Below are 115,343 nucleotides of genomic sequence, written 5' to 3'. Positions count from 1 at the left end.
TTAGAGGAGCGATTGATGATGGTTCATTAAAACCAGGCATGAAGATTGTTGAGCCAACAAGTGGTAACACGGGAATTGCGATTGCAATGATTGGTAAAACTTTGGGCTACGAAGTTACAATTGTTATGCCAGAATCGATGTCTATCGAAAGACGTAAATTGATGCAAGCTTATGGTGCGACAATTATTTTGACTGGCGAAGGTGGTATGCAAGCAGCCGTTGATAAGGCGAAGAAATTGGAAGCTACTGGCGAATATTTTATGCCAAATCAATTTGCAAATCCTTACAACACTTTGGCTCACGAAAAATACACAGGTCCTGAAATCTATTCTGAATTACCAGAGGTTAAAGGATTTATCGCTGGTGTTGGAACAGGTGGAACTGTTAGTGGTGTTGGTCATTTCTTAAAGGAAAAGAATGAAAATGTAGTTGTGTGGGCAATTGAACCAGAAGAATCAGCGTTGTTAAGCACTGGAAAAGCTGGTGGACATAAAATCCAAGGAATTGGAGCAAACTTTGTTCCAGAAATTTTGGATAGGGAAATGTTAGATGAAGTAATCACTGTAAAGGGTGATGATGCTTTGGATATGGCAAGAAGACTTGCAAAAGAAGAAGGACTTTTGGTGGGAATTTCTTCGGGCGCAAATGTATTTGGCGCATTAAAAATGTTAGAGAAAGTTGATGGGCCGATAGTTACGGTTCTTCCAGACACTGGAGAAAGATACTTGTCGACTGAATTATTTGAAAATGAGGCTAATTAAAAGATTATCTGAATACGGTGATTTTATTTTAAAAGAAGATCCTGCATGTCGCACGAAATTCGAAGCGTTATTTATGTATCCAATCGTGAAGGCGTTGATTTATCACAGAATCGCAAATTATTTTTACAGAAAAAAGCACACAACTCTTGCAAGATTTTTCTCACAAAGAGCGAGGCGTAAAACAGGAATTGAAATTCATCCAGGAGCGACAATCGGCAGGAATCTATTCATAGATCATGCGATGGCAGTTGTGATTGGAGAGACTGCGATTGTCGGGGACAATTGCCACTTTTATCATAACGTAACGCTTGGTGGTACTGGCAACGAAAAAGATCACCAACGTCACCCGATTGTAGGAAATAATGTTGTAATTGGAACTGGAGCGACTGTTTTGGGGCCGATTAGAATTGGAGATCGTGCGAAAATAGGAGCAGGAGCAGTTGTTTTACATGATGTTCCAAGTGATTGTACAGCAGTTGGAATGCCTGCAAAAATAATAAGACACCATTAATATTGAGCACAAATCTCTTTGGCAATTAAATTTGCTGAGGAGATTTTTTTATTTTGTGGTAGAATGGATTTATAAGCTAGCAGGAGGAATTTATGAAAAAGAAAATATTTGCAATTGTAATGATGCTTTTAATGTTGTGCTCATGTAGCATTGGAAAAAGAGAAGTGTATTTGTATGGAGAAGATCACGATATAAAACCTATTTATAATGAAGAATTAAACATTTTGAGAGATTACTACAAAAAAGGTGGTAGGAATTATTTTCTAGAGTCTCCTCATTATTGTGCACAATATCTTAATTTGTGGATGAAATCAGATAATGATGAGTATTTGAACAAAATGTATGATTTTTTTAAAGAATATGGAAATTACGATTATGATTACACTATTGAATTTTATAAAACTATTAAGAAAGAAATGAATGATATTAGATTCTACGGTGTCGATGTGGGACATGCTTATGATATCATCGGCAAGGATTACCTAAAATTAGCAAAAGAAAAGGGCGACAAAGAAGATATTGAACTTACTGAAAGAGCGATAGAACAAGGCAAGAATTTCTATGATAAGGAAAAAGTTGATCATTTAAAAGCTAGTGAGTACAGAGATAAAATGATGGCAGAAAATTTTATGGATACATATAACAGGACAAAAGGAGATGTTATTGGATTTTTTGGATTGGCACATATAGATGGTGTAGGTTATGTTAACGATTATATGACGAAGATTATACAAGATAAAATTAAAAATCTTCACACAGTTAATTTGTTGAAAAGTAAAAATCTCAAACCAATCTCAACAGAAAAAATAACATATAATGGAAGAGAATTTGAAGCGGATTATTATGGAATTATAAGTCACAAATACTCCCTATATCCTCACGAAAAATTATACCGAATTAAAGATGCGGAATATTTCAAAGATTTCACGACAACAGGTTACAATCAATCATTTCCGTATAATTTCAGCTTTGAAAAAGGAGACATCATATTAACCAGACAATACAACGATAAAGATCAAGAAGATGTAGTTGTAAGAGTTACAAGTGATGGAACAGAAAAACTTTTCTTAGTAGACTACATTCAACCAAACTAATTTCAAACAACACACTAAAAAATCATCCTCTATTTAAAAAGAGGATGATTTTTGTGTGTCTATTTTATTTTTCTCCAAAAACCGATTTGATTGTAAAGTTCAATTCCTATTACTATTAATGCCCATGGAATTAATATTCCCATGAGAATCCATTTAATTGGGGCTGATTGAATGCTAAACAATACAAATGAGAATATTGCTATTGTCAAAAATGAAAGTCCCATCATTTTAATAACGTAGGCGAATTTGGATTGTCTGTTCATTATGTCTGAAATGCTCGACCAATTTACGTACTTGTGTTTATAATCTCCTGCGACTTTGAATCTACAAAATACGAATATAGATATTAAATTCAACACAATTGCAACGATTACGAAATAGATTTTTACTCTAAAGAATATGGAAAATCCTAATATTGCAAGGGCAGATAACACGCCCATTATTGTAAATGAGAATTTTACTTTTTCATTCAAATAAGTTTTCTTACTCATTGGTAGACTCATCAAATAATCGTGATTTTGTCCGTCCAATGAAACTATTATCGATTGTAGGTTCATAGGAAATAGTCCAATGAACACACTGTACATAAATGAAATGCTAAGAGCAATAGCAAGTGATTGCAAATCGGAAATATTTGTCCCGAGGTCACTTCTCATATTTGACAAGTTTGTAAATGTCATTATTATTGGGAACATCACTGGGAATAAAATGCACGATGTGATAGTTGTAGCATCACTCAAAAGCATTTTGTTGTATTTGAACATTTCCTTGCCGATATTGCTTGGTTCTTTGTCAACTTTAGTTCTCTTAACAGAATTTTTTCTGTTTTGAATATCGCTCATGTGTTCGTACAAGTTCTTCGATGCAAATTCTAGAATCGCTTTTCCTAAAATCACTTCAACAACTGCCAATACAGCTATGAAAATAATCGCCGATAATGGATTGTGAAGTAATCCTGAAATAGGGCCAAATCCTGTAGTGTTTTTCATGATGTTTGAATTTTGAATAAAAATTACAAATACTATGGCAACGACTTGAATGAAAATATTAAGCCCAACCATTATTTGCGTGTTGAATTTGTACAATGCAGATGTTCTCACCAAAAGCTCCGCAACGACAATATTCAAAATTATTGTAAAAACGAATAAAACTACGAAATTCAAAATTCCGAACAAAATTGCCAAGAATATATTGAATTTGAAATCAATGAAAAACTTTATCGACAACAACAAAATCGGACTTAGAACTGTCAACGAACTCAACATTGTCAAGAAAGTTTTGGAAACGAACATTTCCTTCTGACTGATTGGAAAATAGGACATCTTCAACGAATCCTTGTTTTCATAAAACAGATTGAATACGCTGATGAAGTTTTGCAAAGTTCCCAAAATTACCAAGTAAAACACGAATAAATCAAACATCTTAGGTGCCTTGCTATAATCAAACACAAATCCGAACATAATTCCGTAAATTACAAGCATCATCACAGCGGACATTATATATTGTCTGATAATTTTCTTGTAAATACTTTTGTTCTCAGCAGGCTTGGTCTTCTGTCTGATTTGACCTGTGAGCATAGGATTTATATTCAATAAGTCGATTTTCATCAATTCTTTTAATTTAGTTTTGTTCATCTGGAACCTCATCGTGTGATTTTATCATTTCAAGATAAATTTCTTCCAAAGATTTATCCGGATGTAAGTCTTTTAGTTCTTGAACCGTACCTAAGAATATAAGTTTTCCTTTTTGCAAAATTCCGATTCTGTCGCAAAGTTTTTCTGCAATTTCCAAAATATGAGTTGAGAACAAAACAGTATTTCCTTTGTTGGCGTGTTCTCTCATCATTTCCTTCAAATTGTACGAGCTTTGTGGGTCAAGTCCTGTCAACGGTTCGTCCAATACCCACACATCTGGATCAGATAACAGAGCAGCTATTACGAAAACTTTTTGTCTCATACCATGTGAAAAAGATTCGATAGGTTGGAAGAATTCTGTCAAATCAAATTTTTCGGAAAGCATCTTGCAAGTAGCGTTGAATTTGTTTTCTTCAACTTCATAAATCGTTCCTACAAATCTCCAAAATTCGTAAGGAGTCATCTTCAAAAACATATCTGGACTGTCAGATACATATCCGATTTTTTTCTTAGCTTCCATTGGATTATCTTTTACATCAATATCGTCAACTTTGATAGTCCCATCTTCAGGTTTTATAACACCAACTAAGGATTTTATCGTAGTTGATTTACCGGCTCCGTTATGTCCAATAAGACCGAAGATTTCGCCGCTATTAATTGTAAGATTCAAATTATCCAAAGCGATTTTCTTGTCATATTTTTTTGTCACATTCTCAAAAGTAATCATACATACCTCCTCTTGTATCATACTGTATCATAATCGTAGCACACTTGTGATATCGTGTCAAATAAAAAAAGAATTAGCTATTGCTAATTCTAATACGTAAGCAAACCCTCATACACGAATATCTGGACTACAAAAATTGTTGATTTCTAAATCTCAAAATCCTAAAATCGAAAACTCACTTACGTTCAAACAGTTCGATTTTTACGGATTTTTTCGAATTGAAATCATAGCAATTTTCTCCGTATGATATTCTTAGCATGAGGGTTTATTACTTTGACTATGCGTTAAATAAATCTAGCCAATTCTTTCTATAACTGATTTTAAATGGTTGAACCTTCTGATAAGTTCATCCTTTTCAAATTCTTTTGGTTGCATATATTCAGTGACTTCAGTAATAGTTTCATAAAGTTTATCATCGTCGTTTTCTTTATACAATTGAATAGCTTGTGATCTAAGAGCTGCAAGTTCCTTGTAAATCATCATCACCTCGTGCTCTTCTTTGTTTTCCAAAAGAAGTTGTTTAAGTGGCCAATTGATATTGTGCTCAGTTGTGACGCATTTGTTTGGAATGTAGACATTCTCACGTTGCATATCTTTCAAAAATCTATTTAAAATTTGATTGTTGAATTTATTAATCATAAGAAAATTAATATCCACACCTTCTTCAGCACACTCAATTTTGTCTCCATCTTCTTCTTTTAAAAGCACAGATATTTTAGTGCGCAAATCAGAATCATCGCATTCAATTATTTCAAAATTGTGCTTTTCAGATTCTATCATCAAAAATTCTTTAATATTTTCAGGCATATTGTAAATTAAAATCGATCTAGCCATAAAACCTCCTTAAATATTCATATCTTCCCAATCAAAATCATCACTTAAAGGCTTTTCATTATAAAAGTCCTTGAACAAATCCTTTGTGTCTTCGACACTCACATCATCGACACACTTCACCAAGCTATCAGCAATATCCTTCATATATTCAATATGATAGAAACATTCGTAAGCATCAGGAATAAAAGTCGCTTGAATGAAACTTTTACCCACAAATTCCAAAGAGAAAAAGTAAGTCTTCTTACCAGATCTTACTTCCTTATAATTTCTAAGCGCATCTTCTGAAATCTTGTCTATCTCATCTAAAACTATATCGAATAGGGGAGAGTCGAATGTTTTTTCTGAAGTTTTCAAAATCAATTTACTATTTTGCTCTAAAAACTCATCAGTTCCACTAAAAACTCCCTTTTTCAAAAACTCAAGCATAAAAACCCTCCTTAAAAATTATACATTTAATTGGTTAAACTAATAGTATATAATTCATACTTCGTTATGAAATTAAAACCCACACTTTCAACTATTTTTCTTTCCTTTTCTTCAACAAAAAACGTAGTATGTTTTTGATTATCTAACTTTGATATATTCAAGCATTTAATCAATAAATTTCGCATTATATTTTCGTCAAAATCATCCTTATAATCAATCCCGAAAACTTCCATAAGTAAAGGAGTGTACACAAAATAAATACATCCTTTTAAAATATTTTTTTCGTAATATAAAAAAATATTCCATTTCTTATTTGACTTTGAATTTAAAGCGTTGAAAAGCCTATCGGAATTCCAGTAAATATCACTTGTTTTATCATGTAAATCTCGAAAATCATTCCAATTCTCAATATTAACACTAACTATGTCTCCATCACATTCTAAAGGAGAATATTTTTCAAAACTTAAAGTGTATACGTAGCTTTCGTCAATTTTTTCAGAATCTATACTTTTTAAATACTCAATACTTATTGTATTATCTGAAGGAAAACCAAAATAAATAGTATAGTTTGGATATCTGGATTTTGAATATTCAATAAATTCTTCAATAGCTTCTTGTTGATTATTTTGAATATTAAATACATTAAAGCCTAAATAATGGTCTTGTTCAATCCAATAATAATCAATCCAACCTAACACTTCATCATTATTTATAAATAAGAGTATTTTTGAATTTGATTTTGAAAATGATGAATATGCTGATTTGTAAAAATCATTTTTAGTCTTGATACCATCCAAATAAGTTGGAAATGCTGAAGTTGTCAAATCTTTTGATAAATTATATGAAAAGTCCAAATAATTTTCTATATCTTGTAAAGTTGCTTCTATTAACATATATTATTTTCCCTTAAAAGATTTCTGTCATACAATAATAATACCATAAATCAGAAATTTAATAACGAAGCACATGAAAATAATTATTATAAAACAGCAAAATCAAAAATTTCAAAAAGTATTTTTGATATGAGTGATAATTTTATAAATTTTTTTTAGTCCAATAAACTGCAAAAGTGATATAATATCAATAAAGATAATCATTATTGATAGGAGGGGCACAATGATAAAAGTTAATAATTTGCATAAAAGTTATAGCTCTGGTGAAGATTCGTTAGAAGTACTTAAAGGAATTGATTTGGAAATAAATGATGGACAAATAGTGTGCGTTTTGGGACCTTCTGGTTCAGGCAAGTCAACTTTATTAAATATATTGGGAGGAATTGAAACAATAGATGAAGGAATTGTAGATGTCTTCGACAATAAACTTGACTCTATCAATAAAAAGCAGCTTGAAAAGTACAGGAGAAATTATGTTGGATTTGTATTCCAGTTTTATAATTTGGTTAGCAATTTAAATGTTTTGGAAAATATTGAAGTTGGAAAATATTTATCTGAGAATCCGATAGATATTGAGGGACTTATCGATGATTTGGGGTTAAGAGAGCACATGTACAAATATCCTAACGAAATATCAGGAGGTCAAGCTCAAAGAACATCGATTGGAAGAGCGATAATAAAAAGACCAAAATTATTGATCTGCGATGAACCAACTGGAGCGTTGGATTACGAAAGTGCAAAAGACGTTTTAATATTGATCGAGAAATTAAACAAGCTTTATGGATCAACTGTAATTATCGCCACGCACAACACACAAATTTCCAAAATGTGCGATGTTATACTATCCATTCACAATGGATCTATCAAAACTATCGTAAATAATACAGAAAAAATCTCGGCAGACGAGGTGAGTTGGTAATGAAAAATCCAATTAACAAAAGGATAGGAAGACAAATAGTTAAAAATCCTGGGAAATTCTTGCCGATTATTTTGGCGATGGTTTTTGTGGTGGTGTTTGCGTCATCATTTTTTACTTCACAAGATTCAGCGAAAGCACTTTACTATGAGCAAATTAACAAAGGAAAAGTGGAAGATGGACAATTTACAACAATTTATCCAATATCCAAGAAATTAAAGACCAAACTTGAAAAAGAAAAAGTAGATATATATGAAAATTTTAATATCGAGATTTCACATATCGGCGACAAAAAACTCAAAGCTTTTGTCAATCGAAAAGAGATAAATATTGCACAAATTTTAGAAGGAAGACTTGCAAATAAGAATGACGAGGTTGCAATTTCTGGAAATTATGCACGAGCTAACAATATCAAAGTACAAGATTGGATAAATTTGAATAACAATAAGTTCAAAGTTACAGGTGTTATTTCTCTTCCTGACTACTCATCAATTCTTAGAAACAGAGATGATCTTGTGATGGACACTGGATATTACGGAACATGTCTGTTTAATGAAGATGGATTTAAATTATTCAAAAATGTGCCAATCAAATATACTTACTCTTATCATACAAGAGATACTTTGTCGAAAACAGAAGCATCAGACAAACTAAAAGATTTAGTGAAGATTGCTATGACTGAAAATACAGTTATCGATGCAGTTACTCGATTCGATAATCACTGTATAACTTACTTAATTGATGATATGGACGGAGACGTTCCAACAATGACAACTTTTATGATAATCTTATTCGTAGCACTTGCTTTTGTAAGTGCGGTTCAAGTTAAAAGTTTGATGGAAAAAGAATCATCCGTAATTGGAACACTACTAGCTTCTGGATACACCAAAACAGAATTGTTGAAAAATTACATGATAACGCCAGTGATTATGACATTATTTGCAGCAATTATAGGAAATATTGTGTCGTATTCTTATGCATACAAAAGATACGTTGCACTTTATTACCAAAGCTTTGATTTGCCAAAGTTTAAACCAGTAATTAGCATGAGGTCATTTTTGATTACTTGTATAGTTCCGTTGGCGATTTACATTATAATTAATTTCTTAGTGATATCGTTCAAATTAAGAGCGACTCCATTAGAATTTTTGAGGGGAAATTTCAAAAAAGAAGCCAGAAAATCTAGGCTGAAATTAACCAAATTCGATTTAATGAACAAATTCAAAACAAGAGTGCTTTTGGATAATAAATTCAACCTTGTAGCATTGATTTTCGGAGTTTTCTTGGCAAATATAGTATTAATATTTGGATTGTCCGTTAAACCAATTTTCGAAACATATTCTCAAAACTTGAAAGATACCATGAAATACAATTACACATATTTCATTAGAACGGAACAACCAAATGTTCAAGCTGACAAATCCACAATTTTGAATGTTGAGTTAGCTAACAAAGGCAACAAGAAAGTTCAGATTTATGGATTAGACAATAATTCACAGTACAAAATAAACAAATTGCACGAATTAAAAACAGATGAGGTAATAGTTTCAAAAGGATTTTTAGAAAGATTTTCTTACAAAATACACGACACAATCAAAATTACGGAGCCATACGACAACAAAATCCTAGAATTAGAGATAAAAGGAGAAGATCCTGGTAATAATTTATACCAAATATTTACCAAAAGAGAAAATTTGAACAGTTTAATAGGAAAGAATAACGAATATTTTAATGCATATCAATCAGATAACAAACTAGATATTTCTAATTCCAATTTATTAACAGAAATAAATAAAGGTGAAATGACCAAGTTTATGGAGCATTTTTTGGATGGCTTTGGAGTAGTTTTTGATATGTTGTTGTATATTGGAGTTGGATTTTATCTAGTAATGACAATCATCATTTCTAATATTATCATCGACAAATCAAAACTTAATATATCTTATCTCAAAATTTTTGGATATAGTGACACTGAAATCACTAGCATTTACGTGAACGCAATATTTGTAATTCTTGTAGTGTTGCAATTAATTATGATTCCTTTGATTGATAAAATAATTAAATTCATTATTCTGATTTCAATGTCGAAGTTTGACGCGTATATAATTGCAGATATTCCAATTGAAATGTATTTGAAATCTGTTTTGTACAGCGTAATAATTTTCGCGACTATTCAAGTATTGCAAAAAATAAAAATATCAAAATTAGATATGGTAAAAGAATTGAAAAACATAAATGGATAAACGAAACCCCAAAGTCTACAAAACTTTGGGGTGATTTTTATGTCTATTAGAAATCATTCCTGAATTTAGGTGTTTTTCCATTTTCATAAGGATTGTAATTGTTGATATCACATTGAAATTCTTTTAGTTCAATAATTTTGTCTGAATCATTCCATAAAATAAGCGAAATTCCTTCAAAGCTTGAAAAGTCACCATTACTCATTTTACATTCAAAAATCCACTGAACGACTGATTGGTTTTCATGATGAAATATTTGTAAAATATCCCATTTTAGAACCTTCACTCGAGTATTCCATTCATCAAACCATAACTTTATAGTTTTTTTATCTGAGTACCTTGGACCCCAACATTCTGTGTAGACAACATTATCAGCGAAAATGTTATCTATTCCAAAGTCTTTTTGCTCCAGCCACATTTTAAACCACAATTTTATAATTGATTCTCTATTATTCATCACAATCTCCATTAAAAGTTTTCTATTATACATTAATGATACCACAAATCAAATAAATTACGGTAATTAAATCAAGAATACAATATCATACAATGCAATATTACGATATTGCATATTACGATATTGTATATTACGATGTTGCATTAAAAATATCAATTTAATAATGAGTTAAAAAGTTTTATAATAGTTTAGTAAATTTTTGCAACAAAAAAAGCGGCTGATTAGTCGCTTAAAATTTGTATTCAAATATTTCTTCATCGATTTGCTTAAAACCTACAGCTTCAAACATTTTTCTGCTTTGGTGGTTAAAAGCATAGATATTTGCAGTGACAGATTTTAATCCATTTTCTTTTGCTAATTCCAAAATCTTTTTGACACAACTTCGTCCGATATGTTTGTTTTGAAATTCTTTGCACACAACTATCGTTATTTCATTGTCATCAGTCAAGGAAATATCTCCAACTAATTCATTTTTGTATTCAATGTAGTACAAATTTCCATGAGTATTCAAATAATTGTACATTTTTTGAAGCCTATCAACATCATATACGAAATCAATGTTGTCGACTTGTTTGCACACATCCTTATCTTCGTACCATTTCAAAGTACTATCGTAATTTTCAAAATAGGGAATAAGGTTGATGTTTTCATTTACGGTAATTGTGTTCATGTTATTTTTCCTTTAATTTAATATCGAATTTTATGATTTATCACAATTTGATTAAATCTACAATTTATCTTATCTTCAATCAGTTATATTAATCCAATATCTTTGGATAGTATTACCATCTGAGTTTACAAACTCATTTTCAAGAACTCCACCATTTTTAATAATAGACTTAGCTGATCCGATATTTTCTTTATCACAAATCATGAGTACTCTTTCAATTCCCAATTTTTTACACTCTATCAAAGCTAGTCTTACCATTTCTGTGGCATAGCCTTTTTTTCTCTCACTGGGTCTTATTCCATCTCCAATATGTCCAACTTCTTTCAAAAGTGACTCATTTAAATAGTGGCGAATATTTACAGCTCCTAAAAGCCTATCTCTTTCTTCATCTAAAAGGAAGAAAACTGAATCTGGAACTTTATTTTCAGTTTTAGATTTTATTTCTAAGTTATTTAGATAATAGTCAAAATCATGGTAATCATTTTTAAATATTGACCACGGAGAAGTGTTTGTGTTATTCATTTCTTGGTCAATCTTCCATTCATCGATCATCTCACCAAGCTTTAATTCATACTCTTTAGTTAGTTTAATTAATTTTAGTTTCATATATTTTCCTTAATTCCATCCATACCATGCACACAACCTACTCAATATCCAAAATATAGCTACAAACAAGTATTTGAAAGAAATTTCTGACCACTAATTTCAAAATACTAACCTTTTAATAATAAATCCCAAAAATCAAGGATTTACTTATTTCAAGCACTCAGATTTTTCTAATTCTTCTCCAACAACACAACAGCTTCGCAGTGAAACGAGTGAACACTAAGTATGTCTTGTTGACCTGTTCGTATGTGAAAACTTATCAATGAACCTTTTAACGATAGGTAGAAACTATCGTTAAAAGGTTTCAGATAGACAGACTGGGATTTTTTAATCTTTAGTTATCGGAATTCTTAAGATAACGGCAGCTTCTGTTAATCTTCTGCTTCTTAAATATTCTGAAAGCGTTGTTTCGGTCAGAATAGAAAACAAGCGACTAAACATCGAATACGAATATCCGGATAGCTGTGCTACTTTCTTTTCGTCAATTTCATCATCAAGAACTGTTTCAAGATAATCAATCGTATTGTTAAACAACTTGATAATATTCATTTCGATTCTCCCTTTCTTTCGGTTAATTTTAGCATAGAGGAAGATTTCTTTTCCTACCCTAAAATATCTGTACAAGTTTTATAGGTTTTATCTCTTATAAACTTATACTTTGCTAAACTTAATAAACTGGGATTCATAAATTACTATCTAACCATGTTTTTAGTTCATCAAAACTGTAATCTCCTTTTAACGCTATTCCATCTTTAATAATTGAATTCTTACATTCCTTTTTGTAATCTTCAATCATTCTCCCAAAACCACCTCCGCCATGCGTGCAAAACGGAATAATTGTCTTTCCACTTAAATCAACCGTTCTTAAAAACGATAGCACGGGTGGGGCAAAAGTTTTAAGCCAATTAGGAGAACCAATAAAAATCACCTCCACATTTTCAATAGTTTCTGCCCCTTGAATAAGAGGTGGGCAATATCCTTTTTCAATTTCTTCTCTCACTTCTTTTACAGCTGTATTATATGAGAATGAATAAGGCTTTTGTGGCTTCAGCTCTCTCAAATCTCCATCAGTAATCAACGCAATATCTTCTGCTAATCTTCTTGTTATTCCTGAATATGAATAATATACAACTAAAGGACTCATTATAATTACCTCCTTAATTCAACCTAATTACTGTTATATCATTTTTATTATATGATAAGTAGCCTGATATTATCTATCCTGTTCACTCCCCCTAAAATATACATAGTGTCTACACACCCTGCAATAATCTACACTTGAAATGTTCCCACAAGGTATTTTTCAAATAGAAAAATGGCTTTTAAGATTTTCTTAAAGATCCTAAAAGTCATTGATTTCAACAGTCTTATAACATCTTATCTTATTTTCTTGACATCAATACTACACTCTCCACATGATAAGTTCTTGGAAACTGATCGAAAAACTCCAATGACTTGATTTTATATCCTTTTTCGATAAATTTGTCCAAATCCATTCTTTGAGTTATCGGATTGCATGAGATGTAGATGAATTTATCGGGATTGATGTCGATTAATCGATCGATTGCTTTTGGGTGAATTCCATCTCTTGGTGGGTCGAGGACGACTACGTCTTTTTTCTCAACTTTTTCCATAAAATTCAAACAATCGTCGCAGATGAACTCTGTGTTAGTCAATCCGTTTAATTTTGCGTTTTCTTGTGCTTTTTCGACTGCTTCAGCAACTATTTCGACTCCGATTACGCTTTCAGCTTTTTTTGCAAAAATTTGTGCGATGGTTCCTGTTCCACAGTACAAATCGTAGACGTTTTTTCCTGACAAATCTCCGGCCAATTCCAATGCTCTGCTATAAATTTGTTCTGCTTGTGCGGGATTTGGCTGAAAGAATGAAAATGGAGAAATTCTAAATTCCAAGCCATTTATTTTTTCTGTCAAATATTCTTTGCCGTACAACAATTCTAATTTGTCGACTATTACTGCATCTGAAATATTATCGTTAATTGTGTGATAAATAGACACGATTCTGTTGTCGATTTGTTTTGCAAATTCAACGAAATCATTCACATCAAAATCATCACTTGTCGTTACCAAATTAATCATGTACTCATCATCACTGAAGCTTTTTCTGATTATGAAGTGCCTCAAAAGTCCAGTGTGTTTTATTTTTTTGAAAAATTCGTAATTTTTGTCTCGAAAATATTCTTGAACAGCTTGTCTGATTTTGTTAAAGCCTTCATCAATGATATTGCAATCTACGGTGTCTGTTATTTCGTAGAATTTGTTTTTAGTGTGAAGTCCTAAAACAAGCGGACCACCTTTGACACTATCTCCAAAAGTGTATTCCATTTTGTTTCTGTAGCCTTTTAAAATAGGCGATGGGTGAAACGTGATATCCTCATCGTAAATATCTTTGTATAATTCTGTGAGCGTTTTTTTCTTCAAATCGCACTCCACATCATACTCTAATTTTTGATAAATACAACCGCCGCATCTTTCATTTACAGGACAACCTTCAATAGTTTCAAGAGGGGAGTTTTCTAGTCTTTCAACAAGTTTTCCCTCAATAAATCCCTTTTTCTTTCTTTTTCGTTGAAAAGAGATTGTTTGTCCTTGAATTGTGTTTTTTATAGAATACAAATTATCGTCTATTTTGCAAATTCCCTTGTTGGGAAATACATTGTATTCTACTTTTGCCTCTAAAATTTTTTTCATTATCCTTGTAGACCGTCTGCTTGTCTTTGCATATTTTCTACGACGATATCGTGAATATCTCCGATTGATTGGCCGTATTCCAATACTTGCCAAGGTTCATTAGTATGGAAATGAATTTTAATCAAATCATCGCCACCTACAACCAAAAGGCAATCGCCTTTAAAATGTTCTGTAATATATTCACTAATTGTATCGCTTGATAAGTTTTCTCCTGCTATTAATAATTGTGTATCAAATCTAAATTCTATTTGTTCTGACATAATTTCACCTTCATTTTAAAATTTCCCATTGGGATTAAATTAATTTTACCATATTGTGTTGTACTTTTCTCAGAAAAATTATTTCCAGCTATTCGGAAGAAGTGATTTGTAAGGATATGAATCAAACCTATCGTCAATCAAAAATAATTCTCCAGTATCGGTGTCTGTTCTAATAAGTCTTCCACCAGCTTGGTGTACCTTGTTCATTCCTGGATACACATAAGCGTAATCGAATCCGTTTTTTCCATTTTCGTCAAAATATTTTTTAATCAAATCATTTTCTACGCTAATTCCGGGAAGTCCGACGGAAATTATCCCTACAGTATTCAATCTGTCGCCGCTCAAATCAACGCCTTCGCTGAACACTCCACCTAATACACAAAACGCCATTATGTTTGAACTTGTTGTAAATTGGGACAAGAATTCCAATCTTTCCATATCAGTTAGCGTTCTTTCTTGCGTTAAAATATCGAAATCACAAATCTCATACACTGATTCCAAATACGAATAAGAAGGGAAGAATATGAGTTTGTTTCCAGGCTTTTCGTTGATTTTTCGAAGAATTTCTGCGATTTTATATTTCGTATCTTCGCGGTCTTTGAATCTAGTTGAAATGTTGATGTGATTTACTTTCAAATTCTCTTTTGGGAATGGGGATTCCAATCTTATGTTGTAGAATTTTTCCAAGCCCAATACATCTGCAAAGTAGGTCATAGGAGACAGTGTCGCTGAGAAAAATACGTTGGATTTACATTTTTTTAAAAGATTTTTAAAAATATTGTGAGTGTTCAAGCACATAATGTTATAAATAACATCATCGTTTTCTGATTTTATCAAAGTGACGAAAGAATCATCGTAAAAATCAGAAATTTTCAAAAATTTATTGATTTCAAAATACACATCCAATACTTTGTCGTAGTATGGTTTGTCCTTTTCTTCTACCAAGAATTTCGTCATGGATTCTTTGCAACGTACACAATAATCAATCAAATCTACTGACAAATCTTTGTATGTGTTGACTGGCTTTGCGAATGCTTCATCTTTGATTTGTTTCGCGAGTTTCTTCAAGTTGCGTTTGATTTTGAGCTCTTTCTTATCATCTAAAAGTTCATCACAACAGTCCATAAGTTGGTTGAAACTCAATGAATACGAATACATATCACGTCCTCGACTCACCAAATTATGAGCCTCATCAACCAAAAGCGACATTCTCAAATATGGAACTTCGAAAAATCTTTTTAGATATACTACCGGATCAAAAACGTAATTGTAATCACAAATCACAATGTCACAGAAATTGGACAAATCCAGCTCCAATTCCAACGGACAAACTCTGTATTTGAATGCATATTTTTTGATGATTTCTTCCACTATAATATCTTCGTTTTCAAGCATATCGAGAATGCATTTGTTCACCCTGTCGTAGTGACCTTTTGCAAATTCACAATCATTTGGATTGCATTTGACTTCATTATTGATACAGACCTTGTTCTTTGCGATTATCTCGACTGATTTTATTATCAGACCTTTTTGCTTCATTAAATACAACTGGTCGTTACAAGCTTTTTTTAGCGTAGACTTAGCAGTCAAATAAAAAATCTTGTCCGTCAAATCTTCTCCCATAGCTTTAATTGAAGGAAAAAGCGTGGAGATAGTCTTGCCAATTCCTGTTGCAGCTTCCACCATCAAATCTACACCCTGTTTGGTTGCAGAATACACGTTTTGGCTCAAATACTTCTGACCAGATCTAAATGCAGGATATGGAAACGACAAATTCTGAATGGATTCGTCACGATTCTTTATGTGCTGTGTGATTAATTCTGTGAACACGGAATATTTTTCTAACAATGAAAAATAAAATTCTTTTAATTCTTCAAAAGTGAAATTTTGCCTGATAAATTTTATTTTCTTGGTATCAGTTTGATAATAAGTTAGCTGCAAATCAATATCTTCCAAGTCGTTGTCCAAAGCATAAAAATACCCGTAGCATTTTACTTGTGCCCAGTGATATTTGTTGGAATTGTATTCCAATTCTTCCAAATCACGCGTAGTCGATTTTATTTCATCTATTAAAGTTTTGCCATTTTTAATTCCTATTCCGTCAGCTCTACCTTCCACGATGTAATTTACCGATTTATAGAGGGTAGTGTTTTTGAGAATAACTTCCGGCAAAAATCCAATATCGTATTCTTTTTGAATCATTTTGTGGATTTTCTGGCCTTCTTTTGCTCTGTCGAACACATTTCTGAATCTATCGTCTATATCGCCGCTTCGTTCAGTGTATTCAACCAAATCTCTGACAGAAAGTTTGATTTCTTTTTTCATAGTTTATAATTTTGTTGAAGCAAATTTACTTCCTTGTAAATTTTCCTTCTTTCAATCGCCAAATCGCGATACATTTTATCCTCACCTGTTACATATTCTATTGTTTCATTTACAATTTCCGATTCGCCGTCTTCATTCACACTTACCATTGTGAAATATCCCGAAGCTTTTATGATATCTGTGCCTTCGACTTTTGCACGAACGAAACATTCCATGCTTGTTTTGCCAACGTAATCTATAATTGCTGTGATTTTTATGATTTCACCTAATTTTGTTGGAGCATTAAATGTCAAATTATTTACAGCTTTGGTCAATGTTTTATTGGAACAAAATCTTCTCGTGCACACACCTGCGATTGTGTCCATCATTTTGAATAATTCTCCTCCGTGGAGAAGTCCGTAAAAATTTCCCATATCTCCATTTGCTCTGAATTTTACAATTGTTTTTGTATCTTGTTTTGTTTTCATATTTTCCACCTTTTAATTCTTACTTCTATTATAGTATAAAATTTTATTTTCGGAAAAATGAAATCAATCGCAAGTTTTTAAAATTGAAACAAAAAGAAATTAAATGTATAATTAGATTGTATGAACTTTACAGGAGGTTAATGATTTGAAATATAGAGAATATTATGATAATGTTTTAGTCCGAATTGAAAAGGGCGAAGACGTTGTAGAAAAATTATTCGAATTAGTTGAAAAACTTCAACTAAAAAATGGTTCTATTTCTGGTATTGGTGCCAGTGATAATATAACTGTGGGATTATATAGTGTCGAAAAACAAGAATACACTAAGAAAAATTTCACAGGTGAAATGGAAATCACGAGCATCCTTGGAAATATCTCTACTATGAATGACAAACCTTATTTGCACATGCATATTACATTTGCAGATGAGAATTTGAATGTTCACGGCGGACATTTGAACGAGGCTATCATATCAGCAACTTGTGAAATCATAATTAATAAAATAGACGAAAAAGTTGATAGATTCAAAGATTCTGAAACAGGTTTAAATTTATACGATATTTAAAGGAGATAAATGAAATATTATTTTAATAATGACAGCGTAGATCCGTATTACAATTTTGCGGTTGAATATTTTTTCGCAAAGCATAACATTCCAGTTTTTATTTTGTGGAGAAATAAGGATTCAATCTTACTAGGTAAGAATCAAAATATTTACAGAGAAGTTAACTTGAAATACACTGAAGAAAATGGAATTAATCTCGTTCGTAGGTTATCTGGCGGTGGTTGCATATATACTGATGAAAAAAATATGCAATACACTTTTATTGAAAGTCAAAACTACGCAAATGACTTCAAACATTTCGCTAATATGATAATCAATCAAATGAAAAAAATGGGACTTAATCCAGAATTCAGCGGTAGAAATGATATTTTGATTGATGGTAAGAAAATAAGTGGCAACGCACAATATATGAAAAACAGCATGGTTGTTCATCATGGTACAATTCTTTTCGATATTGGAGTTGAAAAGATGATGCATTCACTTACTCCTCAAAAAATAAAATTCGAAGGAAAAGCCATCAAATCTGTAGAATCCAGAATTACGACTATTAATGATATGATTGATATGGAATACGATGAGTTTTTCAATAAAATTAAAAACGGTATCATTGAAGATAATAACTTAGAAGAATACGTGCTTAACGATTCTGAAAAAGAAGAAGTGAATAAATACATCGATTTATTTAAAAATGAAGAATTTATTTACTCAAAAGGAGAAACTACTGCAAATTATCAAAGAAAACACAAATTTGGAGTTGTGGAATACAGCTATAATATCAAGGATAATTTGATTGATAGTTTCAAAATAGAAGGAGATTTCTTTTCAAACAAAGATATTTCAGAATTTTGCGATATGTTTGTTGGAAAGGCTATGACAATAGATGGTTTCCACAATGTTTTGAAGGATGTTAATATCGGGGAATACATTGTTGGAATGGACGAGAAAGTGTTTTTAGGTGATATATTTGATTAGAAAACCAAAATGGATGAGAATAAAAATCGAAGGTAGCCAAAACCTTCACGAAGTAGAAAGTTTAGTAGATGGTTTTGAATTGAACACAGTTTGCAAGGAAGCAAATTGTCCTAACAGAATGAAATGCTACGAATCACGTACAGCTACATTTATGATTTTAGGAGATATTTGTACTAGAAACTGTAGATATTGCAACGTAACTACTGGAAGAGGAAGAGAAGTTGACGAAAAGGAACCTGAAAATGTTGCAAAAGTTGTGAAACAATTAGGGTTGAAATACGCTGTTATTACTTCAGTTGACAGAGACGATTTAAAAGATGAAGGCGCAACTCAATTCAAAAATGTTATCAAGGAAATTAGAAAACACAACGAAGGAACATTGGTTGAAGTTTTGATTCCTGATATGCACGCAAAGCATGAATTGTTAGATATTGTTTTTGATGAAAGACCAGATGTATTAAATCACAACGTTGAAACAGTTCGTTCTATCTTCAAAGAAATGAGACCACAAGGTAACTTGGACAATTCTTTTGAAGTTTTAAGATATGCAAAAGAAAAAGGACTTGTAACTAAATCTGGATTTATGGTTGGACTTGGAGAAACTAATGAAGAAGTTCATCAAATGTTAGATAAGTTGAACGAATTAAAAGTAGATATAGTTACTATTGGACAATATTTGATGCCTACATTAGAACATGCAGAGTTGGACAGATATGTTACTCCCGAAGAATTCGAAGAATACAAAAAATACGGAGAATCAATCGGAATTAAGCATGTTGAAAGTGGCCCATTCGTAAGAAGTTCCTACAATGCAGGAAATGTATTTAAATCATTGGAGAAAAAAGAAAATGAGTAATGCAAAATAGGGCGAAAGCTCTATTTTGTATTATAAGAGGGAAAGTATGAACAAGTATATTTTTAGAGAAAAAATCAATTTGCTGGTGCAAATTTTACTGACGATTTTGTTGTCGTGTTTCATGTCGGTGGCTATAGTATTTACTAAAAGATTATTTGAAGTCCAAAATAAGACCTTCTCACTTATTGTAATTAGTGCATCATTGATTTTGTTCGCTGGAATAAATTATCTCAAGGACAGGACGATTTACAACATGGGACTTTCTTTTGTAGAAGGGTTTAAACAAGATTTGTTTCACAATGTTATCTCACAAAACTTTTACGAAATACAACAAAAAGAAAAAACTTTTTCGAACGACATAACATCGACATCGCTTTACTTAAAAGAATATTACATTATTCCGACATTGGAACTAATATCTGATGTGATTTTATTGGCTGTAGTTTTTATAACAGCAGGATATTGTGTGTCATTTATTCCGGTGTCAATTATAACTGTTGGAGTTTTGATTTTCAGTTTAATTAATGTGAGAATCGACAAATCAATTTTAGAAAAGAAAACAAATACTTCGAATTTGAGAAAAAGATACGTGTATTTTCTAGATGATATGCTAAACTCCAAGAAAGTTATCAACTCAAAGGCAAACAAAGCACTTGAAGTTGTTCACAGTAAATTAATAGAAGACATATCAGAAAAAGTGACGGAACTTGACAAGGAAGAGCTCACAAAATACAATCTGAAATTATTATTCATCGGAGTATATTTTATAATTAGTTTGATTTATATTATTAAGCAGCCACAAATCAGCACCGGTGAAGTTATCATTCTTATAAGTTCCATTATGTTGCTTCATCATATCATTAAAAAAATCGTAAAAGAACGATCTATGATTGTGCAATCTGAGCAAAAAGTTTTCGAAATGGAAGAAATTTTTGGGAATCAAGAAAAATCAGATAAAATTGTAGAACACATAAAAGACATTGAGTTCAGAGATGTGAAATTGTATTCTTCAAATGTTAAAGTTAAGATCAACTACACATTTTATACTGACAAAAAATACTTAATTATTTGTGATAATGAAGAAGTTGTAAACTTACTAGCCAAATCATTCATTCAGACATTGTCTCCGCAAAGTGGAATGATTTTGGTAAATAATGAGCCATTAGAAGAGTTTGATTTGTCATCAAACCTGCTAGTAACTTACGATGAAAGTTACATCTTCGATACTGATTTTAGAAATAATGTTACATTATTTAATTCTTTTGCGGATAAGAAAATCCCACCATTGCTAAAAATATTCGATGAAGAATTGACTTCAAAACAAAGATATTCTGAATATAGTGATAGAGATAAGAACTTGATCAGATACAAGAGAATAATCAATCAAAATTCTCAATTTAACATGGTAGTTAATTTGTTTGAAAATTTGGACGAAAATACTGGTAATATTTTGCTAGAAGATTTCATCTTGAGGTTCAATGGATCAATCTACTGTGCTAAGGACGTTAATCCATTTATCAAGGAAAAATTCGACGAAGTGTTGTATGTTAAAAATATCGACAGTGATTATTTGTTAGTTCAAGAATAATTGTAAATCCATCACATTTTTGTGGTGGATTTTTAATTGCAATAAAAAAATCACGGCTTTAGGGGGAGCCGTGATTCTTAAGTACAATTTTATCTTACAAGGGGTTTGTTTGATATAAATTGATATCTATTATCATTATACTACGGTTTTTCAATTTGTCAACTAAAAATGGTTATCAAATTAAAAAAATCAAACAAATAGTAATATTTTTATATTTTACAGTAATATTTTTATATTTTCTTCGTTGAATAATCTAATATATTCTTCTGACAGTTTTCGTGCAGCAATTCCCATGCCTTTTATTTTTTGATGATTGAAAGTTCCATCGTAAATGTAATTCGATCCACAAGATGGAGAATTTTCTTTCAAAATTGCAATTGTAGGATTGTATAATTTCGCAAGTTTAACGACTTCTTCGCTTCCTTTTTTAAATTCTTCTGTGAATTCTTCTCCATCATAATCAAAAACTTTTCCATCCTTAATCTCAACAGGATTTCTTGGAGTTGGTAATCCTCCCATAATTTCGGGGCACACTGGAATTAAATTGTATTTGTCTTTGAGAGAATGAATAATTTCATCGTCTAATTTGTTATTGGAACCATTGTATTTGCAATCAATTCCCAATAAACAAGCGCTAATTAAAACATTTTGCATAATATAACCTCCAATTTAATTATATCATTGATTTTTGTTATAATGTATGAAGGAGCATGATATGAATATTAATAAGTTTAAATATGTTATAAAAAGGAAATGCAATAGATTTGTTCAGATAATAAAAAGTGGGAACAATTATACAAAAGAGCAAAAAGAGATTTTCGATAATGCTAAAGTCGGCGATGTGATTTTTTGTGAAATGCCAATGAATGATTCAGATTTGTACGATGTTAAACCTGGACACGAACAAAGACCTTATATTATTGTAGAGAAAAGAGAAAATTATTTGCTGGGATATCCATCAAGCCATGTTAGACCAAAATGCTTAACTAATTATAAATATTTTGGTATCTATAAATCCATAAATGAAGATTGTTATATTCGTGGCACGAAGTTAGATTCTTGGACTAATTCATATTATAATTTATCAAAAGTAAAGCATATTGAAATAAGAAATATAGGCTGGTTTTTCCAAAGACCTAATGATTCTGATCTAGATAGGTTAGAAAAAATATTGACTATACGCAAAAATAACGCTTTAAAAGCAATGAGGATGAACAGAAAATTCAATCTTGATAAAGGCGATATTGTGGCTGATGGAGATAATGTATTTTACATATACTCCAGTTTTAAGGATGATGTCTATGCACATTCATTGTATTCAGATAAATCAAAAAATACAGATTATAGAAAGAAAGTATATGCATATAATAAAAGTTACTATGTAGATGTATCTAGCTTTGAAAAATTAAATTCTGATATGTATGAGAATATTATTAATCAAGCCACAAGTGAATCAATAAAATCGATTGAAGAATTTAAGATGGATATAAAATCTAAAAATAGTAATAGAAATAAGCTAAGAAAAGAGATGCATTGTAAATTAATTCCAGGAACATTGATGCGACACAAAGAATTAACGGATTATGTTAATATTTATTTATTTTCAAGAACAAAAAAGAGCTATGGGGTTTATTATGAGGATTTAGAAGAAAAAGCTGTAATAATACATATATTGAAACGTTTTAGAGAATATAAAAGATTCGATATTTTGGACAGGGAAACATTTGATGAATTAATTGAAAAGATTAAATTTGATGACGATATGAGAAGTTTCATAGTTGAACAGAGAAATATATGGGAAGAAAGACTCAACCTAGAAGATTAATCTTGGTTGAGTCTTTTGTTAATTTCACTGACAGGAAGCCCTATAATTGTGTTCAAATCACCTTCGATATAATCTATAAGAACTGGATTTAAATCTTGAATTCCGTACGCGCCAGCTTTGTCGTATACGGTTCCTTCGTCGATGTATTCTTTGATTAATTCGATATTTTTATCTGTTTTTTGTGAAAATTTAACGTTACTGAAAGTGTAGAATATTTCTTCGTAATTTTTTGATTTTAGGCAGACAGACGTCACAACTTTGTGAACTTTTCCCAGATAGGAGGTTAGCATATCCAACGCTTCATCATAATTTTTTGGTTTGTTCAAAATTTTCCCGTCGTTGATTACGATTGTGTCAGATGAAATGTAGAGTGTGTCTTCTTTTAATTCTAACGGAAGAATTTTTGCTTTGGATATTTCACAGCAAATAAGTGCAAGTTTTTCTATAGTTTCACGGTCTTTGTATTTTTCATAAGCTAGTTTTTCTATTTTTCTCTCATCAATATCTGTAGATGTGCTTTCAAATTCACAAATATTTTTCAATAATTCGTTTCTTCTTGGAGATTTGCTAACCAAAATTACATGAGTAAATTCGTCTAATTTCCCAATTTTTGTAACATTTTTTACGTATTTCATTTTATCACCAAATATATTGTCTTATCTTTTTATTAATGTGTCAAATGGGTATATATAGTATGGTGATTATATGATATATACAGTGACATTAAATCCTTCGATTGATTACATAATGCGATTGGATGATTTTCGAAATGGAGAAACAAATAGAGCAAAAGTGACGGAGCTTTATGCTGGTGGAAAAGGAATTATGGTTAGCAAATTGCTACATAATTTGGATGTAAAAACCCAAAATATTGGTTTTTTGGGAGGATTTACAGGGGATTACATCAAAAAATTATTAGATGAGATGGAAATTCTCCACGATTTTACAAAAATTAATGGAAACAACAGAATTAATGTAAAATTAAAAATGGATTCTGAAACAGAAGTTAACGCACCAGGGCCAGATATTTCTCAAGAAGAATTAGAAGACTTCTACGAAAAACTTTCTGGAATTGATGGTGGAATAGTATCTTTTTCCGGATCTGTGGCAGCGAATATGGACAAGGATATTTATATTGAGATGATAAAAAAATTATCTCCAAATACCAGATTCACATTGGATACAACTGGTGATGTGTTATTGAAAAGCTTGGATTATCACCCTTTGCTCTTAAAACCCAACCAAGCAGAATTAGAAGAAATTTATGGAGACAAGTTTAATTCAAAAGAAGAAATAATTTCGTATATAAAATCGACTATGATTCCAAAAGCAGAGCATGTGATATGTTCTTTGGGAAGCGACGGTGCGATTTTTGTGAGTGCAAATAATTCATTTTACATTCCAATTGTAAAGGGCGAAGTTATCAACAGCGTTGGCGCTGGAGATAGTATGGTTGCAGGATTTATCTACGCTTATATGAATGAAATGAGTGAAGAAGATATGTTCAAAATGGCAGTAGCAAGTGCGACTGCGACTGTTTTCTCGTATGATATGGGAGAAAAGGATCAAATAAATGAAATTTTTGGCAAATTAAAAATAATAAATATGGGGGAAAATAATGGAAATTAAAGATTTGCTTTCAAAAGATCTAATGATTATGAATCTTAAATCTACCACAAAAAAAGATGTTATAGATGAGATGATTGAAAAATTGTACGAAAACAATGTTATTAATGATGTACTAAAATTTAGATCTGAAATTATGAAAAGAGAGTTGGAATCTTCGACAGGACTTGGAGAAGGAGTTGCTATGCCTCATGCGAAAACATCGGCAGTGAATAAACCTGCGATTGTATTTGCAAGAAGTACAACTGGCGTGGATTATGAAGCATTAGATGGAGAAGATACTTATATATTTTTCATGATTGCTGCAACTGAAGGACAAAACCAAATGCACATTGAAACTTTGGCGAAACTGTCCAAGCTTTTATTAAAAGAAGGATTTATCGATAGATTAAAATCTAGCGAAACTCCAGAAGATGTTTACAAAACTATTGACGATTATGCAGAAGAATCTGAGCCGAAAGTAGCACCAGTAGAAACCAGCTCGATTTATACAGAAAAGCCATTCGTCTTAGCTGTAACCGCATGTCCAACAGGAATTGCACACACTTATATGGCAGAAGAAGCTTTGAAGGAACAAGCGGCTAAAATGGGAGTTGACATCAAGGTAGAAACAAACGGATCTGATGGTGTTAAGAACAAATTAAACGCTGATGATATCGAAAAATCTACGGGAATTATAATCGCTGCGGATAGAAAAGTAGAAACTGCACGTTTTAATGGCAAAAATGTAATTGAATGTCCGGTTTCCGATGCGATTAGAAATCCAAAAGATTTGATTCAAAAAATAGTAGACGGCAAAGCGAAGATTTATCATGCAGATGAATCGGAGTCAAAAGAAGTTGAAGAAGAAACGACAAATTGGAAATCAAAATTATACCAAGATATTATGAATGGCGTAAGCCACATGTTACCATTTGTAGTTGGCGGCGGAATTTTATTGGCGTTGTCATTCTTGGTTGAAAGATTTTTCTCAGACACTTCACCAATTTATAATTTATTCTCCGTAGGTGGCCAAGCTGCATTTGGATTTTTGATTCCGATTTTGGCAGGATACATTGCCATGAGTATTGGAGATAGACCGGCGTTAATGCCTGGTATGGTTGCTGGTTTCATTGCAGGTCAAGGTGCAGGATTTTTGGGAGGACTGTTAGGTGGTTTCTTAGCAGGTTATGTTATTTTATTTTTGAAGAAAATTACTAGAAATCTTCCAAAATCACTTGAAGGAACTAAACCAATGTTAATCTTCCCAGTATTAGGATTGTTATTAACATCTTTGGGCATGATTTTCGTAATATCTCCAGTGTTTACTACAATTAACAAAGCAATCAATGGATTTTTGGCAAATATGGGAACTACAAACTCAATTTTACTTGGAGCATTGCTTGGAGCGATGATGAGTGTGGACATGGGAGGTCCTGTTAACAAAGCAAGTTACACTTTCTCAATAGGAGTATTTACAGATACTGGTAATGGTGCTTTTATGGCAGCTACAATGGCTGGAGGAATGGTTGCGCCACTTGCAATAGCTATAGCATCTAGTTTATTTAAAAATAAATTTGACGAAAAAGAAAAGAAATCAGCAGTCACTAACTATATTTTGGGTGCATCATTTATCACAGAAGGAGCGATTCCTTTTGCAGCAAAAGACCCATTGAGAGTGATTGTATCATCTGTAATAGGTAGTGCGATTGCAGGCGGACTTACACAAGCATTTGGAGTAAAATCACCTGCACCACATGGAGGAGTTTTCATTTTACCAGCTATGGAATCTGTAGACAAAGCGTTGTTCTTCGTATTATCCGTAGCAGTGGGATCATTGGTTTCAGCAATCATTTATGGATTGTGGAAACAAAAAGCAGAATAATGTTATAATAATATTGTAATTTACAAATTTTCAAATTTTCAAGGAGGAAATTATGTTAGTAGCAGCAGACAAAATGTTAAAAGATGCATTAAAAGGAAAATACGCAGTAGGTCATTTCAATATCAACAACTTAGAATGGACTAAAGCTATTTTGGAAACAGCACAAGAAAACAACTCACCAGTAATTTTGGGAGTTAGCGAAGGCGCTGGAAAATATATGGGCGGATACAAAACAGTTGTAGGAATGGTTAAAGGAATGATTGAAGAATTAAATATAACAGTTCCTGTAGCAATCCACTTAGACCACGGATCATTCGAAGGTGCAAAAAAATGTATCGAAGCAGGATTTACGTCAGTAATGTTTGATGGTTCTAAATATCCAATTGATGAAAATATAGAAAAAACAAAAGAAATAGTTGAACTTGCTCACTCAAAAGGAATCAGCGTTGAAGCAGAAGTTGGAGCTATCGGTGGCGAAGAAGACGGAGTGATCGGTCAAGGAGAAATCGCCGACAAAAACGAATGCAAGAGAATTTCTGAATTGGGAATAGATTTCTTGGCAGCAGGAATTGGTAATATCCATGGAGTTTATCCTGAAAACTGGAAAGGATTAGACTTCAATGCTCTTGGAGAAATCAAAGGAGAAATCGGTGAAATGCCTCTAGTTCTTCATGGTGGAACAGGAATTCCAACTGATATGATAAAAGAAGCAATCAGCCTAGGAGTATCCAAAATCAATGTAAACACTGAATGTCAAATCGTATTTACAGAAGAAACTAGAAAATATTTTGAAGAAAATAAAGACAAAGAGAAGAAAGGATTTGACCCAAGAAAAGTTTTGAAACCAGGCTATGAAGCAATCAAAGCAAAAGTTAAAGAAAAAATGGAAATTTTTGGATCAATCGACAAAGCAAACTAATTTTAAAATCAGAATTCAAACCGAGTCTATTAATTTAGATTCGGTTTTTTGATTTGAAAAAAATTTTATTGTATAGGATAATATTATCTAGGTGATAATTTTGAAAAACATAGATTTATTTAAAACTCTTCTGAAAATTAATGCCGTGACGTTTGGTGGAGGATATACAATAGTTCCTATAATTAGAGATGAGTTTGTTAAGAACAAAAAAATAATTGACGACGACGAAATGATGAAAATAATCGCCTTGGCACAAAGTTGTCCAGGAGCGATGGCTATCAACACATCAATTTTATTGGGATACAGGATTAACAAAACGAAAGGAGCAATCGCAAGTGTATTGGCTGCGACTCTTCCGTGCTTGGTTATTATTTCGATTGTAAGTTTGATTTACAACAAAATTCACGATAATCCATTTATCAATATGATGCTCATTAGTATGAGTGGAGCAATCAGTGCGATATTACTTTTAACTGTTGTTGATTTGGCAAAATCAAATTTGAAAAAAGACAGAGCACTTGGAATTGGAATAATGATTTTAGCATTTGTAATGGGATTTGTATTTAATATAAACGTTGCGATAATTTTACTTGCTTGCGCTTGTATCGGAGTAATGTATTCAAAGATTGTAGGTGGCAAATATGATTTTGATTAAATTATTCTGGGTGTTTTTTAAAGTTGGATTATTTGCTTTTGGTGGAGGATATGCAACACTTCCGCTAATCACGAATTTTGTTGTAAATGAAAATCAATGGATCAGTCTCAGAGAACTGACAGACGTACTTACGATTTCGCAAATGACGCCAGGACCAATAGCGATAAATTCCGCGACATTTGTTGGAATGAAAATATATTCTGTGTTGGGCGCTGTTGTTGCTACAACTGGATTGGTTTTTCCAGCTTTGATAATTCTACTTCCGTTATCTAAGCTGATTTTTTCGGGAAAAGAATTAAAGTTTTTGGATTATATATTAAAAGGAATTAAACCTGCAGTTGCAGCACTGATATTCATTGCATTTATCGATTTGTTCGAATCGGCAGTGTTTAACGGCACATTTAATACGACAAACATAAACGTTGTAGCTGTAATTTCATTTTTTGTAGGATTTGTAATGTATTATAAAAAAGTTTCTATCATTAAGATAATCGGCGTGTGCGCAACGATAGGACTAATATATCAATTTGTAATTTAAAAAAAGCCTCTTCATGAGGCTTTTTGTCGTTTAAATATCTATTGAGTTGTCCATCATTTTTATTGACGCTTGGTATAAGCCAAGTCCTGTCAATATCCAAATAATAGAGCTTGTGATAGGAATTCCCATCAATTTTGTGAACGTACTCATTGTAATTGTATCTGAATTTTTTAGCGTTATTAATTCGCTGGCATTTACGATTCCTTCACCTACATATGAGATTAGATAAGGGAATCTTGTGAATATTTCTTGGTCGATTAGGGATATAACCACGTTAATCACAATCATAATTATAATCCATGAGTAACCTGTTTTGTTTGATGGGAACAATGATTTCGTAGCAACTATTGAGAAATACATTACAATGTAACTGATGAATGTACTTATAATAAAGTTTACAGTCAAAATGATGAATGTAAATGGAGAAATCGTAAAGTACGGATTATTAAATGCCAATTTAATCATTTCTAAGAATTTCGATTCACCAACAAAATACATTCCCAAAAAGTTTATTAAAGAAAATGCTATTGCAAATATTACTGTCCAAATAAGAGCGAACAATAATTTACTCATTAAAATGTCGTTGCTTTTAACAGGAAGTGTGAACATCAAATATCCTCTGTCGGAATAGTAATCGCGTCTGAAAACCATAACTATTTGTACAGTCAATGCCAAGAAACTTCCAAAAACTGCAAGTATACATAAAATCAAGAAAAGCATTTCGACAAATCCCATACTTTGAGTGTTTACGATTATTGAATTTTTAAATAATGCATATAAAAAGCTGTTTCCCAACAATCCTACAAGTAATGATATCAAACATAGTTTAAAGTTGTTTTTTAAATCGTGTTTTAAAAGTTTAAGCATGGTGACCTCCAAAAATTTGTTTGTACACATCTTCAATGCCTTTGTTGTAAGTTGATCTCAAATTTTCTACGCTATCATTTAATTTCACAGAACCTTTGTTGAGCATGATTACTCTGTCGAAAATTCTTTCTATATCTCTAACCAAGTGAGTGGTAATAACAAGAGTAGAATCAGGATCGATATTATCAATGATTGCATCCAAAATTTGTTCACGAGCTACAGGGTCAACTCCTGCTATTGGCTCATCAATAATGAAAAGCTTAGCGTGACGTGATAACACAAGTGCCAAGTTCAATTTTTCAGTCATACCTTTTGATAGATTGCTAATTCTCATTTTCTTGTCCAAACTCATTTGTTCAATAAAACTAGTGAATTTTTCTCCGTCAAAATCGGAATAAAAATCTTCGAACAATGCTTGAGTTTGAGCGATTGTAAGGTTAGGGTCTAGGAAAAAACGATCCGGCAAATAACTTACGAATTCTTTTGTTTTGTAATTAACATTTTGTGAATCGATTTTAACTTCGCCTTCGTATTTTTTTATTATTCCAGCTAAAATTTTGATTAAAGTTGTCTTGCCAGAACCATTAGGACCTAGAAGTCCGATGACTTCTCCTTTTTCGGCTGTAAATGATACATCTTTAAGTGCTTGTTTGTTGCCGTATTTTTTCGACAAATTTTTTATTTCGAGTAAACTCATTTTTTCCACCTTTCATCTATAAGTTCCATTAATTTTTCTTTTGGCATATTCATTTGATACATTTCGTTTAAGAAATCATCTATCAATTGTTGTGCCATATCATTTTTCAAAGCTTTTAATTTATCTTCGTCGACATCGACAAATGAACCAAGTCCTCGTTTACTCATAGTAATTCCATAGCTTTCCAACTCTGCATAAGCACGTTGAACTGTGTTTGGATTTACATTCAATTCTTTCGCAGTTTCTCTGACAGAAGGAATTTTATCAGAAGACTTTAATTCTTGCCTAATTATTTTGTATTTAAAATAATCTACGATTTGAATGTAGATAGGCTTATTATCATCAAATTGCATATTATCTCCTTTCTCATCTGTTCTATAACAATAATACACCGTTACAATAAAAAAGTCAAGCTATTTTAATAAAATATTTACGCCCTTTGATGATAAGTCGTTAAGCTCATCGATTTGTTCTTGACTAATTGTGGAATTTTTCTTAGCGAAAATCTTTCCCGGTGGATAAATCACGATATCATTGGTAATCTTTTTGTTCAGTAAATAATCGTATGTTTTATAAATTTTCGTAGAGTCTGATTTTTCATATGAACGAAGAGCTTCCAGCAAAATTTCAAAATCTTTTTTATCATCGGCAATCGTTGAAATCAATACGAGATTTTTGTCGTCTATCATTTCAATATAAATTCCGTTTTTTATCAAATGCTCATTCACATCACTTGGATTGTCGCATTCAAGGACAATTCTTGTAAAATCCCTCTTGCAATTTTTTTGAATAGGAGCTTTTCTTATGAAATCTAAGCCTTCAATCTCACTATAAAACCAATCTATTATTTCTTTTAATTCAGCGTATTTGCTCTCATTTTTAGTACAATAATTGATGGCATATTCCACAGATGTCATGAAAATATATGATGGGGAAGATGTCATAATCATTTGTAGATTACTCATAGTTTTATCTATCAATTCATCTTCACAGTTAAAATTAATCGCAGCAGTTTGTGTGAATGCAGGCATCGTTTTGTGATACGAATTAATAGAAATATCACAACCTAGCTGCATTGCATTTTTGTCAAAACATTCCAATGCAAAATGCGTTCCGTGTGCTTCGTCAACGATTATCTTGATATTATTTTCGTGACAATAAGTTACAAGTTTTTCGATTGGCTGATAAATTCCATAATAATTGGGGCGTGTTATAAGAACTGCTTTGATAGATGAATCTTTTTTCAAATTTTCTATCAAAACTTCTTGTTCACACACTCCATCACAGTCGATCTCCACAGATTCTCCACCAGCGAGTCGTACTCCGTTGATTACAGATTTGTGGCAATTTTTCTCTACCAAAATTTTGTCGTTTTCAGCTAATACGCTCATTATACTTGCGACTATTCCAGATGTTGAACCATTGACAAGATACATTGATTTTTTTGCATGTGAAAAAAGGGCAAGATTATTCCTGCCCTTAGCTATAATATTAATTGCATGGTACAAATCATCTGTATCAGATAATTCCGTTACATCAATCTTTAAAATATTTTCAAGAAAATCGTTCATTCCTTCCAACCTCTTGCCCTTATGGCCAGGCATGTGGAAGCTTACTTTTTCTTTTCTATTTATAAGATTATCATACAAATTACGCATTCAACATTTTCTCCACTTCTACCATAATTGCACATTCTGTACGTTTCTTTTGCATTGCGCATCCCAATTCGTATGGCTTGTAAATATCGTTATTAAAATTGTACGCATTTGCATGGCAACCACCAGAACAGTAGAATTTGCACCAACAATTTTTGCAATCTTCTTTTGTAAATACATGACAATTCAAAAATTCTTCACGCATATCTTCTGGTAAAGTTAAATTTTCATCTAAAATATTGCCCATTTTGAATTTTTCATTGCCGACAAATTGGTGGCAAGGGTAGATGTCTCCTTCTGGAGTTACTGCAACGTATTCGCAGCCAGCTCCACAACCTTGCATTCTTTTAATAACACAAGGGCCTTGAGTCAAATCCACCATAAAGTGGAAGAATTTAAAATTGGAACCATTTACTTGATCCTTTGCATAATCCACTGCCAACTTTTCGTATTCATTTAAAACAGTGTCCAAATCTTCCTTAGTAATAGCGTAATCATCATAATCGCTGTCTACAACAGGTTCGATACTTGACAATTCAAATCCCAAATCCTTGAAATGTTTTACATCTTCTGAAAAATCCAAATTCTTCTTAGTAAATGTTCCTCTAACATAATAATATTTTCCTTTTCTTCCTTTAATAAGCTTTTGGAATTTAGGAACGATTAAATCGTAAGAGCCCTTATCGTTCAAAGTTTTTCTCATATTATCGTTGACAGATTTTCTACCATCAAGACTAAGAACTACGTTGTGCATATTTTCGTTGATAAAATCAATCTTGTCATCGTCCAACAAAACGCCGTTAGTAGTTATTGTAAATCTGAATTTCTTACCTCTTTCATCGGCTATTTCGTTGCCGTATTTTACTAATTTCTTTACAAGTTCGAAATCCATCAAAGGTTCTCCACCGAAGAAATCCACTTCCAAGAATTTTCTTGAACCGCTATTGTCAACCAAATATTTCAAAGCTTTCTTGCCGACTTCTTCAGTCATATAAGCTTTGTGTCCACCAAAATCACCTTGTGAAGCAAAACAATATTCGCACTTCAAGTTACAATCGTGAACAACGTGAAGGCACATTGCCTTTAACACAGGTTCTCTCTTTTTGAAATCTTCAATGTGAAGATAATCATCCGATGAAAAAAGCATATTCGCTTTTTCCAATTCTCCGATTTCCTTGATAGAATCTCTGACAGATTCTTCAGGATATTGAACTAATTTTTCTACTATTTCATCTGCACTTAAATCTTTGTAATAATCAAGTACATCGTAACTTATGTCGTCAAAAACATGGACACTTCCACCGTTTACATCTAAAACAATGTTGTGGCCATTCATTTTGTATTTATGTATCATATAATTCTCCTTTCAGCTACCGTACTATTTTATAGAAAATTCCGAATTAAGTCAATAAAAAACGAAAACCACTCAAAAGAGTGGCATTAATTTAATAATCGCATATCTGATTGTTTACTTAAAAGTCTTCAATCATTATGTAAACAAGATTATCTATTTTCGTTTTCACATTCTTGGTTAGCAACTGTGCAAGAAGTTTTGCAAGCTGATTGGCAAGATGTTTGGCATTCACCACAACCACCTTTGCAAGCTGATTCTTTCAAAGTGTTAGGTGTTAAAGTTTTAATATGTTTTTCCATAATATTCACCTCAAAATAATTATATCATAAATTTAGAAAAAATGTGCGAAATAAAATCATGTTGAATAATAAAAAAAAGGATTGCATAAACATAAAACAAGTGATATATTTAATTTAAAGGAATGATGAAAATGTTCAAGTACATTACACACAATAAAAAATTATTCTACCTAACTCTTCTTACAGCACCTATTGCCGTTGGATTTGATATTGGCTTGGCGTGGCTTTTGAGAATTATAACAGATGCAGGAACTAATGGAGAAGAACAACTTTTGCCCAGATTATTTCTAATTTCTGTGTTGTACATAATTTTTGCAAGTATTTCCGATTTATTATATCGAAAAAGCACAGTAGAACTTACGAATAATTGTATATACAATGTTAGAAATGATTTGTTCAACAGTATAACAGACGAATCTCTAATCAAAATATCCAAACAAAATAGTGGATATTATATATCAATGTTTTTGAATGATTTGGAAGATTTGAAGATGGATTATTTTAAGAATATGGTGTCTTCATATCATGAAATTCTCAATTTCGTAATATCCTTAGTGTTGCTTGTCAAAATCGACATAATAATGGCAATCACAATAATAATATTTTCTGTGGTGCAACTAGCAGTTCCATTTATTTTCGAAAAATTAATCGAAAAAAGACAAGAAGAACTTATGAATATAAGAAATGAATACACGTCTAGTTTGCAAGAATTCGTGAACAATTTCAATTTGATTAAGTTTTTCAAAAGAGAAATTATTTTTCAAAAAATTAACCAAGATAAATCCATCGAATATCGTAACGCATCAAATACTAAGGAAACTTTGAGCAAAACTATTTACGTTTTATCATTTGCTAGTTCATTGGCAATGTATTTGGGTTGTATGTTGGTAGGAATTTGGCTAGTATTTAAAGACAGAATAACAATTGGTCAAGTAATAGAATCAAGTCAACTTATGGCTTATGTGACAGGACCGTTGTTGAATTTCACAGATATAATGACAAGTTTTAAATCAGCAAAGCCAGTCCAAAACAAAATTATGAATTTCATCTCAGAAGAAAAACCTGTTGAAGGAGAAGATGAATTTGAATTTAACAATTTGAAATTAAACAATATTTCGTTCAAATATCCAACAAGTGACAAATACGTTTTGAAAAATTTGGATTTTACATTTGAAAAAGGCAAAAAATACATTATTATTGGAGAAAGTGGAACGGGTAAATCAACTATATTCAAGATTTTGCAAAAACAAGAAATAGCAACGGAAGGAGAAGTCCAACTTAACAATAGAAATATTTTGAATATTACAGATAGCATATATTATTCGAAAGTCGGATTTGCAACACAAGACACTGGAATATTCACAGCAAGCATCAAAGACAACATATCCTTGTTTTACAACAGACCTGTAGATAAAACAATCATTGAACAATTGGGATTAAATACTTTGATTAATTCAAAACCAAAAGGAATTGACACTGTAATCTCCAGCGAAGACAAATCTATCTCAGGTGGAGAAAAACAACGAATTGCCATTGCAAGGCTACTAAATGAAGACCTCGACTGCATTTTATTAGACGAATCTACATCCTCATTGGATAAGCATAGTGTAGATATTGTTGAACAATGCATATTTTCAAAAAAAGATTTGACAGTAATAGCAATCACACATCATTTGACAAGTAAAGCAATTGAAATGAGCGATTGTATTTTAAAATTAGAAGACGGGAAATTAGTACCAGTTACAATGTAAACTAAAAGAGGTTAATAATATGGGAACTAAAAACACTTATAACAACTATCAATTCTACGAAATACCAGCATTGACTAAATATTTGGAAGAACAATCAATAAAAGGCTATAGTTTTTGTGGCGCAGTGGGAAGTTTTTTGGATATACTGAAGTTTCGCTATGATGAAAACAAAGCCCCACAATCTTATTGTGTCTTACGTAAGCGTTTTGACAAACATATCGATGAAAAAATCAGAGAAATGAAAAATAATAAAACTGACGTTATACACGAAAATAATACGTATATTGTATTTGCAAATAATTCTGAGGAGGATACGGAGTTAGAATCCATTTTAAAAAAGCAAAATGCTCTCCAAGCAGTTTCCATTAAAAAATCTGTAGCATTTATCAGTATATTATTGATTATTTCTGTGATTAGTGTGGTTTTGAATTTATTATGGTCACAAAATACAAACTTAGTGTTAAACAGTCTGAATGTGGGAGTTTGTATTTCTCTAATTATTAATTTCTTGATTTATTTTATTGGAGATTTGCACGATTATTTTTCAGGAAAAGCAGTAGTAATAGACGGGAAGCTAATATTTAATAACCGCACCAAATTAAAAGATTCGCTATTTCGACTTGGAGATGTACTTAAATTCTCAATATTATTGGTAAGTATATTTCTTAGCATAAAGGTTGTGCTACAAGCAAGTGATCCTGCTGTTACAGTTAATGTTTTAAAAATGTGGTCGATATTTTGTATTGTGGGATTTGCTTCAAGGATAAAATTTCAAAAATCATATATCGCATTGCTTTATATCGAAGTATTTCTAATAACACTTGGAGCGATATAGAATATATTGTATAGTTTGTTACAAATTGAAAATTGATTAAAATTGCGCGATTAATTTCGCGTTTTTTTATTGCATATTTGTTATAGGAAATTGTTTTTTTTAGGATATGCTCTATAATTATATTTGAGAGTATAATTATGGAGCAAAATATGATAGAAGTAAACAACCTGAAAAAAGATTATGAAATAGTTAAGAGAAAAAGTTTATTAAACAAAGAAAAAACCATCGTGAATGCAGTGAAGAATATTTCTTTTAAAATCGAAGATGGAGAAAGGGTCGGACTCATTGGGCTTAATGGAGCTGGAAAGACTACTACGATTAAAATGATGACTGGAATTTTGTATCCAACAGATGGTTTTATAAAAGTGAATGGATTCACTCCGTCTGACAGGAAAAAGCAATTTTTGAATGAAATTGGAGTATCAATGGGACAACGTTCGTGTATGTTTTACGATATTGACGTGATAGAATCATTCAATTATTTCAAAGAAGTTTATGAAATTTCAGATGAGGATTTTGAGGAAAGATTACAAGAATTTGATAAAGTTCTTGGACTTTCACAACTTTTACATACTCCTGTAAGAAAATTGTCTTTCGGTCAGAGGATGAAGTGTGAATTGGCGGTGAGCCTTATTCATTTGCCGCGAACGATATTTTTGGATGAGCCTACAATTGGTCTTGATGTTGTGGTTCAAGAAAATATATTTGAGTTTTTGAATATGATAAACCAAAAATACAATTCTACGATCATATTGACCACACATGAGATAGAAAATATAGATAAATTTTGCCCTAGAATTATAGTATTAAATCATGGAGAAGTGATTTACGATGGAAGGTGCAATAAATTTTTGGATAGGGATAAGTATAGAAAACTAACTGTATCTTCAAAATACGTTGAGTATTTGAAGGATTTTAATCCAGACATCGACAATGAGAAGGCGACAGCTTTATTGACAACCGATCAGTTAAATAGTGTAGATATTTCAAACTTTTCTAAGTCCGAATTCACCATCGAAGAATTGAGCTTGGAAGATGTTTTGAAAACTAAATTGAGGGTTGAATGATGAAATTATTTGCTTGTTCTCTAAGAATCGCTCTGAAAAAGATGTTTGCTTATCCAAATGAAATAATCATGATATTTTTTCATAGCCTTTTCCAATTATTGTCGACGATTTTGTTTTGGGTTGTCTTATTTGACAATGTAGATTCTTTTGGATACGACAAATCTTTTATATATTTGCTGGCAATGGTAGGGATGTTATCGTCAGCTATTGAAGAAATGTTTTTCGGACTCAGAGATTTTGAGTGGTTAGTGCGTGACGGGAGTTTGGATAGGTATTTGTATCGCCCTTAAAATACTTTGTTTATGATAATGATAGAAAATATTCCACTTGTTGCATTCATTGAACAACTAGTGCTTGGAATTGTTGGAATAATTTTGGTAGTAGTGAAATTTGATATCGCGATTTCTTTTGTAGCTGTATTAAAGATGATATTTCTTTTAATAATAGGGAACATTTATTATCAAACGATTTATGCGACTATAACTATGTTGAGTTTAAGATTTGAAAAAATATCGACATTAAGAGATTTGATTTTCAATTTTAATTTTTCAAAAAATTATCCCACTACAATTTTTCCGAATTTTTTGAGAAAATTTCTGACTTATGTAGTTCCTGTTTCATTGATAGCATTTGTTCCAACACTAGCTTTAAGCGGAAAACCTACTAGACATTTTCATCTAATATTAATTTGTTTAGTAGTGAGTTTGATGGTTTTATACATTGTGTACAATCGTGGACTTAGAAGATATTCTTCAAATGGAGGTTAGAATGAAAAAATACTTAGCGTCTTTGAAAATAGAATACCTAAATTCAAAAGAATACTTTATTTCTTTTGTTTCCTCCATATTTTACATACCAATCACAATCATTGTTTATTATTTTTTGTGGAAATTCATAATGAAAGGACAAGCTGATATTGCAGGAATGAATTTTGACGATGTGATTGCGTATTTCATAACAATTTTGGTAGTGAAAAATTCAATATCAAATACAATGGCTGAAACTTATTACATATTTCAAGATATAAATTCGGGAAATATTGATACTCTGATAACTAAGCCAATTTATTATCCTTTTACTAGATTTTGCATATCTATAGGAAGAGTTGTAATATCAATGCCTTTGGGGATAGTTTTTTGGATAGCAGTTCAGTTGTATTTCAATAAGTTTTCATTTGCATCGCTTGGTTATTTTATAATATCCTTGTTTTTAGGATTTTGTTTGATGTTTCAAGTGCTATGCATTTTAGGATTACTAACATTTTGGTTAAAATCTGTACTTAGTCTCAGAGATATTTTTTGGTATATTCTGGCAATATTTTCAGGAGAAGTAGTTCCTTTAGCATTTTTCTCTGGGAAATTTGAAATTATACAACACAATCCACTTGCCGGAATTTATTATATCCCTGCAAACATAATTAACTCAAACAATATGAAGGCTTTGATTTTGGAACAAGTAATTTACATCGTGATTTTTTCCGTAATAATTTATTTTATGTGGAGAAGAGGAATAAAACATTACGAATCACAAGGCGGGTAAATATGATTTTGATATTAAATAATATATATGATAGGATTAAATTAGCAATGAAGGTGAGTTTATTTATGTTTACAGTATTAAGAGAAGGTAGCAGTGGCGGAGAAGATAAATGCCCAAGAAGAGCTTAAATATTGAATTGTAAAAAAGAGAAAGCAAAAATGAGCGAATATTCTTAAAGTTGGTTTTATATCTAATTTTTGAGAATCAGTTCAAAATGTTTCCTTTTTTTATAATAAATGAAAAGATTTATAATAAATTGTAATTATGAATCTATAAATTATTTGAATAAATTATATTTTTTGTTTGAATTGTCAAATGAATTTGGTGTTTACATAGAAAACCCATTGGAGGTGATAAATAATGTTGAAATTAAAAAGATATGTTTCAAATAAAAGCCTTGCCATTTATTGTTTGATAAATGGTCTATTAAAAATTTTGTTTTTAGTATCTCCACTTGTTGCAAAAAAGTTTATAGATAATGCAATGAATAAAAATTTTAATAATATGTTGATTTTTGGACTGATAGATGTTTTCTTATTTGTATTAACTCAGGTTGTATCTTATATATTTGATATTTTCAGTAAAAAAGTAGAAACATCAGCAATATCTAATATTTTCAAAGAGGTAAATGAAAATTTGGATACATATAGAGTAAAAGAACATTCAATTAATAGAGATAGGATTAATCAAGAAATAACAAATAATCTTACATTAATAAAAGGCTTTATTGTAGATATACCTGTTAGTATTGTATTTTCTATTATTACTATGATAGCAATATTTTTAATAATGTTAAAATTGTCTATTAGCTTAGCATTAGTTATGATAATTGTAGTCCCAGTAGGTGCATATATATCATATAAATTAGGTTATTTGATTTCAGATTATTCGGAAAAGGATTTAACGAATAATAGAGATATTAAGGGATATCTGCTAGATAAATATTCTATTACAAAGTCAGAAAGACTTTTAAAAAAAAAGCAGATGTTTGATATAAAAATTTTATTAGAAAATTATAAAAATACATTAAATAAAAAATATAAATTAGAATCTCTTGTAAATAATATGATGATTTATTTTGTTTTAAATGGTGTAATAATTTCTATGTATTTGATTTCTGGATATTATGTGTATAGAAATATGATTACAATAGGTACTTTTTATGCTACACAACTTTATGTGTCTAGATTTTGGACACCAGTAGAATATTTGTTTGACATAAGAAATCAATATTTAACAGCAAAGCCAGCAATAAATAGTTTTATGAATTTTATGGAAGTAAAAAAAACAAGATACAATTATGATATTATAAAAGAAATAGAATTGGTGAATTTTGAATGTTTGAGTAATAAAGGGAAAGTATTAAATGAAAAAATTTCTATGAAATTTGATAATAAAAATATAAATATAATTTCTGGAGATAATGGTGTAGGAAAAACAACTGTGATAGAATCTATTTTGAATTATACTGATAGATACAATGGAGATATATTAATAAATGGAAGAATATTAAAAGAGAGCTACTATGATATGGTGTACATATCATCTGATTATAATATATCTAATTTTGGATTGTTATCTGATAAAATAAATTTTTCTTCTGGACAAAAGAAAAAAGCACAAATAGAGTTAGCATTAAATACGGATAAGAGTGTTTATATAATAGATGAACCTACTAATTTTTTAGATGAAGAAAATAAAATCAAAATAGCGAATATGATAAATGAGTTGTATTTTAAAAGGAAAATAGTGATTTTGATTACGCATGATAGCGAAATTATTAATATGATAAAAAATAAGAAAATGTATTTTTTAAAAAAATCTGCATGAGATTATACTCGTGCAGATTTTTCATTTATTAGCATTCTTTGTTTTCTTCGATTGTTTATGAAATTAATTAAAGCTCCACTGAATATTAAAATATATCCAATTATACTTAAATAATCAGGAATTTGATGTAAGAATAAAAATCCGAACAATCCTGTAAAAATTATCGTCGAATAATCAAACACTGAAATTTCAGAAGCAGGAGCGAATTTGTAAGCCAATGTTATTCCAAATTGTCCGATAAGAGCTGCAAGTCCAACGCCGATAAGAGCAAGGATTGATGATGTTCCCATTGGAACAAAATTAAATATCATAAATGGAATACATACTATACACGAAAATCCTGAGAAAAACGCAACGATAAACGAACTATTAACTCCAAGGGTGTTCAATTTTCTAACGCAAGTGTAAGCTCCACCTGCACAAACTCCACCCAAAATTCCTATTAAATATGGAAGAATTTCCTGGATTTGTAGTGTAGGTTTTACAACAAACAAAACCCCTACAAATGCTATTAAAATCGAAATTATGTGTTCTTTCCTCAAATCTTCTTTTAGGAAAATCCAAGACAAAATCAAAGTCGCAAAAGGAGCTAGTTTGTTGAGAACTGATGCATCAGAAATAAACAAATGATCCAACGCATAATAATTACAAAAAATTCCTGCAGTACCCAAACTTGCTCTCAAAATCAAAGTTTTCCATGGGATTGATTTAACATCGTGAAGCTCTTTTACTTCTTCTTTTTTATTCGATTTTAGTAAAATTGCGAAAGCCACCAAAAAAGCAATCAAATTTCTGAAAAAACTTTTTTGTATAGTTGGCAAATCTCCAGCAAGTGGTATGAATAAATTCATAAGAGCAAATCCAAATGCTGACAATAATATTGCTATAATACCTTTAGTTCTATTATTCATTTATTACCTCCGTATTAATAAATGATATCATAAAACAATGTAGATTTGAAATTTATTCTATATCGCTAGAGTTTATTAGGTGGTATAATCAAAAAAGAGAGGAATTTGTGATTATGAAAACTAAAGCTAAGAAATATTTTATTTATTCAAGTTTGTTTTATGTATTTATTTTTGTGCTTGATTTTTTAGTGTCTGTAATTACATCAAATTTTGCAGACGAATTTGTAAAACTAAATACAGTAGAATTTCAAAATACAACAAAAACTATGTTAATTATAATATTAGTATTTGGTCTGAAATTTTTATTAGAAAAACTAATACCTTATAAATTAGAATTAATAAAACATCAATTAAAATTTCAGTTAAAAAACAACATACTAAAAGATATTTACAATTTACGAAAAGAATTGTTATTCGAATTGTCAGGAGAGCAAGTTTTGCAAATTGTAGATAAGGATAGCGAAATCGTAGCAAGTTTTAGGTATGAATATTTGGTAGAATTATTTTCTTCATTATTTATTTTTGCTATGGTACTTGTTTCATTTTTGGTTTTAAGTTATAAGGTGACTTTTATTCTTGCTTTGTTAGCTATTTTGCAAATAATACCGCCAATAATTACTAAAAATAGCTTATATAAGATTTACATGGATACTAGAAAAATAGAACAAGATACTACTAACTGGATTATTTCAGCATCAGAAGGAAGAGATGTTTTGAAAACTTTTAATGCGACTGATTGGTATTTTAAAAATAAAAGGAATTTAGATGAACTGAATGTAAATGCTGGTACTAAGGCTGAAATTGCATTTGCACTTGAAAATGCTATGTATTCTCTGTTAGATTTGATTTTAAAAATAGTTAGTTATGCAATTATAGGTATAGCAATCTATAATCAGGAAATTTCCATTGCTGATTCGGTGTTTATGATTATGTTACTTAGTACGTTTTATTCCAATTTTGAGAATATAACAAAATATATTTCGAAGGTTCAAGAATTCAATGTATCAAAAACTAGAATAAATAATATTTTAAATAAAGATATTAATAGTAATGATGTAACAATTTCGGATACTGATTCTCTAATAGATTTAAAAATTGAAGATTTAGATTTTTGTCAAAATTTAAATGGAACAAATCTTAAATTAGAAAAAGGAGATAAAATTCTAATTTCTGGGAGTAATGGCAAAGGAAAAACAACCATTTTCAATTTGATTTTAGGACTTTTACACTCAAATAGCAAATTGGTTATTAGAGATATTCCAGAAAGACTTATAAGTTATTTAAATCAAAATGATTTATGTATTTCTTTTACAATGAGAGAGATTATGGGTATGCTTGAAGGAAAAGAATACGTTAAAAAAGTCCAAGAACTCTGCAATTATTTTGGGATTAAGGAGCTTGATTGGGGTAAATACTTAGATGAATTATCAGGTGGAGAAAGGAAAAAATTCGCATTAGCAGTTTGTCTGGCATCTGATAAGAATATACTTTTGTTAGATGAACCGACAAATCATTTAGATGATAAATCAGTGGAAAAACTAATCGGTATTTTAAGATCTGATTCACGAGAAATGATTGTAATTAGTCATGATAAAAGGTTAAATAAAATATGCAATAAAACTTTAGATTTAGATAGCGGTGATAATTATGTATAAGGATTTATTCAAGTCTATGAGACTTGGCGCAATATTAGGGCTGATTAGCAATATAATTCAAGATGTGTCAGCAGTTTTCATAGCGACTGTTTTGGGAACTTTTACATCTGCAGTATTGAATTCAGATATAAAAATGATGAAATCTTCAATATATAAGTTGCTCATTGCTATTTTGATTACTGTAGTTTTGATACCTATTTTTCAGATTTTATCAAATAAAATTATCCTGAAAAATAGTTTTACTCACGAAAATTTGCTAATAGACAAATACTTAAAATTTGATGAAAGTATTTTAAGAGATATAAAATCTTATAAATTTGACAATATTATAGAAAAAGAAGCAACTATGCTTAGATTGAATTTTATATGGGCATTTCAAAATATTTCAGAAGCTTTAATAATAGTTTTAATTTTGATAATAAGCTTGAAAGAATTACCAATTTATTATTTCATATTCATAGTTGCTATGGGATTTTTAAGATTTGTATCATTTACTACTTTTAAGAATGAAGTTTCTGAATATACAAGAGACAAATATACATTTAAAGAAAATGAAAGAAAAATACTATTTTCTTGCTCTTTTGAAAAAGATTGGTTGAAATTTAATAATTTGTACACAAAATTCATACAGGTATACAAAGAATTATTTGATGAATTTGTGAAAGATAAAGTAGCAAGAGGGGAAATGTATACTAAAACTCAAAATGCAGTTAGAAATTTAGTAGATGGATTGTTTTTAATACTAGTAGTGGGATTTGGAATTATTCTATGTTCTAAGCAAATTATAGGCATAAATTCAATAATAAAAGTTTTAGCTATGTCTGTTGTTATCAATAAATTTTTTGATTGCGTCAAAAAATCTGTGGATTCATTTATTCAATTAAAAAGTTTAAAAGTTAATGTTGGAAAATTTTATTCACATATTTCTCAAAAGAAGAATTTTGATAATAAAACAAATCATATTGAAATTATTGCTGAAAATCTAAGTTACAGAGTAAATGATAAAAATATTTTAAAACCTGTAAATTTTATTATAAAAAAAGGAGATAAAGTTAAAATATCCGGAGAAAATGGAACTGGAAAAACAACTTTAATTAAAATTTTAAGTAACATTTATACCGATTATAATGGAAATATTAGTATTAACAACACAGAGTTAAATAATGCGAAGAATATCAACATAAATTATTTTTGTCAAAACTCTTATGTTTTTCCAACTACTGTGAAAGAGAATATTTTCCTTGGGAAGAATAAAATAGATACTGTATTCACAGATAATAAGTTACTAATGAAAACAGATGTGAATGGTATATCTGGTGGGGAAAAACACAAAATAACTTTGGATAGAGCGTTAATAGGAAACTCAAATATATTTATATTTGATGAACCACTCAATCACTTGGATAGCGAATCAACCGAAAAATTTCTGAAAGTTTTTGATGAAATTGAAGGAATAGTTATTTTTGTCGACCATAAAAACATAATTAAAAACTACAATAAAGAAATAATTTTATCTCACTAAAAAATCTGCCTATTTCAAGGCAGATTTTAGTTCTAATATGCGTTATTGTAAATTGTTTCGATGTCTGATGTTGACAAATCTGAGTAGCTTGTTTTATATGCAGCTGTGTTTTCAGCCATTTCTTTGATTTTGTCTTTTGGAATGTCAATTTCACGAAGTGTAGTTGGAGCTCCGATTTCTTTGAAGAAGTTTTGTAGTGCTTCGATTGATTCTAGCGCTAATTCTTCATCTGTTTTTCCTTCTGGATCTATATTCCACACGTTGATTGCAAAGCTTCTGAATTTTTCCAAATGATTTTTGTAGACAAATTTCAAATAATTTGGATGAACTACTGCAAGTCCCATTCCGTGCGTTACATCAAAATATGCGGATAATGTGTGTTCTAATTTGTGGCTTAACCAATCTGAGCTTTTACCAGTGGCAGTAAGTCCGTTGATTGCAAGTGTACTTACCCACATTAGATTGCTTCTAGCTTGGTAATCTTCAGGATTTTTGAGAGCTACTCTGATACTGTCGATTACAGTTTTCATCAAGCTTTCTGATATATTATCTGTTGTGTTTTCATAATCTGGTTCTGAAAAATATTCTTCCATTATGTGGCTGAACATATCGCATGTTCCACTGATTAATTGATATTTTGGAAGTGAATATGTGTATGTTGGGTCAATTATTGAAAATACTGGATACAATAATCTGTGTCCGTAGCCGTATTTTTTCTTTCTTTCTATATTGGAAATTACACAACTACCGTCCATTTCACTACCAGTTCCAGCCATTGTAATTACTGTTCCAAGTTTGATAGCGTCAGTTGGTTTGTTTTTTTCTTCGAAGAAATAATCCCAGAAATCTTCATCAGTTTTTGCACCCATTGCGATAGCTTTTGAGCAGTCCAATGTTGAGCCACCACCGACAGCCAGTATAAAATCAATGTCATTTTCTTTGCAGATTTTAATTCCTTCATAAACTTTGTCAGTTCTAGGGTTTGGAGTGATTCCTGAAAGTTCAAAAATTTCTTTGCCCTTTAAGTTCTCCATAACATCATCGTAGACTCCGTTTTTCTTGATGCTTCCTCCACCATAAGTTACTAAAATTTTATTGTAATCCTTTAATTCATCGGCTAGATTTGTAACTTGACCTTTACCAAAATGTACTTTTACAGGATTGTAAAATGTAAAATTGTTCATAATGCCCCCTTGTTTTATTTCAAATTTACTCATATAAATATATATCCGTTAATTGCGTATTTAAAACAAAAAGCAGCGTGAAATTTGCGCCGCTTAATTCATTTCTTGTATTTTTTTGTAAACTATATCTTTGATTTCGGTTGAATCAAAAATCGTAGTGTCAATTTTTTTGATATTTTGTAAATTATCGGGAATAGGCGATTTTATAAAAGAGTTTAACTTTTCCAAAGCCATATTTATATCCAAATCTTCATTGTACCCGAATGATTTCAAAAGCTTATCTGTAGATGAATATGGAGAAGTTGTAGCCATAATCATTGATGGAGTGTAGTCATAAGAATCAATGACATATTTGTCGTAGGCAAGAGAAGCCATTGCAGTTTGAGGGGATAATGGATACTGACATTCTAAGAATAATCTCAAAATTTTCTGACTGACCTCATCACTTGTCATGCTGTACGTTTCAATACAACTCAATTTTTGTAGTTCTTCAGGATACAAAGTGAATTTATTTTTTTCTCTAAAATCTGTGTAAATCTCTCTTATTCTATCTTGATTATTTATCAAATGATGTAGCAATCTTTCGATATTCGCCAAGACCAATCTTTCAAATGATGTGGATTCTTCACCGAAAACTTCGTCATAGACAAATTCTCCCGTATCCAAGAATTTTTTGAAAGACAATGGACTTTTTGTCGCACAAATTATTTTATTAATAGGAAGTCCCATTCTTTTTGCATAAAAACAAGCCATTATATTGCCGAAATTTTCCGTAGGAATACTTACGTTGATTCTTTTTCCAGCTTCTATCTCTCCGTATTTTACCATAGTCACATAACTGTAAAAATAATAAATAACTTGAGTGAGAACTCTGATTATATTCAAAGAATTGCACGTAGAAATAACCGATTCTTTTTGTGCAATCAAATTTTTGATATCAGAATCATTTATCAAACTATCCACCAATTTTTTACACTCATAAAAATCGCCATCTACGCCAATTGCACAGACATTATCGGAAAGCGTGGATAATAATTTTGATTTTTCGATATCTGAGATATTATTTGGATAAAACACGAAAACTTTTGTGTTCATCTTTTTAAAATTCTCAATCGTGGACACAGAAATATCAGTGGAAGCTGTGAACAGGTATAAGTTTTTCACATCTTCATTATTATTTAAATTAATATCTATAAATTTAGAGATAATACTCAATGACAAGTCCCTATAAGACAGACTTTTGTTGTTGAAAAGTTCAACGTAGCATCTATCATTCGTTTTTCTCAAAAAAACATTAGGCTCATCTCCATCGTAAGCGTTATTTACAATGCTTGATATTGAATCTTCGTCAATATCAGTTAAAAAATGCTTCAAAATATATATAGCAAGTTCGTTATATGTCATATCTCTAAGCACATCAATATCGTACAAATTATCTAAATTCAAAGGAACGTAAATATCATCATTTATACAATTGAAGATTACTTCTTGAGAATCGATAGTTATTGAATTATCCCTAGTGCTAATAAATTTCATATTTCCTCCTAATATTATTCTAATTATATCATTTTATGAGATTTAAGTTAATCTTTTTAAATTTCGATAAAATTTGAGTAAAAAATGCCGAAAATATAACGAGAAGCTTATAACCATTGTTTATTTTTTTTTGAAGAGTATAATAATAGTAAAGCGTTTTCTAATCAATAGAATTGATTGTAGCTTTGGGTAAGAATTATAAAATTGAAGGAGAGAGGGCATTATGATAAAAGTAATTCTTAAAAAGAACATCAAGTTTATAGCAGTATCTTTGATTATGAGTTTAATTATGGTTGTGGCGACGTTGTCCGTACCATTTTTAAGTAACAAGATCTTCAGAGATATTACCAACATTCAAAGAAGTGATTTGTACTTATTGTTTGGGATAATGGTGTTAAATTATTTTATTCAAATAGGGCTGATTTTGTTAAAAGAAAAAGTAGCGGTGAATGTGAATTCAGAAAACTTGGATAATTTTATGCATGATTTATTTCACGTGAAGTATGACACTATGATTAATTTGGGAAACAATTCACTGATTACGAAGATTTCTAAGTTGACTAATTCTATTTACAGTTTTTTGATTGATGATGTAAATACAATGGTTAGTTCTATTTTGATAATTATTGGAGCTTTGATTTTTGTTTCAATTCAAAATATTTATTATGGTTTGATTTTATTAGCGATAATACCATTTACATTTTTTGGATTTAAATTAATCAATAAAAAACTATCTGAAAAATGCGTATCACTATCTGCAATTACTTCCAAAAACTACCAAGACTTTAACAATATTTACAGCAATCCAGATTTTTTGAAACAATACTCCAAGTTTGATGGTTTTGATAATCTTATCAACAAGAAAATCGTGGAAATTTTTGAAGCACACAAAAGCGTTAATCAATTCGCAGGTGCAGCAAGTAGTAGTATTAGAATGTTTAACGAGCTTGTGCAAAACGCTTTGTTGATATGGATAAGTTATAATGTTACCATTGGAAATGCTAAGTTATACTCAATTGTGGTGTTTACTTTGGTAATCAATGTATTCTTCGACTCATTGTATTCATTAAATGGAGTAAACATCGATTTAACTAATTTGAAGGTGGATTCTGGATTTTATAAGGAAAATATTTTAGATAATTTAGAAAACAAAGACGGGATTGCTGTTGAAAATACTATTAGCAAAGTGAAGTTTGAAAATCCTATTGTGAAAATATTGGACACTGAGTTCAAATTTGAAATTAATGAAGAATTTTATCCTTCAGATATCGTATACATAGACGCAAAAAGTGGTGCTGGTAAGAGTACATTACTGCGTTCGCTGTTGAATATCAGAGATGTTGAGGGAATATCTATCAACGAAAAGGAAGTTAATTCATTATCTTTGGATGAATTAAGAGAAAAGGTCGCATACGTTCCACAAAATCCACTTATCATTCCTGCAAGTTTGAGGGAAAATATTTTGGTGGATACAGTAAAAGACAAATCTATCGATGAAAAAATATTGTCTATGGATGTTTTGAAGCCTGTGTTGAAGAATAAAAACTTGGATTCAGAAATTTTGGCAAATGGAGAAAACTTATCGGGAGGAGAAAAACAAAGAGTATCCATCGTTAGAAGTCTTATGAGAGATGCAGATGTTTATATTTTTGATGAAATAACTAGCAACTTGGATTCAGAATCACAGGAAGATTTCTTCTCGAATTTTATTAAAGATATCGACAATAAAATCGTGTTCATTATAAGTCATGATAAAAAAGTACAAAAATATTGCAACAAAACAATGCATGTAAAATAAAGTAACGAGCTGATTCAAATTCAGCTCGTTTTTAATATGTGATTCTGTCTAATTGAAACCAATTATCAAATCTAAGAAATTGTAGTATTATATACTGTAGTATTATATATAAATGGAGTTGGTGAATAATTGAAAAAAATTTGTAATATATTTTTGGGATTGATTTTGGCCCTGATTTTTATAATAAATTTAAAATGGGGAAATAATGACCATTTGGTAAGCTATGATGGAATTGAACTTGATTATGTAAAAGCTACTGTAGTAGATATTGTAGATGAAACGCTGGATTATCCTTATAATTCAAAACCTGTAGGAATACAAAACATCAAAGCGAAAATTAGAAAAACTGGAGAAATTGTGGATGTGGAGAACAAACTAGAAGCATCGCATAGTGTTTTAGTAAAAAAGAACGACAAGGTGATTCTGGCGAAAAGTAGAAATCCTCATCACAATTCTGAAACTTTTTACAGGATGTATAATTACGATAGAAGTTTTAGTACAATCTTATGGATGGGGATATTTATAATTTTCATAGCACTTGTTGCAGGAAGTAGAGGAATAAAAAGCACGATTGCTCTTGTGATTAGTATATACATAATTTTGTTTTTTGATATTTCGCTTATCATGAATGGATTTAATAATATTGTGATTACAATTTTAACTGTGATTTTGTGCACAATATATTCCACTTTGATTTTATATGGTTATTCTAAAATGAGTTTAATCAATATGATTTCTGTTTCGGTATCATTTGTATTTGTGAGTATTTTGGTTAAGCTAATGAGTATCGGACTTAATATTTCGGGGTATAATCTGGAAAATGTCGGGGAATTGATACTAGTGATAGGAAAGGTATGGAAATTAAATATCGAAAATTTACTGTTTTCCACTGTTGCTATTTCAGCTTTGGGAGCGTCAATGGATGTAAGTGTATCGATAGCTTCTGCGCTAAGAGAAATTCAATCACTAAATAAAGATGTATCGAGCAAAAAATTATTTAAAAGTGGGATGAGTATTGGCAAAGATATTATAGGAACAATGGTAAATACATTGGTATTTGCATTTATTGGATCATCACTTGTGAGCATTATGATTTTTATATTGCACGGAACAAATACTTTTAATAGAGTTGTAAGTTCTGATTTTTTTGCAGTGGAAATTACGAAAGCGTTAATTGGAATTAGCGTTGTGATTATAATGGTTCCGGTTACTTCTTTTTTTGCCTCAAAAATATACAGTGAGAATATTTTTAATGAGCATATCAAATGATATGCTTTTTTTAATGTTTTTTTAACAAATTTTTACATTTTATTAACTTTGAAAAACATAAATTTAATATTTTAATCGTACAATGTAATAGGTGATGAAATATTGAAGAAAATTGTTAATGTAATTTTAATCTTGCTATTGATTGGAATTTTCTTTTTTAATAGAAAGCTAGATGTAAATGAAAGCTTGATTAGTTACAAGGGTGTGGAATATCTGAGGGCGAAGGTTGTGGAAGTTGTGGATGAATCGCTAGATTATCCGGACAATTCTAAACCTGTCGGCGTTCAGAAGATTAAAGCTAAGATTTTAAAAACTGGAAAAGTTGTGGAGTTGGATAACGAACTTGTGAACACACACAGCATTAAAGTTCACAAAGGAAGTAATGTTATTCTAATTCAAAATCAAAATTCAGGTTCAACTGATGATTATTACTATTCCGTGTACAACTACGATAGAAGTATAAGAATTTTTGTGATTATAGCATTATTTGTAATATTTTTGGCTGTGATTGCTGGGATAAAAGGTCTCAAAAGTGCGATAGCTTTATTTGTAAGTATTTATATAATTTTATTTTTTGATGTGGCGCTTTTGATGAATGGATACAATAATATTTTGGTTACGATTATAACGGTAATTTTGTGTGCAGTTTATTCTCTAGTGGTGTTGTATGGATACAGTAAAATGACTTTGGTAAATATGATATCGATAGGAACTTCGTTTTTGATAGCTGCAATTATGGTCAAAATCATTGGAAAAGTTTTGTATGTTTCTGGACACAATATGGAAAATGTAGAAACTTTGATTTTAATAGGAAAAACGTGGGGACTTAGGATTGAGAACTTATTATTCTCTGCAGTTTCCATAGCATCTCTTGGTGCTTCAATGGATGTTAGTGTGTCGATTTCATCTTCTTTGAAAGAAATTAAATCATTAAATACAGATTTGGATAGCAGGAAGCTTTTTCAAAGCGGAATGAATATAGGTAAAGATATTATTGGAACAATGGTAAACACTTTGGTGTTTGCATTTATTGGATCATCTCTAGTGATGATTATGGTTTTGATATCGCATGGAGTAAGTTTTAATCAGCTTGTTAATTCTGATTTCTTTTCTGTGGAAATCACAAAAGGGCTGATAGGTACGGTCGTTGTGATTATAATGGTGCCAGTGACATCATTATTCTCATCAATTATATATAATCATAAGGGGGAAAATTAATGAACAAAACGGCAAAAGCGTTATTAGCATTGGGTATGGTATTTTCAATAGCAACAACAGCTACATACACAACTACATTCGCTGAAACTAATGGAAAAAATGATATTAGCACAACAGCAACACAAACTCAAGAAGAATCTCAAATAAGATTTCCAATCTTGACAATTGGTAAAGATCAAAGTGAAAGAAACTTCACTTGGTACAGCAAGAGCAAAGAACAAGGTTATTTGGAAATCGTAGAAGCAAATGATCAAAAAGATTTTTCAAATGCAACGAAAATCAAAGCTGTAACATCTGACAAGAACACAACATTTGATATCAATGAAAAATCAAATGAAAAAGTAAAAATCGAAAAAGATAAGAAAGATCAAGCTTTAAAAGATTTGTATGAACTTAAAGATATGTCAAACTCTCAAGTAAATATCAAAAACTTGAAACCAAATACTAAATATATGTACAGAGTTTACAATGGAAATGGTAAGAAATCTGAAATTTTCGAATTTACAACTCAACCAAAAGGAGGCTTTACATTTGTATTAGCAGGGGACCCTCAAATTGGTGCCGGTAAATTCTACGCAGACAGAGACAAATGGGAAAAAGCATTGGGAACTATAAAAAAACAAGTTCCACAAATGAGTTTCTTGTACAGTTTGGGAGACCAAGTCAACGAATATACATCTAAATCAGAATTAGAATACAGTGGATATATTGAAAGAGAAAACGCAAAAGGAATTACATTTGCAACGTTAATTGGTAACCACGATTCACAAGCAAATTCTTTTTCACAACACTTTGCACTTCCTAACCTTCAAGCTGAAGGAAAAACAGAAGCAGGTTCCAACTATTATTTCGTATACAATAATACGCTATTCATTCAATTAAATTCTAACAACATGAATACTGCTGAACACAAAGCTACAATTGAAAAAGCAATTGAAATGACAAAAAATCAAAACATCAAATGGAAAGTAGTTGGCTTCCACCACGCTATTTATTCTGCAGCGACTCATGCGAATGATGACGATATCATCAAAAGAAGAGCAGAATATCCAGCGTTGATGAAACAATACGGTATTGATTTAATAGTAGCAGGTCACGACCACGTTTACACAAGAAGTCGTATGATGGATGGTGGATTGGCAATTGAAAGCGAAAGAAACTTTACTGATAAATCAAAAGAAGAAGGAAAGGTTCCATCAAAATACGTAAATCCAAAAGGACAATTATATTTAACTGCAAACTCTGCATCAGGTTCAAAACACTATGATTTAGTAGAATTCAAAGACTACATGGCAGTTAGAGACCAACATTACAAGCCAAACTTCACAAAAGTTAAAGTGACTGACAAATCAATCGTAGCCACAACATATGAAACAGATTCTTTAAAAGTTGTGGATCAAGTTGAAATCGAAAAATCAACTGCAGACACTACAAATGAAAATGTTCAAAGAATTTCTGGGGTAGATAGGGAACAAACTGCTATTGAAGTTTCTAAAAAAATGTTCAAAGACGGAACAAATAAAGTAGTATTAGCTAACAAAAACAACTACTCAGACGTTTTAACTGCAGCACCTTTTGCAAAAGCAAACAATGCATCATTGTTATATATATCTTCAAACTCAATCAGTAAGGAAGTTATGAGTGAAATCGCAAGATTAAAAGCAAAAGAAATCACTATTATCGGTGGAGAAAAATCTGTAAATGAAGGATTGAAGAAAGAATTAGAAAAGAGAAACTTCAAAGTAGAAAGACTTTCAGGAGCTGACAGATACAAAACAAGTGCACAAATCGCAGCTAAACTTATCGACGGTAAGACAACAACATTAGAAATCGCGAGTGGTGAAAATTATGCCGATGCATTATCACTTAACAACGCAGCAGAAAAGGATAAAGCTCCAATACTTTTAGTAAGAGTTAACGCTATTGACAAATCAGTTGAAGATGTTATCAAATCATCAAAAGCATCATTAATTAACATAGCTGGTGGAGAAAAATCAGTATCTGAAAACACAAAAGCTAACATCAAAAAAATCTCTAATGCTACAGTTAACAGAATGGGCGGAGCTGACAGATACGAAACAAGTATTCTTCTTGCAAAATATTCTGGAGCAAAAGAAGTTGTCGTAGTAGCAAGTGGCGAAAACTTTGCGGACGCATTAATTGCAGCTCCATTCTCAGCAAAACAAAATGGCGCAATCCTTCTTACTAACAAAGAAAAATTAGGACAAAACGCAGAACAATTCATCAAAGATACTAAATTCAACAAATCTTATGTAATTGGTGGAGAAAAATCAGTATCTGAAGATGTAATTAATCAATTAACAAGTATCATAAAGTAATCCCATAAACTTCTAAATTTTAGGTATCCTCTCAATTTTTATTGAGGGGATATTTTTTGATATAAAATTAAGGAATCAGGGTATAAATAAACCAAATAAAGGGGGAGTATCTATGAAAAGATTACATAAATTTTTAAAAGTTTCGGTTGTTTTATTATTTGCGATAATATTTCTAGCATCTTGCGATAAAAGTAAAGACAACAAAGAAAATATCAAATTAACTGAAGAACAACAAAAATGGGTTGGAAATTACTTTGAAGAAGCTTTCAAAGGGATAAAGGCAGGAAAAGATAGAAAGCTAACAGATGACGAGGTAAATCAAATTAAAAAAGTTTTTGTGGAGAAAAGGCCTGGATCAGAATTTGATGAAATTAAAAACATAACTTCGAATTTCTTCAAGGCAGGAAGTTACAACGATCCAAAAGAAATAGATTTGGATAGCTTTATCAATTATTTTCCATCGAAAAATTATGAAGAAAATTCAGATGAGCACAAAGCTATAATAGAAAAATTGAAAAAACTAGATAGTTTTTCAGAATTCGAATTATCAGCTAAACTAATGCCGTTAGTTGAAATCGATAAAAATTTAATAGATGCTACGTTGAAAAAATACGCAGGGATTGTTTCAGACGATGTTAAAAGTAAAGAAAAATGCTTGTATTTGAAAGAAAACAACGCTTATTATACATTTGTAAGCGATGTTTATATAGGCACTTTTTATCCAACTGAAGGAGAAATCAAAGGCAATGATTTAGTATTAAAAAACAACTATGCGACTCTTACTCTTGAAAATAAGGATGGTAATTACTTTATCAAATCATATATTGAGAAATAATTTACACGAAATGACTCCAAAAATTGGAGTCATTTTGTGTATTTGTAAAATATTTCAAAATAATATATACTATCTAATGATATAATTAAAAAATATGGAGGGATTATGAAAAACAAATTTTTAAAGATGTTAAGTCTTTCTTTAATGTTAATTTTTGCGTTGACTGCTTGTCAATCAAAAGATAATTCAAAAGAAACAACATCAAAAGAATCTACAAAAACTGAAGAAAAAGTAGACGACGCTAAAAAGTTTGAAGGTAAAACTTTGAACGTTGTTGCTACAAGCGACAAATACGTAAAATTATTTGACAAGTTCACTGAAAAAACAGGAGCTAAGGTAGAATTCTTATCTATGTCAAGTGGTGAAGTTTTATCAAGAGCGAAGGCTGAAGGTAAAGCAATGGCTGATGTATGGTTTGGAGGCGGTATCGACGCTTTCATGAAAGCTAAATCAGATGATATGTTAGAAAAATATGAATCTGAAGCTTTGAAACAAATTCCAGACGATTACAAAGACAAAGATGGTTACTGGTTATCAAAAGGAATCACAGTTGTTGGTTTCTTAGCAAATAACGAAGTATTAAAATCTAAAAACTTAGAAGTTCCAAAAACTTGGGATGAATTAGCAGATCCAAAATACAAAGGCGAAGTAATCATGAGCGATCCTTCAATCTCTGGTACAAACTACGCAGCAGTTAAAGGATTATTGGACAAATATGGCGAAGAAAAAGGTTGGGATTATTTATCTAAATTAAATGATAACATCAGTTTCTACGGTAAAAGAGGAAAAGATCCTCAAGAAAAAACAGCAGCTGGAGAATTTGGAATTGGTATTATTCCAGTTGACAAATCAGCGTTTGATACAGCAAAAGATAACAACTTAACTGTTGTATATCCTGAAGATGGTATTCCATGGGTTCCAGAAGGAGTAGCTATTTTCAAAAATTCACCTAACACTGAAGTTGCAAAAGCATTCATCGATTTCATGTTGGAAGATGAATCTTTACAAATGTTAGCAGAAATAGACGGAAAAGATTCTAATCAAATGGTAAAAGACGGAATCAAAGGTCTTGATTTAGGTTTGAAAAAAGAAAACTTAATAAAACAAGATTTGTCTACTTTCGGTGAAAAGAGAGAGGCTATTTTGAATAAATTCTCAGAATTTGTAAAAAGTAAGTAATTTAATAGGGAGAAATTGAAAAATTTCTCCTATTTTACTAGCACCTTAGCGGGTGCTTGTTTTATATGGAGTAAATCATGAAGATATTAGATAAATTTATAAAATACATAATTTTCGCACTAATATTCGTGTTTATTGGATTGCCGTTTTTATACGTATTCAAAGAAGCTTTCACGACTGATGACGGGCAATCAATAGCGTTTATTGTGAATATATTTAAAGAAAACAAAAATCTGTTTGTAAATTCAATTACAGTTGGTTTTATTGTATCTGTTTTGACTACGGTTTTTTCGGCAATTATCGGTTTGTATTGTTTTTTGAGTGGCAAAATTCATCAAAAAATCATCAGCGCAATTTTGTTGGTTACGATGATATCGCCTCCTTTTGTAACGAGTTTGTCTTACATAAATTTATTTGGAAGAAGAGGGTTCATCACTTATAATTTATTAAAATTGAACACTAACCCTTATGGAATGACAGGAATTATTTTGATGGAAACTTTGGGGTTTTTGTCGTTAAGTTGTTTGATGGTAATATCGTATTTGAATAATTTGGATTCAGCCTCTATAAATTCTGCAATCGACTTAGGCGCCGATACAAATCACGTTGTAATTGATATTCTGATTCCGCAACTGAAAAACACATTGATTTCGGTGTTTTTTCTTACATTTATACGTTCAATCGCAGATTTTGGAACGCCAGCAATTATAGGGGGTAAGTTCAATGTTTTGGCGAGCGAAGGATACATGGCTGTTATTAGCAAAGGAGATATTAAAACGGCAGCTGTTATCAATATAATGATTTTAATTCCTTCTGTTATTATGTTCATTATTTATAACAAATCGATGAGAAAAAATAGCATGAATTCAACTTCATCGGGAGATTTTATTATAGACAAAAAATCTGCTGTGTTTTATTTCTTGTGCGTTATCAGTGTGTTCTTGTTGAGTTGGCTTGTGATTCAATATGCGTCAATTATTTTGTCAGCATTTACGAAAATGAAAAACAACGAACTTATATTTACTTTTGAAAACTTCAGAAATTCCAAATCGTACATTACAAACACTATAACAAGAAGTATTGTGTACTCTTTGATTAGTGCATTTTTTGGAAGTATGATTGGTTTGTTGATGGCTTATTACTCGATAATCAAAAAGAGCAAGGTAATTAAAGTCGCAGATTATATTTCAAATTTGCCTTATATTTTGCCGGGAACATTCTTCGGTCTAGGTTATTTGTTGGCATTTAATCACAAACCGTTGATGCTGGTTGGAACTAGTGCAATTGTAGTGTTGAATGTTTTGTTCAAGCAAATGCCTTTTTCTACAAAAGTTATGAATAGTCACGTTTTATCAATCAGCGAAGATGAAATCAATTCTGCACAGGATTTGGGTGCCAATTTCATTTATGTATTTAAAGATATCGTAATTCCACTAACTAAAAAAGGCTTTACTGTTACATTCATCAATGCGTTTACTGCGACAATGACGACAATTGGTTCGATTATTTTCTTGGTTTATCCAGGGCAAAAAGTTTTAACACTTGTTATGTTTGATGTTATAAACAGTGGTAATTACAATATTGGTTCTGTAATTGCTTTAATAATAATTTTGATATGTCTTGTTGTAAATGGTGGATATTATTTGGCGACAAAGATAGGAGATAAAAAATGATTTTAAGTGTAAAAAACCTTACGAAAATTTACGAAGATAAAACTGTTGTGGATAATGTTGAATTTGAATTAGAAAAAGGGAAAATGCTGTGTATTTTGGGACCTTCTGGTTGCGGTAAAAGTACGATTTTGAACATGATTGGTGGTTTTGTGAAGCCGAATTCAGGACAAATTATTTTGGATGGAGAAGATATCACGCACTTAACTGCTGAAAAAAGAGACATCACGACTGTGTTTCAATCATACGGACTTTTCTACCATATGAATGTTTTCAAAAATGTTGCCTATGGTTTAAAATTCAAAAATATAGACAAAACAACTATCGAAAACAAGGTTAACGAAATGATTGAGCTTGTGGGATTAAAAGGTCATGAGAAAAAAATGATTTACGAATTATCTGGGGGACAAAGGCAAAGAGTTGCACTTGCAAGATCTTTGGTTTTGAGTCCGAAACTTTTATTATTAGATGAACCTCTTAGCAATTTGGATCAAAAATTGAGGGTTAGCATGAGGTTATTAATCAAAAATATTCAAAAAAATCTAGGAACTACCATGATTTTCGTAACACACGACCAAAACGAAGCTTTTGAGTTAGCAGATGATATTATTTTAATGAACAAAGGTAAAATCGAACAACATTCCTATCCTTTAGATATCTACAAAAATCCGAAAAATAATTTCGTGTTGAATTTTATCGGTGATAAAAATATTTTTGAAGGATATTACGTTAGACCTGAAGATGTAAAAATTTCAGACCAAGGAGAAGATGGTATTATCAAGGATATTGTGTTCCAAGGCTCAAGCGTAAAAGTTGAGATACAATTAGATGACAAAACTATCGATTCTTATATGCTCAACAATGATTTTAAAAATGAAATTGGAGATAAAGTAAAAGTTATATATTCTAAAAGAAAATTACCGACAAATTAGAGTAAAAGACTTGAATTTTGGGTAAAATATAGTATAGAGATATTTTTAGGAGGTAACATGGGTAGAAAAAAAGTTTCTGAATATCCTTATACTATTCAAGAATTGAAAGAGATTACGATTCGCCAATTACAAGAAAGAGGCGTTGAGATAGAAGATATTTCAAAAATAGTGTTCACTTTACAAGAAAAATATTATCCAAATTTGACGATGCAATTGTGCACTGAAAATGTAGAGAGAGTTTTAGAAAAAAGAGAAGTGTTGCAATGCGTGTTAACAGGGATTGCAATCGACAAAGCTTGTGATAAGAAATTATTCGACGATCCTATTCAAAAAATTATCGAATCAGACGAAGGACTTTATGGAATTGATGAAGTGTTGGCTTTGTCAATAATCAATGTGTATGGCTCAATCGGATTTACTAATTTTGGGTATTTGGATAAGGAAAAGATCGGAATTATCAAAGAGTTAGATGTAGAAAAAACTGATTGCGTTAACACATTTTTGGATGATATAGTAGCTGCGATCGCAGCGGCTGCGGCAAGTAGGTTGTCTCATTCGAGATTTAAATAGGAGATTTTATGTATACGATAGATAACATAAACAAAAAAAGAAGATTAAAAAAAATAGACTTGGATTGTAGCCTTGAAATAGAAGAAGGTTACATCTATTTGTTTACAGGTCATGACAAGAACATTGATGAATTGTTTGATATTTTGGGATCTTTTACAACAAAATACAATGGAGAATTTTTGTATGGTTTTGAAGAAAAAGAAAACGTCCTAAAGGATCCAAAGCTAACTAATGAAGTTGAGTTTTCAACATTTTTACAAGATTACAATTCATCTATGAAGGTTAAGAAGTATCTTAAATTAAAAAAGAAGTTGAATCCTTATTTCGACGAAGAATTTGTGGACTCTGTGCTAAAAGGATTTGCAATTGATGAATTCGCAAGACTTGAAGATTTGAAGGAAGATTACTGCAACATCGTACTTATGACTGCGGCACTTGCTACGAATAAAAAGATGGTATTGCTGAAAAATTTTGAAATAGTAGACAAAAAACTTTCTTTGGAATTCATAGATATAATGAAAAAACGTCAAGAATTAATCAGGAACACGATATTGATTTCAGCTCCAATTGTGGAGGAAGTATTCTTTGATTACTTGGTGTTGATGCAAGATGGTAGAATTAAATTCAAGGATTCTAAGCACAACATACTTACCAAAGCAAACGTAGTTCGTGGACCTAAGGAAATCATCACTGCTATGAATTATAAGAGGGTTTTGACGAGAACCTCTGATGGATTAGAAGATGAAATCAAAATGTTCGATGATATAAACGAAGATGAAAGAATTTTACTCGAAAATAACGGCTGTGTAATCAAACAATTGCCATTAGACGAATTAATTACAATGATTGAGGAGGGAAATTATGAAAAGACTATTAAAACAGAAGTTGTCGAATAGTTTTGCGTACGCATTCTACACTCTTCTTGTATCTGTTGTGATATTAGCAATCATTGGAGGACTTTCCTACTTTAATATATGGAAATTCGATTTTGGGAAACTTCCACTATTCACATACGTTGTGCCGATGTTTTTATTCAATACTTTCTACTTTTTATTAGTAGCGAGTAAGGATTATTTCCAAGATTTTGGAATGAACATAGAATCATCTTACCACAGAAAACAAATAAAAAAAGCTACGATTTTTGAAAGAATTTTCAACGTCGTGTTGGTATTTGCAATTATAATTGGTGTAATTTATTTGACAAGAGTTTTGTCGGGATTCTTACACGCTAGACAAATCGAAATTTATTACGACAAGATTGGAGTGTTTACAAAAGGCTCATTGTTGTCTTATATGCCAATAGTTTTTGTAATCACATCGGTGTGTAGCCTTGCATTTAATTCGTTGATATTCTTAGCGTACAAATTCGGTGCTGTGAAAATATTCATATTATTTACTGCAATTATTATCGCTTTAAATGTATTCTTCTCAGAATATTTAATATCAGCATTCAAATTATTTAGTGGACTTAATATGTATATTTATTTGGGGGCTGGAGTAATAGCGATTGTATTATCGATATTATTTACCAACTTCATCAAAGGCTTAAATGTAAAATAAAGGAGATAGCTCGGAGCAATCCGAGCTTTTTTTATATGAGAGATATTTACAAATCAAAATTAGGAAATATTCTTATTGAAAGTGACGGAGAAAATATAATAAAATGTGAATTTGTAGATTATTTTGTAGAACAGGAGACTGATGAAATAATTGAAAAATTTAAGAAGTATTTGAACGATTATTTTTCTGGGAAAAATACTGGACAGTTCGACAATATACTAATCGAAAAATCAGATTATGCAACTAAAATATTGAAATTAGTGTGTGAAATTCCGTATGGAACGACTACGACATACACCGACATAAAAGAAAAATACGAAAAAATTTACAACATCAAAACATCAGCAAGAGCAGTTGGTAGAGCTGTTGGCTCAAACGATTTGATGATTTTAGTACCTTGTCACAGAGTGATTGGAAAAAACAATGCTCTTACTGGATATAAATTTGGAATAGAAAAGAAAAAGTATTTATTAGATTTGGAACAAAATCACAAACCTTTTGTAAATATTTGAGCAATGTTTACGAAATTGCAACAAATGTTTTTAAGCGATTTTTAAGATATATGTCGTGATATAATTAAGAAAAGCAGGAGGAAATTATGAGGTTAGATATTTTTAAATCGAAACTAAAAAACTTACAGAAAACAATCAAACTATATCCGATAGTATTGTTTTCCATATTTGTCGCTACAATATTTGCAATTATGGGGATATGGTATATTGAAATAGGTGCATTGAATAGCACTTTAACAACAGATTTGCTTATTTCTTCGCTCTACTTTGCGATGAGCTACATGATTGTAAAGCTGATAATCACTGACAAAAACATAGAAATCACCAAGGGAAAAAAAGCTTTGGTATATACTATTGTTTCAGTGATTATGGGATTAGTGTGCTATTTCCTAATAATAAAGGTAGATAAGTCCTTCGTACTTAGAAATCAAATCACTCAGATTGGATTATTTGTTACGCTTTTTGTTGGAATGTTTGTAGCAGGACACTTTAATGTGAGAGTTGACTATGCTGATTACGCAGTTAAAATAGTTTTATCAATAATAGAATCGTTGATTTATTGCGTGACGATTTTTATAGGAATTGTTGCCATTTTGTTCACGACAAAGGAACTGTTCAAACTACAATTTAATCTTAGCAATGTCATAGTATCATGTGCAGCGGTAATTTTTCTATTGCTAAATGCATCTATAATTTTATCAAAATTCCCGTTGAAATATAGTGACGAAAATCTAAAAATCAAATGGCTTTTGCCTTTTAAGTTTTTATTTACGAGAATTATTGCTCCGATATTTTTGATATACGGTTTTATTTTACTTCTATATATAATAAAGGTAGTAGTTTTAAAGACGATACCTAACAATATCATCACAAATCTTATTTTGTGGTATGGATTGCTTTCAGTAGTGGTCTTGTTCATATTAAAAACTGTAGAAGACAAATTCATAAATGTTTACAATAAAATTCAACCTATAATATTATTGATACTTTCTGTTATGATGTTTTACTCAATAGGAATCAGAATATCGTATTATGGAGTTACGGAAGAAAGATATCTTGTGGTAGTTGGCGGAATATTCATTGTTATATCAATGATTTACTATTTATTCTTCAACAAGAAGACATACATCACGATACCGACAACGTTTTTGATATTGGCACTGATTTCTTCGGTGGGACCTCTTTCTGCATATAATATCAGTAGAATAGACCAAAAAGCCAAATTAGAAAAAATGCTAGTTGAAGAAAATCTGCTTGTCGATGGCAAAATAAAATCTCAAAGCAATGTAAATCCAGCTAAAATAAAGGAAATAAAAGACAAACTTGACTATTTTGTAGTCAAACATAGTACAAAAGAACTTCCTTATTTGGGTGATAAATTTACAACTTCACAAGAGGATATGAATCGTGTATTTGGATTCAGAGGAGACGAATTTGAGTCGCTATACGGACAAATCAGATCCTTTGTCAATGATAGGTTAGAAATTGACACGACAAACTACGACCGTTTATTGGAAAATATTCAATTTCAATACGATTCCAACACACAAAATATCGAAAATTTAGGAAACCAAAACGTTACGTTTTCCAAAAAATCAAATATTGTTGTTATAAAATACAAAAATGAAACAATTGGCAAATTCAACATAGAAATATTTAATAACAGATTAGAAGAATTGTGGAATCTACAAGGTCCTGATATTAACACAGAAGATCCTGACAATTTGATAAAAGATGAAGGTGTAATTAACAATCGTAAATACAAGACGATACTTGAAAGAGCTGAATGTGTTTATGATAATGGACAAAAAATGACATATTACATCAAATGTTTATACACAAAATAAGTGAATAATATTCTTTACAAAAAATTATCAAGTGTTATAATAAATCTGTATTTTAACAAATTAATTATTGTCGATTGAGGAGAAAAATTATGTATAATTTTAACTGTGATTATCTAGAAGGAGTTCATCCAAATATCATAAAAGCACTTGAAGAAACCAATATGGTTCAACAACAAGGCTATTGCAACGATGAATACACTCATCAAGCAAAAGAACTTATCAGAAAAAAGATTTCTGATCAAGACGTTTATTTCCTACATGGTTCTACAGCTTGTAATAAACTTGTTATCAAAACATCGCTAAGACCTTTTGAAAGTGTTATCGCATGTGATAATGCTCATATTAATACATTAGAAACAGGGGCTATTGAAGATATTGGTCACAAAATAGAAATAGTAGAAGATGAAGATGGATTATTAATTCCAGAAGTAATAGATAAATTTGTATCAGAAAGAATGAATGATCCTGCATATTTTCACAAACCAATTCCAAAAATGGTTTACATAACCAATTCATCGGAATCTGGAACAATCTACACTAAAGAAAGACTAATGGAAATAAAAAAAGTCTGCGACAAACATGGATTGTATTTATTTATGGATGGAGCAAGACTTGCATATGCATTAGCTGCAAAAAATAACGACCTAACATTAAAAGAAATTTGTGAGATTGTCGATGCGACATATGTCGGAGGAACAAAGTGTGGGGCTATGTTTGGAGAAGCATTGATATTAAACAACGATGATTTCAAGCTTCATTTTAAAAACTACATTAAAGGCTCTGGAATGTTGATTGCCAAATCCAGATTTTTGGGAATTCAATTTAGAGAATTATTTACTGATGATTTAATTTTTAAATTAGCTGAAAAAGCTGATGAACAAGCAGATAGGATTAGAAAAAGATTAAAAGAACAAAACTATGTTCTAGCTACTCAATCTACTACCAACACAATATTCGTAAATATGGATTATGAAAGATACCACAGATTAAAACATAAATATAATTTTTGCGAAAATTACAAAACAGATGATTACATAAACGTAAGAATTTGTACATCATGGTCTACGGAAGAGCACATGGTAGATGAATTGATAAATGACTTATAAAATTGCGATCTTAAATGGTCGCTTTTTTAATAGAGATTTTTTAAAAATAAAAAAATATTACAAAAAAGTTACAATGATTTACAAAAAACTACTAAATACTTTTGCGGTATAAATTCCTAAAATATCTCATCTTTTATTTGTTTAAATCCGTTTATTAAATTTTTCACACAAAAATAACAAAAATATCGCCAAAAAATGTAAAAATATTTCACTCAAAACGGACATGATAACAAATATCAAATGATAAATTTATGAAAACAATATTTCAACAAAATAGTGATTATTACGAAAAGTATACAATCCTGCAAAGATAAATTAAAACGAAAAAATTTATAAAAAAACGGAACAAGATAATTATATAACAATTTAATATTAAAATATTTTGAAAAAACGTTGTTTATGTTATCATTTTCATGAATTCATGTTATAATGAAATTACGAAAAACGTGAAGACTAGTACTTATTTATTTTTAAATATGTATTCACGATTAATTCGGATTTTCTCATATGATTAAAATATTTAAGGAGGAATTGTAAATGAGAAACAAGAAAAGGTTTGTTGCCTTGATGTTAGCCGGCATTATGGTTGCTGGTACAGCATGTGGAAATGGAGGATCAAAAGACGGAGGAGCTAAGGGAGAAAACACAGTATACAATACTTTCGTAGCGTCTGATCCTGAATCTATCGATGCTCAAAAAGGTAGTGACAGTTATGGTAATACAGTTGTTAATAACGTATATGAACCACTTATTAGATTGGTTCAAAATGATGACTTAACATTAAAACCAGAAGCAGCAGCAGCTAAAGAATGGAAAGTATCTGAAGATGCTATGACTTATACATTCACATTACGAGATGGATTGAAATGGGATGATGGTCAACCATTAACTGCAAAAGACTTTGAATATGGTATTAAAAGAACTGTAGATCCTAAGACAGGTTCTGGTTCTTCATTCTTATTAGCTGATATCGCTAACTTCCAAGAAGTTAACTCAGGAAAAGCTCCATTGGATAAATTGGGAGTTAAAGCTATTGATGATAAAACATTAGAAATCAAATTGGGTGCTCCAGCACAATATTTCATTAACATCGTACCTTTCAGAGTATGTTTCCCACAAAGAAAAGACATAGTAGAAAAGAACAAAGAACAATTCGGTTCTGAAGCTAATACAATCGTAGGTTGCGGACCTTTCAAATTAACTGAATGGAGCCACAACTCTAAATTAGTTCTTGAAAAGAACAAAGACTACTGGAACAAAGACAAAGTTAAACTAGAAAAAGTAAACCTTAGAGTGTTAACAGATGAAAACACTAGAATGAATGCTTTCCAATCTGGAGAAATTATGAGTGTAGGTACTAATAAACCAGAATGGACTTCTAAGTTCGATAAGAGAGAAGGAACTAAGACTCAAAAAGTTGACCTTCCAGCAGTAGATTACTTCGCAGTTAACCACCAAGATAAATTATTCAAGAACAAAAAAGTTAGACAAGCATTCAACATCGCTTTAGACAGAGAAGGTTTCAACGATACAGTTCTTAAAGGAAAATCAGCTCCAGCTTACTTCTGGGTACCAAAAGCTATCTCAATTAACGAATTGAAATACAGAGAAATGGCAGGAAACCCTGTTAAAGAAATGGCTGATAAATTAGGCGATCCAAAAGCATTATTATCAGAAGGTCTTAAAGAATTAGGAATGGATCCAGATCCTTCAAAATTAGAAGTTAGCTTGATCATGACTAACTCTCCAGAATTAAAAAAATCCGGTGAATATTTCCAACAAAACTTCCAAAACAAACTTGGTGTAAAAGTTAAATTGGAAATGATGGAATGGGCTATTCTTTCTGGTAAAATCAACAAAGGTAATTACCAAATGGGATACTTAGCATGGACTGCTGACTACAACCACCCATCAGCAATGATGTCTCTATTCACTTCAAGTGCTAACGCAGTTAGAACTGGATGGAAGAGCGAAGAATATGATAAATTAATCAGAGACGCTGCCAAAGAAAAAGACGAAAACAAACAAGTAGAATTGTATAAGAAAGCTGAACAAATCCTAGCTGATGAAACAGTTATTATTCCAATTATATCTGGTTCTACAAATATTTATTACCAAGATTATGTAAAGAATATTAACTTAAACCAATTTTCAACAGCAGGATACAAAGACACTTATCTAGAAAAAAAATAAAATAACTAGTAGCAAATGGCAGGCTGTTACAAATTATTTGTAACAGCCTACTAATTGTATATAGGAGGACTCATGTTAAAATATCTTATAAAGAGAATCTTGTACATGGTGCTTACATTATTTGTAATCACAACAGCAACATTCTTCTTGATGCATAACATTCAAGGGGATCCATTGTCTGCTATGGGTAAAACTCTTCCAGAGCAAACAATAAAAAATTACAAAGCAAGATACGGTTTGGATAAACCAGTATCAACACAATATGCAATATTTTTAAAAAATGCATTGCACGGAGACTTAGGTGCTTCATACAAATATCCAGGTAGAGAAGTTAAGACTACAATAGCTCAAACTGCTCCAGTATCTGGAAGAATTGGTGGACAAGCCATGGTAATAGGTATTACTATTGGTATTATCTTTGGTATTCTCGCGGCCTTAAACAGGGGTAAAGTGCCAGATTATATTATCAGTGTATTGGCTATTTTGGGTATTACGATACCTGTATTTATTTTGGGGGCTCTTTTACAATACGCTTTCGCAGTAAAACTAAATTGGTTTCCAACTTCAGGCTACGGAGACGAAATCAAGTATACAATTTTGCCTTCAATAGCATTATGCTTTGGTTCAATAGCTACTTATGCTAGATACATGAGAAGTAATGTATTGGAAGTTTTAAACGAAGACTACATACTAACTGCAAAAGCAAAAGGTGTATCAGGCTTCAATGTAATTAGAAAACACGTATTCAGAAATGCTATACTTCCTATCATCACAATCATAGCTCCACAAATCGTTGGTATATTTACAGGATCATTCATTATTGAAAATATGTATTCTATACCAGGTTTAGGAAGTTACTTTGTAAACTCTATAACTGCCAGAGATTATCCTATGATTATAGGTACAACAATTTTCTATGCATTCTTGTTCTTAATCTCTCAATTAGTTGTAGATATCTTATACGGAATAGCAGATCCAAGAATTAAAATTGTAGATTAGGGGATTAGTATGGAAAAAATAGATCAAAGCAAATTTCAAAGACTTTCAGATGAAGATAGAACATCTGAATTTATAGCAAGACCTGTAGTAACATACTGGTCTGACGCTTGGAGAAGATTTAAAGAAAACAAGGCAGCTTTAGTTGCATTTATTATATTAGTATTTTTAATTGTAATGGTTATCATCGGACCGATGTTAACGGGATATTCTCATGAAGATTTAGTAGGAGAAATTAACTTATCACCAAGCTCAAAATTCTGGTTCGGTACTGACGAACTTGGAAGAGATATATTCACAAGAATTTGGAGAGGTGGTAGAATTTCCATCATAATAGGTCTTGCAGGTGCTATTATTGGTACTGTAATAGGTTCTATTTATGGTGCAGCTTCTGCGTTCTTTGGCGGAAGAGTTGATACAATTATGATGAGAATTGTAGAAATATTGATTTCTATACCTTACCTTTTATTAGTAATCATTTTAAGATTAGCTTTAAACTCAAATGGTGTAGGAACACTTATTTTAGCCATGACTATCACAGGATGGTGTGGTCTTGCAAGACTTGTAAGAGGTCAAATTCTTTCATTAAAAGAACAAGACTATATCATGGCAGCTCGTGTATTGGGAGTAAGCAACAAAGATATCATTATCAAACACCTTATTCCAAATACTTTGAACGTAATACTTGTATCAATTTCATTTGATATTCCAGGATATATATTTGGTGAAGCTTTCTTAAGTTACTTAGGACTTGGTGTACAACCTCCAGAAACTTCTTGGGGACTTATGTGTTCACAAGCTCAACAAGTATTCCAATTTTATCCTTATCAATTGTTTTTCCCAGCTCTAATGATCGGGTTAACAATGCTTTCATTTACTTTGTTAGGTGATGGTTTGAGAGATGCGCTTGACCCTAACCTTAGACAGTAGGAGGAAAAAACATGAGCAAGAATAAATACAAAGATGTAGATGAACTAAAAAAAGAACAAAACCTTTCAGAAGAAACTTTAGTTGAAGAAACTGTAATTAATGAAAATAATGAAGTAGAAACTACAACTAAATATGTTTCCTCTGAAGTTGTAGAAGATAGAGTTAACGAAGAAAAAAATATGAACGAAAAACAAAATTTATCAGAAGAACTTACAAGAACTGCTAGAGTAGAAAAAGATTACACTAACAGACCAAAAGTAATTGAAGTAGATAACTTAAACGTATCTTTCAATACTTATGCTGGTGAAGTAAAGGCTGTAAGAGGTGTAAGCTTTGACATCTACGATGGAGAAGCTTTGGCTTTAGTAGGTGAATCTGGATGTGGTAAAACAGTAGTAAGTAAATCTATACTTCAAATTTTACCTCAATCAGCGGTTATCAAAGAACCATCTTCAATTAAATATATGAATGAAGAAGTTCTTAACATGGATAAGAAGAGATTAAGAGAATATAAAGGTTCTGATGTATCAATGATTTTCCAAGACCCTATGACTTCTCTTAACCCAACTATGAAAATAGGTAAACAAATTACAGAATCTCTTTTATTGCACACTGATTTATCAAAGGATGAAGCTAAAAAAGAAGCTGTTAAATTGTTAAAGACTGTAAATATTCCTAACGCTGAAGAACGTGTTAAACAATATCCACACGAATTATCAGGTGGTATGAGACAAAGAGTTATGATTGCCATAGCATTGGCATGTAACCCTAATGTTATCTTGGCTGACGAACCAACTACAGCTCTTGATGTAACTATTCAAGCACAAATCTTGGATTTGATGAGAGAATTAAGAGATACTAAAAACACTTCTATAGTTCTTGTAACTCACGATTTAGGCGTAGTAGCTGACTTTGCAGACAGAATTCAAGTAATGTATGCCGGTGAAATCATGGAAACTGGTACAGTACAAGAAATATTTAAAGATGCACATCACCCATACACATGGGCATTGTTGATGAGCGTTCCAAGACTTGACTCATCAAAAGATAATGAATTGTATTCATTAGGTGGAACTCCACCAGATTTATTGATGGAAATTCCGGGATGTCCATTTGCAGCAAGATGTGATTATGCAATGCAAATTTGTAGAGAAAAGAAACCACCTGAAACTAGATATTCAGACCATCATGTTTGCAGATGTTGGTTAACACATGAACAAGCACCAAAAGTTGAAAGACCTTATTAGGAGTGAATTATGTCAGAAACTAAAGTAATAAAAGAAAAGAACATAGATTATTCAAACAGAGAAGTGCTTGTTGAATTAGAAAACTTGGATAAGTTTTTCAAAGTTGGTAAAAACAAGACTTTAAAAGCTGTTGAAAATGTAAATTTAAAAATATATAAAGGGGAAACTTTCGGACTTGTAGGAGAATCTGGATGTGGTAAAACTACATGCGGAAGAACAGTTATTAACTTATATGAACCTACAAATGGTAAAGTTATATATGAAGGAAAAGATATCACAAAGTTGAGCGGTAAAGAAAAACAATCTTTTAAGAAAAAAGCTCAAATGATTTTCCAAGACCCATATTCATCACTTGACTCTAAGATGACTATTGGTGATATCATTGGAGAAGGTATCAGAGTTCACTTCCCTGAAATGCAAGAAAAAGATATTCAAAATAGAATTACTGAATTATTAAAAACTGTAGGACTTAACGCTGAACACGGAGCTAGATTCCCGCACGAATTATCTGGTGGACAAAGACAAAGAATTGGTATTGCCAGAGCTTTAGCAGTAAAACCAGAATTTATCGTATGTGATGAACCTATCTCAGCGCTTGATGTAAGTATTCAAGCACAAGTTGTTAACTTACTTATTGAATTACAAAGAGAAAAGAAATTAACTTATTTGTTCATTTCTCACGATTTATCAATGGTAAAACACATTTCAGATAGAATAGGCGTAATGTATTTAGGTAGTATGGTAGAAGTATCTTCAAACACTAAGATTTATAATCAACCACTTCACCCTTACACTAAAGCATTGATTTCTGCAATTCCTATTCCAGATCCTGATGTTTCAAGCGAAGGACGTGTTAAATTACAAGGTGAAATTCCTTCACCAATTAACGCACCAGAAGGATGTAAATTCTGTACAAGATGTAACTATGCAATGGAAATATGTAAAACTGATAGACCAGTTCTACAAGAAATTGCGGATAAACACTTTGTAGCTTGCCACTTATTCGATAAAGGATTGGATGAAGGTATAAGAGCTATGAAAGAACAAGATGCTAAACTTAGTCGTGCACCACAATCTGAAGTTCAAGAAAATGTTGAAGAAACAACAGCTGAACAAGAAATGGGCAAGAGATTAGATGATGAAGCACAAGCTAGAAACATCGATTCAACAGGAATGACAAAATAAATTATATTCCCCGCCATGTGCGGGGTTTTGTTTTGTCCAAAATTCAAACACAAAAACAAATATATGATAAAATAATCATTGGTGTTAAAATTAATTTATAAATACACCACAGTAAATTTGCTATGATATAATAAATCGAGAGGGGAATTATGATTAAAAATATAATATTTGATCTTGATGGTACTATTACGAATTCTTACGAGGGAATTGTAAATGCCGTTAAGTTTAGTTTGGATAAAATAAACTTTAAATACGATGAAAGTAAGCTAATATCTTTTATAGGACCACCTTTGAAAGACAGTTACATGGAGTTGGGATTTAGTGAAACTGAATCCAAAGAAAGAATTGAAGATTTCAGAGATTATTATTTCAAAAAAGGTATTAAAGAAATGGAACTCTACGATGGAATTGTAGAAACTATACACAAATTTTATGATGAAGGATATAAAATTTATTTGGCTACAAGTAAAGTTGAATCTTCAGCTAGGAAAATTTTATCAGATAATAATTTGTTGAAATATTTTTCATATACTGCTGGGGCGACTATGGATCAATCAAGAGTAGAGAAGGAAGATGTAATAGCTTATTTGATAGATAAAACTGGTATAAATCCAGAAGAATCGATTATGGTTGGAGATAGACATCACGATATTGAAGGGGCAAGACTTAACAATATTAAAGCAATCGCTGCAGGATATGGATTTGGAAATGCAGAGGAATATAAAAATGCGGTTTTTGTTGCAGATAATCCTACTGATGTGTATGAATTTGTGATTAATCAAAATGATAGGTGATTTGAATGGTTAATAATATTAAAAATACGGTTATGGAATTTTCAAAAGAAAATGAAGAAGTTAGAAGTCTTATTGAAACGGGAAGAAGACTTAATCCTACTTTAAAAAGGGACGAAAACACAGATTATCATTTTGTTTTCGGAGTAAGTGATTTTGAAAAGTTTAAGGATTCACACTTCATTGAAAGTTTATTCGGTGATGTGTTAATGTTAGAAAAATCTGACAAATTAACCTACACAAATAAAATTAATCCTCACAATATCAGCTACACTATTGTGCTCAATGATATTTCTAAAATCAGAATATTTTTCATTAAGGAAAACACGATGCAAGCTTATATTAATGAAGATAGCCAAGCGGAAATTTTAGTAGACAAAGACCAAGTTTTAGTTGGCAATAGTACCAAATCAGATGTTTGTTTTAGACAATTAAAGCCAACTAAGCATGAATTTGAATCACTAGTCAATCAGATGTTCATAAATTCATTGAATGTTGCGAAAGGTTTGTACAGAAAAGAAGAAATCTACGCCATTCAAATGTTTTATCATGTCAGAGAGAACGTAGATAAAATGACGGGTTACTATATTGGTAGTAATTACGACTTCAATGTTAATATAGGATACAATTACGAATATATCAAGACTTATCTTCCAAAAGATCATTATGAAAGATATTTGCAAACATATCCACTTCCTGAAATAGAGAATCTGTGGAGTACATTGTTCAAATCGTGTGACCTTTTTAGAAAACAAGGACTCCATGTCGCAGAGCTTCTGGGATATGAATATCCTAAGAGAGTTGACCGTGATATAATGCAAAAAATTAGAGATATATGGCAAAGATCATACGATTAAAAAAACTGGTTTATAAAAACCAGCTTTTTTTATCCCTTGAATATTTCCAAACCAAACATATCACACATATCGTTTAATCCTTGTAGGATTTCGTCACGACTGTAGTTTGATTTTTGAAGTTTTTCATCCGAAAGTCCTTTTAATTTGTCATAAAATCTCGTTGCGATTGTTGCATACATAAGATTATTTGTTTCTAGCTTTTCGAACAAAATATTTTCAGCATCGTTTATTCTATCTTCTTCGATAAGATTTTCCAACAATCTTTCAAATTCGAACGAATCTTTTTGGTATTGTTCATTCTCATTTAATTTTCTATTTGTTTCCATATCTGTAAATAATTTTTGCAAAAATTCACTGACCACATTGATTTGTTTTAGTAGCCAATCGTTTGATTCTATCATATTATCACTCTTTCTAAATTTCTCTACTTATATTATACTAAATTTTCAAGTTTTGATATACTATTAATAGAATAAGATTATCGGAGAAAATTATGATTGTAAAATTAAAAAGAAATCCTAACGAAAAGGAAGTAAAAAAACTAATAGATTTTTTAAATGAACAAAACGTCAGAGTTGATGAGACTATTGGCGATAGATACACGATTATTTCGTTAATAGGAGATACTTCAAGCATTGATGAAAAGCTAATATCACGCTTTGATATTGTGGATAAGGTTATTAGAATAGAAGAACCTTTTAGTAAGGCAAACAAAAAATACCATCCACAACCTAAAATTGTCGATGTCGATGGTGTAAAAATAGGTGACGGAAATTTCTGCGTGATGGCAGGACCATGCTCTGTTGAGAGTGAAGAACAGATTATTACCATTGCTAAAAGCGTGAAGGAAAACGGAGCGAATATCCTTAGAGGCGGAGCTTTTAAGCCTAGATCCTCGCCTTATGCTTTCCAAGGATTAGGCAAAAAGGGAATTGATTTGTTAATCCAAGCAAAAAAAGAAACAGGACTTCCAATTATTACAGAGATAATGGATTTGTCTGATTTGGATTATTTCAACGATGTCGATATGTTGCAAGTTGGAGCTAGAAATATGCAAAATTATTCCCTGCTTAAAGAGTTGGGACATTCAGATAAGCCAATTTTACTAAAGAGAGGTTTGAGTGCTACTTACAAGGAATGGATAATGAGCGCAGAGTACATTATGACTGGTGGCAACGAAAATGTCGTATTGTGTGAGAGAGGAATTCGAACTTTTGAAAATTACACTAGAAATACATTGGATATTTCTGCTATTTCTGTGATGAAGGAATTGTCACAACTTCCTATTATAATGGATCCATCACACGCAAGTGGAAAATACACTTTGATAGAACCGCTATCACTTGCATCGACTGCGGCAGGTTGCGACGGACTTATGATTGAAGTGCACAACGATCCAGAAAATGCGCTAAGCGACGGGCCACAATCTGTCACTTGCGAAAGATTTAGAACAATAATGAGAAAAGTAAGGAAATTAAGGCAATGTATTCAGTAATAAATGTCAAAAATTACGATCTAATAGTTGGACTTGATGCTTTAAATCAATCGCGCGATTATTTGAAAGATTTTATAAAATCAAAGGCGATTGTTATTACTGACGAAAATGTGGACAAATATCACCACAAAACATTGGATATTTTGCTAGATGAATTGGAGATTGAACATGAATTTTATGTTATAAAACCAGGAGAATCTTCCAAAAGTTTATCAGAGTACGAAAAAATAATGACTTACATGAGTATGTCTTATCACAGAAATGACACTGTGATTGCTTTTGGTGGAGGAGTCGTTGGAGATTTGGCTGGGTTCGTTGCTGCAACTTTTATGCGTGGTATTGATTTCATTCAAATTCCTACGACTGTTTTGTCGATGGTAGATTCATCAGTGGGTTCTAAAACAGGGATTGATTTACCAACTGGGAAAAACTTAATTGGAGCGTTCAAAGATCCAAAGCTTTGCATTATTGATCCACTTTTGCTGAAAACTTTAGACGATTACGTGTTTGAAGATGGTTTCGGGGAAATTATCAAATACGCGATTTGTTTTGATGAAGAATTATTCGACATCATAATGGCTAAAAGATACACTAAACAAAGCGATTTATCGGAAATTGTAGAGATTTGCGTGAGCATCAAAAAAAATATCGTGCTCCAAGACAAATTGGAGCAAAATTTGAGAAGATTATTAAATTACGGGCACACATTGGGACATGCTGTCGAAAAACTGTCCGATTATAATGTTATGCATGGACATGCCGTGGCTTTCGGAATGAAGTGTATGGCGAAAAAATACAGCAAGGATTACGACAGAATATTGGAAGTTCTGAAAATGTATAATTTGGATGAAAATTACGATTATTCTGTGGATGATTTGTATAAAGTTAGCCTACGTGATAAGAAAAACACAAAAGATATGATTAGTTTGATAGTTTCCGAAGAAATCGGAGACTGTACGTTTTTGAGTATGAACAAATCGGATTACAAAAAGGTTTTGAGTGATATTTATGAAGATTAAAACGGACAATTTACAAGGAACAGTGGAAGCTATATCTTCCAAATCATTTGCGCACAGGTTTTTGATTTTAGCAAGTATTGCAGATAACGATACAACAATTATCATTAATGAATTCTCAAACGATATAATGACAACTATTGATTGTTTGAGAAATTTGGGAGTTGAAATCGATATAAACGAAAATGAAGTTACAGTTCATCCTTCGTTTTTTCAAAAAGATGTGTCCGATATCAATGTAAATGATTCGGGTTCAACTTTGAGATTTTTGCTTCCATTGGTTAGTTTCTTATCTCAAAAAACAAACGTAAAATGCACTGGAAGATTACAGGATAGGCCGATAAAAGAATTGATGGATCAATTGAAATTATCAGGGCTTACTTTTAGTGACGATAAACTTCCTTTTACAGTTGATGGAACTTTTCACAAAATTGATTTCGAATTTCCTGGAGATGTATCCAGCCAATATATTTCTGCGATTATGATGATTGCACCACTTATTGGTGGCTGTGAAATCAAATTGACATCACGACTTGAATCTACTGGATATATCAAAATCACACAAGAATGTTTGAGATTATTTGGAGTAGATTCCGAGATTTTATTTGATAAAGTCATCGTAAAACCAGGGGCTTTAAAATCACCAGGAGAAATTATCGTAGAAGGAGACTGGTCAAACGCAGCGTTTTTCTTGTGTGCAAATGAATTAGGTGCAGATATAAACGTTCAGAACTTAAACATGGTCTCAGTTCAAGCAGACAGAAAAATAGTTGAATTATTAGAAAAAATAAATAAAAACAGAGATTACTGTGAAATAGATATATCACAAACACCAGATTTATTTGTGATTTTGGCAGTAGTTTTGTCTCAAAAATGCGACAAATCAGTCTTAAAAAACGCTAAAAGATTGAGACTCAAAGAATCGGATAGAATTCAATCAACTTACGATATGTTAAAATCATTCGGTGTAAACTGTAAAATAGAGGGAGATAATCTCATAATACACAAATCAGAAATGAAACCTGCTGTTGTAAATTCTTGTGATGACCACAGAATTGTAATGGCAGCAGCAATAGCATCTATGGTTACCAAAGAAGTTGAAATTAAAGATTGGCAATCTGTGAAGAAATCTTATCCATCATTTTTTGAAGAAATAGAAAGGTTGGGTAGCGATGTCATCGATAGGTAAATTAGTTAAGTTAACCGTGTGGGGAGAGTCGCATGGCTCGATGATTGGTGGCGTGATTGACGGAATTGATCCAGGAGTCAAAATCGACCACGAAAGATTGAGAGCACACATGAAAAGAAGATCTCCCGGAAAATCCAACACGACACTTAGAAAAGAATCAGATGAAGTTGAGTTCGTATCGGGGATTTTGAACGATACAACTACGGGTGCTCCATTATCTTTTATTATAAAAAACTCAGATCATCACTCAAAAGATTATTCAAATATTTATAATACTCCAAGACCATCACATGCAGACTATCCTGCAACTGTTAGATACAATGGTTTCAACGATATCAATGGAAGTGGACATTTTTCTGGAAGATTGACAGCAGTCATTAATGTGGCAGGATTTATCGCACAAGAAATATTAAAGGAACACGATATATATGTGTTCAGCCATTTGTATTCACTGGGAGATATTGTGGACGAAAGATTTGATAATTTAATCTTTACAGACTACAGTAATTTGAAGAATAAAAAAGTCGAAGTAATAAACGATGAAATAATCGATAAAATTGATGGCAAAATAGAAGAGTTGAGAGATAGAAAAGATTCCGTTGGCTCAAGTGTCGAAACTGTTGTGTATAATTTGAGAGCGGGAGTTGGAGATACGCTTTTTGATTCGATTGAATCTAGATTGTCACAAAGCTATTTTGGAATTGGAGCAGTAAAATCGGTTGAATTTGGATTGGGCAAATCATTCGACAAATCAAATGCATCTGTTGTGAATGACTGCTATTATATAGAAAACGAACAAATCAAAACCAAAACGAATTTCAACGGTGGAATACTGGGAGGAATTTCGACGGGAATGCCGATAATTTCCTTGGTTACGTTCAAACCACCAGCATCGATAGGAATAACACAAGATACAGTTGATTTGAGAAGTAGAACGAATACTACGTTGACTGTTGAAGGAAGACACGACCCAAGCATTGGAATCAGAGCCGTAAGCGTGATGGAGTCAATCACTGCATTTGTGATTTACGATTTGTTAAAGGAGTACGGATGGAAAAATTTAGAAAAGAAATAGATAAAATTGATTCTGAAATCGCTAGATTATTAGAGAAAAGATTTGAGATTTGTTCTGAAATTGGCGATTTTAAAACAAAGAATAATATTGAAACAGAAGACAAATTGAGAGAAAAGGAAATTTTTGAAAAAATAGAACAAACAAATTTTAAATACCGCAACAATATAAAGGAAGTTGAATCCAAAATTTTACTAGAATCAAAAAAAATTCAGGATAATTTGAAATGAAATACGGATTATTAGGAAAATCTTTAAAGCATAGTTATTCCAAAGAAATTCACGAACTATTAGGATACTACAAATACGAATATTTTGAAGAAGATGATTTGGATAAATTTTTCAAAAGAAAGGATATCAATGGAATCAATATAACTATTCCGTACAAGGAAGACGTCATAAAATACTTGGACGAAATGAGTGAAGATGCGAAGAAAATCGGATGCGTAAATACGATTAAATTTTCTGATACTATCAAAGGATATAACACCGACATCGACGGAATGGAGTATATGATTTCTAGAATTATCGATTTGAAAGGTAAAGAAGTCGTGATTTTAGGTGATGGTGCGACTAGCAAAACAGCCGTAGAGTGCGCGAAAAGACTTCAGGCAAGAACTATTAAAGTGATTTCACGAAAAGGTGAGCATAAGTTTGAAGATATAGATTATTACAAAAAATGCGACGTTTTAATCAACGCAACTCCAGTGGGAATGTATCCGAACAATTTGAAATCCGTTATAAAATTAGGGAAAATCAGACCAAAAGCTGTGTTCGATGTGATTTATAATCCGAACAAAACTTCTCTTTTAATGGATTGCGATAGACTTAAAATTCCAAACGACAATGGTTTGCGAATGCTGGTGTATCAAGCTGTCAAAGCTTGTGAGATTTTTACTTCTAAAAAAATAGACGATGATGTTGTAGAAAATATCGTACAGAAAATTAGAACGAAAAATATGAATATTGCACTGGTTGGAATGCCTGGAAGTGGTAAAAGTACAGTTGCTAAAATCATCGCAAAAAATACTGACAAGAAACTTGTGGATATCGACAAAATCATCACGCAAAGATATGGAAATATTAATGATATATTTGCAGTACAAGGCGAAAAATATTTCAGGAAAATAGAGTCTGAAGTTTTAGAAGAATTTTCCAAAGAAAAGAACTTGGTTATCGCAACTGGTGGAGGGACTGTAACTGTGAAGAAGAATTTTTATTATCTTCACCAAAATTCAGTTGTTTATTGGATTGACAGACCGAACAGTAAATTATCCAGAAAAAACAGGCCGATTTACAAAACGAATACTATGCGTGAGATTAGACAAAACAGGAATTATTTGTATCGAAGATTCAGCGATAAATATTTCAACAATTACAACGCAAAAACAACTGCCAAATTAATCGTGGAGGATTTCAATGAAACTATATATTATTAATGGACCCAATTTAAATATGCTTGGCATAAGAGAACCTGAAATTTATGGTAAGCTGACATTACAAGACATTGAATCCAAGATAAAATTATACTGCGCGAAAAATCAAATAGATGTAGAGTTTTATCAGTCAAATCACGAGGGAGAAATCGTGGATATTATTCAAAGTGCTTACAAAAAAGCAGACGGAATAATCATAAATCCTGCGGCATATACGCATACATCTGTTGCTATTTTAGATGCATTGAAAGCTGTAGATGTAGATACAATTGAGGTGCATTTGTCAGATGTTGATGAAAGAGAGGATTTCAGAAAATTTTCTTATGTATCACTTTTTGCAAAAAAAGTTATCAAAGGAAAAGGAGCAGATGGATATATTGAGGCTATCGATTTTTTCTTAAATAGAATATAATATAGGTATGAAAAATCAAGGAGGAGCAATGGACGAATTACAAAAACGTGGTTTATTTAATGAACACGGAGATATTGAATTATCAAAGAGAAAAATAATTAATGGCAATACTACTAATTTGAACGATTTTAACAACATAAAATACTCTTGGACAAGTGAATGGTACAGACAAGCGATGAATAACTTCTGGATTCCAGAAGAAATCAACTTGAATCAAGACATTAAAGATTACAGAAATTTATCGGAAGACGAAAAGATTGCTTACGACAAGATTTTATCGTTTTTGATTTACTTGGATAGTTTACAAACTGCACAACTTCCAAATTTGGAAGCATACATCACTGCTAATGAAATAAACTTGTGCTTATCTATTCAAGCATTCCAAGAATCTATTCACTCACAATCTTACAGTTATATTTTGGATACCATTTGTTCTCCAGAAGAAAGAACAGACATTTTGTACCAATGGAAAGATGATGAGTTTTTGTTAGAAAGAAATAGATTTATTGGAGATCAATATAACGACTTTTTTGAAGAAAAAAGCGAACGAAACTTCATGAAAGCTCTCATCGCAAATTATATCTTGGAAGGAATTTACTTCTATTCCGGATTTATGTTCTTCTATAATTTGGGAAGAATGGGCAAAATGCCAGGAACTGTACAAGAAATCAGATACATTAATAGAGATGAAAACACTCATTTGTGGTTGTTCAGATCTATGATTTTAGATTTGAAGAAAGAACGTCCAGAATTATTTACTGAAGAAAAAAATGCACAATACAAAGAAATGATAAAACAAGGTTCAGAAGCTGAAATTGAATGGGCAAAATACGTTATCGGTGAAAAAATCCAAGGGTTGTCTATCAAAATGGTTGAAGATTACATCAAATACTTGGGTAATTTGAGATCAACAGGACTTGGTTTTGGAGTTATCTATCCAGGTTACGAGAGAGAAATTCCTTCAATGAAATGGGTAAGCGAATATTCTGACCCAAATAAAATCAAGACAGATTTCTTCGAAGCAAAACCATCAGCTTATTCTAAGTCAGCGATAATAGAAGACGATTTATAAAATATACCCGGCATTTTTATACAGGAAATGCCGGATTATTTAATTTAAGCATATGAAAATACAATTAGAAGACAAAAGATATCAAAAAGAGTGCGTAGATATTTTTACGATATTTGATTCCAAACAAAATCTAGAATTTGGTGAAAGTGATTTTGTCGTAGGAAAAGATTACGTGAAAAAAGAGAAAACTTATCCATTTACTACAAGATTAGAATTAAAAAGAATACTCTATACCATATTTTCAAGAAGATACAATTATACAAATGATTGGGGAATATTAACTGGAACGAAACCCTCTAAGATTTTAAAAAATCATACAGACGAAGAATTAAAACAAATGTATTTAATTAATGATGAGAATTTGAAATTACTTAGAGATATCGACGAGGTTCAGTCTAGCATAGATTTTGATGAGAAAAACTACAACATTTACATCAATATTCCGTTTTGCCCAAGCAGATGCGATTATTGTTCTTTTCCTACTATTGTTTACAAAAATAACGACAGAAGAGAAGAATACCTAGGGTATCTAATAAAAGAAATAACCGAAGTCTCAAAAAGTATCGACAAATACAAAATCAAAACAATTTATGTTGGAGGTGGAACTCCGACAAGCTTGGACTACACAATGCTTGAAAAATTATTGAAAGTTATTACCAACTGTTTTGTCTCTGAAAACTTGCTTGAATACACATTTGAAGCGGGACGAGAAGATAGCTTGGACTTTTACAAACTAAAGTTGTTAAAAAAGTACAACGTCACAAGAATTAGCTTGAATCCACAAACATTTAATGAAAAAGCACTGAAAGCTATGGGAAGAATTCAAAATAATGAGAACTTGCTTGATTTGTACACTCAAGCCAAAAACTTGGGATTTGTGATAAATATGGATTTCATACTTGGATTATTGTACGATGATGTGAAAAATACAGAAGAAAATCTGGAAATTTTAAAAGAACTACAACCTGATAATATAACTTTTCATACACTGTCGATAAAAAAAGGAAGTAAATACTCACAACAATACGACAAGGGAAATTTTAAAGAAAATATTGCTGAGAAACAAATGCAATTGATAAAAAAATGGACATTTCAAAATAATTACCGTCCGTATTATTTATATCGTCAGAAAAATATTCTGAATAACATGGAAAATATAGGATATTGCAGAGATATTCCTTCCAGATACAATATCGTAATCAATGAAGAATTAGAAAGCATAATAGGATTTGGAATGACTGCTAATTCTAAAATCATAAAAGATGATATAATAAAATACACAAACTACAAAAATTTAAGAGATTATTCAGAAAAATTAGACGAAATAATAAAAAGAAAGGTGGAAATCATCAATGGGTGAACTAAAGAAAAGAGAAGAATTCAAATCGGATAAAAGTAGAGTTTTCCAAACTATAAAAGATAGATTGTTAGACAATTCAAAACCAACGGGAGTTGAAAATCAGTACGTAATAGATAACTTGGGAGTTACAATGACCTACACTATAAAAGAAATCGTTGAAAACGAAAAAATGTATATTGATTTAAATTCCAAAAGCATAGATGGATATTTGAATTTTGATTTTGGAGATACAAATTCAGGAAGTTTTGTGGATGTTGATATGAAACTTCACAACAAATCATTATTCGGCGGATTGATGAATTTCGTAATGGATGCGGAAAAGCTAGAGAATAAATTAGTGTATGAATTGAAAAAAGAATTGGGAGAATTGTAGAACTTCAATGTTTTTAATTGAATAATATATGACATAGTCCTCATGATTGTAATTCAAAATTTCTTGTTTTGGATAACTTTCATGGGGATTTTTTGGTTTTATAATGACAATTTTTTCTAAATCTAGTCAAAAGTACTTCAAATATTACAAAAATGTAATATTTTAGACTGTTGTACTCAATTAACAAATGAAATTAAAATTTGCTGTAACCTTTTTGTAACCCTTAATTTTCAAGCATTTAACAATTTTAAAATTTGAGCGAATAGATACAAAGAGTTCTAATGAAAACAAATATCGTTTAAATGGGCAAAAATATGTTCCTTTTTCTTGAATTATTTTTCTGGGTTTAATAAAATAGCCGGGTAGTAAAAAATAAACACAAAAAAATCTAAAAAAGAAAGAGGAGATACAAATGAATTTTAGAAAGTTAATTTTAAATTCTTCGGTTGTCATTATGACAAGTTTATTAGCATTTGTACCATCAAATTCACAAGCAAAAGATTTAAACAATGTTAAAGTAGAACAAAAATCAAGTGAAAATATACAATCAAAAAAATATTGGATAAATGATGATACAGATTTGTTTAAGGAAGAAAATGAACATAGTAAAATAATCGAAGTATTGGAACAAGGTGACAATGTAAAAGTTGAAAAAATCGGAGAAGTTTTTGCGAAAGTAAATTTCACAAGAGATGACAAAAAATTCGAAGGTTTTATTTTCAAATCATATTTGTCAGAAAAAGAAGTTAAACCAGATCCAAACAAATTTGAAGGATGGGTTAACGAAGAAACTAAAGTTTTCGATTCAAAAGAAAAAGAAGCAAAAGAATTGGGAGTAATCGACAAAGACTCAGAAATCAAAGGTCATATCGATGAAGATAATTTGAGAATTACTTATTTCGGAAGAACTGCTTATATTGTTACAAAGAATACAACAAAGGAGTCTCCAGCAGATAGAGACAAAAGATTAGCAAAAGAAAGAAAAATCCAAGCTCAAAAACTTGCAGAAAAAAGAAAAAAAGAACAAGAAGAAAGAGCTAAGAAGGAAAAACAACAAGCACAATCAGCTCCTCAAAATGTTTCAGGAAGAACTATCACAATGAGATCTACTGCTTATACTTCAGATCCTGCAGAAAATGGTGGATATTCTACAACTGCAATGGGAACGGCAATTAGATATGGTGTGGCAGCTGTGGATCCTAGAGTTATTCCATTAGGAACTAGATTGTACATTGAAGGTTATGGATACGCTAGAGCAGAAGATACTGGTGGAGCTATTAAAGGAAATAGAATCGACTTAGTATTTGGTTCAAAATCTCAAAGCAATAATTGGGGAAGAAGAACTGTTAGAGTTACAATTTTAAACTAATTAAATATTATTACTACGATTAATGAAGGCGATGAATTTCATCGTCTTTTTTGATTGACAAATACATAAGATATGATATAATAAAAAGTTTTGTTATTGAATTAAGTTTGTGATTAAGCTATAATATATAGTGAGGTGATAGTATGTTTAAAATAGGCGATAAGATTGTTTATCCTATGCACGGTGCAGGCATAATTACCGAAGTACAAAATAAAGAGGTCTTGGGAGTTAAAAAAGATTATTATATTTTGAAAATGCCAATGGGGGAAATGAAAATCTCGATACCTGTAGATAAGATAAATGATATGGGAATAAGATTTGTTGCAGAAGAAGAAACTATTCATTCTTTAAGAGATATTTTAAAGAATAGTGAAGTTGATTTTCCTTCAAATTGGAATAAAAGGTACAAAGAAAATCTCGAAAAATTGAGAACGGGAGATATAAAAGAAACTGCTATTGTGTATAAGGGTTTGTATGAATTAGATTATTCAAAAGGCCTATCCATGATTGAAAAGAAAGTACTTAATACCTCCAGAAAAATGCTTATTAGCGAAATAGCAAGTGGTTTGAATATTAAACCATCAGAAGCTGAAAGCATGGTGAACGAATTAATCGATTTAGATTAAAATATTTGTGAAAGGAGAAATGATTTGTTCAGACGAGGGATGTCAATACTGATATCTATCATCGGAGCTATTTTAGGAATTATATTTACTAATGTTATTTTCAGTAATTTTATTGAAAAATCAACTAGTGTTATTATTAAGATAGTCGCTATGATTGTAGCGGCAGTCGTATTTGGATTCATATTTTATGCTTTGGCTCCGAAATTCATATCAGTAGAATTAAAATTGATAGAATCTATTGAAGATTCTCTTAAAAAGTTCTCTCTGGTCGATATTGTTATAGGGACAATTGGTCTTGTGGTAGGGCTGATATTAGCTTTTTTGATATCACAACCGTTGTTAAAATTAAATATTCCAGGGATAGGAACTGTATTGACTGTTATTTTTGAAATTGTGTTTTATATTGGAATGGGATTTTTGGGAGCAAAACTTGCTCTTAATTATCACGATGATTTTCTTGCATTTTTCGATAGAATCAAAACCAAAGAAAAACCAAATCTCAAATTTTCAAGCAAAGATAGCAAAGTTAGACCTAAAATCGTAGACACTTCTACTATTATTGACGGTAGAATTATAGATATATTGAAGACGGGATTTTTGGAAGGAAATTTAATAATTCCAATATTTGTCATCGAAGAACTTCAACATATCGCAGATTCGGATAATTATTTGAGAAGGCAAAAAGGGAGACGTGGATTGGATATTTTAAAAACTATGCAAACTGAGTACAAGGACAAGGTTAAAGTGGTTGACAAGAGATATCCTAATATTGACAAAGTCGATTCAATGCTTGTGAAAATGTCAGAAGAATTGAATGCAAATTTACTTACGAACGATTATAATTTGAATAAGGTCGCAGACTTGCAGGAAGTTTTCGTGTTCAACATAAATGATTTGGCAAATGCTATGAGACCTGTTTTTGTAGCAGGTGAGCCGATTAATGTGTCAATCATCAAAGAAGGACGTGAAAATAATCAAGGTATAGGCTACTTAGACGATGGTACCATGATTGTAGTGGAAGATGGCAAAAAATATTTGGGACAAGTTATTGAATGTACTGTTACAAGTGTTCTTCAAACTTCTGCAGGAAAAATGATTTTTGCAAAGAAATCTGAGGGAAAAGATTAGTAGTTATATATTTTATTTATTATTTGAACTTATTAGAGAACTATTTGTGTAGTTCTCTTTTTTATTGCAATGGCAAATCTTTTTAATTAAATTGATTTTTTGATATAATAATAATGAGGTGTTATATGGATAAATATATTTCAGCTATTATAACTGCGGCTGGATCCTCTCAAAGAATGAATAAAAAAATTCCAAAACAATTTTTGAAAATAAAAGACAAAATGATTTTGGAGATGACTTTGGATGTGTTTCAATCAATTGACGAAATTAAAGAATTCATTCTTGTAATTAGAGAAGAAGACGAAGAATTTGTACGAAATTTTATAAAGGATAAAAATTACAGAGATATAGTAATCGCTATCGGTGGAGACACAAGAGAAAAATCTACATACAATGGCTTGAATAAAGTAAATGAAAATTGTGATTTGATAATAAGCCATGATGCAGCAAGACCGTTTATTAGACGTGAAAAAATACTTGAAGCCATCGAATCTATCGGCGACTATGATGGACTTGTTGTGAGCGTTGGAGCTAAGGATACCATAAAATATGTTGACGATGATATGAGAGTTGTTAACACTCCTAATAGATCACACTTGTATATGGCGCAAACTCCACAAGTTTTCAAGTATAAGTCTATCAAAGATGCATACAAATTAGTATTTGACGAAAAAATAAATGTGACAGACGATTCATCTTTACTTGAAATCGTCGGTAAAAAAGTTAAAATAATTAAGGGCGATTATTCCAATATCAAAATAACAACACAAGAAGATTTGCTATTTGGAGAGTTAATTGCTAGAAAGAGAGAAAACGAATGAGAATAGGTTTTGGGTTAGATGTACACAAACTTGTTGAAGATAGAAAATTGATATTAGGCGGAGTTGAAATTCCACACGACAAGGGACTTTTGGGTCACAGCGATGCAGATGTTTTGATTCACGCAATAATGGATTCGATCTGTGGTGCACTTTGTTTGGGAGATATCGGCAAATTATTTCCAGACACTGATATGAAATACAAAGACATTGATTCCAGAGTTTTGCTCAGGAAAGTTTTTGAAATCATGGATGATATGGGTTATGAAGTTGGAAATATTGATTCTACGATTTCTTGCCAAAAACCTAAACTTAGAGATTACATTGATACAATGCGTGAAAATATTGCACAAGATTTGCACACTAATACTTTTAACATTTCAGTCAAGGCAACTACAACAGAACAACTTGGCTTTGAAGGCAGATGTGAAGGCATTACAGCTAACAGTGTCTGCATATTAAATAAAAAAGCTTTATAGGTGATAATATGAATTTTCGAAGAAAAATAGCAATAGATTTGGGAACTGCGTCTGTTCTTGTGTATTTGCCAAACAAAGGAGTCGTATTAAACGAGCCTTCAGTTGTGGCGATGAATAGTTTTAATTCCAAAATAATATCTGTTGGAAAAGATGCTAAGAAAATTTTGGGGAGAACTCCAGGAAATATTGTCGCTAAGAAACCACTAAAGGATGGCGTGATCGCAGATTTTAATTCAACAGAAAAAATCATTTCTTATTTGCTCAGAAAAACTTTGGGCAAATCACTAATCAGACCAGAGGTTTTGATTTGCGTTCCAAGTCAAATCACACAAGTTCAAAGAAGAGCTGTCATTCAAGCTTCAAAATACGCTGGAGCGTACAACACATATTTAATAGAAGAACCGTTAGCCGCAGCTATAGGCTCTGGAATTGATGTAACAGATGCAAGAGGTAATATAGTTGTAGATATCGGTGGAGGAACTACAGATGTTGCGGTGATTTCTATGGGAGGAATTGTAATTAATAAATCAATTCCTGTTGCAGGCGATGAGTTTGACAAAAAAATTCAAGATTTTGTCCAAACAAAATACAATATGATAATTGGGGAATCCACTGCGGAAAAAGTTAAAATAAATGTAGGCAGCGCATATCCTAGAGATGATGGTGAGTTGTACGAAATCAAAGGTAGAAATCTGGTAAATGGATTACCAATGCACATTTACGTTTCATCAAAAGATATTTCAGTTGCATTGAAAAAGCCAATCGACAAAATCGTAGACACTGTCCAAGAAGTTTTGGAACAAACTCCGGCTGAATTAGCGGCGGATGTTTACGAAAGAGGAATCATTATGAGTGGCGGTGGATGTCTACTGAAAGGATTGGATAAATTAATTTCTGAAAGAATTGGTGTGAACGCTAGGATTGTAGATGGTCCAATCACGGCAGTTGTTAGGGGAACTGGTAAATCATTAATGTGGATGGATAAATTAAAAGAAGACAGTGATTCTCATCAAGATTTGAGAAGAAAAGTAATTGTTAGCAGGATGAGATAAAATTGTAATTATTACAAATTGTATTCATTGTTTGTTAACGATGTGATATAATATATGTATAAAATAAAATAGGGGGTATTTTGATATGAAAATGATGACACAAGCAAATTTACAATCAGCATTTGGAGGAGAATCTCAAGCAAGAAATAGATACAACATTTGGGGGAATAAAGCTGAAAAAGACGGTTTTAAAAATGTTGCAAGATTGTTCAACGCTACAGCTGACGCTGAAAAAATCCACGCTGCATTACACTTTGATGCATTAAAAGATGTTCACGGTGATTTCGCAGTAACTAGCATGGCTGGTTTCGGAATTGGAAGCACTTCTGAAAACTTAGAAGGAGCTAGAAACGGAGAAATCTTCGAAGCAACTGAAATGTACCCAGCTTACATAGAAGTAGCTGAAATGCAAGAAGAAAAAGAAGCAGTAAGAGCTATGAGATTTGCTGTAGAAGCAGAAAAAGTTCACGCTGAAAGATTCGGAAAAGCAAAAGAATTCGTTGACGGTGGAAAAGACTTAGAAGTAGAAGAAATATTACTATGCCCAGTATGCGGATACATAGGATTTGAAAAAATCGATGCATGTCCAATTTGCGGATGCAAATCCGAAAAATTCATAGAATATTAATTTTTTGATATAAGCCGGGTAATACCGGCTTATATTTTTAAAATCTGGAGGAAATTATGGTAGAGAAAAAGGTTTGTATAACAAACGAGATAGGACTTCACGCAAGAGCTGCATCCAAATTTTTGAATGAAGCAGTAAAATACAATTCTAATATTGAATTCATAAAAGACAATAAAACATACAGTGCTAAAAGTATTATAAGCATTTTGTCATTATCAGCGCACAAAGGATGTGAGCTTATTTTAAGATGCGATGGTGAAGATGAGCAATTGGCACTTGAAAAATTAAGCGAATTAATTGAAAACGGATTAGATTATTAAAATAGAGTGTGAAAATGTTTTTACGAACAAACAGTGCTATGAGCGTTTAATTTTGCGAAAAATTAGTGATAATTTATGGTATCATATAATTAAAGAAGCATAGATGGGAATGATTAATTTGGTTTTTTTGGATAAATTTTTTAATATGATCAACACACTAAGATTTTTGGATATCATAGATATCGCTATAGTTGCGGTCTGTATTTACAAACTATATATGATGATAAAAGAAACAAGAGCTGAACAACTCGTAAAAGGACTTGTAATCATATTTATTTTTGTAAAAATTAGTGATTCGTTGAAATTATACACTGTAAACTGGGTTTTGGAGAACATGATGACGGCTTTGGCTATTATGATAATAGTGGTATTCCAGCCTGAACTTAGAAAAATTTTGGAAACAATAGGTAGAAGTAATATTTTGACCAAATCATTTGCAGATATCAGAGGAGAAAAAGTGGATAAGTGCGTGGAAGAAATTGTACACGCTGTATTTTCACTTTCAAGACAAAGAATTGGTGCATTGATTATTTTTGAGAGAAGTACAGGTCTTGGAGACGTTGTAGAAACAGGCACAGTTTTAAATTCTGCGATTTCTAGCGAACTTTTGATAAATATATTCATACCTAATACTCCACTTCATGATGGTGCGGTTGTAATCAAAAATGATACTATCAAAGCGGCGGCATGTTTTTTGCCATTGTCCACAGAACAATCCATATCCAAGGAATTGGGAACAAGACACAGGGCAGCTATAGGAATGAGTGAAAAAAGTGATTGTTTGGCACTTATAGTTTCAGAAGAAACAGGTGGTATTTCAATAGCTGAACACGGTAAAATCAACAGATACGTTGATGAACCAACTCTAACAAAGATTCTGACAAAATTATACAATGATCAAGATTCTTATATTTTCAACAGAAAGGAAATAGAAGATGAAAGATAAATTAAAGAATAGTTCATACTTAAAAAATATTGACTTCAAAGGATTTTATTCAAATAATCTTATAATCAAAATAGTCTGTCTTTTTTTGGCTATATTTTTGTGGTCTTTTGTAATGGGAAATAAAAACCCCGTAGTAACAAAAGATATTCCAGTAGTAAACGTTGAATATCGAGGCGTAGATAAGTTAAGAGAAAATGGAAGAGTGATAATATCACCGAAAACTCCTACAATATCTATGCGTGTGGAGGGAAGAAGAAACACAATCACTAAAATGAAAAATTCGGAAATAAAAGCTTTTGTAGATGTTAAATCTATAAAAGTTGATTCTGAAACATTACCCGTAGAGATAAGCCTTCCTCAAGGAGTTAACGTAGCAGATCAATCTGACGAAACTATTTTGGTGAAGACAGAAACAGTTGATACTGTTAAATTTCCTATAAGAATAATGAAGGTAGGAGATTTGCAGGAAAATGTAGAAATTGATTCTATTAAATTAGATCCAAAAGATATAAAAGTATCTGGAGCTAAGACGTATCTCAACTCAATTGATTACGCATCAGTTAAAATTGATCAATCAAATATTGACAAGGATATCAACTTAGATTTACCGATTAATCTAAGCTTAAAAGACGACACTACAAGATCATACTTGACAAAATCATCTGAAAGCTGCAAAGTAATAATCGATGTATTGCTTAAAAAAGATGTTGAAATCAAACCGGTTGTGACTAATATTCCAGACGGGTTGAAAGTCAAGAAAGTTACATTCAGTAGACCGACAGTAAAGATAAAAGGACAAGATGATATTATAAAATCACATTCAAATATAACAACAAAAGCCATAGATTTAAAAGGTTTTAAAGAGGGAGAAAACACAGTAGATGTAACATTGGACTTACCGCAATCAATTGTACTTGCAGAAGGCTCCAACGGAAGAATCACAGCAACAGTTGTCCTGGAAAAATAATATGAAAACTAAAAACAAAATCCCATTAATAACAATTGTACTAGGTGTAATTCTAACAGTAATTTCATTTTATATGGAAAGAGTAGCTGAAACATTACCGGATTTTCCAAAATTACTGAGCCAAGTTGTATTTTTCTCATTGCCAATCACATCTTTTATTGGTGTGTACTTTTCAAATAAAACTGAAAATTTAAAAATTTAATAATAAACACATTGTTCTTGTTACCGATTACAAGTTTTATGTTTATAAAAAAGCGAGTGCAAACTCGTTTTTTTATTTGAAAAAGATACACATTTTAATTGATTTTTACATTATGTGTTATAATTAGATTATAAAAATAGAGGGGGATATTGATGGGAAAATATTTCGGAACTGACGGTATAAGAGGCGTTGCAGGCGAAGATTTAACTGTTGAATTAGCTTATAAGCTTGCGAGAGCAGCTTGTTATAAATTAAAAGATGTAGATAATAAATTAATTGTTATAGGAAAAGATACTAGAATTTCTGGGGATATGTTGGAAGCAGCTTTGATTAGTGGAATTACTAGCATGGGTTTTGATGTTTACAGATTAGGAGTAATTCCTACACCAGCTGTGGCGTATTTGACTAGATTTTACAATGCTTGTTGCGGGATAGTGATTTCTGCAAGCCACAATCCTTACGAATTTAATGGAATAAAATATTTTTCGAATGAAGGTTTCAAATTAAAAGATAGTCTTGAAGAAGAAATCGAATATTTGATTGATCATCAAGATGAAATTAACGTAAAAATTACAGGAGAAAATGTAGGTAGAGTTTATGAAGAAGAATGCGCAAAGGATACATATATCAATTATCTTTTGAGCAGGGTTGATTTGGATTTGACTGGTGTGAAGGTGAGCTTGGACTGTGGTTATGGAGCTACTTCTGAAATCGCACCAATTATTTTCAATAGATTAAATGCTGATGTGACTGTTACAAATACAGAATACGACGGAAAGAATATCAACTTCAAATGTGGCTCGACAAATCCTGAAGTTATAAGTAATTTGGTAAAAATTTCTGAATCTGATATGGGATTTTCATTTGATGGAGACGGGGATAGGTTGATTGCTTGTGATGAAACTGGTGAAATAATGGATGGAGACCACGTTATTTGTGCAGTTGGACATTTCTTAAAAGAAAACAACAAGCTTAAGAACAATGCAGTTGTAGGAACTGTTATGACTAATATCGGCCTTATCAAAAGCTTGAAAGAAGTTGGCGTGGATGTTATTAAAACACAAGTTGGGGACAGATACGTTCTTGAAGAAATGAGAAAAAATGGCTACATTATTGGTGGAGAACAATCAGGACACATTATTTTCATAGAAGATAATACTACTGGTGATGGAATATTATCGGCGATTAAATTAGCGGAAATAGCTGTGAAATCAAAACAAAAACTTTCAGAAATGAACAAATTGATGACTAGTTTCCCACAAGTTTTAGTGAACGCAAAGGTTAATAATGAATACAAAAAAGTGTACAAAGATGATGAAGTAATCAATCAAAAAATAGCTGAACTTGAGCATGAATTCAAAGATGAAGGCAGAGTTTTGATAAGACCTTCTGGAACTGAGCCTTTGATTAGAGTTATGATTGAGGGGGAAAACCAAGAATATTTAGAGAAAAAAGCTATTGAATTAAAAGATTTGATAGAAGAAAGATGTGAGCTAATATGAAAACAATAGCGATTATTTCGGCATTAGAAAGTGAACAAGAGTATTTCAGAGAACAATTTAAGCCTGTTAAAAAGGACAAGTTCAATCACTATGAAATATATGTTTCGGAATTTGAAGGCAAGAAAATTATAAATTGCGTTTGTGGAATTGGAAAAGTAAACTCAGCAGCTTTAACACAAAGAATTATCGATATGTACAATCCGGATTTGGTAATAAATTGTGGTGTGTGCGGTGGATTGGATAAGACTCTTACTTTTGATGAGGTAATTCTTGCAGATAAATTAAAATACCACGACATAAATTTGGATATTTTCAGCGACAATATCCCATACACTGATACTTTTGAAGCTGATAGTGAAACTTTGAAAAAATTAGACGAAATAATGACTCAAGAAAACCTAAAACACAGAATAGGTCTTATTGTAACAGGAGATCAGTTTATATCAACTACTGAAAAACAAGAAGAATTATTCGAAAAATATCACGCGTTGGGAACGGAAATGGAAGGCTGCTCCATTGCTCATACGTGTTATCTTAACGATGTGAAGTTTTTGGTTATAAGAAGTTTGTCCGACTTTGCAGATGACGATGCGGATGATGAATTTTACAATGATTTAGAAACAAAAACAAAGAAGGCTGCGCACAGTGTAGTTGTATTGATCAAAAATATGTAGAGAAGAGCGTAGGATGAATGAGAATTTGTCCTGCGTTTTTATTTTCTTAAAAATGGGCAAAAAAATACATCTGTACGAAACAGATGTATTTTTTCATAATATCAATAACAAAAGGAAACAAAAAAATCACAAATATAATTTGTGATTATGGTCGGGGTGAGAGGATTTGAACCCCCGGCCCCATGGTCCCAAACCACGTGCGCTACCGGACTGCGCTACACCCCGACGTTTTTATTACTTGCTTATCTCAAGTACTTTATTAGTATACGATAGATTTAGATTTATGACAAATCCGTTTATAACTAAATAAAAGGAGATAGGAGCGATTAATTTTAATAATCACACTTTATCTCCTTTTTATTAAACTTTTAAAAATTTTAACTTTTAATTTACATTTTGTTAATATTCGTAGTAATACTTGAATAATTCGTAGATATATTCGTTGTCTTTACATCCACCTAATTCCCTTACAGAGTGCATTGAAAGAATTGCGTTTCCTATATCAATAGATTGAATATCCAAATTAGAAACAGTGATAGGTCCAATTGTGGAGCCTCCTCTTTTATCTGATCTGTTTGTGAATTCTTGGCATGGAATATTTTTATCTAAGCATAATTTTTTAAATATTGAAGAGCTAACAGCATCCGAAGTGTACGCTCCGTTTGCAGCGTATTTTATAACAGGACCGTTGTTGATTAGCGGTCTGTTAGTAGGATCTGCCATTTCTGTGTAATTTGGATGCAAACTGTGTGCTTGGTCTGCGCTTATTAGATAAGAATTGTGCAATACTTCGTAGAAGTTTTTGCTGTTATCTTCGACGATTTTTTTGAAACAATCGCTAAGAAGTGTACTTCCTGCTCCTTGTTTTGTAGAAGATCCGATTTCTTCGTTATCAAAAACCATAGCTAAGGCTAATGTGTTAGTAACATTTGAATCTATCAATGATTTTATAGAATTAAATGCCATTCCCAAATTATCGATTCTTCCTACTGAATAAAATTCGTCGTTTTCTCCGACAAATTCTCCTTTTTGTCTATCGTACAAGAATAAATCAAAATCTAAAATATCTTCTGAATTTATTCCAGTATTTCTTGCCAAAATTTCTTCAAAAGAAATCTTTGAATCTTTTTCTGATAATGCTAAAAGTGGCAAAGTGTCCTTTTGTGCATTGAATTTGTATCCATTATTTACATCTCTGTTCATGTGGATTGCAACGTTAGGAATTATTAATAAATTTTTGTCTACATTGATATGTTTGATTTCAGGTTTGAAAGGATTATCTGATTTCAAAACAACTCTACCAGCTACAGACAATGGACGGTCGAACCATGTGCTTAGTATTGGTCCACCGTAAACTTCGGTATTTAAAGTCAAAAATCCGTCTTTATTTACGATAGAATTTGGTTTTATTCTAAAAGTTGGGCTGTCTGAATGAGACCCAATCAATCTGATATTATCGAAATCAGAACTTCCTTTAAAAGCGATAATTGATGAATCGTTATTTGTTACAAAATATCCTTTGCCATTTTCGATTTTCCAATTATCCTTAAATTTTAATTCAGTAAATCCATTTTCTGTTAGTGTTTTTTTAAAATTATCGATAACATGAAAAACAGATGGACTGTTATCGATAAAACTCATTAATTCTTTTGTTATGTTCATAAAATCACCTCAATAATAGTATACCCAAAAATAAAAATACTTAATAGCAAAAGTTTACAAAAAATATACTTAGTGGTATAATGAAGTTACTTCAGGGCGAGGTTGATTTCCTCACCGGCGGTTATAGTCCGCGAGCATTATGCATGAATTGGTGTAATTCCAATACCGACAGTAAAGTCTGGACGAAAGAAGTAAATGTAATAATTAACATTTAGCCCTAAATATAAGGGCTTTTTTATTTGCCCTTGAAAATCTTAGGAGGTAGGTTATGGAAACCACAAGAAAAAATTCTAGTACTCAAACTATGGTGAAAATCAGTATTTTAGGGGCGATAAGTGCATTGCTTATGATTTTTAAATTCCCTCTACCATTTGCGCCACCATTTATGACAGTGGACATAGGAGATTTGGGAGTATTAATTTCAGGATTTGCACTAGGACCTGTAGCAGGAGTGTTAACTTCTGCAGTTAAGATTTTGTTGAACTTTATAATTAACGGAACAACTACTGGTGGAGTTGGGGAATTATCTAACTTTATATTATCATCAGTATTCGTTGTTGTAGCAAGTTCAATTTACAACAAAGGAAAAAGCAAAAAATCAGCAATCACTGGATTAGTTTTTGGTGTATTGGCCTACACAGTAGTTGCTTGTATTTCTAACTATTTTGTAATTTTCCCATTGTACGGAATTAATTTGGTTGATTTTACAAAAGAGTTTGCAAAAGTAAATTCATTGGCAGGCACTCCATTGATGTTTGTGCTTTTCAGTATCGTGCCATTTAACATTGTAAAAGGGATCATCGTATCTGCAGTTACAATCGCACTTTACAAGCCAATTTCAAGATTTTTGAAAAAATAATCAATAACATACATGTAAAAATTCATAAAATATACAATGACTCATTAATCTAAAATAATGAGTCATTTTTGTTGTTGTTCAGTTGTGATATAATTTATTTGGTGATATTTATGGAATATATTTTAAATGATTTAAAAGATACTGAAAAATTTGGACAACTTTTTGCAAAAGCTTTAAAAAAACAAGATGTTATATCTTTGATTGGTGATTTGGGAGCCGGAAAAACTACTCTTACTAAATCTATTGCTAAAAGTTTTGGGATTGAAGAAAGTGTAACCAGTCCGACTTTTTCATTGGTAAATACATACTACGGTGATGTTGAATTAAATCATATTGATTTGTATAGATTAGAAGATGAGATGGAGATAGAATCATTGGATATTGATGAGTTGTTGTATCCAGAAGGAATTACTATCATTGAATGGGCAAGTCAAGCACAGTCTTATATGCCTAGAAATTTAATTGAAATTTACATTGAAAAAACTGGTGGTGTTTCCAGAAAAATTAGAATTGACGGGAACAACAAAAGAGAAAAAGAAATTATAGAGGAATTAAATGAAAATTTTAGCGATTGATACTTCAACTATGATTAGCTCTTGTTCTTTGATGGAAGATGGACTAATAGTTGGAGATTATAATATAAATCAAAAGAAAACTCACAGCGAAACTTTGGTTTTGATGATTGAGCAAATGCTTGAAAAATTAGATACAGAAATTGAAGATGTGGACGTGTTTGCGGTGTGCAAGGGACCTGGATCTTTTACTGGTCTTAGGATTGGAATGACCACTGCAAAGACTTTTGCACAAGTTTTCGATAAAAAAATCGTCGGCATATCTACCTTGGAAGCTTTGGCTAATATGATTAGCACTGACAAAATCATTATTCCTATTTTGGATGCAAGAGGTGGGAGAGTTTACTACTCGATGTTCACTAACGATTCAAAATTAGAACGTTTGATGGATGATGATTTGATTTATTTTGAAGATTTGGTTGAACAACTTGACGATGATAAGGAATATATTTTCGTGGGAGATGGAGTGTATTCTTTCTTAGATGAAATCAAATCTAAGAAGAACTTCCAACTTGCAAATTCTTCGATGAATAACTGTATTACAAGGTCTATTTGTGACTTGGCAAATAAAACTGAAACATTTGATAGCTATTACACTCTTAGTCCAGATTATGTGAGAAAATCACAAGCGCAACGAGATTACGAAAGAAGACACAGTAATGATAATTAGACAGATGGATTCCTTTGATTTGGATGATGTTGTAGAAATTGAAAGGGAAAGTTTTTCAGATGCTTGGAGCAAAATAGGATACGAAGGTTGTTTAAAAAATGAATGTAATCATTATTATGTCGGAGAAAATAACGGAGAGATTGTAGGAGTTTTTGGGTTTTCAGTAGTTGTTGATGAGGCTGAATTGCAAACAATTTCTGTAAAGAAAAGTTGCAGAAACTGTGGGATTGCAACTGAATTTATAAAATTTATGTTAGATTTTTGCAAAAAGGAAAATGTCAAAAATATTTTCTTGGAAGTTAGAGAGTCTAACTTTGAGGCTATTAATCTTTACACGAAATTTGGATTTCAAAAAAATGGCAGAATTAATGGATATTACGAAACTCCAAAAGAGGACGCATTGAGGATGATGTTGAATATGGATGATATTAAAGAAAATATAATTACACTTGCGATTGAAACGTCTTGTGATGAAACAAGTGTTGCTATTGTCAAAAATGGAAGAGAAGTAATGAGCAATGTGATTTCTTCTCAAATTGATGTACACAAAAGATATGGCGGGGTGGTTCCAGAAGTTGCGAGCCGCCTTCACTTAGAAGCAATGAACTCTATCTTGCAACAATCTTTGGACGAAGCAGGTTTATCATTGAAAGATATTGATGTAATTTGCGTTACAAAAGGTCCCGGACTTATTGGAGCACTATTAGTTGGGATTTCTTGTGCAAAATCATTGAGCTATTGTTTGAAGAAGCCTCTTGTAGGGGTAAATCACATGCAAGGCCACATTTGTGCAAACTACATTAGCCACAAAGAATTAGAACCACCATTTATTTCGTTGGTTGTATCTGGTGGCCACACTTATTTAATAGATGTTGTGGATTATCAAGATTACGAAATAATTGGCTCTACAAGAGATGACGCTTGTGGTGAAAGCTATGATAAAGTTGCACGTGCGTTGGGATTGGAATATCCAGGTGGGCCTGTTATTGACAGGCTTGCAAAACAAGGAAATCCAACAGCGATAGATTTTCCAAGAGTAATGCTTGAAAAAGACAGCTACGATTTTAGTTTTAGTGGATTGAAAACGGCTGTTCTAAATTATTTGAACAATAAAAATCAAAAAAACGAAGAAATAATAAAAGAAGATGTTGCAGCATCTTTCCAAGAAGCTGTCATAGATGTTTTGGTTGAAAAATCTTTTAGATTATTAGAAGAAAAAAATCAAAAAACTTTCGTACTAAGTGGTGGAGTAGCAGCAAATTCTAGATTAAAAGAGAGAGTTTTGGAAAAAGCAGAAGAAAAAGGAATACAAGTGTATTTTCCAGATAAAATCTTGTGCACAGATAACGCTGCAATGATTGCAACTGCGGGATACTATGATTATATCAACGGAAAACAAGATGGACTTGATTTGAAAGTTTATCCTAATTTAGAATTATAAAATGTAGCTATAAAATTAAATATTAACATTAAAAAAGGAGTTCTCACTTTAAAATGAGGACTCCATATTTTTTATTCAACTGTTACTGATTTTGCTAAGTTACGTGGTTTATCTACATCTAAGCCTTTTTTCAAAGAAGTATGATATCCCAACAATTGTTCAGGAACTACTGAAAGTATCGGATACAATAATTCTAAAGTTTTAGGAATGAAGATGATTTCTTCTGAGAAATCTTTCATATTGTCATTTCCTTCAACTGTGATTGTGAATACTTTCGCTCCTCTTGTCACAACTTCTTGAACATTTGAAATTGTCTTTTCAGCTAATTTTGATTGTGTAATAACTGATAATGCTGGAGTGTTTTGTTCTATCAAAGCGATTGAACCGTGTTTTAATTCTCCTGCAGGGAATGCTTCAGTGTGAATGTAGGAAATTTCTTTTAATTTTAAAGCTCCTTCTTTTACACTCAAGAAGTCCAATCCACGTCCGATAAAGAACATCGATTTATCTTCCTTGATAGCTTCAGCTATTTTTTCAGTTATTGATTCTGATTTTAGTGTTTCATCTATTTTTTCAGGCATTGTTTTTAATTCTTCGATGTATTTTGAATATTCAGAATCTTCAATTGTGCCTAATTTCTTTGCGAAATCCAAAGCCAACATTATCACTGTAACCAATTGTGAAATGTATGCTTTAGTACTGGCTACTGCAATTTCTGGACCTGCCAAAGTGTAGATAACCTTGTCAGCTTCTCTTGCTATTGATGAGCCAACTACGTTTGTAACTGCCAAGATTTTTGCACCTTTGTTTTTGGATTCTCTAAGAGCTGCCAATGTATCAGCAGTTTCTCCTGATTGAGAAATCAAAATCACTAGAGTGTTTTCATCGATAAATGGATCGTTGTATCTGAATTCTGATGCGATATCAGTAATTACAGGTATTTTTGCCAATTTTTCAATAGCAACTTTACCAACTTCACCTGCATGATAAGCTGTACCACATGCAACGATGTATACTTTGTTTATTTTTGATAATTCTTCTTTAGTTAATGAATTTTCTGCAAAATCTATTACGTTATTTTTTACATTAACCTCCAAAGTCTTCTTAACAACTTCTGGTTGTTCGTGAATTTCTTTTAACATAAAATGCTCATAGCCACCTTTACTTGCTTGATCAATTGTCATGTTTACAGTTTTAACTTCACGATCTACTTTTTCGAAATCTTTATCGTAAATTGTGTAATTTTTCTTATCTATTTCTACGATGTCTCCATTTTCCAAATACACGATGTCTCTTGTGTATTTTAAAACAGAAGGAATATCACTTGCTAGAATTATTCCGTCGTCACATTTTCCTAAAATCAACGGAGATTCTTTTCTTACAGCGATTAGTTTGTCTTTTTCGTATTCTGAAACAATTCCTAATGCATAAGCTCCCTTTAATCTTTTGATTGTAGATTTTACTGCTTCTAATAAATCGTCTTTATAGTACTGGCTAATCAATGCAACAACAATTTCTGTGTCTGTAGTTGATTTGAAAGTGTAGCCATTATCTTCTAATTCTTTTTTTAATTCTTTGTAATTTTCGATAATACCGTTGTGAACAACTGAGAATTTACCATCTTCACTTACTTGTGGGTGAGCGTTAATTTCATTTGGTTCACCGTGAGTTGCCCATCTAATGTGACCGATTCCGACACTTGCGTTGTTGTCGATTTCATCGATAGAATCTATTAAATTTTGCAATTTTCCTTTTCTTTTTACTGTTTCGATTTTATCTGTTACTACAGAAATACCGCTTGAATCATAACCTCTGTATTCCAGAGATTTTAATCCGTTTAATATGATTTCTACGGCTGATTTTTCGCCGTTATAACATACTATTCCGCACATATATTTACCTCCAAATTTTTTAGAGATACACTTCATTATTTTTGTTTCAAAATTGCTCTTGAACTTTGTTAAATGCTAAGGCTGTGTTACCTATAGAGCTCCCGCCGAAAAATTCGATAACTCTATCCCTCGTTAACCGTAAAGGTCTGGCGCTTTTTTGTTTTTATCTCTTGAGATATTATATCAAATATAAAATGTAGTGTAAATTTTATTAGCAAATTGCAATAATTTTGTAACAAATGAAAAAATAATAATGATTTTTACTTGACATTAATACTCTTTATCAATATAATATCAATGTAATAGATTTAAACGTTTAAATGAAGGTGATTAAATGAATTTGGCATTAGTGCCACTCAATGAAGATTTTGAAATCGTAAAAATAAAAAAAATAAAAGATGATTCACAAAAAAAATTATTGAATAATATGGGCTTTGTTGAAGGAGCAGTAGTTACGGTTGTTTCAGAAAGCTACGGAAATTTGATAGTTAAAATAAAAGGTTCAAGAGTGGCTATAGGAAAAGATATAGCTATGAGAATTATGGTAAATCATATTTAATTAAGGAGGATACATAAGTGGATAACGAAATGAATCTTAAACACGCCGAAGTAGGAAAATACTACAAAGTTGTTAAGATTTTGGGAAAAGGTCCTGTTAAAAGAAGAATAATGGATATGGGTATTACAAAAAATGTAGAAATCTATATCAGAAAAGTAGCACCATTAGGAGATCCAGTTCAAATTAATTTGAGAGGATATGAATTAAGTCTTAGAAAAGATGATGCAGAAAATATTTTAATAGAAATTATAGATAAATAATTAGGAGGACTTATGTCAATTAGAATTGCTTTAGCAGGTAACCCTAATAGTGGTAAATCTACTATGTTTAACGCGTTGACAGGATCCAATCAATATGTTGGTAACTGGCCAGGCGTTACTGTAGAAAAAAAAGAGGGAACCTTAAAAAATAACAAAGAGATTAAAATTACTGATTTACCAGGAATTTATTCTCTTTCTCCATATACTTTGGAAGAAGTTGTTAGTAGAAATTACTTAATAAATGAAAAGCCGGATGTAATTATTGATGTTGTGGATGCTTCAAATATAGAAAGAAACTTGTATCTTGCGACACAATTATCTGAAATTGGAATTCCGATGGTTTTAGCATTTAATATGATGGATGTTGTCAAGAAAAACAACGACAAATTAAATACAAGACTAATTTCTGAAAAAATTGGTGTTCCAATAGTTGAAGTTTCAGCATTGAAAAAATTAAATTTGGATGAATTAATAGAAGTTGCACAAAAACAAGTAAACACTCATCATAAATCAATTAATTCATTTAGCGATGAGATTGAAAATGTACTTGTTGAAATAGAAAATAGTGTTGAATCTATAAAAAATTCTGAATCAAAAAGATGGTTTGCAGTAAAAGCTTTGGAAAGAGATGAAAAAGCACTGCAAGTTATTGATATGACTGATGAAGAAAAATCAAAAGTTGAAGAAATTGTATCAAAAATCGAAGACGAATACGATGATGACGGTGAATCCATAATTACTGATGAAAGATATACATTTATTACTTCAGTAATTTCAAATTCTGTACAAAAAGGAAGATCGGGATTAACAACTAGCGATAAAATTGATAGGGTGGTTACGAATAGATTTTTGGCATTACCAATTTTCGTATTGATAATGATAGCCGTTTACTTTATTGCGGTAAAGGTTGTTGGTGGTCCTCCATTCCACGATTGGTGGGCAGATACTGTAATGACTGATGGTTTAGGAAATCTAGCTACAAAAGGACTAGAAGCAATAGGAACTAGCGATTGGGTAACAAGCCTTGTTGTTGATGGTATTGTTGCCGGTGTTGGTGCAGTATTGGGTTTCTTACCATTAATTGCGACGTTAGAATTATTACTTGCTATTTTGGAAGATATTGGATATATGTCCAGAATTGCATTTATTTTGGATAGAATGTTTAGAAAATTTGGATTGTCTGGAAAATCATTTATTCCGATTTTGATTGGTACTGGTTGTTCAGTTCCAGGAATTATGGCGACAAGAACGATAGAAAACGAAAACGACAGAAAAATGACTATAATTGTTGCATCATTTATGCCTTGTGGTGCCAAAACAGAAATCATAGCATTATTTGCGGCGGCAATTTTTGGTCAATGGTGGTTTGCCCCATTATTGTATTTCACAGGAATTTTAGCTGTAATAGTTAGTGGTCTTATCTTGAAAAAAACTAAGGCATTTTCTGGAGAACCTGCACCATTTGTAATGGAACTTCCAGAATATCATACACCAACTGTTTCAAATATTTTGCATGTAACTTGGGACAGAGTTAAATCGTTCATCATCAAAGCTGGTACAATAATTTTAGTTGCATCAATAGGAGTTTGGGTTTTACAAAATATTTCTGTTAAGGGAGAATTTGTTCATTTCGCTGATGATAGTACCGATACTATATTGGCGTTCATAGGGAAAATATTCGCTCCGATATTTGCTCCATTAGGATTTGGAAATTGGATGGCGACTGTTGCGTCATTCTTAGGAACTGTGGCAAAGGAAATGGTAGTGAGCGTTTACGGAATAGTATCTGGAGTTGGTGAAGACGCTGATAAAATAGCAGATTTGGTTAGAAATAATTTTACAATTGCTTCTGCAATGAGTTTCTTGATATTTAACCAATTATCAGTTCCATGTTTTGCAGCGGTTGGAGCTATAAAAGAAGAAATGAATTCTTCAAAATGGACGGCTTTTGCAATTATATATCAAATTACTTTTGCATATTTAATATCGTTTATGGTATATCAATTCCTAAATGTTTTGGTAGTAAAACAACCATTTACAATTATGACAGCAATAGCGCTTGTAGTGTTGGTTGGAATGTTGTATATGATATTAAGAAAAGATAAATTCAAAAACAATCAATCAAAAAGAGCAGTAGAATAGAGATAGAATTTTAAAGAAGGTGATTTTTTGAATATAGCTGATATAGTAGTATTATCAATAATTGTCGTAGCAATTGTGTTTGCAGTACGTCGTATGATTAAAAAAGGTGGTAGCTGCGATTGCGGTTCCACTTCTTGCCCTCATTCTAATAATTACAATAAACAATAAAAAAAGCGTGGCCTTTAGCAGAGGTCACGCTTTGTTATTGTTCTAAACTTTTTAGGTGTAATTTGTTTTATATTTTTGAATTGTTGACAAAAATATGAATCAGATTGAAACCCAACTTCCTTTGAAATCTCGCTAACGGATTTGTCGGTGTAAGTCAAAAGCAGTAGACTTTTTTCTATTCTAAAAGTAGTCAAAATATTTGGAAGATTGCTTCCCGTGTTTTGACAAATCAATGTCGACAAATAGCTTTTGGACACGTGCAAGTGATCAGACAGAATATCCAGAGAAATCTTTTGCTCACTGTTATTGTAAATATAATCCAATGCCCTTCTGATTAATGGGTTTTCACAACCCTTTGTAAATATATTTTGGTTTGTAGTGTAATATTCTACGATTTCGTGAAGTATTTCACTGGTGTTTTCGGATTCATTATTTTCTACTTTATATAATAGTTTGTTTTTTTCATTTTCACAATATTTTAAACTTTGAGAATCGTTTATATTTTTCATCTGATTCCATGAAAATATCGCTAATAACTGAATAATTGTGTTCTTTTGGGATCTAATATTAGTTTCAGAATCTTCCCAATTTTTTAGTATTTCTTCAGCTAAATCATGTGCTTTTTTGTTTGATTTTATCTGAACAGCCTTTATTAACTTTGATTCCAATTCGAACATATACAATTCCTTTCATTTTTTGAGTGTTACGAATTAATTATATAACTAATTTGCTTGAAATTGCAAGAAATGATACATTTTTGCAATTTGATTTGATTTTAATATATAATTAATGGAGAGGTAATTATGAAAAGAATTTTAATTTTGTGTATGTGTTTGTTGTTTTTATCGACAAAATCACTAGCGAATACGGATGTAGTTCTGGATAAAATAATTGAGAAAGACTGTTCCGATTTGTCAGAAAAATTGACAGAGAAAGTTTACGACAAAAACGCAAACTTAGTCATAGTAAATGAAAAAAAGGAAAGCGACATAATTTCAGCCCTAAGTTTTGCATATAAGAATAAGGCTGCGATTTTGCTTATTCAAAATGATGGAGCATATATAAAGAAAGAAAGTCCGATATTAAATGAAGCTAATAGGTTAAAAGCGAAAAATGTTTATATAATTGGCGGCCCCAAATCAGTTTCAGAAGAAATCTCTGATAATTTGAAATTGAGCGGCTTGTTGGTTACAAGAATTGATGGAAGAGATCGCGTCGAAGTGTCCAAGAATGTAATCAAAGAAAACACGAATTTGAATCCTACGGATACTTTAGTTATTAGCGATTTGTCTAATTTTAATTTTATTCAAGCGAAGATGGGCTATTATTTAAAGAATGGATACGCGATTACATTTGTGCAAGGTAAGAAATTTGAAGATTCAATTACAAAGTTTGCTATTGATAAGGGAATTTCAAATATTTTGATAGATCAACCTACATCGATTATAAGTAGTGAATACGACGAGAAGCTAAAGCAAAATGGCTTCAAGGTTACACGAAATGATTACAAATCGGTCTATGATGCAAATTATGTTCAAAACAGTGATATTAAGTATTCTAAAATTATATTTACTGAATACAAAGATATTAGAACATCTTTATTGGCATCGTATGTTAGTCTACAAAAAAATTACGTAAATATTTTAGTAAATGAAGGCAATGTAGACAAGACTACCAATAAACTTCTTACGACATCTATACAAAATGGTATATATATCGGGAAAAAAGAAGAAAATTTCGAAAAATTAGCAAATAAATTGGATTTATACTACAAAGTTGAACAAAAATAACAGTTTTTTAATCATTTTAGCTAAAAAACTTTAAAAAAAATGGTATTTAGGGTATAATATTAGCTGGAATTTCTATTTTAAGTGAAATTAATTTAAGTTTTAAATAAAAATTAGGAGGAAAGTATGAGCGCAGTGCTTGTAAGTAAAGAAAATAATCAAGCGGTATTCACATGTGAAATACCTGCAGAAGATTTCAATAACGCAATTGAGGAAAGTTATAAAAAGAATAGATCTAAATTTAGTTTAAAAGGATTTAGAAAAGGTAAAGTTCCTAGAAAAATGTTGGAAAGAGCTTATGGTGAAGGTTTATTCTACGAAGATGCTGTAAATCTATTATTACCAGGAATTTACGAAAAAGCTATCGAAGAATTAGAATTAGAACCAGTTTCACAACCAGACATCGATCTTGATGACATTACTGAAAACAATGATGTAAAAGTAAAATTCACTGTTGATTTGAAACCAGAATTCGAATTAGGTGATTATTCTAATCTTTCAGCTGAAATCGAAGAATACAAAGTAACTGATTCTGATGTTGATTTGAAAATCAATCACGAATTAGAATCAAACGCAAGAGTTCAAGAAGTTGAAGGAAGAGAAGCTAAGGAAAATGACACTGTTTCTATCAACTTTAAAGGTTTTGTAGATGATAAAGCATTTGATGGTGGGGAAGCAGAAGATTACGAATTAGTTTTAGGTTCACACACATTTATTCCAGGATTTGAAGAACAAATCGTAGGTCACAATGTTGGAGATGAATTTGACGTTAATGTTAAATTCCCAGAAGATTACCACGAAGATTCTTTAAAAGGACAAGATGCTAAGTTTGAATGCAAAATCAATTCAATCAAAGAAAAAGTATTACCTGAATTAGATGATGAATTCGTAAAAGATGTTTCTGAATTCGATACTCTTGACGAATACAAGAAAGACATCAAAGAACACTTAGAAAAAGACAACGAACAAAGACAATTAGTTGAAAAACAAAACAAATCTGTAGAAGCTTTGATTGATGCTACTGAAATTACAGTTCCAGAATCAATGATTGACAACGAAGTAAATCGTCAATTCCAAGATTTTGCAAGAAGAGTTCAACAAATGGGCTTAAATACAGATCAATACTTCCAAATCACTAACACTTCAGAAGAAGATGTTAAAAACGAATTAAGAGCTAACGCTGAATTAAAAGTTAAAGGTGATTTGGTATTAGAAAAATATATCGAAAAAGAAGCAATCGAATCAACAGAAGAAGAATTAGATGAACAATTAAAAGAATTTGCAAAAGTATATGGACAAGATGATGAAGAAAAATTCATCGAAGAATTCAAAAATAGTCCAAACGTAGAATTCTTAAAAGAAGACATCAAGAGAAAAAAAGCTTTAGAAAAATTAGTAGAAAATACTAAATTTGAAACAAAGAAAGCTGAAGAAACAAAAGAAGATAAATAATATTTCAATATATTAGAATTAATAATAGGAGGTTATTATTATGCCATCTTTAGTACCAATGGTTGTAGAACAAAGTAATAGAGGCGAAAGATCTTACGATATTTTCTCTCGACTTTTAAAAGAAAGAATTATTTTCGTCACAGGCGAAGTTAATGATCAGATGGCGGATCTTGTTATAGCTCAATTATTGTTCTTAGAAAGTGAAGATCCAAAAAAGGATATTCAATTATATATCAATTCACCAGGAGGTTCTGTAAGCGCAGGATTAGCAATTTACGATACTATGCAATACGTTAAACCAGATGTTTCAACAATCTGTGTAGGAATGGCTGCTAGTATGGGAGCAATCCTTCTAACAAGTGGTGCAAAAGGAAAAAGATATGCACTTCCAAATGCAGACACTTTAATCCATCAACCACTTGGTGGAGCACAAGGACAAGCTAGTGATATCGAAATTCACGCTAAGAATATTTTGAAGAAGAGAGAATTATTAAACAAGATATTATCTGAAAGAACTGGACAACCTCTAGAAAAAATTGAAAGAGATACAGACAGAGATTTCATACTAACAGCAGAAGAAGCAAAAGAGTATGGATTGATAGACGAAGTTATATATACTTCTAAATAAGGAAATATTTATGCCAAAGAATGAAAATCAATATAAATGTTCTTTTTGCGGTAAATCACAAGATGAAGTCAGAAAATTAATTGCTGGACCTGGAGTATTTATTTGCGATGAATGTGTTTCATTATGTAACAGCATAATAGAAGAAGAATTCAAAGATATAGATAATACCCAAGAAAGAATTGATTTGCCTAAGCCAATCGAAATCAAGGATGTGCTTGATGATTATGTAATCAAACAAGAAGAAGGCAAGAAAGCCTTGGCTGTTGCAGTATATAATCATTACAAAAGAATTAATTCTAATCTAATGAATAATGATGTAGAATTACAAAAATCAAATATTTTATTGGTGGGTCCAACTGGAAGCGGAAAAACACTTTTAGCTGAAACTTTAGCCAAGATATTGGATGTTCCTTTTGCTATAGCCGATGCAACTAGCCTTACAGAAGCTGGATATGTCGGAGAAGATGTAGAAAATGTAATTTTGAAGCTTATTCAAGCGGCGGATTACGATATAGAAAAAGCAGAACAAGGAATCATCTACATTGACGAAATCGACAAGATTACTAGAAAAAGCGAAAATCCTTCCATCACTAGAGATGTTAGCGGTGAAGGTGTACAACAAGCTTTGTTAAAAATAGTGGAAGGTACAATTTGTAATGTACCGCCACAAGGTGGAAGAAAGCATCCTAATCAAGAATATATTCAAGTTGATACAAAAAATATTTTATTCATTGTCGGTGGAGCTTTTGACGGCTTAGAAAAAATAATCGAAAAAAGAACAGAAACAAAATCAATAGGTTTTGGGGCAGATTTGGGAGAAAATGAACATAAGAGAATTTCTGAATTGTTCAAAGATATTAGGCCAGAAGATTTGATTAAATTTGGTTTAATTCCTGAATTTGTAGGAAGAATTCCAGTTTTAGTTACACTTGATGAACTAGATGAACAAGCTTTAATTAAAATACTTTTGGAACCTAAAAATGCAGTTATCAAACAATATCAAGAATTATTCAAAATGGATGATGTTGAGTTGGAATTTGATGAAGAAGCATTGAAAGCTATCGCCAAGTTAGCTTACGATAGAAAAACAGGTGCCAGAGGTTTGAGAACAATAATAGAAAAATCTTTGATGAATATTATGTTTGAGCTACCATCAAGACAAGACATTTCCAAAGTAATTTTGACAAAAGAAAGTGTACTAGAAGGAAAAGACCCAAAACTTGTTTTCAAAACAAATAATAAATAACACAAATAGCTCACTTTAGGTGAGCTATTTTTATCAATAGATTAAATTCGAAAGAGGAGTTTGATGAAAGAATACTATACAATATCAGAAAAGAAACTTCCAATAATCGCGTTGCGTGGTTTGTGGTTGTTTCCAAATAATGTCCAACATTTTGAAGTTGGAAGAGAAGTTTCATTAAATGCTTTAAATGCTAGTTTGCTCAGAAATTCTGAGATTTTTATTTGTACGCAAAAAGATCCAATTGTAGAAAACATCACAAAAGAAGATTTTTATCATACAGGAGTTCTTGCAAGTATCAAACAAACTATTAAAATGCCAAACGGAAATGTCAGAGTTTTGGTTGAAGCTTACGACAGAGCAAAAATCGTAGACTTTGTTGAAAACGACAGTTTCTTAGAAGCAAACGTTGAAGTTATGGAATACGATAAAACAAAATATCATCCTACGGATAAATCACTGACTATGATTAGGATGATTATTTCTTCGTTTGAAAGCTTGGCAGAAATTATCAAAAAACCATTACCACAAGATTTGCTTGGGGGACTTTTAAACGAAGAAGATCCAAGTTCTTTGATAGATACAATTTCAATGCTAATTTCATTAAACGATAAGGATTCAATTTTATTATTGGAAACTTTGGATATGGATGAAAGAATTGAGTTGGTGTACAAATTTGTAATAAAAGAAATTGAATTTTTGAAGATAAAAGAAGATATCGAACAAAGAACAAACAAGGAAATATCTGACACACAAAAAGAGTATTTTCTTCAAGAACAATTGCGTCAAATCAAGATGGAATTGGGTGAAGAATACGACATTGAAGACACAGATGATTATGCAAATAGAGTAAAGAAATTAAAACTTAAAAAAGATTCTGAAGAACACGTTTTAAAGGAAATCAATAGATTATCTTCGATGAATCCAAATAATCCCGAAAGCACAGTGATTAGAAATTATATCGATCAAGTATTGGATATTCCTTGGAACAAAAAATCAAAAAGTTCGATTGATTTAAAAGTTGCAGAAAAAGTTCTAAATGATGGTCATTTTGGATTAGAAGATGTAAAGAAAAGAATTTTGGAATATTTAGCTGTTAAGAAGATGACTGGATCATTAAAAGGACCTATCCTTTGTCTAGTTGGCCCTCCAGGGGTTGGTAAAACTTCAATTGCAAGATCTATAGCTGAAGCAACTAATAGAAAATTCGTATCCATGAGACTTGGTGGCGTACGTGATGAAGCAGAAATCAGAGGCCACAGAAAAACTTACATCGGAGCAATGCCAGGAAGAATCATAACTCAATTGCAAAAAGCTAAGAAATTAAATCCAGTTTTCTTATTGGATGAAATTGACAAATTAGCATCTGATTTTAGAGGAAATCCTGCAAGTGCTTTTTTGGAAGTTTTAGATCCGGAACAAAACAGTGAATTTACAGATAATTACATCGAAATTCCAGTTGATCTGTCAGATGTATTATTTATCACTACTGCAAATTCACAAGAACAAATTCCAGATGCATTGTTAGACAGAATGGAAGTTATCAGAGTTACAAGTTATACAGATTATGAAAAATTTGAAATAGCTAACAGATATTTGCTTCCACGTCAATTAAAAGAAAATGGAATGGACAAATCCCAATTCCACATCACAAGAGATGCTATCTATACGATTATAAACAACTACACAAGAGAAAGTGGAGTAAGAGAGCTTGAAAGAAATATTGGAAAAGTAGTCAGAAAAGCCGTTGTTAAAATCGTAAGAGATGATGTTAAAAAAGTTGTCGTCAACAATAAAAATCTAGAAAAATTCTTGGGATCAAAATTAGTTTTAGATGATGAAATTCCAAGGGAAGACACAATTGGAGTTGTGAATGGTTTAGCGTGGACACAAGTTGGTGGAGTTATCCTGACAATTGAAGCGAATGTAATGGACGGTACAGGCAAAACTCAACTTACAGGAAAACTTGGAGATGTAATGAAAGAATCTGCAATGGCAGCAATTTCATACATCAGAAGTAATCAAGAGGATTTGGGTATAAAAGGAGAATTCTACAAAGAAAAAGATATTCATATTCATGTTCCAGAAGGTGCTGTTCCAAAAGATGGACCATCAGCAGGTGTTACAATGGTTACAGCGCTAGTAAGTGCATTGACAGGAAGAAAAGTAAAACACGATTTTGCAATGACTGGAGAAATAACACTTACAGGAAGAGTATTGGCAATTGGTGGAGTTAAGGAAAAAGTATTGGCTGCTCATAGATACGGAATTAATAAAGTTTTCTTGCCAAAAGAAAACAAAAGAGATATCCAAGACATTGATCCTAAAATTAGACAAAAAATCAAATTCTATTTTACAAATAATGTAAAAGAAATTTTAGATGAGGTATTAATCTAATGAAAATAGGTGTAATAAGCGATACACATGGATCTTTAGATAATACGAAAAAAGCTTTGGATATTCTAAAAGATTGCGACACGATTTTTCATTTGGGAGATGTTTTGTATCACGGACCACGCAATGCTCTTCCAGAAGATTACAATCCCAAAGATTTAGCAGTTATTTTCAAATCAATGGATAATGTGATATATACAAGAGGAAACTGCGATAGTGATGTGGATCAAATGGTTATTGAACACGATTTGACACAAAAACATAGAATCATAAATATTGGCAAATTTAGAATTTTCACAATTCATGGATATGAGGAAGATGAAGAAAAGAGAATTAGAATTGCTAAGGCGAATAATTGTGATATCATAATAACAGGACACACTCATATAAAAGTCTTGGAAAAAAAAGAAGACGTTATTTTGTTAAATCCAGGTAGTCCTTCTATTCCAAAAGACGGTGTAAAATCAGTCGCAATAATAGATGATGATGAAATCAAACTTATAGATACAGACTCAAACAAAGTTTTGTCATCTTTGAAAATATGAAGTCAATTAACTCAGAATTGAGTTGATTGACTGTTTAGTTAGGAAGTGAAAAAATGATTCTAATAGGCGCAAAAGACATAGAAAAATCTTTCTTAGATAAAAGTATCTTAGAAAATGTTACTTTTAATATTAACGACAATGATAAAATTGGAATCATAGGAATAAATGGTGCTGGTAAATCCACTTTGTTTAATATTTTGACAGGAGAATTGTCTAAAGACGGTGGAGACTTGTTCATCAAAAATGATATGAAAATAGGATACTTGAAGCAACATAATTCATTCGATTCGACTAATACTTTGTACGAAGAATGCTTGAGCGTTTTTTCAGAAGTATTGAGATTGGAGAACAAACTTCGAGAATACGAAAATCAAATGAAGGATACCGAAGATTTGGAAGATTTGATGAACAAATACCACAGAGATTTGGAAAGATTTGAATCAATGGGAGGATATCTCTACGATTCTGAAATCAAAGGCACACTAAAAGGTTTGGGTTTTTCGGATGATGATTTGGATAAAAATGTCACTAATTTCAGTGGTGGTCAAAAATCTCGAATAATGCTCGCAAAACTTCTTCTACAAAAATGTGACGTATTGTTACTAGACGAGCCTACCAACCATTTGGATATCAAAGCTATCGAGTTTTTGGAAACTTTTCTGAAAAATTACAAGGGCGCTTGTGTGATAATTTCTCACGATAGATATTTCTTAGATGGAATTGTAAATAGGATTTTTCATATGGAAAATAGAACCATCAAAACGTACGAGACAGATTACACTGGTTTTATGAAACAGAGAAAAATCTATATGGATATCCAACGAAAGACTTACGAAAATCAACAACGTGAGTACAAAAGACAACTTGAAATCGTTGAAAAATATACAAGTACTGATAATGCGAAAAAGAATAAGCAAGGACAATCCAGAAAGAAACTGTTGGATAAAATGAAGCTTATGGATAAGCCAACGTATGATGATGGAACTTTTGGAATTAAATTCAAAATATCTTCACCAAGCGGCAAAGACGTGTTGATGGTTGAAGATTTGTCCAAAAAAATTGACGACAAGCTTATTTTTGAGAACTGTAACTTAGATATATATAAGGAAGAAAGAGTAGGACTTATTGGAGCAAATGGAGTTGGTAAAACGACTTTATTCAATATTATAACCAAAAAATTAAAACCAACTTCTGGAAAATTCAGATTAGGTTCCAATGTAAACATCGGATACTTTGACCAAGAACAGATGTATTTGAACGATAAAAACACAATTATAGATGAAATTTGGGACGAATATCCTAAAATGACTCACTACGAAATCAGAAGTGCCCTTGCTATTATGAATTTCGTGGGAGACGATATTTTCAAACTTATTGAAGATTTGAGTGGTGGAGAAAAGGCGCGAGTATCTTTACTGAAGTTGATGCTTTCAAAATCAAACTTTTTGTTACTGGACGAACCTACTAACCACTTGGACATTGACTCAAAGGAAAGTTTGGAAGATTCTTTGATAAATTACGAAGGTACTGTTTTTGTAATTAGCCACGATAGATACTTCTTGAACAGAGTTTGTGATAAAATCATTGTGTTGGAAAAAGATAAAGCGACTACTTTCCTTGGAAATTACGATTATTATCAAGAGAAAATCAATGATTTAAAAGTGGATAAAACAGAGGAAAGTTTGAACAAAACTGCAGCTTTGAAAGAAAAGAAAAAACAACGTGCTATCACAAATAATCTTAAAAAACTGAGAAAACAAATTGAAACGATTGAATCGACTATAGATAAAATTGACGAACGAATCAAAGAAATTGAAGACCTGTTTTGTCAAAATGATATTTACGATGATCCTCAAAAAATTCTTCAATTAAATGAAGAACTGGAACATCTTAACGCTGACAAAAATTCTTTGTATTCAGATTGGGAAGATAAACAATTGGAATACGAAGATTTTGATAAAAATTAAGGAGGGAAAACTTGGATTTTTTAGAAAAAAGATTTCGTCTATCTGAGAGAAAAACAGATGTAAAGACGGAATTAATGGCGGGATTTACTACATTTATGACTATGAGTTATATCTTGGCAGTCAATCCTCAAATGTTAAGTGAAACTGGAATGGACAAGGGCGGAGTTTTTACAGCTAGTGTAATTGCAAGTATTATTGCGATGATTTGCATGGCTTTCTTAGCCAACTTGCCATTTGGTTTGGCACCAGGTATGGGACTTAATGCATTTTTTACATTTACAGTTGTTAAAACATTAGGCTATACTTGGCAATTTGCTTTGACTGCAGTATTTTTGGAAGGTATTGTATTTTTAATTCTTTCATTATTTAAAGTAAGAGAAATGATTTTTGATGCGATTCCAATTAATTTGAAAAAAGCAGTTAGCTGTGGAATTGGCCTTTTCATAGCGCTAGTTGGTTTGGTAAATTCAGGAATTATTTTGCAAGGTGAAGGTACTGTTTTACAATTGGGAAATCTCTTGAGCAGAGAAAGCGTAGTATTTATTGTAGGATTATTCATTATCGCTTTACTTTTGGCTAGAGAAATCAAAGGTGCGTTGATGTATGGGATTTTGGCTTCTACGATTTTAGCATTAATTTTGGGAGTGTCAAAATACCAAGGCGGATCTCCAATAACATTGCCACCATCATTGGCTCCAGTAGCTTTTAAAATACAATTCGATAAAATATTTACTTTCGATATGTTCACTGTAGTATTCACATTCTTATTTGTAGATATTTTCGATACAGTAGGAACTTTGGTTGGAGTTAGTGCAAAAGCTGGTATGTTAGATGAACAAGGAAAATTAAAAGAAGCATCTCCTGCATTATTAGCGGACGCGATTGGAACAACAGCTGGAGCTCTACTTGGTACAAGTACAGTAACTACATTTGTTGAATCGGCATCAGGAGTTGCAGAAGGTGGAAGAACTGGTCTAACAGCTTTGTCAACAGCATTCTTTTTCTTCCTAAGCTTATTCTTGTTCCCTGTATTTGGAATGATTCCTGCACAAGCAACAGGACCTGCATTGGTAATCGTAGGATTATTTATGCTTAGCTCAATCAAAGAAATTGACTTTTACGATTATTCAGAAGCAATTCCTGCATTTATAACAATAATTGCGATGCCATTTTGTTATTCAATTGCAGAAGGAATTTCTTTTGGAATGATAAGCTATGTTTTAATAAAATTATTAGCAGGAAAAAGAAAAGATATTTCTATTTTGATGTATATCTTGGCAATAGTATTCGTTTTAAGAATAATTTGGCCTTTATTTTAAACATTAAATAAAAATAGTAGTGCATGAAAAATGTGCTACTATTTTTTTGTTCAAAACTATTTCATAATTTAAAATTAAGTGTTATACTTTTATTATAAACGATAACATAATTACAGAGAATACATAGATTTATGAAATTAATTGTTATAAAATCAAATAATTTAGGCAATAAAAAGAAGAAAAATAAAATAAGGAGGTTATAAATATAAGTAAAACGTCTTCTTTTTAAAAATAAAATCAAAGGAGTAAAAATATGAAGAAATTTAGCAAAAAAATATTAATGCTTTTAATGGCAATCGTAGTTTTAGTAACACCTACTTTTACAGTCGCAGTAAGACAAGAAGTACACAACGATAGAAACTATAATTGGTACATAGATCAAGGAAACACTGGCTGGGCTAGTAACTCAAATTGTGGTCCATCTTCAAGTGTAATGGTCGAAAAATGGTTCAATAGAAATACAATCGCGACAGCAGCAGGAGCAAGAGATCGTTATCCTATGCAAGGTGGATGGTGGTCAACAAACACTGTATCACAATATTTGAATGATCAAAGAATTCCAAATCGTACAATTGTATACAATGGAGAAGGTACTTTGACAGATATATTGGATAATGGAAACATTGCAATTGTTTGTGTGAATACTGGATTTATTTCATTTAATAATAACAACAATTCAAATATCGGTAGATTTTACAACTACCAAGGAGGACATTTTTTAGTTGTAAAAGGATACACTCATATCAATAATAGATTGTATTTTGAAGTTTACGATCCAAACAATTGGGGAGAAATGTACTTTAATGGACAACCAAAAGGAAAAGACAGATTATACGCTGCAAATGAATTATCGCAATCAATTTTTAGATGGTGGGGAAATATTATAGTAATAGGATAAGAATGAGAGCCTTGAAATTAATTTTTCAAGGCTTTGTTTAATTCACATTTTATTTATAGATTTTTCCTATAAGT

Annotated in this window: 113 protein-coding genes, 1 tRNA gene, 2 pseudogenes and 1 riboswitch (1 of these 117 cut by a window edge); of the genes and pseudogenes, 86 read left to right on the top strand and 30 right to left on the bottom strand. The window is 31.4% G+C overall.

Annotated elements, in window-relative coordinates; all coding sequences use genetic code 11:
• From cysK to GKF99_RS01065, 3 genes are all read left to right on the top strand, one after another.
• Positions 1-761, top strand: partial view of a cysteine synthase A gene (gene cysK, locus GKF99_RS01075; protein WP_154272417.1) — the 3' portion only. The gene continues 136 nt to the left of window position 1, outside the view; 761 of the gene's 897 nt are visible here — the last part of the coding sequence; its start codon lies beyond the left edge, outside the window; its stop codon occupies positions 759-761.
• Entirely contained in the window at positions 748-1,272 is a 525-nt protein-coding gene (gene epsC, locus GKF99_RS01070) for a serine O-acetyltransferase EpsC (RefSeq protein WP_154272416.1), read from the top strand. Before cysK ends, epsC begins: the two co-directional genes overlap by 14 nt.
• A gap of 92 nt (positions 1,273-1,364) precedes the next feature.
• On the top strand, positions 1,365-2,366 hold the full coding sequence (locus GKF99_RS01065; protein ID WP_154272415.1) for a hypothetical protein: 1,002 nt from the start codon (positions 1,365-1,367) through the stop codon (positions 2,364-2,366).
• Positions 2,367-2,425: 59 nt separating this feature from the next.
• On the opposite strand, the gene GKF99_RS01060 is transcribed toward GKF99_RS01065, so the two are convergent.
• The 5 genes from GKF99_RS01060 to GKF99_RS01040 all read right to left on the bottom strand — a co-directional run bounded on the left by GKF99_RS01060 (position 2,426) and on the right by GKF99_RS01040 (position 6,880).
• Positions 2,426-4,000 carry an antibiotic ABC transporter permease gene (locus GKF99_RS01060; RefSeq protein WP_154272414.1) on the bottom strand — a complete coding sequence of 525 codons (1,575 nt, stop codon included), beginning with the start codon at positions 3,998-4,000 and terminating at the stop codon, positions 2,426-2,428.
• Positions 3,987-4,727 (bottom strand): ABC transporter ATP-binding protein, encoded by a 741-nt coding sequence (locus tag GKF99_RS01055; RefSeq protein WP_154272413.1) that lies wholly within the window; start codon positions 4,725-4,727, stop codon positions 3,987-3,989. The genes GKF99_RS01060 and GKF99_RS01055 overlap by 14 nt, the downstream gene beginning before the upstream one ends.
• A gap of 294 nt (positions 4,728-5,021) precedes the next feature.
• Positions 5,022-5,561, bottom strand: a complete 540-nt coding sequence (locus GKF99_RS01050) for a DUF3783 domain-containing protein (RefSeq protein ID WP_154272412.1) — start codon at positions 5,559-5,561, stop codon at positions 5,022-5,024.
• Positions 5,562-5,570: 9 nt separating this feature from the next.
• Complete coding sequence (locus GKF99_RS01045) at positions 5,571-5,987, bottom strand: hypothetical protein (RefSeq protein ID WP_154272411.1); 417 nt, start codon at positions 5,985-5,987, stop codon at positions 5,571-5,573.
• Positions 5,988-6,013: 26 nt separating this feature from the next.
• Positions 6,014-6,880, bottom strand: coding sequence for a hypothetical protein (locus GKF99_RS01040; protein ID WP_154272410.1), 867 nt, complete (start codon positions 6,878-6,880; stop codon positions 6,014-6,016).
• A 223-nt stretch (positions 6,881-7,103) separates the two neighbouring features.
• On the opposite strand from GKF99_RS01040, the gene GKF99_RS01035 reads away from it, so the two are divergent.
• Both GKF99_RS01035 and GKF99_RS01030 read left to right on the top strand, forming a co-directional pair.
• Positions 7,104-7,799, top strand: a complete 696-nt coding sequence (locus GKF99_RS01035; protein WP_154272409.1) for an ABC transporter ATP-binding protein — start codon at positions 7,104-7,106, stop codon at positions 7,797-7,799.
• A complete protein-coding gene (locus GKF99_RS01030; RefSeq protein WP_154272408.1) occupies positions 7,799-10,039 on the top strand; it encodes an ABC transporter permease in 2,241 nt (746 codons plus the stop codon). Before GKF99_RS01035 ends, GKF99_RS01030 begins: the two co-directional genes overlap by 1 nt.
• 46 nt (positions 10,040-10,085) lie before the next feature.
• Here the strand turns inward: GKF99_RS01030 and GKF99_RS01025 are convergent, their stop codons facing one another.
• The 9 genes from GKF99_RS01025 to GKF99_RS00985 form a co-directional block, all read right to left on the bottom strand.
• Positions 10,086-10,493, bottom strand: coding sequence for a nuclear transport factor 2 family protein (locus tag GKF99_RS01025; protein WP_154272407.1), 408 nt, complete (start codon positions 10,491-10,493; stop codon positions 10,086-10,088).
• Between the two features lie 229 nt (positions 10,494-10,722).
• Positions 10,723-11,163 carry a GNAT family N-acetyltransferase gene (locus GKF99_RS01020; protein WP_154272406.1) on the bottom strand — a complete coding sequence of 147 codons (441 nt, stop codon included), beginning with the start codon at positions 11,161-11,163 and terminating at the stop codon, positions 10,723-10,725.
• A gap of 75 nt (positions 11,164-11,238) precedes the next feature.
• Entirely contained in the window at positions 11,239-11,769 is a 531-nt protein-coding gene (locus GKF99_RS01015; protein WP_154272405.1) for a GNAT family N-acetyltransferase, read from the bottom strand.
• A gap of 327 nt (positions 11,770-12,096) precedes the next feature.
• Positions 12,097-12,318, bottom strand: coding sequence for an AraC family transcriptional regulator (locus GKF99_RS01010; RefSeq protein ID WP_241673544.1), 222 nt, complete (start codon positions 12,316-12,318; stop codon positions 12,097-12,099).
• 133 nt (positions 12,319-12,451) lie between these two features.
• Positions 12,452-12,913 carry a flavodoxin gene (locus GKF99_RS01005; RefSeq protein WP_154272404.1) on the bottom strand — a complete coding sequence of 154 codons (462 nt, stop codon included), beginning with the start codon at positions 12,911-12,913 and terminating at the stop codon, positions 12,452-12,454.
• A gap of 238 nt (positions 12,914-13,151) precedes the next feature.
• The gene (rlmD, locus tag GKF99_RS01000) at positions 13,152-14,480 is read right to left on the bottom strand and encodes a 23S rRNA (uracil(1939)-C(5))-methyltransferase RlmD (RefSeq protein ID WP_154272403.1); all 1,329 of its coding nucleotides are present in this window, start codon (positions 14,478-14,480) and stop codon (positions 13,152-13,154) included.
• Positions 14,480-14,740, bottom strand: a complete 261-nt coding sequence (locus GKF99_RS00995) for a hypothetical protein (RefSeq protein ID WP_002835237.1) — start codon at positions 14,738-14,740, stop codon at positions 14,480-14,482. Before GKF99_RS00995 ends, rlmD begins: the two co-directional genes overlap by 1 nt.
• A gap of 78 nt (positions 14,741-14,818) precedes the next feature.
• The gene (locus tag GKF99_RS00990) at positions 14,819-17,065 is read right to left on the bottom strand and encodes an ATP-dependent DNA helicase (protein WP_154272402.1); all 2,247 of its coding nucleotides are present in this window, start codon (positions 17,063-17,065) and stop codon (positions 14,819-14,821) included.
• The gene (locus GKF99_RS00985) at positions 17,062-17,532 is read right to left on the bottom strand and encodes an acyl-CoA thioesterase (protein WP_154272401.1); all 471 of its coding nucleotides are present in this window, start codon (positions 17,530-17,532) and stop codon (positions 17,062-17,064) included. The genes GKF99_RS00990 and GKF99_RS00985 overlap by 4 nt, the downstream gene beginning before the upstream one ends.
• Positions 17,533-17,677: 145 nt before the next feature.
• Here GKF99_RS00985 and GKF99_RS00980 point away from each other — a divergent pair, with 145 nt between their 5' ends.
• From GKF99_RS00980 to GKF99_RS00965, 4 genes are read left to right on the top strand one after another with little or no spacing between them, the layout of a single operon-like run.
• Positions 17,678-18,097, top strand: coding sequence for a PPC domain-containing DNA-binding protein (locus tag GKF99_RS00980; protein WP_002835234.1), 420 nt, complete (start codon positions 17,678-17,680; stop codon positions 18,095-18,097).
• Between the two features lie 9 nt (positions 18,098-18,106).
• Entirely contained in the window at positions 18,107-19,069 is a 963-nt protein-coding gene (locus tag GKF99_RS00975; protein ID WP_154272400.1) for a lipoate--protein ligase, read from the top strand.
• Positions 19,062-19,925 (top strand): lipoyl synthase, encoded by an 864-nt coding sequence (gene lipA / locus GKF99_RS00970; protein ID WP_154272399.1) that lies wholly within the window; start codon positions 19,062-19,064, stop codon positions 19,923-19,925. The genes GKF99_RS00975 and lipA overlap by 8 nt, the downstream gene beginning before the upstream one ends.
• A 46-nt stretch (positions 19,926-19,971) precedes the next feature.
• Complete coding sequence (locus tag GKF99_RS00965; RefSeq protein ID WP_154272398.1) at positions 19,972-21,513, top strand: ABC transporter ATP-binding protein/permease; 1,542 nt, start codon at positions 19,972-19,974, stop codon at positions 21,511-21,513.
• 216 nt (positions 21,514-21,729) lie between these two features.
• Here GKF99_RS00965 and GKF99_RS00960 read toward each other — a convergent pair whose 3' ends face one another.
• The gene (locus GKF99_RS00960; protein WP_154272397.1) at positions 21,730-22,167 is read right to left on the bottom strand and encodes a DUF523 domain-containing protein; all 438 of its coding nucleotides are present in this window, start codon (positions 22,165-22,167) and stop codon (positions 21,730-21,732) included.
• A 61-nt stretch (positions 22,168-22,228) separates the two neighbouring features.
• Between GKF99_RS00960 and GKF99_RS00955 the strand changes: the two genes are divergently transcribed.
• Entirely contained in the window at positions 22,229-23,338 is a 1,110-nt protein-coding gene (locus GKF99_RS00955) for a hypothetical protein (RefSeq protein ID WP_154272396.1), read from the top strand.
• Here the strand turns inward: GKF99_RS00955 and GKF99_RS00950 are convergent.
• Complete coding sequence (locus GKF99_RS00950) at positions 23,335-23,973, bottom strand: Maf family nucleotide pyrophosphatase (protein ID WP_154272395.1); 639 nt, start codon at positions 23,971-23,973, stop codon at positions 23,335-23,337. The two genes, GKF99_RS00955 and GKF99_RS00950, sit on opposite strands and share 4 nt — an antisense overlap.
• Positions 23,974-24,043: 70 nt before the next feature.
• Here GKF99_RS00950 and pfkB point away from each other — a divergent pair, with 70 nt between their 5' ends.
• The 5 genes from pfkB to GKF99_RS00925 all read left to right on the top strand — a co-directional run bounded on the left by pfkB (position 24,044) and on the right by GKF99_RS00925 (position 28,940).
• Positions 24,044-24,967: a 1-phosphofructokinase gene (pfkB, locus tag GKF99_RS00945; RefSeq protein WP_154272394.1), complete on the top strand. Its 924-nt coding sequence runs from the start codon at positions 24,044-24,046 to the stop codon at positions 24,965-24,967.
• The gene (locus GKF99_RS00940; RefSeq protein ID WP_154272392.1) at positions 24,957-26,828 is read left to right on the top strand and encodes a fructose-specific PTS transporter subunit EIIC; all 1,872 of its coding nucleotides are present in this window, start codon (positions 24,957-24,959) and stop codon (positions 26,826-26,828) included. The genes pfkB and GKF99_RS00940 overlap by 11 nt, the downstream gene beginning before the upstream one ends.
• A 52-nt stretch (positions 26,829-26,880) precedes the next feature.
• Positions 26,881-27,747 carry a class II fructose-1,6-bisphosphate aldolase gene (gene fba / locus GKF99_RS00935; RefSeq protein WP_002835224.1) on the top strand — a complete coding sequence of 289 codons (867 nt, stop codon included), beginning with the start codon at positions 26,881-26,883 and terminating at the stop codon, positions 27,745-27,747.
• A 91-nt stretch (positions 27,748-27,838) separates the two neighbouring features.
• Positions 27,839-28,402 (top strand): chromate transporter, encoded by a 564-nt coding sequence (locus tag GKF99_RS00930; protein WP_242428110.1) that lies wholly within the window; start codon positions 27,839-27,841, stop codon positions 28,400-28,402.
• Positions 28,389-28,940: a chromate transporter gene (locus GKF99_RS00925; RefSeq protein ID WP_094202872.1), complete on the top strand. Its 552-nt coding sequence runs from the start codon at positions 28,389-28,391 to the stop codon at positions 28,938-28,940. Before GKF99_RS00930 ends, GKF99_RS00925 begins: the two co-directional genes overlap by 14 nt.
• Before the next feature lie 30 nt (positions 28,941-28,970).
• On the opposite strand, the gene GKF99_RS00920 is transcribed toward GKF99_RS00925, so the two are convergent.
• The 6 genes from GKF99_RS00920 to scfA form a co-directional block, all read right to left on the bottom strand.
• Positions 28,971-29,807, bottom strand: coding sequence for an antibiotic ABC transporter permease (locus tag GKF99_RS00920; RefSeq protein ID WP_154272390.1), 837 nt, complete (start codon positions 29,805-29,807; stop codon positions 28,971-28,973).
• Positions 29,800-30,504 (bottom strand): ABC transporter ATP-binding protein, encoded by a 705-nt coding sequence (locus GKF99_RS00915; protein WP_154272389.1) that lies wholly within the window; start codon positions 30,502-30,504, stop codon positions 29,800-29,802. Before GKF99_RS00915 ends, GKF99_RS00920 begins: the two co-directional genes overlap by 8 nt.
• Entirely contained in the window at positions 30,501-30,857 is a 357-nt protein-coding gene (locus tag GKF99_RS00910; protein ID WP_154272386.1) for a GntR family transcriptional regulator, read from the bottom strand. Before GKF99_RS00910 ends, GKF99_RS00915 begins: the two co-directional genes overlap by 4 nt.
• A 60-nt stretch (positions 30,858-30,917) precedes the next feature.
• Positions 30,918-32,162, bottom strand: coding sequence for an aminotransferase class V-fold PLP-dependent enzyme (locus tag GKF99_RS00905; protein ID WP_154272384.1), 1,245 nt, complete (start codon positions 32,160-32,162; stop codon positions 30,918-30,920).
• Positions 32,155-33,513, bottom strand: a complete 1,359-nt coding sequence (gene scfB, locus GKF99_RS00900; RefSeq protein WP_154272382.1) for a thioether cross-link-forming SCIFF peptide maturase — start codon at positions 33,511-33,513, stop codon at positions 32,155-32,157. Before scfB ends, GKF99_RS00905 begins: the two co-directional genes overlap by 8 nt.
• Positions 33,514-33,662: 149 nt before the next feature.
• The gene (gene scfA, locus GKF99_RS00895; RefSeq protein ID WP_002835215.1) at positions 33,663-33,812 is read right to left on the bottom strand and encodes a six-cysteine ranthipeptide SCIFF; all 150 of its coding nucleotides are present in this window, start codon (positions 33,810-33,812) and stop codon (positions 33,663-33,665) included.
• Between the two features lie 131 nt (positions 33,813-33,943).
• Between scfA and GKF99_RS00890 the strand changes: the two genes are divergently transcribed.
• The 7 genes and pseudogenes from GKF99_RS00890 (at position 33,944) to GKF99_RS00865 (ending at position 40,834) form a co-directional block, all read left to right on the top strand.
• Positions 33,944-35,563: an ABC transporter ATP-binding protein gene (locus GKF99_RS00890; protein ID WP_241673543.1), complete on the top strand. Its 1,620-nt coding sequence runs from the start codon at positions 33,944-33,946 to the stop codon at positions 35,561-35,563.
• A gap of 19 nt (positions 35,564-35,582) precedes the next feature.
• Positions 35,583-36,398, top strand: a complete 816-nt coding sequence (locus GKF99_RS00885; RefSeq protein WP_154272378.1) for a hypothetical protein — start codon at positions 35,583-35,585, stop codon at positions 36,396-36,398.
• 149 nt (positions 36,399-36,547) lie between these two features.
• The gene (locus GKF99_RS00880) at positions 36,548-37,465 is read left to right on the top strand and encodes an ATP-binding cassette domain-containing protein (protein WP_154272376.1); all 918 of its coding nucleotides are present in this window, start codon (positions 36,548-36,550) and stop codon (positions 37,463-37,465) included.
• Positions 37,462-38,232: pseudogene (locus GKF99_RS00875) on the top strand (ABC-2 family transporter protein). The gene GKF99_RS00880 and the pseudogene GKF99_RS00875 overlap by 4 nt, the downstream one beginning before the upstream one ends.
• 1 nt (position 38,233) lies before the next feature.
• A complete protein-coding gene (locus GKF99_RS00870) occupies positions 38,234-39,004 on the top strand; it encodes an ABC-2 family transporter protein (RefSeq protein WP_241673542.1) in 771 nt (256 codons plus the stop codon).
• A 2-nt stretch (positions 39,005-39,006) separates the two neighbouring features.
• A complete protein-coding gene (locus GKF99_RS08795) occupies positions 39,007-39,132 on the top strand; it encodes a hypothetical protein (protein ID WP_275542317.1) in 126 nt (41 codons plus the stop codon).
• A gap of 232 nt (positions 39,133-39,364) precedes the next feature.
• Positions 39,365-40,834: an ABC transporter ATP-binding protein gene (locus tag GKF99_RS00865; RefSeq protein WP_154272374.1), complete on the top strand. Its 1,470-nt coding sequence runs from the start codon at positions 39,365-39,367 to the stop codon at positions 40,832-40,834.
• A gap of 2 nt (positions 40,835-40,836) precedes the next feature.
• Here the strand turns inward: GKF99_RS00865 and GKF99_RS00860 are convergent, their stop codons facing one another.
• A complete protein-coding gene (locus GKF99_RS00860; protein ID WP_154272372.1) occupies positions 40,837-41,745 on the bottom strand; it encodes a DMT family transporter in 909 nt (302 codons plus the stop codon).
• Positions 41,746-41,858: 113 nt separating this feature from the next.
• Here GKF99_RS00860 and GKF99_RS00855 point away from each other — a divergent pair, with 113 nt between their 5' ends.
• The gene (locus tag GKF99_RS00855; protein ID WP_154272370.1) at positions 41,859-43,400 is read left to right on the top strand and encodes an ABC transporter ATP-binding protein; all 1,542 of its coding nucleotides are present in this window, start codon (positions 41,859-41,861) and stop codon (positions 43,398-43,400) included.
• The gene (locus tag GKF99_RS00850) at positions 43,393-44,922 is read left to right on the top strand and encodes an ABC transporter ATP-binding protein/permease (protein ID WP_241673541.1); all 1,530 of its coding nucleotides are present in this window, start codon (positions 43,393-43,395) and stop codon (positions 44,920-44,922) included. The genes GKF99_RS00855 and GKF99_RS00850 overlap by 8 nt, the downstream gene beginning before the upstream one ends.
• A gap of 32 nt (positions 44,923-44,954) precedes the next feature.
• On the opposite strand, the gene GKF99_RS00845 is transcribed toward GKF99_RS00850, so the two are convergent.
• Positions 44,955-46,106, bottom strand: a complete 1,152-nt coding sequence (locus GKF99_RS00845) for an iron-containing alcohol dehydrogenase (RefSeq protein WP_154272368.1) — start codon at positions 46,104-46,106, stop codon at positions 44,955-44,957.
• A gap of 93 nt (positions 46,107-46,199) precedes the next feature.
• Entirely contained in the window at positions 46,200-47,642 is a 1,443-nt protein-coding gene (locus GKF99_RS00840) for a threonine synthase (RefSeq protein WP_154272366.1), read from the bottom strand.
• Positions 47,643-47,865: 223 nt separating this feature from the next.
• Here GKF99_RS00840 and GKF99_RS00835 point away from each other — a divergent pair, with 223 nt between their 5' ends.
• From GKF99_RS00835 to GKF99_RS00735, 21 genes are all read left to right on the top strand, one after another.
• Positions 47,866-49,440, top strand: a complete 1,575-nt coding sequence (locus tag GKF99_RS00835; protein ID WP_094206103.1) for an ABC transporter ATP-binding protein — start codon at positions 47,866-47,868, stop codon at positions 49,438-49,440.
• A 129-nt stretch (positions 49,441-49,569) separates the two neighbouring features.
• Positions 49,570-50,709, top strand: a complete 1,140-nt coding sequence (locus GKF99_RS00830; RefSeq protein ID WP_154272363.1) for a YibE/F family protein — start codon at positions 49,570-49,572, stop codon at positions 50,707-50,709.
• Between the two features lie 102 nt (positions 50,710-50,811).
• Positions 50,812-51,927 (top strand): YibE/F family protein, encoded by a 1,116-nt coding sequence (locus GKF99_RS00825; protein ID WP_154272361.1) that lies wholly within the window; start codon positions 50,812-50,814, stop codon positions 51,925-51,927.
• Entirely contained in the window at positions 51,927-54,266 is a 2,340-nt protein-coding gene (locus tag GKF99_RS00820) for a cell wall-binding repeat-containing protein (protein ID WP_154272359.1), read from the top strand. The genes GKF99_RS00825 and GKF99_RS00820 overlap by 1 nt, the downstream gene beginning before the upstream one ends.
• Before the next feature lie 112 nt (positions 54,267-54,378).
• Entirely contained in the window at positions 54,379-55,101 is a 723-nt protein-coding gene (locus GKF99_RS00815) for a hypothetical protein (RefSeq protein ID WP_154272357.1), read from the top strand.
• A 105-nt stretch (positions 55,102-55,206) separates the two neighbouring features.
• A complete protein-coding gene (locus tag GKF99_RS00810) occupies positions 55,207-56,280 on the top strand; it encodes an ABC transporter substrate-binding protein (protein ID WP_154272355.1) in 1,074 nt (357 codons plus the stop codon).
• Between the two features lie 77 nt (positions 56,281-56,357).
• Positions 56,358-57,953 carry an iron ABC transporter permease gene (locus GKF99_RS00805; RefSeq protein ID WP_154272353.1) on the top strand — a complete coding sequence of 532 codons (1,596 nt, stop codon included), beginning with the start codon at positions 56,358-56,360 and terminating at the stop codon, positions 57,951-57,953.
• Positions 57,950-58,882, top strand: coding sequence for an ABC transporter ATP-binding protein (locus tag GKF99_RS00800; RefSeq protein ID WP_154272351.1), 933 nt, complete (start codon positions 57,950-57,952; stop codon positions 58,880-58,882). Before GKF99_RS00805 ends, GKF99_RS00800 begins: the two co-directional genes overlap by 4 nt.
• A gap of 57 nt (positions 58,883-58,939) precedes the next feature.
• Complete coding sequence (locus tag GKF99_RS00795) at positions 58,940-59,452, top strand: phosphatidylglycerophosphatase A (RefSeq protein ID WP_012290931.1); 513 nt, start codon at positions 58,940-58,942, stop codon at positions 59,450-59,452.
• An 8-nt stretch (positions 59,453-59,460) separates the two neighbouring features.
• Positions 59,461-60,348 carry an ABC transporter gene (locus tag GKF99_RS00790; RefSeq protein ID WP_154272349.1) on the top strand — a complete coding sequence of 296 codons (888 nt, stop codon included), beginning with the start codon at positions 59,461-59,463 and terminating at the stop codon, positions 60,346-60,348.
• On the top strand, positions 60,314-61,012 hold the full coding sequence (locus tag GKF99_RS00785) for a hypothetical protein (RefSeq protein WP_241673540.1): 699 nt from the start codon (positions 60,314-60,316) through the stop codon (positions 61,010-61,012). The genes GKF99_RS00790 and GKF99_RS00785 overlap by 35 nt, the downstream gene beginning before the upstream one ends.
• A gap of 35 nt (positions 61,013-61,047) precedes the next feature.
• On the top strand, positions 61,048-61,524 hold the full coding sequence (locus GKF99_RS00780; protein ID WP_154272347.1) for a methylated-DNA--[protein]-cysteine S-methyltransferase: 477 nt from the start codon (positions 61,048-61,050) through the stop codon (positions 61,522-61,524).
• An 86-nt stretch (positions 61,525-61,610) separates the two neighbouring features.
• On the top strand, positions 61,611-63,371 hold the full coding sequence (locus tag GKF99_RS00775; protein ID WP_154272344.1) for a DUF4153 domain-containing protein: 1,761 nt from the start codon (positions 61,611-61,613) through the stop codon (positions 63,369-63,371).
• Between the two features lie 89 nt (positions 63,372-63,460).
• Positions 63,461-64,477 (top strand): beta-eliminating lyase-related protein, encoded by a 1,017-nt coding sequence (locus GKF99_RS00770; protein ID WP_154271529.1) that lies wholly within the window; start codon positions 63,461-63,463, stop codon positions 64,475-64,477.
• Between the two features lie 537 nt (positions 64,478-65,014).
• A complete protein-coding gene (locus GKF99_RS00765) occupies positions 65,015-66,670 on the top strand; it encodes a peptide ABC transporter substrate-binding protein (protein ID WP_154271530.1) in 1,656 nt (551 codons plus the stop codon).
• Between the two features lie 72 nt (positions 66,671-66,742).
• The gene (locus tag GKF99_RS00760; RefSeq protein ID WP_154271531.1) at positions 66,743-67,669 is read left to right on the top strand and encodes an ABC transporter permease; all 927 of its coding nucleotides are present in this window, start codon (positions 66,743-66,745) and stop codon (positions 67,667-67,669) included.
• Positions 67,670-67,678: 9 nt separating this feature from the next.
• Complete coding sequence (locus GKF99_RS00755; protein ID WP_154271532.1) at positions 67,679-68,596, top strand: ABC transporter permease; 918 nt, start codon at positions 67,679-67,681, stop codon at positions 68,594-68,596.
• Positions 68,597-68,607: 11 nt separating this feature from the next.
• A complete protein-coding gene (locus GKF99_RS00750; RefSeq protein ID WP_002835178.1) occupies positions 68,608-69,843 on the top strand; it encodes an ABC transporter ATP-binding protein in 1,236 nt (411 codons plus the stop codon).
• Positions 69,844-69,852: 9 nt separating this feature from the next.
• Positions 69,853-71,028, top strand: coding sequence for an oligopeptide/dipeptide ABC transporter ATP-binding protein (locus GKF99_RS00745; RefSeq protein ID WP_154272342.1), 1,176 nt, complete (start codon positions 69,853-69,855; stop codon positions 71,026-71,028).
• 149 nt (positions 71,029-71,177) lie between these two features.
• Entirely contained in the window at positions 71,178-71,822 is a 645-nt protein-coding gene (locus GKF99_RS00740; protein ID WP_154272340.1) for an HAD hydrolase-like protein, read from the top strand.
• Positions 71,823-71,827: 5 nt separating this feature from the next.
• Positions 71,828-72,676: an aminoglycoside 6-adenylyltransferase gene (locus GKF99_RS00735; protein ID WP_154272338.1), complete on the top strand. Its 849-nt coding sequence runs from the start codon at positions 71,828-71,830 to the stop codon at positions 72,674-72,676.
• A 29-nt stretch (positions 72,677-72,705) separates the two neighbouring features.
• On the opposite strand, the gene GKF99_RS00730 is transcribed toward GKF99_RS00735, so the two are convergent.
• Positions 72,706-73,077, bottom strand: coding sequence for a DUF6483 family protein (locus tag GKF99_RS00730; protein ID WP_094206082.1), 372 nt, complete (start codon positions 73,075-73,077; stop codon positions 72,706-72,708).
• Positions 73,078-73,169: 92 nt separating this feature from the next.
• Between GKF99_RS00730 and aroF the strand changes: the two genes are divergently transcribed.
• The 23 genes from aroF (at position 73,170) to GKF99_RS00615 (ending at position 92,811) form a co-directional block, all read left to right on the top strand.
• Positions 73,170-74,171 (top strand): 3-deoxy-7-phosphoheptulonate synthase, encoded by a 1,002-nt coding sequence (aroF, locus tag GKF99_RS00725; RefSeq protein WP_094206081.1) that lies wholly within the window; start codon positions 73,170-73,172, stop codon positions 74,169-74,171.
• On the top strand, positions 74,159-75,190 hold the full coding sequence (gene aroB, locus GKF99_RS00720) for a 3-dehydroquinate synthase (protein ID WP_154272336.1): 1,032 nt from the start codon (positions 74,159-74,161) through the stop codon (positions 75,188-75,190). The genes aroF and aroB overlap by 13 nt, the downstream gene beginning before the upstream one ends.
• Positions 75,180-76,376, top strand: coding sequence for a 3-phosphoshikimate 1-carboxyvinyltransferase (locus GKF99_RS00715; protein ID WP_154272335.1), 1,197 nt, complete (start codon positions 75,180-75,182; stop codon positions 76,374-76,376). Before aroB ends, GKF99_RS00715 begins: the two co-directional genes overlap by 11 nt.
• The gene (gene aroC, locus GKF99_RS00710) at positions 76,360-77,451 is read left to right on the top strand and encodes a chorismate synthase (RefSeq protein WP_154272333.1); all 1,092 of its coding nucleotides are present in this window, start codon (positions 76,360-76,362) and stop codon (positions 77,449-77,451) included. The genes GKF99_RS00715 and aroC overlap by 17 nt, the downstream gene beginning before the upstream one ends.
• Entirely contained in the window at positions 77,427-77,678 is a 252-nt protein-coding gene (locus GKF99_RS00705) for a chorismate mutase (RefSeq protein ID WP_149972093.1), read from the top strand. Before aroC ends, GKF99_RS00705 begins: the two co-directional genes overlap by 25 nt.
• Positions 77,675-78,886 (top strand): shikimate kinase, encoded by a 1,212-nt coding sequence (locus GKF99_RS00700; RefSeq protein WP_154272331.1) that lies wholly within the window; start codon positions 77,675-77,677, stop codon positions 78,884-78,886. Before GKF99_RS00705 ends, GKF99_RS00700 begins: the two co-directional genes overlap by 4 nt.
• Positions 78,867-79,295: a type II 3-dehydroquinate dehydratase gene (gene aroQ, locus GKF99_RS00695; RefSeq protein WP_154272329.1), complete on the top strand. Its 429-nt coding sequence runs from the start codon at positions 78,867-78,869 to the stop codon at positions 79,293-79,295. The genes GKF99_RS00700 and aroQ overlap by 20 nt, the downstream gene beginning before the upstream one ends.
• Before the next feature lie 28 nt (positions 79,296-79,323).
• Positions 79,324-80,367 (top strand): ribonucleotide-diphosphate reductase subunit beta, encoded by a 1,044-nt coding sequence (locus GKF99_RS00690; RefSeq protein ID WP_035109109.1) that lies wholly within the window; start codon positions 79,324-79,326, stop codon positions 80,365-80,367.
• Positions 80,368-80,419: 52 nt separating this feature from the next.
• On the top strand, positions 80,420-81,727 hold the full coding sequence (locus tag GKF99_RS00685; RefSeq protein ID WP_154272327.1) for a coproporphyrinogen III oxidase: 1,308 nt from the start codon (positions 80,420-80,422) through the stop codon (positions 81,725-81,727).
• Entirely contained in the window at positions 81,720-82,100 is a 381-nt protein-coding gene (locus tag GKF99_RS00680; protein ID WP_154272325.1) for a hypothetical protein, read from the top strand. Before GKF99_RS00685 ends, GKF99_RS00680 begins: the two co-directional genes overlap by 8 nt.
• 412 nt (positions 82,101-82,512) lie before the next feature.
• Positions 82,513-83,469, top strand: coding sequence for a 3D domain-containing protein (locus tag GKF99_RS00675; RefSeq protein WP_154272323.1), 957 nt, complete (start codon positions 82,513-82,515; stop codon positions 83,467-83,469).
• Between the two features lie 143 nt (positions 83,470-83,612).
• On the top strand, positions 83,613-84,095 hold the full coding sequence (locus GKF99_RS00670) for a CarD family transcriptional regulator (protein WP_094207464.1): 483 nt from the start codon (positions 83,613-83,615) through the stop codon (positions 84,093-84,095).
• 39 nt (positions 84,096-84,134) lie between these two features.
• Complete coding sequence (locus GKF99_RS00665; RefSeq protein ID WP_241673539.1) at positions 84,135-85,223, top strand: PIN domain-containing protein; 1,089 nt, start codon at positions 84,135-84,137, stop codon at positions 85,221-85,223.
• A 125-nt stretch (positions 85,224-85,348) separates the two neighbouring features.
• Positions 85,349-86,044, top strand: a complete 696-nt coding sequence (gene ispD / locus GKF99_RS00660; protein ID WP_094207462.1) for a 2-C-methyl-D-erythritol 4-phosphate cytidylyltransferase — start codon at positions 85,349-85,351, stop codon at positions 86,042-86,044.
• A complete protein-coding gene (gene ispF, locus GKF99_RS00655) occupies positions 86,041-86,520 on the top strand; it encodes a 2-C-methyl-D-erythritol 2,4-cyclodiphosphate synthase (RefSeq protein WP_110057799.1) in 480 nt (159 codons plus the stop codon). Before ispD ends, ispF begins: the two co-directional genes overlap by 4 nt.
• An 8-nt stretch (positions 86,521-86,528) precedes the next feature.
• Positions 86,529-87,572, top strand: a complete 1,044-nt coding sequence (locus GKF99_RS00650; protein WP_154272320.1) for a rod shape-determining protein — start codon at positions 86,529-86,531, stop codon at positions 87,570-87,572.
• 85 nt (positions 87,573-87,657) lie between these two features.
• Positions 87,658-88,200, top strand: coding sequence for a ferritin family protein (locus GKF99_RS00645; protein ID WP_094206066.1), 543 nt, complete (start codon positions 87,658-87,660; stop codon positions 88,198-88,200).
• 56 nt (positions 88,201-88,256) lie between these two features.
• Positions 88,257-88,520, top strand: coding sequence for an HPr family phosphocarrier protein (locus GKF99_RS00640; RefSeq protein WP_094207460.1), 264 nt, complete (start codon positions 88,257-88,259; stop codon positions 88,518-88,520).
• Between the two features lie 103 nt (positions 88,521-88,623).
• Complete coding sequence (gene cdaA / locus GKF99_RS00635) at positions 88,624-89,466, top strand: diadenylate cyclase CdaA (RefSeq protein WP_002835149.1); 843 nt, start codon at positions 88,624-88,626, stop codon at positions 89,464-89,466.
• Positions 89,456-90,433 (top strand): CdaR family protein, encoded by a 978-nt coding sequence (locus GKF99_RS00630; protein ID WP_094207459.1) that lies wholly within the window; start codon positions 89,456-89,458, stop codon positions 90,431-90,433. Before cdaA ends, GKF99_RS00630 begins: the two co-directional genes overlap by 11 nt.
• Before the next feature lies 1 nt (position 90,434).
• Complete coding sequence (locus GKF99_RS00625) at positions 90,435-90,635, top strand: hypothetical protein (protein ID WP_154272318.1); 201 nt, start codon at positions 90,435-90,437, stop codon at positions 90,633-90,635.
• Between the two features lie 152 nt (positions 90,636-90,787).
• Positions 90,788-92,137 carry a phosphoglucosamine mutase gene (glmM, locus tag GKF99_RS00620; protein ID WP_154272316.1) on the top strand — a complete coding sequence of 450 codons (1,350 nt, stop codon included), beginning with the start codon at positions 90,788-90,790 and terminating at the stop codon, positions 92,135-92,137.
• Positions 92,134-92,811 (top strand): 5'-methylthioadenosine/adenosylhomocysteine nucleosidase, encoded by a 678-nt coding sequence (locus GKF99_RS00615; protein ID WP_154272314.1) that lies wholly within the window; start codon positions 92,134-92,136, stop codon positions 92,809-92,811. Before glmM ends, GKF99_RS00615 begins: the two co-directional genes overlap by 4 nt.
• Before the next feature lie 148 nt (positions 92,812-92,959).
• On the opposite strand, the gene GKF99_RS00610 is transcribed toward GKF99_RS00615, so the two are convergent.
• Positions 92,960-93,036, bottom strand: a tRNA-Pro gene (locus tag GKF99_RS00610).
• Positions 93,037-93,210: 174 nt separating this feature from the next.
• Positions 93,211-94,473, bottom strand: a complete 1,263-nt coding sequence (locus GKF99_RS00605; RefSeq protein WP_154272312.1) for a M18 family aminopeptidase — start codon at positions 94,471-94,473, stop codon at positions 93,211-93,213.
• 83 nt (positions 94,474-94,556) lie between these two features.
• A riboswitch (FMN riboswitch) is annotated at positions 94,557-94,671 on the top strand.
• A 70-nt stretch (positions 94,672-94,741) separates the two neighbouring features.
• Here GKF99_RS00605 and GKF99_RS00600 point away from each other — a divergent pair.
• The 5 genes and pseudogenes from GKF99_RS00600 (at position 94,742) to tsaD (ending at position 98,015) form a co-directional block, all read left to right on the top strand.
• The gene (locus tag GKF99_RS00600; protein WP_094203992.1) at positions 94,742-95,332 is read left to right on the top strand and encodes an ECF transporter S component; all 591 of its coding nucleotides are present in this window, start codon (positions 94,742-94,744) and stop codon (positions 95,330-95,332) included.
• Between the two features lie 110 nt (positions 95,333-95,442).
• The gene (gene tsaE / locus GKF99_RS00595) at positions 95,443-95,907 is read left to right on the top strand and encodes a tRNA (adenosine(37)-N6)-threonylcarbamoyltransferase complex ATPase subunit type 1 TsaE (protein ID WP_154272310.1); all 465 of its coding nucleotides are present in this window, start codon (positions 95,443-95,445) and stop codon (positions 95,905-95,907) included.
• Positions 95,888-96,574 (top strand): tRNA (adenosine(37)-N6)-threonylcarbamoyltransferase complex dimerization subunit type 1 TsaB, encoded by a 687-nt coding sequence (gene tsaB, locus GKF99_RS00590; RefSeq protein WP_154272308.1) that lies wholly within the window; start codon positions 95,888-95,890, stop codon positions 96,572-96,574. Before tsaE ends, tsaB begins: the two co-directional genes overlap by 20 nt.
• Positions 96,564-96,971: pseudogene (rimI, locus tag GKF99_RS08660) on the top strand (ribosomal protein S18-alanine N-acetyltransferase); the annotation flags it as partial. The gene tsaB and the pseudogene rimI, both read left to right, overlap by 11 nt.
• A 21-nt stretch (positions 96,972-96,992) precedes the next feature.
• A complete protein-coding gene (gene tsaD / locus GKF99_RS00585; RefSeq protein ID WP_241673556.1) occupies positions 96,993-98,015 on the top strand; it encodes a tRNA (adenosine(37)-N6)-threonylcarbamoyltransferase complex transferase subunit TsaD in 1,023 nt (340 codons plus the stop codon).
• A 71-nt stretch (positions 98,016-98,086) separates the two neighbouring features.
• Here tsaD and glmS read toward each other — a convergent pair whose 3' ends face one another.
• The gene (gene glmS / locus GKF99_RS00580; protein ID WP_110057805.1) at positions 98,087-99,907 is read right to left on the bottom strand and encodes a glutamine--fructose-6-phosphate transaminase (isomerizing); all 1,821 of its coding nucleotides are present in this window, start codon (positions 99,905-99,907) and stop codon (positions 98,087-98,089) included.
• Positions 99,908-100,241: 334 nt separating this feature from the next.
• On the opposite strand from glmS, the gene GKF99_RS00575 reads away from it, so the two are divergent.
• The 4 genes from GKF99_RS00575 to GKF99_RS00560 are packed head-to-tail and all read left to right on the top strand — an operon-like array spanning position 100,242 to position 103,036.
• A complete protein-coding gene (locus GKF99_RS00575) occupies positions 100,242-100,466 on the top strand; it encodes a FeoA family protein (RefSeq protein WP_002835135.1) in 225 nt (74 codons plus the stop codon).
• Positions 100,467-100,495: 29 nt separating this feature from the next.
• Positions 100,496-100,726, top strand: a complete 231-nt coding sequence (locus GKF99_RS00570) for a ferrous iron transport protein A (RefSeq protein ID WP_154272555.1) — start codon at positions 100,496-100,498, stop codon at positions 100,724-100,726.
• Between the two features lie 12 nt (positions 100,727-100,738).
• The gene (feoB, locus tag GKF99_RS00565) at positions 100,739-102,868 is read left to right on the top strand and encodes a ferrous iron transport protein B (RefSeq protein ID WP_154272305.1); all 2,130 of its coding nucleotides are present in this window, start codon (positions 100,739-100,741) and stop codon (positions 102,866-102,868) included.
• Positions 102,869-102,895: 27 nt separating this feature from the next.
• Positions 102,896-103,036, top strand: a complete 141-nt coding sequence (locus tag GKF99_RS00560; RefSeq protein WP_002835131.1) for a FeoB-associated Cys-rich membrane protein — start codon at positions 102,896-102,898, stop codon at positions 103,034-103,036.
• A 14-nt stretch (positions 103,037-103,050) separates the two neighbouring features.
• On the opposite strand, the gene GKF99_RS00555 is transcribed toward GKF99_RS00560, so the two are convergent.
• Complete coding sequence (locus GKF99_RS00555) at positions 103,051-103,713, bottom strand: AraC family transcriptional regulator (RefSeq protein ID WP_094224981.1); 663 nt, start codon at positions 103,711-103,713, stop codon at positions 103,051-103,053.
• A 126-nt stretch (positions 103,714-103,839) separates the two neighbouring features.
• Between GKF99_RS00555 and GKF99_RS00550 the strand changes: the two genes are divergently transcribed.
• The 9 genes from GKF99_RS00550 (at position 103,840) to GKF99_RS00510 (ending at position 115,269) form a co-directional block, all read left to right on the top strand.
• Positions 103,840-104,826: a cell wall-binding repeat-containing protein gene (locus tag GKF99_RS00550; RefSeq protein WP_154253685.1), complete on the top strand. Its 987-nt coding sequence runs from the start codon at positions 103,840-103,842 to the stop codon at positions 104,824-104,826.
• Between the two features lie 123 nt (positions 104,827-104,949).
• Positions 104,950-106,275, top strand: coding sequence for a trigger factor (gene tig, locus GKF99_RS00545; RefSeq protein WP_094203982.1), 1,326 nt, complete (start codon positions 104,950-104,952; stop codon positions 106,273-106,275).
• Positions 106,276-106,315: 40 nt separating this feature from the next.
• Positions 106,316-106,903, top strand: coding sequence for an ATP-dependent Clp endopeptidase proteolytic subunit ClpP (gene clpP / locus GKF99_RS00540; RefSeq protein WP_002835127.1), 588 nt, complete (start codon positions 106,316-106,318; stop codon positions 106,901-106,903).
• 10 nt (positions 106,904-106,913) lie between these two features.
• The gene (gene clpX, locus GKF99_RS00535) at positions 106,914-108,149 is read left to right on the top strand and encodes an ATP-dependent Clp protease ATP-binding subunit ClpX (protein WP_094224977.1); all 1,236 of its coding nucleotides are present in this window, start codon (positions 106,914-106,916) and stop codon (positions 108,147-108,149) included.
• Between the two features lie 63 nt (positions 108,150-108,212).
• The gene (gene lon, locus GKF99_RS00530; RefSeq protein ID WP_154272303.1) at positions 108,213-110,543 is read left to right on the top strand and encodes an endopeptidase La; all 2,331 of its coding nucleotides are present in this window, start codon (positions 108,213-108,215) and stop codon (positions 110,541-110,543) included.
• A complete protein-coding gene (yfcE, locus tag GKF99_RS00525; protein ID WP_154272301.1) occupies positions 110,543-111,085 on the top strand; it encodes a phosphodiesterase in 543 nt (180 codons plus the stop codon). The genes lon and yfcE overlap by 1 nt, the downstream gene beginning before the upstream one ends.
• Positions 111,086-111,138: 53 nt before the next feature.
• The gene (locus GKF99_RS00520) at positions 111,139-113,052 is read left to right on the top strand and encodes an ABC-F family ATP-binding cassette domain-containing protein (RefSeq protein WP_154272299.1); all 1,914 of its coding nucleotides are present in this window, start codon (positions 111,139-111,141) and stop codon (positions 113,050-113,052) included.
• Positions 113,053-113,063: 11 nt separating this feature from the next.
• Positions 113,064-114,371 (top strand): NCS2 family permease, encoded by a 1,308-nt coding sequence (locus GKF99_RS00515; RefSeq protein ID WP_154272297.1) that lies wholly within the window; start codon positions 113,064-113,066, stop codon positions 114,369-114,371.
• A 253-nt stretch (positions 114,372-114,624) separates the two neighbouring features.
• The gene (locus tag GKF99_RS00510) at positions 114,625-115,269 is read left to right on the top strand and encodes a hypothetical protein (RefSeq protein ID WP_154253676.1); all 645 of its coding nucleotides are present in this window, start codon (positions 114,625-114,627) and stop codon (positions 115,267-115,269) included.
• Positions 115,270-115,343: the final 74 nt, after the last annotated feature.

The sequence above is a fragment of the Finegoldia sp. BIOML-A2 genome, from assembly GCF_009678315.1.
Lineage (GTDB): Bacteria > Bacillota > Clostridia > Tissierellales > Peptoniphilaceae > Finegoldia > Finegoldia magna.
This window is presented reverse-complemented; position numbering and strand designations above follow the sequence as displayed.

What these genes read in the sequence shown, in the direction of transcription:
- cdaA (WP_002835149.1), top strand. Translation starts at nt 88,624, where the DNA reads ATGGGAATGATTAATTTGGTTTTTTTGGATAAATTTTTTAATATGATC.
- GKF99_RS00855 (WP_154272370.1), top strand. Translation starts at nt 41,859, where the DNA reads ATGAAAACTAAAGCTAAGAAATATTTTATTTATTCAAGTTTGTTTTAT.
- GKF99_RS00670 (WP_094207464.1), top strand. Translation starts at nt 83,613, where the DNA reads ATGTTTAAAATAGGCGATAAGATTGTTTATCCTATGCACGGTGCAGGC.
- glmM (WP_154272316.1), top strand. Translation starts at nt 90,788, where the DNA reads ATGGGAAAATATTTCGGAACTGACGGTATAAGAGGCGTTGCAGGCGAA.
- GKF99_RS00550 (WP_154253685.1), top strand. Translation starts at nt 103,840, where the DNA reads ATGAAAAGAATTTTAATTTTGTGTATGTGTTTGTTGTTTTTATCGACA.
- GKF99_RS00975 (WP_154272400.1), top strand. Translation starts at nt 18,107, where the DNA reads ATGAAATATTATTTTAATAATGACAGCGTAGATCCGTATTACAATTTT.
- GKF99_RS00600 (WP_094203992.1), top strand. Translation starts at nt 94,742, where the DNA reads ATGGAAACCACAAGAAAAAATTCTAGTACTCAAACTATGGTGAAAATC.
- GKF99_RS00630 (WP_094207459.1), top strand. Translation starts at nt 89,456, where the DNA reads ATGAAAGATAAATTAAAGAATAGTTCATACTTAAAAAATATTGACTTC.
- GKF99_RS00850 (WP_241673541.1), top strand. Translation starts at nt 43,393, where the DNA reads ATGTATAAGGATTTATTCAAGTCTATGAGACTTGGCGCAATATTAGGG.
- feoB (WP_154272305.1), top strand. Translation starts at nt 100,739, where the DNA reads ATGTCAATTAGAATTGCTTTAGCAGGTAACCCTAATAGTGGTAAATCT.
- GKF99_RS01050 (WP_154272412.1), bottom strand. Translation starts at nt 5,561, where the DNA reads ATGGCTAGATCGATTTTAATTTACAATATGCCTGAAAATATTAAAGAA.
- GKF99_RS00740 (WP_154272340.1), top strand. Translation starts at nt 71,178, where the DNA reads ATGATTAAAAATATAATATTTGATCTTGATGGTACTATTACGAATTCT.
- GKF99_RS00520 (WP_154272299.1), top strand. Translation starts at nt 111,139, where the DNA reads ATGATTCTAATAGGCGCAAAAGACATAGAAAAATCTTTCTTAGATAAA.
- GKF99_RS00755 (WP_154271532.1), top strand. Translation starts at nt 67,679, where the DNA reads ATGGAAAAAATAGATCAAAGCAAATTTCAAAGACTTTCAGATGAAGAT.
- GKF99_RS00675 (WP_154272323.1), top strand. Translation starts at nt 82,513, where the DNA reads ATGAATTTTAGAAAGTTAATTTTAAATTCTTCGGTTGTCATTATGACA.
- GKF99_RS00865 (WP_154272374.1), top strand. Translation starts at nt 39,365, where the DNA reads ATGTTGAAATTAAAAAGATATGTTTCAAATAAAAGCCTTGCCATTTAT.
- GKF99_RS00800 (WP_154272351.1), top strand. Translation starts at nt 57,950, where the DNA reads ATGATTTTAAGTGTAAAAAACCTTACGAAAATTTACGAAGATAAAACT.
- GKF99_RS00605 (WP_154272312.1), bottom strand. Translation starts at nt 94,473, where the DNA reads ATGAACATAACAAAAGAATTAATGAGTTTTATCGATAACAGTCCATCT.
- GKF99_RS00570 (WP_154272555.1), top strand. Translation starts at nt 100,496, where the DNA reads ATGAATCTTAAACACGCCGAAGTAGGAAAATACTACAAAGTTGTTAAG.
- GKF99_RS00575 (WP_002835135.1), top strand. Translation starts at nt 100,242, where the DNA reads ATGAATTTGGCATTAGTGCCACTCAATGAAGATTTTGAAATCGTAAAA.
- GKF99_RS00860 (WP_154272372.1), bottom strand. Translation starts at nt 41,745, where the DNA reads ATGAATAATAGAACTAAAGGTATTATAGCAATATTATTGTCAGCATTT.
- GKF99_RS00810 (WP_154272355.1), top strand. Translation starts at nt 55,207, where the DNA reads ATGAAAAACAAATTTTTAAAGATGTTAAGTCTTTCTTTAATGTTAATT.
- GKF99_RS00625 (WP_154272318.1), top strand. Translation starts at nt 90,435, where the DNA reads ATGAAAACTAAAAACAAAATCCCATTAATAACAATTGTACTAGGTGTA.
- GKF99_RS01045 (WP_154272411.1), bottom strand. Translation starts at nt 5,987, where the DNA reads ATGCTTGAGTTTTTGAAAAAGGGAGTTTTTAGTGGAACTGATGAGTTT.
- GKF99_RS00835 (WP_094206103.1), top strand. Translation starts at nt 47,866, where the DNA reads ATGATAAAAGTAATTCTTAAAAAGAACATCAAGTTTATAGCAGTATCT.
- GKF99_RS00775 (WP_154272344.1), top strand. Translation starts at nt 61,611, where the DNA reads ATGAGGTTAGATATTTTTAAATCGAAACTAAAAAACTTACAGAAAACA.
- glmS (WP_110057805.1), bottom strand. Translation starts at nt 99,907, where the DNA reads ATGTGCGGAATAGTATGTTATAACGGCGAAAAATCAGCCGTAGAAATC.
- GKF99_RS00845 (WP_154272368.1), bottom strand. Translation starts at nt 46,106, where the DNA reads ATGAACAATTTTACATTTTACAATCCTGTAAAAGTACATTTTGGTAAA.
- GKF99_RS00705 (WP_149972093.1), top strand. Translation starts at nt 77,427, where the DNA reads ATGGAAAAATTTAGAAAAGAAATAGATAAAATTGATTCTGAAATCGCT.
- GKF99_RS00680 (WP_154272325.1), top strand. Translation starts at nt 81,720, where the DNA reads ATGGGTGAACTAAAGAAAAGAGAAGAATTCAAATCGGATAAAAGTAGA.
- GKF99_RS00690 (WP_035109109.1), top strand. Translation starts at nt 79,324, where the DNA reads ATGGACGAATTACAAAAACGTGGTTTATTTAATGAACACGGAGATATT.
- GKF99_RS00840 (WP_154272366.1), bottom strand. Translation starts at nt 47,642, where the DNA reads ATGAAATTTATTAGCACTAGGGATAATTCAATAACTATCGATTCTCAA.
- GKF99_RS00885 (WP_154272378.1), top strand. Translation starts at nt 35,583, where the DNA reads ATGGGAACTAAAAACACTTATAACAACTATCAATTCTACGAAATACCA.
- GKF99_RS00880 (WP_154272376.1), top strand. Translation starts at nt 36,548, where the DNA reads ATGATAGAAGTAAACAACCTGAAAAAAGATTATGAAATAGTTAAGAGA.
- GKF99_RS00960 (WP_154272397.1), bottom strand. Translation starts at nt 22,167, where the DNA reads ATGCAAAATGTTTTAATTAGCGCTTGTTTATTGGGAATTGATTGCAAA.
- GKF99_RS00950 (WP_154272395.1), bottom strand. Translation starts at nt 23,973, where the DNA reads ATGAAATACGTAAAAAATGTTACAAAAATTGGGAAATTAGACGAATTT.
- GKF99_RS00730 (WP_094206082.1), bottom strand. Translation starts at nt 73,077, where the DNA reads ATGATAGAATCAAACGATTGGCTACTAAAACAAATCAATGTGGTCAGT.
- GKF99_RS01025 (WP_154272407.1), bottom strand. Translation starts at nt 10,493, where the DNA reads ATGAATAATAGAGAATCAATTATAAAATTGTGGTTTAAAATGTGGCTG.
- tsaD (WP_241673556.1), top strand. Translation starts at nt 96,993, where the DNA reads ATGGATGATATTAAAGAAAATATAATTACACTTGCGATTGAAACGTCT.
- GKF99_RS00765 (WP_154271530.1), top strand. Translation starts at nt 65,015, where the DNA reads ATGAGAAACAAGAAAAGGTTTGTTGCCTTGATGTTAGCCGGCATTATG.
- GKF99_RS01005 (WP_154272404.1), bottom strand. Translation starts at nt 12,913, where the DNA reads ATGAGTCCTTTAGTTGTATATTATTCATATTCAGGAATAACAAGAAGA.
- GKF99_RS00990 (WP_154272402.1), bottom strand. Translation starts at nt 17,065, where the DNA reads ATGAAAAAAGAAATCAAACTTTCTGTCAGAGATTTGGTTGAATACACT.
- GKF99_RS00685 (WP_154272327.1), top strand. Translation starts at nt 80,420, where the DNA reads ATGAAAATACAATTAGAAGACAAAAGATATCAAAAAGAGTGCGTAGAT.
- ispD (WP_094207462.1), top strand. Translation starts at nt 85,349, where the DNA reads ATGGATAAATATATTTCAGCTATTATAACTGCGGCTGGATCCTCTCAA.
- GKF99_RS00665 (WP_241673539.1), top strand. Translation starts at nt 84,135, where the DNA reads ATGTCAATACTGATATCTATCATCGGAGCTATTTTAGGAATTATATTT.
- tig (WP_094203982.1), top strand. Translation starts at nt 104,950, where the DNA reads ATGAGCGCAGTGCTTGTAAGTAAAGAAAATAATCAAGCGGTATTCACA.
- tsaB (WP_154272308.1), top strand. Translation starts at nt 95,888, where the DNA reads ATGAAAATTTTAGCGATTGATACTTCAACTATGATTAGCTCTTGTTCT.
- tsaE (WP_154272310.1), top strand. Translation starts at nt 95,443, where the DNA reads ATGGAATATATTTTAAATGATTTAAAAGATACTGAAAAATTTGGACAA.
- GKF99_RS00965 (WP_154272398.1), top strand. Translation starts at nt 19,972, where the DNA reads ATGAACAAGTATATTTTTAGAGAAAAAATCAATTTGCTGGTGCAAATT.
- GKF99_RS01060 (WP_154272414.1), bottom strand. Translation starts at nt 4,000, where the DNA reads ATGAACAAAACTAAATTAAAAGAATTGATGAAAATCGACTTATTGAAT.
- GKF99_RS01040 (WP_154272410.1), bottom strand. Translation starts at nt 6,880, where the DNA reads ATGTTAATAGAAGCAACTTTACAAGATATAGAAAATTATTTGGACTTT.
- clpX (WP_094224977.1), top strand. Translation starts at nt 106,914, where the DNA reads ATGCCAAAGAATGAAAATCAATATAAATGTTCTTTTTGCGGTAAATCA.
- epsC (WP_154272416.1), top strand. Translation starts at nt 748, where the DNA reads ATGAGGCTAATTAAAAGATTATCTGAATACGGTGATTTTATTTTAAAA.
- GKF99_RS00650 (WP_154272320.1), top strand. Translation starts at nt 86,529, where the DNA reads ATGAATTTTCGAAGAAAAATAGCAATAGATTTGGGAACTGCGTCTGTT.
- GKF99_RS00910 (WP_154272386.1), bottom strand. Translation starts at nt 30,857, where the DNA reads ATGCAATTTGATGATAATAAGCCTATCTACATTCAAATCGTAGATTAT.
- GKF99_RS00815 (WP_154272357.1), top strand. Translation starts at nt 54,379, where the DNA reads ATGAAAAGATTACATAAATTTTTAAAAGTTTCGGTTGTTTTATTATTT.
- GKF99_RS01035 (WP_154272409.1), top strand. Translation starts at nt 7,104, where the DNA reads ATGATAAAAGTTAATAATTTGCATAAAAGTTATAGCTCTGGTGAAGAT.
- fba (WP_002835224.1), top strand. Translation starts at nt 26,881, where the DNA reads ATGTTAGTAGCAGCAGACAAAATGTTAAAAGATGCATTAAAAGGAAAA.
- GKF99_RS00820 (WP_154272359.1), top strand. Translation starts at nt 51,927, where the DNA reads ATGAACAAAACGGCAAAAGCGTTATTAGCATTGGGTATGGTATTTTCA.
- GKF99_RS00745 (WP_154272342.1), top strand. Translation starts at nt 69,853, where the DNA reads ATGTCAGAAACTAAAGTAATAAAAGAAAAGAACATAGATTATTCAAAC.
- GKF99_RS00985 (WP_154272401.1), bottom strand. Translation starts at nt 17,532, where the DNA reads ATGAAAACAAAACAAGATACAAAAACAATTGTAAAATTCAGAGCAAAT.
- aroF (WP_094206081.1), top strand. Translation starts at nt 73,170, where the DNA reads ATGATTGTAAAATTAAAAAGAAATCCTAACGAAAAGGAAGTAAAAAAA.
- GKF99_RS01055 (WP_154272413.1), bottom strand. Translation starts at nt 4,727, where the DNA reads ATGATTACTTTTGAGAATGTGACAAAAAAATATGACAAGAAAATCGCT.
- GKF99_RS00955 (WP_154272396.1), top strand. Translation starts at nt 22,229, where the DNA reads ATGAATATTAATAAGTTTAAATATGTTATAAAAAGGAAATGCAATAGA.
- GKF99_RS00640 (WP_094207460.1), top strand. Translation starts at nt 88,257, where the DNA reads ATGGTAGAGAAAAAGGTTTGTATAACAAACGAGATAGGACTTCACGCA.
- GKF99_RS00715 (WP_154272335.1), top strand. Translation starts at nt 75,180, where the DNA reads ATGAAGATTAAAACGGACAATTTACAAGGAACAGTGGAAGCTATATCT.
- GKF99_RS00700 (WP_154272331.1), top strand. Translation starts at nt 77,675, where the DNA reads ATGAAATACGGATTATTAGGAAAATCTTTAAAGCATAGTTATTCCAAA.
- GKF99_RS01065 (WP_154272415.1), top strand. Translation starts at nt 1,365, where the DNA reads ATGAAAAAGAAAATATTTGCAATTGTAATGATGCTTTTAATGTTGTGC.
- GKF99_RS00925 (WP_094202872.1), top strand. Translation starts at nt 28,389, where the DNA reads ATGATTTTGATTAAATTATTCTGGGTGTTTTTTAAAGTTGGATTATTT.
- GKF99_RS00870 (WP_241673542.1), top strand. Translation starts at nt 38,234, where the DNA reads ATGAAAAAATACTTAGCGTCTTTGAAAATAGAATACCTAAATTCAAAA.
- pfkB (WP_154272394.1), top strand. Translation starts at nt 24,044, where the DNA reads ATGATATATACAGTGACATTAAATCCTTCGATTGATTACATAATGCGA.
- GKF99_RS00780 (WP_154272347.1), top strand. Translation starts at nt 61,048, where the DNA reads ATGAGAGATATTTACAAATCAAAATTAGGAAATATTCTTATTGAAAGT.
- GKF99_RS00785 (WP_241673540.1), top strand. Translation starts at nt 60,314, where the DNA reads ATGAAAAGACTATTAAAACAGAAGTTGTCGAATAGTTTTGCGTACGCA.
- GKF99_RS00750 (WP_002835178.1), top strand. Translation starts at nt 68,608, where the DNA reads ATGAGCAAGAATAAATACAAAGATGTAGATGAACTAAAAAAAGAACAA.
- GKF99_RS00795 (WP_012290931.1), top strand. Translation starts at nt 58,940, where the DNA reads ATGGGTAGAAAAAAAGTTTCTGAATATCCTTATACTATTCAAGAATTG.
- GKF99_RS08795 (WP_275542317.1), top strand. Translation starts at nt 39,007, where the DNA reads ATGATTTTGATATTAAATAATATATATGATAGGATTAAATTAGCAATG.
- GKF99_RS00760 (WP_154271531.1), top strand. Translation starts at nt 66,743, where the DNA reads ATGTTAAAATATCTTATAAAGAGAATCTTGTACATGGTGCTTACATTA.
- clpP (WP_002835127.1), top strand. Translation starts at nt 106,316, where the DNA reads ATGCCATCTTTAGTACCAATGGTTGTAGAACAAAGTAATAGAGGCGAA.
- GKF99_RS00920 (WP_154272390.1), bottom strand. Translation starts at nt 29,807, where the DNA reads ATGCTTAAACTTTTAAAACACGATTTAAAAAACAACTTTAAACTATGT.
- GKF99_RS00555 (WP_094224981.1), bottom strand. Translation starts at nt 103,713, where the DNA reads ATGTTCGAATTGGAATCAAAGTTAATAAAGGCTGTTCAGATAAAATCA.
- GKF99_RS00645 (WP_094206066.1), top strand. Translation starts at nt 87,658, where the DNA reads ATGAAAATGATGACACAAGCAAATTTACAATCAGCATTTGGAGGAGAA.
- GKF99_RS01015 (WP_154272405.1), bottom strand. Translation starts at nt 11,769, where the DNA reads ATGAAACTAAAATTAATTAAACTAACTAAAGAGTATGAATTAAAGCTT.
- GKF99_RS01020 (WP_154272406.1), bottom strand. Translation starts at nt 11,163, where the DNA reads ATGAACACAATTACCGTAAATGAAAACATCAACCTTATTCCCTATTTT.
- aroQ (WP_154272329.1), top strand. Translation starts at nt 78,867, where the DNA reads ATGAAACTATATATTATTAATGGACCCAATTTAAATATGCTTGGCATA.
- ispF (WP_110057799.1), top strand. Translation starts at nt 86,041, where the DNA reads ATGAGAATAGGTTTTGGGTTAGATGTACACAAACTTGTTGAAGATAGA.
- aroC (WP_154272333.1), top strand. Translation starts at nt 76,360, where the DNA reads ATGTCATCGATAGGTAAATTAGTTAAGTTAACCGTGTGGGGAGAGTCG.
- aroB (WP_154272336.1), top strand. Translation starts at nt 74,159, where the DNA reads ATGTATTCAGTAATAAATGTCAAAAATTACGATCTAATAGTTGGACTT.
- GKF99_RS00770 (WP_154271529.1), top strand. Translation starts at nt 63,461, where the DNA reads ATGTATAATTTTAACTGTGATTATCTAGAAGGAGTTCATCCAAATATC.
- yfcE (WP_154272301.1), top strand. Translation starts at nt 110,543, where the DNA reads ATGAAAATAGGTGTAATAAGCGATACACATGGATCTTTAGATAATACG.
- GKF99_RS00615 (WP_154272314.1), top strand. Translation starts at nt 92,134, where the DNA reads ATGAAAACAATAGCGATTATTTCGGCATTAGAAAGTGAACAAGAGTAT.
- GKF99_RS00805 (WP_154272353.1), top strand. Translation starts at nt 56,358, where the DNA reads ATGAAGATATTAGATAAATTTATAAAATACATAATTTTCGCACTAATA.
- scfA (WP_002835215.1), bottom strand. Translation starts at nt 33,812, where the DNA reads ATGGAAAAACATATTAAAACTTTAACACCTAACACTTTGAAAGAATCA.
- GKF99_RS01030 (WP_154272408.1), top strand. Translation starts at nt 7,799, where the DNA reads ATGAAAAATCCAATTAACAAAAGGATAGGAAGACAAATAGTTAAAAAT.
- GKF99_RS00940 (WP_154272392.1), top strand. Translation starts at nt 24,957, where the DNA reads ATGGAAATTAAAGATTTGCTTTCAAAAGATCTAATGATTATGAATCTT.
- GKF99_RS00510 (WP_154253676.1), top strand. Translation starts at nt 114,625, where the DNA reads ATGAAGAAATTTAGCAAAAAAATATTAATGCTTTTAATGGCAATCGTA.
- GKF99_RS00995 (WP_002835237.1), bottom strand. Translation starts at nt 14,740, where the DNA reads ATGTCAGAACAAATAGAATTTAGATTTGATACACAATTATTAATAGCA.
- lon (WP_154272303.1), top strand. Translation starts at nt 108,213, where the DNA reads ATGAAAGAATACTATACAATATCAGAAAAGAAACTTCCAATAATCGCG.
- GKF99_RS00890 (WP_241673543.1), top strand. Translation starts at nt 33,944, where the DNA reads ATGTTCAAGTACATTACACACAATAAAAAATTATTCTACCTAACTCTT.
- GKF99_RS00915 (WP_154272389.1), bottom strand. Translation starts at nt 30,504, where the DNA reads ATGAGTTTACTCGAAATAAAAAATTTGTCGAAAAAATACGGCAACAAA.
- GKF99_RS01010 (WP_241673544.1), bottom strand. Translation starts at nt 12,318, where the DNA reads ATGAATATTATCAAGTTGTTTAACAATACGATTGATTATCTTGAAACA.
- scfB (WP_154272382.1), bottom strand. Translation starts at nt 33,513, where the DNA reads ATGATACATAAATACAAAATGAATGGCCACAACATTGTTTTAGATGTA.
- GKF99_RS00735 (WP_154272338.1), top strand. Translation starts at nt 71,828, where the DNA reads ATGGTTAATAATATTAAAAATACGGTTATGGAATTTTCAAAAGAAAAT.
- rlmD (WP_154272403.1), bottom strand. Translation starts at nt 14,480, where the DNA reads ATGAAAAAAATTTTAGAGGCAAAAGTAGAATACAATGTATTTCCCAAC.
- GKF99_RS00905 (WP_154272384.1), bottom strand. Translation starts at nt 32,162, where the DNA reads ATGCGTAATTTGTATGATAATCTTATAAATAGAAAAGAAAAAGTAAGC.
- GKF99_RS00790 (WP_154272349.1), top strand. Translation starts at nt 59,461, where the DNA reads ATGTATACGATAGATAACATAAACAAAAAAAGAAGATTAAAAAAAATA.